Annotated in this window: 96 protein-coding genes, 1 tRNA gene and 1 other RNA gene (1 of these 98 running past the window's edge); 73 read left to right on the top strand and 25 right to left on the bottom strand. The window is 43.4% G+C overall.

The features are described from left to right. From mraY to lpxC, 10 genes are all read left to right on the top strand, one after another. On the top strand, positions 1–995 hold the 3' portion of the coding sequence (gene mraY / locus BM100_RS11290) for a phospho-N-acetylmuramoyl-pentapeptide-transferase (RefSeq protein WP_092510972.1). Its footprint begins 88 nt before the window's first position; only the last 995 of its 1,083 coding nucleotides appear in the window; its start codon lies beyond the left edge, outside the window; its stop codon occupies positions 993–995. A 17-nt stretch (positions 996–1,012) separates the two neighbouring features. Beyond that, positions 1,013–2,323, top strand: coding sequence for a UDP-N-acetylmuramoyl-L-alanine--D-glutamate ligase (gene murD, locus BM100_RS11295; protein WP_175494946.1), 1,311 nt, complete (start codon positions 1,013–1,015; stop codon positions 2,321–2,323). After that, positions 2,323–3,516: a cell division protein FtsW gene (gene ftsW, locus BM100_RS11300; protein WP_092510976.1), complete on the top strand. Its 1,194-nt coding sequence runs from the start codon at positions 2,323–2,325 to the stop codon at positions 3,514–3,516. Before murD ends, ftsW begins: the two co-directional genes overlap by 1 nt. After that, a complete protein-coding gene (gene murG / locus BM100_RS11305) occupies positions 3,513–4,598 on the top strand; it encodes an undecaprenyldiphospho-muramoylpentapeptide beta-N-acetylglucosaminyltransferase (RefSeq protein WP_092510978.1) in 1,086 nt (361 codons plus the stop codon). The genes ftsW and murG overlap by 4 nt, the downstream gene beginning before the upstream one ends. A gap of 36 nt (positions 4,599–4,634) precedes the next feature. Further along, on the top strand, positions 4,635–6,113 hold the full coding sequence (murC, locus tag BM100_RS11310) for a UDP-N-acetylmuramate--L-alanine ligase (protein WP_092510980.1): 1,479 nt from the start codon (positions 4,635–4,637) through the stop codon (positions 6,111–6,113). Further along, positions 6,106–7,029 (top strand): D-alanine--D-alanine ligase, encoded by a 924-nt coding sequence (locus BM100_RS11315; protein ID WP_092510982.1) that lies wholly within the window; start codon positions 6,106–6,108, stop codon positions 7,027–7,029. The genes murC and BM100_RS11315 overlap by 8 nt, the downstream gene beginning before the upstream one ends. A 1-nt stretch (position 7,030) precedes the next feature. Beyond that, a complete protein-coding gene (gene ftsQ / locus BM100_RS11320) occupies positions 7,031–7,846 on the top strand; it encodes a cell division protein FtsQ (RefSeq protein ID WP_092510984.1) in 816 nt (271 codons plus the stop codon). Positions 7,847–7,878: 32 nt separating this feature from the next. Continuing rightward, complete coding sequence (ftsA, locus tag BM100_RS11325) at positions 7,879–9,135, top strand: cell division protein FtsA (protein ID WP_092510986.1); 1,257 nt, start codon at positions 7,879–7,881, stop codon at positions 9,133–9,135. Between the two features lie 66 nt (positions 9,136–9,201). After that, entirely contained in the window at positions 9,202–10,365 is a 1,164-nt protein-coding gene (gene ftsZ, locus BM100_RS11330) for a cell division protein FtsZ (protein ID WP_092510988.1), read from the top strand. A 99-nt stretch (positions 10,366–10,464) separates the two neighbouring features. Then, the gene (gene lpxC, locus BM100_RS11335; RefSeq protein WP_092510990.1) at positions 10,465–11,382 is read left to right on the top strand and encodes a UDP-3-O-acyl-N-acetylglucosamine deacetylase; all 918 of its coding nucleotides are present in this window, start codon (positions 10,465–10,467) and stop codon (positions 11,380–11,382) included. 137 nt (positions 11,383–11,519) lie between these two features. Here the strand turns inward: lpxC and BM100_RS11340 are convergent, their stop codons facing one another. Continuing rightward, positions 11,520–12,056, bottom strand: a complete 537-nt coding sequence (locus tag BM100_RS11340) for a DUF721 domain-containing protein (RefSeq protein ID WP_092510992.1) — start codon at positions 12,054–12,056, stop codon at positions 11,520–11,522. Positions 12,057–12,093: 37 nt separating this feature from the next. Between BM100_RS11340 and secM the strand changes: the two genes are divergently transcribed. Both secM and secA read left to right on the top strand, forming a co-directional pair. Then, complete coding sequence (gene secM, locus BM100_RS11345) at positions 12,094–12,648, top strand: secA translation cis-regulator SecM (protein WP_092510994.1); 555 nt, start codon at positions 12,094–12,096, stop codon at positions 12,646–12,648. A gap of 83 nt (positions 12,649–12,731) precedes the next feature. Next, positions 12,732–15,440 (top strand): preprotein translocase subunit SecA, encoded by a 2,709-nt coding sequence (gene secA, locus BM100_RS11350; protein ID WP_092510996.1) that lies wholly within the window; start codon positions 12,732–12,734, stop codon positions 15,438–15,440. A gap of 229 nt (positions 15,441–15,669) precedes the next feature. Here secA and pyrF read toward each other — a convergent pair whose 3' ends face one another. Continuing rightward, positions 15,670–16,485 carry an orotidine-5'-phosphate decarboxylase gene (pyrF, locus tag BM100_RS11355; RefSeq protein ID WP_092510998.1) on the bottom strand — a complete coding sequence of 272 codons (816 nt, stop codon included), beginning with the start codon at positions 16,483–16,485 and terminating at the stop codon, positions 15,670–15,672. 456 nt (positions 16,486–16,941) lie between these two features. Beyond that, positions 16,942–18,543, bottom strand: a complete 1,602-nt coding sequence (locus BM100_RS11360) for an ATP-binding cassette domain-containing protein (protein ID WP_092511000.1) — start codon at positions 18,541–18,543, stop codon at positions 16,942–16,944. 239 nt (positions 18,544–18,782) lie between these two features. On the opposite strand from BM100_RS11360, the gene mutT reads away from it, so the two are divergent. Next, positions 18,783–19,187, top strand: a complete 405-nt coding sequence (gene mutT / locus BM100_RS11365) for an 8-oxo-dGTP diphosphatase MutT (RefSeq protein ID WP_092511002.1) — start codon at positions 18,783–18,785, stop codon at positions 19,185–19,187. Between the two features lie 100 nt (positions 19,188–19,287). Here the strand turns inward: mutT and yacG are convergent, their stop codons facing one another. The 6 genes from yacG to ppdD all read right to left on the bottom strand — a co-directional run bounded on the left by yacG (position 19,288) and on the right by ppdD (position 24,275). Continuing rightward, positions 19,288–19,485 (bottom strand): DNA gyrase inhibitor YacG, encoded by a 198-nt coding sequence (yacG, locus tag BM100_RS11370; protein WP_092511004.1) that lies wholly within the window; start codon positions 19,483–19,485, stop codon positions 19,288–19,290. Between the two features lie 36 nt (positions 19,486–19,521). Then, the gene (gene zapD, locus BM100_RS11375) at positions 19,522–20,280 is read right to left on the bottom strand and encodes a cell division protein ZapD (RefSeq protein WP_092511006.1); all 759 of its coding nucleotides are present in this window, start codon (positions 20,278–20,280) and stop codon (positions 19,522–19,524) included. Beyond that, positions 20,273–20,896 carry a dephospho-CoA kinase gene (coaE, locus tag BM100_RS11380; RefSeq protein WP_092511008.1) on the bottom strand — a complete coding sequence of 208 codons (624 nt, stop codon included), beginning with the start codon at positions 20,894–20,896 and terminating at the stop codon, positions 20,273–20,275. The genes zapD and coaE overlap by 8 nt, the downstream gene beginning before the upstream one ends. Before the next feature lie 146 nt (positions 20,897–21,042). After that, on the bottom strand, positions 21,043–22,242 hold the full coding sequence (hofC, locus tag BM100_RS11385) for a protein transport protein HofC (RefSeq protein WP_092511010.1): 1,200 nt from the start codon (positions 22,240–22,242) through the stop codon (positions 21,043–21,045). Then, entirely contained in the window at positions 22,239–23,798 is a 1,560-nt protein-coding gene (gspE, locus tag BM100_RS11390; RefSeq protein ID WP_092511012.1) for a type II secretion system protein GspE, read from the bottom strand. Before gspE ends, hofC begins: the two co-directional genes overlap by 4 nt. 54 nt (positions 23,799–23,852) lie before the next feature. Next, positions 23,853–24,275, bottom strand: coding sequence for a prepilin peptidase-dependent pilin (gene ppdD, locus BM100_RS11395; protein ID WP_092511014.1), 423 nt, complete (start codon positions 24,273–24,275; stop codon positions 23,853–23,855). A gap of 337 nt (positions 24,276–24,612) precedes the next feature. Here ppdD and ampD point away from each other — a divergent pair, with 337 nt between their 5' ends. The 6 genes from ampD (at position 24,613) to lpdA (ending at position 33,924) form a co-directional block, all read left to right on the top strand. Beyond that, the gene (ampD, locus tag BM100_RS11400; RefSeq protein ID WP_092511016.1) at positions 24,613–25,164 is read left to right on the top strand and encodes a 1,6-anhydro-N-acetylmuramyl-L-alanine amidase AmpD; all 552 of its coding nucleotides are present in this window, start codon (positions 24,613–24,615) and stop codon (positions 25,162–25,164) included. Continuing rightward, on the top strand, positions 25,161–26,015 hold the full coding sequence (ampE, locus tag BM100_RS11405; protein WP_092511018.1) for a beta-lactamase regulator AmpE: 855 nt from the start codon (positions 25,161–25,163) through the stop codon (positions 26,013–26,015). Before ampD ends, ampE begins: the two co-directional genes overlap by 4 nt. Positions 26,016–26,626: 611 nt before the next feature. Beyond that, entirely contained in the window at positions 26,627–27,391 is a 765-nt protein-coding gene (gene pdhR / locus BM100_RS11410; protein WP_092511020.1) for a pyruvate dehydrogenase complex transcriptional repressor PdhR, read from the top strand. A gap of 233 nt (positions 27,392–27,624) precedes the next feature. Next, positions 27,625–30,288 carry a pyruvate dehydrogenase (acetyl-transferring), homodimeric type gene (aceE, locus tag BM100_RS11415; protein ID WP_092511022.1) on the top strand — a complete coding sequence of 888 codons (2,664 nt, stop codon included), beginning with the start codon at positions 27,625–27,627 and terminating at the stop codon, positions 30,286–30,288. 13 nt (positions 30,289–30,301) lie between these two features. Next, positions 30,302–32,167: a pyruvate dehydrogenase complex dihydrolipoyllysine-residue acetyltransferase gene (aceF, locus tag BM100_RS11420; RefSeq protein ID WP_092511024.1), complete on the top strand. Its 1,866-nt coding sequence runs from the start codon at positions 30,302–30,304 to the stop codon at positions 32,165–32,167. A 329-nt stretch (positions 32,168–32,496) separates the two neighbouring features. Beyond that, entirely contained in the window at positions 32,497–33,924 is a 1,428-nt protein-coding gene (lpdA, locus tag BM100_RS11425) for a dihydrolipoyl dehydrogenase (protein ID WP_169924653.1), read from the top strand. Positions 33,925–34,015: 91 nt separating this feature from the next. Here the strand turns inward: lpdA and BM100_RS11430 are convergent, their stop codons facing one another. Together BM100_RS11430 and BM100_RS11435 are read right to left on the bottom strand one after the other, a co-directional pair. Continuing rightward, positions 34,016–35,044: a pyridoxal-phosphate dependent enzyme gene (locus tag BM100_RS11430; RefSeq protein ID WP_092511028.1), complete on the bottom strand. Its 1,029-nt coding sequence runs from the start codon at positions 35,042–35,044 to the stop codon at positions 34,016–34,018. Between the two features lie 945 nt (positions 35,045–35,989). After that, on the bottom strand, positions 35,990–36,622 hold the full coding sequence (locus BM100_RS11435) for a GNAT family N-acetyltransferase (RefSeq protein WP_169924652.1): 633 nt from the start codon (positions 36,620–36,622) through the stop codon (positions 35,990–35,992). A gap of 728 nt (positions 36,623–37,350) precedes the next feature. Between BM100_RS11435 and acnB the strand changes: the two genes are divergently transcribed. The 5 genes from acnB (at position 37,351) to BM100_RS11460 (ending at position 43,296) form a co-directional block, all read left to right on the top strand. Further along, positions 37,351–39,948 (top strand): bifunctional aconitate hydratase 2/2-methylisocitrate dehydratase, encoded by a 2,598-nt coding sequence (gene acnB, locus BM100_RS11440; RefSeq protein ID WP_092511032.1) that lies wholly within the window; start codon positions 37,351–37,353, stop codon positions 39,946–39,948. Between the two features lie 163 nt (positions 39,949–40,111). Then, entirely contained in the window at positions 40,112–40,483 is a 372-nt protein-coding gene (locus tag BM100_RS11445) for a YacL family protein (RefSeq protein WP_092511034.1), read from the top strand. Positions 40,484–40,704: 221 nt separating this feature from the next. Continuing rightward, positions 40,705–41,586 (top strand): small-conductance mechanosensitive channel MscS, encoded by an 882-nt coding sequence (gene mscS / locus BM100_RS11450; RefSeq protein WP_092511036.1) that lies wholly within the window; start codon positions 40,705–40,707, stop codon positions 41,584–41,586. 268 nt (positions 41,587–41,854) lie between these two features. Then, positions 41,855–42,478 (top strand): arginine exporter ArgO, encoded by a 624-nt coding sequence (gene argO, locus BM100_RS11455; protein ID WP_092511038.1) that lies wholly within the window; start codon positions 41,855–41,857, stop codon positions 42,476–42,478. An 83-nt stretch (positions 42,479–42,561) separates the two neighbouring features. Then, the gene (locus tag BM100_RS11460; RefSeq protein WP_092511040.1) at positions 42,562–43,296 is read left to right on the top strand and encodes an oxidative stress defense protein; all 735 of its coding nucleotides are present in this window, start codon (positions 42,562–42,564) and stop codon (positions 43,294–43,296) included. Here the strand turns inward: BM100_RS11460 and BM100_RS11465 are convergent. Then, entirely contained in the window at positions 43,293–44,198 is a 906-nt protein-coding gene (locus tag BM100_RS11465) for a LysR family transcriptional regulator ArgP (protein ID WP_092511042.1), read from the bottom strand. The genes BM100_RS11460 and BM100_RS11465 overlap by 4 nt on opposite strands. A gap of 141 nt (positions 44,199–44,339) precedes the next feature. On the opposite strand from BM100_RS11465, the gene rpiA reads away from it, so the two are divergent. Together rpiA and serA are read left to right on the top strand one after the other, a co-directional pair. After that, the gene (rpiA, locus tag BM100_RS11470) at positions 44,340–44,999 is read left to right on the top strand and encodes a ribose-5-phosphate isomerase RpiA (protein WP_092511044.1); all 660 of its coding nucleotides are present in this window, start codon (positions 44,340–44,342) and stop codon (positions 44,997–44,999) included. Positions 45,000–45,268: 269 nt separating this feature from the next. Further along, entirely contained in the window at positions 45,269–46,510 is a 1,242-nt protein-coding gene (serA, locus tag BM100_RS11480) for a phosphoglycerate dehydrogenase (protein WP_092511046.1), read from the top strand. A gap of 113 nt (positions 46,511–46,623) precedes the next feature. Here serA and BM100_RS11485 read toward each other — a convergent pair whose 3' ends face one another. The 3 genes from BM100_RS11485 to zapA form a co-directional block, all read right to left on the bottom strand. Further along, on the bottom strand, positions 46,624–47,238 hold the full coding sequence (locus tag BM100_RS11485; RefSeq protein ID WP_092511048.1) for a 5-formyltetrahydrofolate cyclo-ligase: 615 nt from the start codon (positions 47,236–47,238) through the stop codon (positions 46,624–46,626). A gap of 47 nt (positions 47,239–47,285) precedes the next feature. Further along, positions 47,286–47,469, bottom strand: a non-coding RNA gene (ssrS, locus tag BM100_RS11490) — 6S RNA. Positions 47,470–47,658: 189 nt separating this feature from the next. Next, entirely contained in the window at positions 47,659–47,961 is a 303-nt protein-coding gene (gene zapA / locus BM100_RS11495; RefSeq protein WP_092511050.1) for a cell division protein ZapA, read from the bottom strand. A gap of 265 nt (positions 47,962–48,226) precedes the next feature. Here zapA and BM100_RS11500 point away from each other — a divergent pair, with 265 nt between their 5' ends. The 9 genes from BM100_RS11500 to BM100_RS11540 all read left to right on the top strand — a co-directional run bounded on the left by BM100_RS11500 (position 48,227) and on the right by BM100_RS11540 (position 59,883). Continuing rightward, positions 48,227–48,802 (top strand): YecA/YgfB family protein, encoded by a 576-nt coding sequence (locus BM100_RS11500; protein ID WP_092511052.1) that lies wholly within the window; start codon positions 48,227–48,229, stop codon positions 48,800–48,802. 118 nt (positions 48,803–48,920) lie between these two features. Next, positions 48,921–50,237 carry a Xaa-Pro aminopeptidase gene (gene pepP / locus BM100_RS11505; RefSeq protein ID WP_092511054.1) on the top strand — a complete coding sequence of 439 codons (1,317 nt, stop codon included), beginning with the start codon at positions 48,921–48,923 and terminating at the stop codon, positions 50,235–50,237. 25 nt (positions 50,238–50,262) lie between these two features. Then, complete coding sequence (gene ubiH, locus BM100_RS11510; protein WP_092511056.1) at positions 50,263–51,453, top strand: 2-octaprenyl-6-methoxyphenyl hydroxylase; 1,191 nt, start codon at positions 50,263–50,265, stop codon at positions 51,451–51,453. Positions 51,454–51,467: 14 nt separating this feature from the next. Further along, on the top strand, positions 51,468–52,700 hold the full coding sequence (gene ubiI, locus BM100_RS11515) for an FAD-dependent 2-octaprenylphenol hydroxylase (protein WP_092511058.1): 1,233 nt from the start codon (positions 51,468–51,470) through the stop codon (positions 52,698–52,700). 372 nt (positions 52,701–53,072) lie between these two features. Next, complete coding sequence (gcvT, locus tag BM100_RS11520) at positions 53,073–54,170, top strand: glycine cleavage system aminomethyltransferase GcvT (RefSeq protein WP_092511060.1); 1,098 nt, start codon at positions 53,073–53,075, stop codon at positions 54,168–54,170. A gap of 72 nt (positions 54,171–54,242) precedes the next feature. Further along, a complete protein-coding gene (gene gcvH / locus BM100_RS11525; protein ID WP_092511062.1) occupies positions 54,243–54,632 on the top strand; it encodes a glycine cleavage system protein GcvH in 390 nt (129 codons plus the stop codon). 307 nt (positions 54,633–54,939) lie between these two features. Further along, the gene (gcvP, locus tag BM100_RS11530; RefSeq protein ID WP_092511064.1) at positions 54,940–57,816 is read left to right on the top strand and encodes an aminomethyl-transferring glycine dehydrogenase; all 2,877 of its coding nucleotides are present in this window, start codon (positions 54,940–54,942) and stop codon (positions 57,814–57,816) included. A gap of 117 nt (positions 57,817–57,933) precedes the next feature. Then, positions 57,934–58,563, top strand: coding sequence for a LysE family translocator (locus tag BM100_RS11535; RefSeq protein WP_092511066.1), 630 nt, complete (start codon positions 57,934–57,936; stop codon positions 58,561–58,563). A 516-nt stretch (positions 58,564–59,079) separates the two neighbouring features. Continuing rightward, positions 59,080–59,883, top strand: coding sequence for a formyltransferase family protein (locus BM100_RS11540; protein ID WP_092511068.1), 804 nt, complete (start codon positions 59,080–59,082; stop codon positions 59,881–59,883). 87 nt (positions 59,884–59,970) lie between these two features. On the opposite strand, the gene BM100_RS11545 is transcribed toward BM100_RS11540, so the two are convergent. The 3 genes from BM100_RS11545 to BM100_RS11555 all read right to left on the bottom strand — a co-directional run bounded on the left by BM100_RS11545 (position 59,971) and on the right by BM100_RS11555 (position 61,349). Continuing rightward, positions 59,971–60,264: a hypothetical protein gene (locus BM100_RS11545; protein ID WP_092511070.1), complete on the bottom strand. Its 294-nt coding sequence runs from the start codon at positions 60,262–60,264 to the stop codon at positions 59,971–59,973. Between the two features lie 243 nt (positions 60,265–60,507). Further along, the gene (locus tag BM100_RS11550; RefSeq protein ID WP_092511072.1) at positions 60,508–60,792 is read right to left on the bottom strand and encodes a hypothetical protein; all 285 of its coding nucleotides are present in this window, start codon (positions 60,790–60,792) and stop codon (positions 60,508–60,510) included. Positions 60,793–61,088: 296 nt separating this feature from the next. Then, complete coding sequence (locus BM100_RS11555; protein ID WP_092511074.1) at positions 61,089–61,349, bottom strand: LCI fold-containing protein; 261 nt, start codon at positions 61,347–61,349, stop codon at positions 61,089–61,091. Positions 61,350–61,899: 550 nt separating this feature from the next. On the opposite strand from BM100_RS11555, the gene BM100_RS11560 reads away from it, so the two are divergent. The 6 genes from BM100_RS11560 to BM100_RS11585 all read left to right on the top strand — a co-directional run bounded on the left by BM100_RS11560 (position 61,900) and on the right by BM100_RS11585 (position 70,759). Further along, complete coding sequence (locus BM100_RS11560) at positions 61,900–62,640, top strand: ABC transporter ATP-binding protein (RefSeq protein ID WP_092511161.1); 741 nt, start codon at positions 61,900–61,902, stop codon at positions 62,638–62,640. Beyond that, complete coding sequence (locus tag BM100_RS11565) at positions 62,618–63,838, top strand: ABC transporter permease (protein ID WP_244590557.1); 1,221 nt, start codon at positions 62,618–62,620, stop codon at positions 63,836–63,838. Before BM100_RS11560 ends, BM100_RS11565 begins: the two co-directional genes overlap by 23 nt. After that, positions 63,831–65,294, top strand: coding sequence for a TolC family protein (locus BM100_RS11570; RefSeq protein WP_092511078.1), 1,464 nt, complete (start codon positions 63,831–63,833; stop codon positions 65,292–65,294). The genes BM100_RS11565 and BM100_RS11570 overlap by 8 nt, the downstream gene beginning before the upstream one ends. A gap of 154 nt (positions 65,295–65,448) precedes the next feature. Then, positions 65,449–66,576, top strand: a complete 1,128-nt coding sequence (locus BM100_RS11575) for an HlyD family secretion protein (protein WP_244590556.1) — start codon at positions 65,449–65,451, stop codon at positions 66,574–66,576. Positions 66,577–67,140: 564 nt separating this feature from the next. Then, the gene (locus tag BM100_RS11580) at positions 67,141–68,691 is read left to right on the top strand and encodes an acetolactate synthase large subunit (protein WP_092511082.1); all 1,551 of its coding nucleotides are present in this window, start codon (positions 67,141–67,143) and stop codon (positions 68,689–68,691) included. Positions 68,692–69,241: 550 nt separating this feature from the next. Next, complete coding sequence (locus tag BM100_RS11585) at positions 69,242–70,759, top strand: MFS transporter (RefSeq protein ID WP_092511084.1); 1,518 nt, start codon at positions 69,242–69,244, stop codon at positions 70,757–70,759. Positions 70,760–70,887: 128 nt separating this feature from the next. On the opposite strand, the gene BM100_RS11590 is transcribed toward BM100_RS11585, so the two are convergent. Together BM100_RS11590 and ygfZ are read right to left on the bottom strand one after the other, a co-directional pair. Beyond that, positions 70,888–71,493, bottom strand: coding sequence for an HD domain-containing protein (locus BM100_RS11590; RefSeq protein ID WP_092511086.1), 606 nt, complete (start codon positions 71,491–71,493; stop codon positions 70,888–70,890). A gap of 15 nt (positions 71,494–71,508) precedes the next feature. Continuing rightward, positions 71,509–72,510 carry a tRNA-modifying protein YgfZ gene (gene ygfZ, locus BM100_RS11595; protein ID WP_092511088.1) on the bottom strand — a complete coding sequence of 334 codons (1,002 nt, stop codon included), beginning with the start codon at positions 72,508–72,510 and terminating at the stop codon, positions 71,509–71,511. Between the two features lie 235 nt (positions 72,511–72,745). Between ygfZ and sdhE the strand changes: the two genes are divergently transcribed. Together sdhE and BM100_RS11605 are read left to right on the top strand one after the other, a co-directional pair. Continuing rightward, entirely contained in the window at positions 72,746–73,012 is a 267-nt protein-coding gene (sdhE, locus tag BM100_RS11600; RefSeq protein WP_092511090.1) for an FAD assembly factor SdhE, read from the top strand. Then, positions 72,993–73,436: a protein YgfX gene (locus BM100_RS11605; protein ID WP_092511092.1), complete on the top strand. Its 444-nt coding sequence runs from the start codon at positions 72,993–72,995 to the stop codon at positions 73,434–73,436. The genes sdhE and BM100_RS11605 overlap by 20 nt, the downstream gene beginning before the upstream one ends. 65 nt (positions 73,437–73,501) lie before the next feature. Here BM100_RS11605 and fldB read toward each other — a convergent pair whose 3' ends face one another. Beyond that, positions 73,502–74,020 (bottom strand): flavodoxin FldB, encoded by a 519-nt coding sequence (gene fldB / locus BM100_RS11610; RefSeq protein ID WP_092511094.1) that lies wholly within the window; start codon positions 74,018–74,020, stop codon positions 73,502–73,504. 125 nt (positions 74,021–74,145) lie between these two features. On the opposite strand from fldB, the gene xerD reads away from it, so the two are divergent. The 12 genes from xerD (at position 74,146) to cobT (ending at position 87,010) form a co-directional block, all read left to right on the top strand. Continuing rightward, positions 74,146–75,105 (top strand): site-specific tyrosine recombinase XerD, encoded by a 960-nt coding sequence (gene xerD / locus BM100_RS11615; RefSeq protein WP_244590555.1) that lies wholly within the window; start codon positions 74,146–74,148, stop codon positions 75,103–75,105. Between the two features lie 33 nt (positions 75,106–75,138). Then, positions 75,139–75,840, top strand: coding sequence for a bifunctional protein-disulfide isomerase/oxidoreductase DsbC (dsbC, locus tag BM100_RS11620; RefSeq protein WP_092511096.1), 702 nt, complete (start codon positions 75,139–75,141; stop codon positions 75,838–75,840). A gap of 120 nt (positions 75,841–75,960) precedes the next feature. Continuing rightward, a complete protein-coding gene (gene recJ, locus BM100_RS11625) occupies positions 75,961–77,700 on the top strand; it encodes a single-stranded-DNA-specific exonuclease RecJ (RefSeq protein ID WP_092511098.1) in 1,740 nt (579 codons plus the stop codon). Positions 77,701–77,901: 201 nt separating this feature from the next. After that, positions 77,902–79,000 (top strand): peptide chain release factor 2 gene (prfB, locus tag BM100_RS11630; RefSeq protein ID WP_099139503.1). Its coding sequence is split into 2 segments (ribosomal slippage): positions 77,902–77,976 and positions 77,978–79,000, totalling 1,098 coding nucleotides; the frame shifts between segments, so codons are not numbered across the junction. 9 nt (positions 79,001–79,009) lie between these two features. Beyond that, positions 79,010–80,524, top strand: a complete 1,515-nt coding sequence (gene lysS, locus BM100_RS11635) for a lysine--tRNA ligase (RefSeq protein ID WP_092511100.1) — start codon at positions 79,010–79,012, stop codon at positions 80,522–80,524. A gap of 171 nt (positions 80,525–80,695) precedes the next feature. Further along, positions 80,696–80,769: transfer RNA gene (locus BM100_RS11640), tRNA-Gly, on the top strand. A 206-nt stretch (positions 80,770–80,975) separates the two neighbouring features. After that, on the top strand, positions 80,976–82,046 hold the full coding sequence (locus BM100_RS11645; RefSeq protein ID WP_092511102.1) for a hypothetical protein: 1,071 nt from the start codon (positions 80,976–80,978) through the stop codon (positions 82,044–82,046). Between the two features lie 22 nt (positions 82,047–82,068). Further along, a complete protein-coding gene (locus tag BM100_RS11650; protein ID WP_139216953.1) occupies positions 82,069–82,332 on the top strand; it encodes a hypothetical protein in 264 nt (87 codons plus the stop codon). A 651-nt stretch (positions 82,333–82,983) separates the two neighbouring features. Next, positions 82,984–84,522, top strand: a complete 1,539-nt coding sequence (locus BM100_RS11655) for a cobyric acid synthase (RefSeq protein ID WP_099139502.1) — start codon at positions 82,984–82,986, stop codon at positions 84,520–84,522. 82 nt (positions 84,523–84,604) lie between these two features. Further along, positions 84,605–85,150 carry a bifunctional adenosylcobinamide kinase/adenosylcobinamide-phosphate guanylyltransferase gene (gene cobU, locus BM100_RS11660; RefSeq protein ID WP_169924651.1) on the top strand — a complete coding sequence of 182 codons (546 nt, stop codon included), beginning with the start codon at positions 84,605–84,607 and terminating at the stop codon, positions 85,148–85,150. Further along, positions 85,147–85,905, top strand: coding sequence for an adenosylcobinamide-GDP ribazoletransferase (gene cobS, locus BM100_RS11665; protein WP_092511108.1), 759 nt, complete (start codon positions 85,147–85,149; stop codon positions 85,903–85,905). Before cobU ends, cobS begins: the two co-directional genes overlap by 4 nt. Before the next feature lie 10 nt (positions 85,906–85,915). Continuing rightward, positions 85,916–87,010 carry a nicotinate-nucleotide--dimethylbenzimidazole phosphoribosyltransferase gene (gene cobT / locus BM100_RS11670; RefSeq protein ID WP_092511110.1) on the top strand — a complete coding sequence of 365 codons (1,095 nt, stop codon included), beginning with the start codon at positions 85,916–85,918 and terminating at the stop codon, positions 87,008–87,010. Between the two features lie 117 nt (positions 87,011–87,127). Here the strand turns inward: cobT and BM100_RS11675 are convergent, their stop codons facing one another. Both BM100_RS11675 and BM100_RS11680 read right to left on the bottom strand, forming a co-directional pair. Beyond that, positions 87,128–87,688 carry an AidA/PixA family protein gene (locus tag BM100_RS11675; RefSeq protein WP_092511112.1) on the bottom strand — a complete coding sequence of 187 codons (561 nt, stop codon included), beginning with the start codon at positions 87,686–87,688 and terminating at the stop codon, positions 87,128–87,130. A 631-nt stretch (positions 87,689–88,319) separates the two neighbouring features. Then, on the bottom strand, positions 88,320–89,927 hold the full coding sequence (locus tag BM100_RS11680; RefSeq protein WP_092511114.1) for an AMP-binding protein: 1,608 nt from the start codon (positions 89,925–89,927) through the stop codon (positions 88,320–88,322). Between the two features lie 305 nt (positions 89,928–90,232). On the opposite strand from BM100_RS11680, the gene BM100_RS11685 reads away from it, so the two are divergent. From BM100_RS11685 to BM100_RS11695, 3 genes are all read left to right on the top strand, one after another. After that, a complete protein-coding gene (locus tag BM100_RS11685; RefSeq protein ID WP_092511116.1) occupies positions 90,233–90,973 on the top strand; it encodes an SDR family NAD(P)-dependent oxidoreductase in 741 nt (246 codons plus the stop codon). 223 nt (positions 90,974–91,196) lie between these two features. Continuing rightward, positions 91,197–91,868 carry an epoxyqueuosine reductase QueH gene (locus BM100_RS11690; protein ID WP_092511118.1) on the top strand — a complete coding sequence of 224 codons (672 nt, stop codon included), beginning with the start codon at positions 91,197–91,199 and terminating at the stop codon, positions 91,866–91,868. 221 nt (positions 91,869–92,089) lie between these two features. After that, positions 92,090–93,082 (top strand): alpha/beta hydrolase family protein, encoded by a 993-nt coding sequence (locus tag BM100_RS11695; protein ID WP_092511120.1) that lies wholly within the window; start codon positions 92,090–92,092, stop codon positions 93,080–93,082. Between the two features lie 177 nt (positions 93,083–93,259). On the opposite strand, the gene BM100_RS11700 is transcribed toward BM100_RS11695, so the two are convergent. Continuing rightward, positions 93,260–94,075, bottom strand: coding sequence for a helix-turn-helix transcriptional regulator (locus tag BM100_RS11700; RefSeq protein ID WP_092511122.1), 816 nt, complete (start codon positions 94,073–94,075; stop codon positions 93,260–93,262). Positions 94,076–95,523: 1,448 nt separating this feature from the next. On the opposite strand from BM100_RS11700, the gene BM100_RS11705 reads away from it, so the two are divergent. Both BM100_RS11705 and BM100_RS11710 read left to right on the top strand, forming a co-directional pair. Next, on the top strand, positions 95,524–96,015 hold the full coding sequence (locus BM100_RS11705; RefSeq protein ID WP_092511124.1) for a bactofilin family protein: 492 nt from the start codon (positions 95,524–95,526) through the stop codon (positions 96,013–96,015). Between the two features lie 145 nt (positions 96,016–96,160). Further along, positions 96,161–96,724: a GNAT family N-acetyltransferase gene (locus BM100_RS11710; protein WP_175494945.1), complete on the top strand. Its 564-nt coding sequence runs from the start codon at positions 96,161–96,163 to the stop codon at positions 96,722–96,724. A gap of 219 nt (positions 96,725–96,943) precedes the next feature. Here the strand turns inward: BM100_RS11710 and BM100_RS11715 are convergent, their stop codons facing one another. After that, positions 96,944–97,561: a phage repressor protein CI gene (locus BM100_RS11715; RefSeq protein WP_092511126.1), complete on the bottom strand. Its 618-nt coding sequence runs from the start codon at positions 97,559–97,561 to the stop codon at positions 96,944–96,946. Between the two features lie 245 nt (positions 97,562–97,806). On the opposite strand from BM100_RS11715, the gene BM100_RS11720 reads away from it, so the two are divergent. The 13 genes from BM100_RS11720 to BM100_RS23585 all read left to right on the top strand — a co-directional run. After that, the gene (locus tag BM100_RS11720; protein WP_092511128.1) at positions 97,807–98,157 is read left to right on the top strand and encodes a DUF5347 family protein; all 351 of its coding nucleotides are present in this window, start codon (positions 97,807–97,809) and stop codon (positions 98,155–98,157) included. A 114-nt stretch (positions 98,158–98,271) separates the two neighbouring features. Beyond that, a complete protein-coding gene (locus BM100_RS11725; RefSeq protein ID WP_092511130.1) occupies positions 98,272–100,281 on the top strand; it encodes a replication endonuclease in 2,010 nt (669 codons plus the stop codon). 113 nt (positions 100,282–100,394) lie between these two features. Continuing rightward, positions 100,395–100,607: a hypothetical protein gene (locus BM100_RS11730; protein ID WP_092511132.1), complete on the top strand. Its 213-nt coding sequence runs from the start codon at positions 100,395–100,397 to the stop codon at positions 100,605–100,607. Positions 100,608–100,625: 18 nt separating this feature from the next. Next, positions 100,626–100,862, top strand: coding sequence for a DinI-like family protein (locus tag BM100_RS11735; protein WP_092511134.1), 237 nt, complete (start codon positions 100,626–100,628; stop codon positions 100,860–100,862). Positions 100,863–101,093: 231 nt separating this feature from the next. Continuing rightward, positions 101,094–101,297, top strand: coding sequence for a tail protein X (locus BM100_RS11740; RefSeq protein WP_092511136.1), 204 nt, complete (start codon positions 101,094–101,096; stop codon positions 101,295–101,297). 9 nt (positions 101,298–101,306) lie between these two features. Continuing rightward, positions 101,307–101,570 (top strand): hypothetical protein, encoded by a 264-nt coding sequence (locus BM100_RS11745; protein ID WP_092511139.1) that lies wholly within the window; start codon positions 101,307–101,309, stop codon positions 101,568–101,570. A 28-nt stretch (positions 101,571–101,598) separates the two neighbouring features. Continuing rightward, the gene (locus tag BM100_RS11750; protein ID WP_092511141.1) at positions 101,599–102,135 is read left to right on the top strand and encodes a lysozyme; all 537 of its coding nucleotides are present in this window, start codon (positions 101,599–101,601) and stop codon (positions 102,133–102,135) included. Then, the gene (locus tag BM100_RS11755) at positions 102,135–102,638 is read left to right on the top strand and encodes a lysis system i-spanin subunit Rz (protein WP_092511143.1); all 504 of its coding nucleotides are present in this window, start codon (positions 102,135–102,137) and stop codon (positions 102,636–102,638) included. Before BM100_RS11750 ends, BM100_RS11755 begins: the two co-directional genes overlap by 1 nt. A gap of 342 nt (positions 102,639–102,980) precedes the next feature. After that, a complete protein-coding gene (locus BM100_RS11760; protein WP_092511145.1) occupies positions 102,981–103,616 on the top strand; it encodes a phage baseplate assembly protein V in 636 nt (211 codons plus the stop codon). Then, the gene (locus BM100_RS11765) at positions 103,613–103,963 is read left to right on the top strand and encodes a GPW/gp25 family protein (RefSeq protein ID WP_092511147.1); all 351 of its coding nucleotides are present in this window, start codon (positions 103,613–103,615) and stop codon (positions 103,961–103,963) included. Before BM100_RS11760 ends, BM100_RS11765 begins: the two co-directional genes overlap by 4 nt. A 21-nt stretch (positions 103,964–103,984) precedes the next feature. Beyond that, complete coding sequence (locus BM100_RS11770; RefSeq protein WP_092511149.1) at positions 103,985–104,893, top strand: baseplate assembly protein; 909 nt, start codon at positions 103,985–103,987, stop codon at positions 104,891–104,893. Beyond that, positions 104,886–105,494, top strand: coding sequence for a phage tail protein I (locus BM100_RS11775; RefSeq protein ID WP_092511151.1), 609 nt, complete (start codon positions 104,886–104,888; stop codon positions 105,492–105,494). Before BM100_RS11770 ends, BM100_RS11775 begins: the two co-directional genes overlap by 8 nt. After that, positions 105,491–106,432: phage tail protein (locus BM100_RS23585; RefSeq protein ID WP_244896537.1), on the top strand; the 942-nt coding region annotated here is incomplete at its 3' end. The genes BM100_RS11775 and BM100_RS23585, both read left to right, overlap by 4 nt.

Raw genomic sequence — 106,432 nt, forward strand, 5'->3', positions numbered from 1 at the left:
TGCTTACCGCATTGTTCATCGCGTTATGGATGGGGCCTACCTTGATTGCCTACCTGCAAAAATTGCAGATTGGCCAAGTCGTGCGCAATCACGGCCCGGAATCCCATTTCAGCAAACGTGGAACGCCAACGATGGGCGGGTTGTTGATCCTGTTCTCCATTACTATCTCTGTTCTATTGTGGGCCCGTTTGGATAACCCATACGTTTGGTGCGTGCTGGTCGTGCTGGTGGGCTATGGCATCGTGGGGTTTGTGGATGACTATCTTAAAGTCGTGCGCAAAGACACCAAGGGTCTGATTGCTCGGTGGAAATATTTCTGGCAGTCAGTGCTGGCGCTGGGAGTTGCATTCTCTATGTACAGCATTGGCAAAGATACCCCTGCCACGCAACTGGTTGTGCCGTTTTTCAAAGAAGTCATGCCTCAACTGGGGCTGCTTTATATCCTGCTGGCTTATTTTGTAATTGTTGGAACCAGTAACGCGGTGAATTTGACCGATGGTCTGGACGGCTTGGCAATCATGCCAACAGTACTGGTTGCAGCAGGGTTTGCATTAGTGGCATGGGCAACCGGGAACGTAAATTTTGCCAATTACCTGCATATTCCTTATCTGAGCCATGCGGGTGAATTGGTCATTGTCTGTACTGCAATTGTCGGTGCCGGTCTGGGCTTCCTGTGGTTCAACACTTATCCCGCGCAAGTCTTCATGGGTGATGTGGGTTCACTGGCCTTGGGTGGAGCACTGGGAACCATCGCAGTACTGCTGCGCCAAGAGTTCTTGCTGGTCATCATGGGTGGCGTGTTCGTCGTGGAAACCTTGTCTGTCATTTTGCAGGTTGGATCATTCAAACTGCGTGGGCAGCGTATTTTCCGCATGGCACCGATCCACCATCACTATGAATTAAAGGGTTGGCCGGAACCTCGCGTTATTGTGCGCTTCTGGATTATTTCTTTGATGCTGGTACTGATTGGTCTGGCAACGCTGAAGGTACGTTAATCATGACTGAGCAACTCATGACTGAATATGGGGATAAAAAAGTCGTTATTGTTGGATTAGGCCTTACGGGCCTTTCCTGCGTTGACTTCTTTATCACACGTGGTGTCACTCCCCGTGTGATGGATACCCGTATGGTGCCTCCGGGCAGTGACAAACTGCCTGCCAGTGTTGAATGCCATACCGGCAACTTGAATGAACAATGGTTGGCAGACGCTGATTTGATTATTGCCAGCCCGGGAATGGCGCTGGCTACGCCTGAATTGCAGGCGGCGGCTGATGCCGGTATTGAAATTATTGGTGACATTGAATTGTTTTGCCGTGAAGCCGCGGCACCCATTGTTGCTATTACAGGCTCGAACGGCAAGAGCACGGTAACGACTCTTGTTGGGGAGATGGCAAAAGAAGCCGGTTGGCAAGTTGGCGTAGGCGGCAATATCGGCATTCCTGCCTTGGAATTGCTGAAACAGCCTTGCCAGTTGTATGTGCTGGAGCTTTCCAGTTTTCAGCTTGAAACAACCTACAGCCTGAAAGCAGCAGCCGCGACTGTATTGAATGTGACTGAAGATCATATGGTTCGTTACCCTGAAGGGGTAGAACAATATCGTGCGGCAAAACTGCGTATTTATGATGGGGCAAAAGTTTGCATTGTGAATGCCCAGGATGAACTGACGTTACCGGTCACAGGTAAGGATAGTCGTTGCATTAGTTTTGGCGTGGATGACGGTGATTATCAACTTGATAGTGAGCACCAACAACTGAAGGCCAATCACTCTCTGGTGCTGTCGACCGATGAAATGCAATTGGCTGGTCAGCATAACTACACCAACGGGCTTGCGGCTCTGGCACTGGCGGATGCAGTTGGGATTCCGCGCGAAGCCAGCCTTCAAGTCTTGCGGACATATTCAGGTCTGGAACACCGTTTTCAGGTGGTTCATATGAGAAATAATGTCCGTTGGGTAAATGACTCCAAGGCGACGAATGTCGGCAGTACTCAAGCGGCTCTCAGTGGCCTGAAAGTGGAAGGGACGATTTATCTTTTGATGGGGGGAGACGGGAAAGCCGCGAATTTTACCCCACTGAAACCTTATATCTCGGCACCGAATATTCATCTCTACTGTTTTGGCCGTGATGGGGGACAGATTGCTGAATTGCGTCCTGAAGATTCCACACAGACAGAAACAATGGAACAGGCAATGCGGGACATTGCTCCTAAATTAGCTGCCGGCGATATGGTCTTACTTTCCCCGGCGTGTGCGAGCTTTGATCAATTCAATGGGTTTGAGCATCGTGGTCATGAATTTGCCCGTTTGGCAGAGGAGTTAGGCTGATGACCATTCCAGGCTTCGGTAAATTTAAAAATTGGTTGGCGGGAAATGTGGAAAGTGATGCCACAGATATCGTCATGTATGATCGTACCCTAGTCTGGATGGTATTGGGGTTGGCTGTGATCGGTTTTGTCATGGTGACATCAGCCTCAATGCCTGTTGGTCAGCGTCTTACTCAAAATCCATTTATCTTTGCACAACGCGATGCGATTTACTTGGGCCTGAGCTTCTTCTTGTCTTTGATTACACTGCGCATTCCGATGGAATTTTGGCAGCGCTACAGCTATGTCATGTTGTTGGGAACAATCATGATGCTGGTTGTCGTGTTGTTTGTCGGTAGCTCGGTCAATGGCGCATCACGCTGGGTTGCGATTGGCCCATTGCGTATTCAGCCTGCCGAATTATCGAAGCTATCGCTGTTTTGCTACCTTTCCGGCTATCTGGTCAGAAAAGTTGAGGAAGTGAGAAACAATTTCTGGGGATTTTGCAAACCTATGGGCGTCATGATTGCTTTGGCTATCTTGTTGCTGGCCCAGCCGGATTTAGGAACGGTGGTTGTGTTGTTTGTGACAACCTTGGCCCTGTTGTTTCTGGCGGGGGCAAAATTGTGGCAATTCCTTGCCATCATTGGTTGCGGAATATTCGCGGTGTGTGTGCTGATTATCGCCGAACCTTACCGTGTACGCAGGGTGACTTCCTTCCTGAACCCTTGGGAAGATCCTTTTGGCAGCGGCTATCAATTAACCCAATCGTTAATGGCATTTGGTCGTGGAGATTTCTTTGGTCAGGGGTTGGGTAACTCAGTCCAGAAATTGGAATATCTGCCGGAAGCCCATACAGACTTTATTTTCTCAATTATTGCAGAGGAATTAGGTTATTTCGGTGTGGTTTTGGTGTTGGCAATGGTATTCTTCGTCGCTTTCCGCGCAATGATGATTGGCCGACGGGCATTACAGCTTAACCAACGATTTGCTGGTTTCTTAGCCTGTGCCATCGGTATCTGGTTTAGCTTTCAGGCATTCATTAATGTGGGTGCAGCGGCAGGCATGCTGCCAACAAAGGGATTGACCCTACCTCTGGTCAGTTATGGCGGCTCAAGCCTGATTGTGATGTCGACAGCAATTGTACTGCTATTGCGAATTGATTATGAAGTGCGCTTGGCGAAAGCACAGGCGTTTGTAAGGAGCCCTAAATGAGTGGCAAAAACCGGCGTTTAATGGTGATGGCAGGTGGTACGGGAGGTCATGTATTCCCGGGGCTGGCCGTTGCTCATCACTTAAAAGAGCAGGGTTGGGAGATTCGCTGGTTGGGAACTTCTGATCGCATGGAAGCTGAATTAGTACCAAAACATGGTATTGATATTGAATTTATCCAAATTTCAGGGTTGCGAGGCAAAGGAATCAAAGCCTTGCTTGCTGCCCCAATAAGAATTTTTAAAGCAATTCGGCAGGCAAAAGCTATCATGCGCCGTTACCAGCCGGATGTCGTGCTGGGAATGGGCGGATATGTTTCCGGGCCGGGTGGGATCGCGGCATGGTTGTGTGGCATTCCAGTCGTATTGCATGAACAAAATGGTATTGCAGGGCTGACGAATCGCTGGCTGGCAAAAATTGCAAAAACCGTTTTGCAGGCGTTCCCGGGCGCTTTTCCGAACGCACCGGTTGTTGGTAATCCAGTTAGGGAAGATGTATTGGCACTTCCTGTGCCAGAACAGCGTCTGGTCGGCCGTGAAGGGCCTGTCCGGGTGCTGGTTGTTGGGGGAAGCCAAGGCGCAAGGATCCTGAACCAAACCATGCCGGAAGTGGCAGCCCGCTTGGGAGAAAAAATCACTTTATGGCATCAGGCTGGTAAAGGTGCGCAGGAAGAGACGCAAAAAAAATATGAGAATTCAGACAGCTCTGAATTTAAGGTGACTGAATTTATTGATGATATGGCACAGGCTTATGCATGGGCAGATATTGTCGTATGTCGTTCCGGTGCTTTAACGGTCAGCGAAATATCCGCAGCGGGTTTACCTGCGATCTTTGTGCCATTCCTGCACAAAGACCGCCAGCAATATTGGAATGCTTTGCCGCTGGAAAAAGCAGGGGCGGCTAAAATACTCGAACAGCCTGAGTTTACGGCTGATGCGGTGGTTGACTTGCTAACACAATGGCAGCGGCCACAATTGCTGGAGATGGCAGAAAAATCACGCTCAGTGGCGATTATCAATGCAACCGAACGCGTGGCAGCAGCGCTGATCGATGCTGTCAAAGATCATTCAGACCGTTCTAAATAGAACGGTGATGTAAACATAACGAGTGAAGATTACAACGTGAATACACAACAGTTGGCGAAATTAAGAGCATCAGTGCCTGAAATGAGAAAAGTCAGGCATATCCACTTTGTCGGCATTGGTGGTGCTGGCATGGGTGGTATCGCCGAAGTGTTGGCTAATGAAGGTTATCAGATAAGTGGTTCTGATCTGGCGCCCAACCCAGTCACACAACAGCTAATTACACTGGGTGCAACCATTTATTTTAATCACCGCCCGGAAAATATTCGGAATGCCAATGTGGTTGTCGCATCTACTGCTATTTCTGCGGACAACCCTGAAATTATAGCGGCTCGCGAGGCACGTATTCCGGTTATCCGTCGTGCAGAGATGCTGGCAGAATTAATGCGTTATCGCCATGGTATCGCCATTGCGGGGACACATGGAAAAACAACAACAACGGCAATGATTGCCGGCATTTATGCTCAGGCTGGCCTTGATCCAACATTTGTTAACGGTGGATTGGTCAAAGCGGCCGGTACACATGCGCGTTTGGGCACGAGTCGTTACCTGATAGCAGAAGCTGATGAAAGCGATGCATCATTCCTGCATTTGCAGCCGATGATGGCGGTCGTCACCAATATTGAAGCTGACCACATGGAAACCTATCAGGGAGATTTCGAAAATCTCAAACAGACGTTTGTTAACTTCCTGCACAATTTACCATTTTATGGCCGGGCAGTGATGTGCATTGATGATCCCGTTGTGGAAGAGTTGATTCCCCGCATTGGGCGCTATGTCACGACTTACGGCTTCAGTGAAAAAGCGGATATCCGCATTACCCACTATGAGCAGAAAGGGGCGCAGGGATTTTTCACTATCAGCCGGCATGATTTGCCAGAACTGCATGTAGTGCTGAATGCCCCAGGGCGGCATAACGCACTGAATGCGACTGCTGCGGTGGCTGTGGCGACAGAAGAAGGCATTGATGATTCTGCAATTCTGGCATCACTGGCAGAGTTTCAGGGAACTGGGCGTCGGTTTGATTTTCTGGGGGAGTTTTCCCTCAAGCATATCAACAACAAAGAAGGCAGTGTGATGTTGGTGGATGATTATGGTCACCATCCAACGGAAGTTGATGCCACAATTAAAGCAGCACGGGCGGGCTGGGCTGACAAGCGGATCGTGATGGTATTCCAGCCGCACCGTTATACAAGAACACGTGATTTATATGATGATTTTGCCAATGTGCTAAGTCAGGTTGATGTTCTATTGATGCTGGATGTTTATGCCGCCGGTGAAACACCGATCCCGGGAGCGGATAGCCGTTCTTTGTGCCGGACTATCCGTAGCCGTGGCAAATTGGAACCGATTTTTGTGTCAGATCCTGAGCAAATTTCCGCGACGTTATCTCAAGTTATAGAAAGCAATGACTTAGTTTTGGTACAAGGTGCCGGCAATATAGGTAAAATAGCGCGCAATTTGGCTGAAACAAAATTGCAGCCATCCTTTAGTAGTGAGGGGGAGCATCATGGCTGATAAAGTCGCTGTTCTGTTGGGAGGAACCTCCGCTGAGCGTGAAGTTTCACTGCAATCAGGAATGGCAGTTGTGACTGGGTTGAAAGAAGCGGGAATTGACGCTTACCCAGTTGATACTAAAGACTTTGATGTAACTCGACTCAAAGAAGAAGGATTTAGTAAAGTCTTTATCGCCCTGCATGGCCGGGGTGGTGAAGATGGCACTTTGCAAGGTGTTCTGGAGTTTTTGCAGCTTCCTTACACTGGCAGCGGCGTGATGGCATCCGCTTTAACAATGGATAAATTACGTACCAAACAACTATGGCTAGGGGCAGAACTGCCTATTTCTCCTTATGTTGTATTTAATTCTCAAAATTTTGAACAAGTTAGTGATTTGCAACTCAAAGAAGATGTTCGAGAATTAGGATTGCCATTAATGGTCAAGCCGAATCTGGAAGGTTCCAGTGTGGGAATGACCAAAGTGAACGATTATTCTGAATTGCGCGGCGCATTGGAACTGGCATTTAAATATGACACCGATGTGTTGGTTGAAAAATGGATGTTTGGCCCCGAATATACTGTGGGCTTTTTGGGGAACGAGGCGCTTCCATCCATTCGCATTCAGGCTCCGGATGTATTTTATGACTATGATGCGAAATATATCTCAAATGAAACGCAATATTTTTGCCCAAGTGGTTTGAGTGAAGAAAAAGAGCAAGAGCTGTTAGATATCGCATCAAAAGCATATAAGGTGCTGGGATGTAAAGGCTGGGGACGGGTTGATATCATGGATGACGGCAACGGTAACTTCTATTTGCTGGAAGCAAATACCTCTCCGGGCATGACCAGCCATAGTCTGGTTCCAATGGCTGCTCGTCAGGCTGGGCTTGGCTTTTCTCAACTTGTAGCGAGAATTTTGGAATTGGCTGAGTATTGATATGTCACAGGCAGCCCGGAATATCCGGGAGCGGGAGAACGAAACTCAAGGAACTCGCCCCAGCAATGGGTCTTATTTGATGGGGATTATCTTCTTCCTGATGGTGATTGGCACTATCACATGGGGAGGCTGGATGACTCTGGATTGGATGAAGGACGCCAATCGATTACCGCTCTCGAAACTGGTGTTAACTGGCGAACGCCATTACACCTCAAATGACGATGTCAGGCAGGCTATTTTGTCTCTGGGAACACCGGGGACATTTATGACACAGGACGTCAACGTCATTCAGGAGAAAATAGAACAATTGCCATGGATTAGGCAAGTCACTGTGCGTAAACAATGGCCTGATGAACTGAAAATACATCTGGTAGAATACGTGCCTTATGCGCGTTGGAACGACACGCAAATGCTGGATGCAGAAGGTCGGGTGTTCAGTTTACCCGTGGCACGCAGCGTTAATGGGAAATACCCGATGCTGTATGGCCCTGAAGGTAAAGAAAAAGATGTATTAGAAGGATATCGCACAATGGCGGCCCTGCTTTCAGAACATCAAATGAAATTGAAAGCGGTGATCATGACAGCGCGTAATTCCTGGCAACTGATATTGGATAATGATATCCGATTAGAGTTGGGAAATAGAGACAAAGTAGAACGAATAAAACGTTTTATTGAGCTGTATCCAGTGTTGCTGAAAAACACGGAAAAGCGCGTGGATTATGTTGATTTGCGCTATGACAGCGGTGCTGCGGTAGGTTGGGCTCCTTTATTAACTGATGCGTCGGTTTCAGTGAACGGGCAAGAAAACAAACAGTGACTGGTAATAATACAGAGACAGGCAGAATAACGATGATCAAATCAACGGACAGAAAATTGGTAGTTGGCCTTGAAATCGGGACAGCAAAAGTATCTGCCCTGGTTGGTGAAATTCTGCCCGATGGTATGGTTAATATTATCGGAGTAGGAAGTTGTCCATCTCGCGGCATGGATAAAGGTGGTGTCAACGATCTGGAATCGGTCGTTAAATGTGTACAGCGAGCCATTGATCAGGCTGAACTTATGGCAGATTGCCAGATTTCCTCAGTCTACTTGGCACTTTCCGGCAAGCATATCAGTTGCCAGAACGAGATAGGCATGGTGCCGATTTCAGAAGAAGAAGTCACGCAGGATGACGTGGACAGTGTTGTCCATACAGCGAAATCGGTTCGTGTTCGTGATGAACACCGTATTTTGCATGTAATCCCACAGGAATATGCGATTGATTATCAGGAAGGGATTAAAAATCCAGTTGGGCTGTCTGGCGTGCGTATGCAGGCAAAGGTTCACTTGATTACCTGCCATAATGATATGGCGAAAAACATCGTAAAAGCTGTTGAACGCTGTGGATTGAAAGTTGACCAACTTATTTTTGCCGGACTGGCAGCAAGTTATGCGGTATTGACGGAAGATGAACGCGAATTGGGTGTGTGTGTTGTGGATATCGGCGGTGGCACGATGGATATCGCCGTATATACCGGAGGCGCGTTGCGTCATACCAAGGTTATCCCGTATGCAGGTAACGTTGTAACCAGTGATATCGCTTATGCGTTTGGTACTCCTCCAAGTGATGCTGAAACCATCAAGGTTCGTCATGGATGTGCATTGGGTTCCATTGTCAGCAAGGATGAGAGTGTAGAAGTACCAAGCGTAGGAGGTCGTCCTCCCCGGAGTTTGCAGCGTCAGACACTGGCTGAGGTTATTGAACCTCGTTATACCGAACTGCTGAATTTAGTGAATGAAGAAATCTTGCGGTTGCAAGAACAATTACGTCAGCAGGGGGTAAAACACCACTTGGCGGCAGGGATTGTCCTGACAGGTGGCGGAGCTCAAATTGATGGTCTGGCCGATTGTGCCCAGCGGGTGTTTCATACCCAAGTACGCATCGGCCGGCCTCTGAACATTACTGGGCTGACAGATTATGTGCAGGAGCCTTGCTATTCAACAGCAGTCGGGCTTCTGCATTATGGCAAAGAATCCCACCTTGGCGGAGATTCTGATGCCGATAAAAGAACGTCAGTCGGTGGCTGGTTTAAGAAAGTCAGCTCCTGGCTGAAAAAAGAATTTTGATTTTTTATACAGAGGCTACGACAATATCGCCGGCCTCGATATAAAGGCACAAAACGGAGAGAAATTATGTTTGAACCACTGGAATTAACCAACGACGCGGTGATTAAAGTCATCGGCGTCGGCGGCGGCGGCGGTAATGCTGTTGAGCATATGGTGCGTGAGCGCATTGAAGGTGTAGATTTCTTTGCGATTAACACGGATGCTCAAGCGCTGCGTAAGACAGCTGTTGGTCAGACTATCCAGATTGGCAACGGCATTACAAAAGGATTAGGCGCGGGCGCAAACCCTGAAGTTGGTCGTACTGCTGCGGAAGAAGACCGCGAATCGCTGCGCACTGCACTGGAAGGGGCTGACATGGTATTCATCGCTGCTGGTATGGGCGGTGGTACAGGAACAGGTGCTGCACCAGTTGTCGCTGAAATAGCCAAAGAACTTGGGATCCTGACCGTTGCTGTCGTCACTAAGCCATTCAATTTTGAAGGCAAAAAGCGTATGGCATTTGCGGAACAGGGGATCACTGAATTGTCCAAGCACGTGGACTCATTGATCACTATTCCAAATGACAAATTATTGAAAGTTCTGGGACGCGGTATCTCCTTGCTGGATGCATTCGGTGCAGCGAATGATGTACTGAAAGGGGCAGTTCAGGGTATTGCTGAGCTGATCACTCGCCCAGGCTTGATGAATGTTGACTTTGCTGACGTTCGTACCGTAATGTCTGAAATGGGTTACGCCATGATGGGCTCCGGTATTGCGCAAGGCGAAGATCGCGCGGAAGAGGCAGCAGAAATGGCTATCTCCAGCCCATTGTTGGAAGATATCGATCTTTCTGGTGCGCGTGGTGTTCTGGTTAACATTACTGCGGGCTTTGACCTGCGTCTGGATGAATTTGAAACGGTTGGTAACACAATCCGTGCATTTGCTTCTGACAATGCAACGGTTGTTATCGGTACGTCACTGGATCCAGATATGAACGATGAGCTGCGCGTGACTGTTGTGGCAACTGGTATCGGGATGGATAAACGCCCAGAAATTACGCTGGTAACCAACAACAAAGCACCTCAGGCAAATACAATGGAGCGCCGTTACCAGCAGATGCCTGGTGGGCTTTCTTCAATGCCTGATGAAAGCAAAACAGCAGCTAAAGTCGTAAACGACCAAAGTGCACATACAAGCAAAGAGCCTGATTATCTCGATATTCCTGCTTTTTTGCGTAAGCAGGCTGATTAATCATCAAAAAATTGGTTTCTCCGCTTTTTGTGCTAAAATATCCTGCCAATCATGTTTTATAATGATTGGTGGGATAAGTAACGTTGCGAGATATAGACGATGATCAAACAAAGGACATTAAAACGTATTGTTCAAGCGACCGGCGTCGGTTTGCACACCGGTAAAAAAGTCACGCTGACAATGCGTCCAGCGCCGGCTAATACCGGGGTCATCTATCGTCGTACTGACTTGAATCCTCCGGTAGATTTCCCGGCAGATGCCAAATCTGTGCGTGATACTATGCTCTGTACTTGTTTAGTTAATGAGCATAACGTACGAATTTCAACAGTTGAGCACTTGAATGCTGCTTTGGCAGGTTTGGGAATCGATAACATTGTTATTGAAGTTGATGCGCCAGAAATCCCAATTATGGACGGGAGTGCCAGCCCATTTGTTTTCCTGCTATTGGATGCGGGTATTGAAGAACTGAATGTAGCGAAAAAATTCGTACGCATAAAAGACGTTGTTCGTGTGGAAGATGGGGATAAATGGGCTGAATTGACGCCATATAACGGTTTCAGTCTGGACTTTACCATTGATTTTAACCACCCAGCAATTGATTCCCGCTCGCAGCGCTATAGCTTGGATTTCTCTGCCGATTCATTTGTTCGCCAGATTAGCCGTGCGCGTACCTTTGGTTTTATGCGCGACATTGAGTACTTACAATCTCAAGGTTTGTGCCTTGGCGGCAGCTTTGATTGTGCGATTGTGGTGGATGATTATCGCGTACTCAACGAAGATGGCCTGCGTTTCGACGACGAATTCGTCCGTCATAAGATGCTTGATGCCATTGGCGATCTGTTTATGTGTGGCTATAACATCATTGGCGCTTTCACCGCGTACAAGTCTGGTCATGCATTGAACAACAAACTGCTGCAAGCGGTTTTGGCGCAAGAAAGTGCTTGGGAATTTGTCACATTCGAAGATGAAGCTGAAATGCCTCTGGCTTTCCGTGCTCCGTCATTGGTGTTGGCATAAAAGCTAACGTGTGCATTTACTGGCACATGTATTGATATTACATGTGTCTTGGTGAAGGACGTTGAGAGCATCCTTATGATACATCAGTGGGTTATGTTATCTATTACGCTCCTTTCGCTGATGTGTTTCATTCAGCGTTAGCGCTTCTTCTTGGCTGTACTGGTACCCTCTCCGGCCAGCGCAGCCAATCGTTCTAACCTCTTTTTCAGTTTCTCTGGGCTACGTTCAGCTAGCATAATTAATGTTTCTGCACTTTCATGTGTCAATTGGCGCTTTGGCAATTTCTTATTATCATTATCAGAAGCGTTGCTTGATGATTTTGTGAAACCTTGCGCATTATTATTACACTTAACCATTAATGATGGATTTATCTTTATGTCGATCGAAGATAAAGATGGTAGAATTTCGCTTCTCAGGGTTGAAAGCAAAACAGGTATTTCATAACGGAGTCGGGTCATCCAACTGGCATTTCCTGCTTCCAGTACCAGAATTTGTTTGCGATAATTGGCGACTCTGCACCATGGGTGCAACTGTGCTGGAAGTAAGCTGAGAACAGCTCGATTGAGTTTCAATAGCGCGATGGCATGTTTCTGAATGGCTTGAAGAGGGGTTTTCCCAACAGATGCGGCATCTTCAAACAGCGCATCCAGTGATTGTGGGCGGCTATCTCGCATAATAAAGGCAGTTCCAGTATTTATTAATGAAGGATTAATGAGTATTTTAAATCTTTGGCGACAATTTGGTAGGCGTTATTTTTGGTCTCACCTTTTACTGGGCATGGTTGCTACAGGTATTGGTGTTCCTACCGTTTTTGCTGGAGTAGTGGAAAGCCTTCCCCATACAAATACTTCATCCAGCCAAGAAAACCAAAATCAGGCGCTCCCTTCATTTGAACAATTGTTTCAATTACACCTATTCCAACTAAAAAGCGTTCAGCGTCAGCCCGCAACGTATTTAAATTATTGGCATCAACATGCTGTTCGTAATGTAATTCGTCAGCTTTCTTTTGCTTTTTCTATCACAGAACCTGTTAGATGCGAAGAAACAAAAGAAAGCTCACAAATTTCCTCTCCATCCATGCAACAACTTATGTTGGATACGTTGCATGCTATGTTGACCCATACATCAACACCATTCAATGACATTATTGCTGATGTTTCTCTGGTGGCCGATGTTATTCCTGATACCCATAATACAGCACTTTGGGTCGCCCAGATTCAAGGGATCAGGGCGGGGCCAATAGCCAATCATTTATTTCTACTTTAATGCTTTTGTCTTATCGAATAAGTCATTTAAAACATGAGTGATTGGCTACATACAACAGTGGCCCTGTCTGAGAAATACGAATTATGCTGATTAAATTATTAACAAAAATTTTTGGTAGCCGTAATGACCGAACCTTGCGCCGTTTGCGCAAAGTGGTTGATGTTATCAACCGCATGGAGCCGGATTTTGAAAAGCTCTCTGATGATGAACTGAAAGCAAAAACAGATCAATTTCGTGCTCGCCTGAAAGAAGGTGAATCACTGGAAAAAATCCTGCCAGAAGCTTTTGCGACTGTGCGTGAAGCGAGTAAGCGTGTATTTGGCATGCGTCACTTTGATGTACAGCTATTGGGCGGCATGGTGCTGAATGAACGTTGTATCGCAGAGATGCGCACAGGTGAAGGTAAAACGCTGACAGCGACACTGCCTGCATATCTGAACGCGTTAAGCGGTCGGGGCGTTCATGTTGTTACTGTGAACGACTATCTGGCACAGCGTGATGCTGAAAATAACCGACCACTGTTTGAATTCCTTGGCATGAGCGTAGGAATTAACCTGCCGGGGATGCCAGCACCGGCAAAACGTGCAGCCTATGCCGCAGATATTACTTACGGAACCAATAACGAATATGGTTTCGATTATCTGCGCGATAACATGGCATTCAGCCCGGAAGAGCGAGTGCAACGCAAACTGCATTATGCGTTAGTGGATGAGGTTGACTCCATTCTTATCGATGAAGCGCGTACCCCTTTGATCATTTCAGGGCCTGCGGAAGACAGCTCTGAGTTATATATCAAAGTGAATAAACTGATCCCAAAACTGGTTCGCCAAGAAAAAGAGGATTCAGACACATTCCAAGGCGAAGGGCATTTCTCCGTTGATGAAAAAACACGTCAAGTTAACCTAACCGAACGTGGCTTAATACTGATTGAAGAATTGCTGGTAGATGCCAATCTCATGGAAGAAGGTGAATCTTTATACTCACCGACCAACATCATGTTGATGCACCATGTCACAGCTGCCCTGCGTGCTCATGCTCTGTTCACTCGCGATGTAGACTACATTGTCAAAGATGGCGAAGTCATCATTGTTGATGAACACACCGGGCGTACCATGCAAGGGCGTCGCTGGTCTGATGGCTTGCATCAGGCAGTGGAAGCCAAAGAAGGTGTCGAGATCCAGAATGAAAACCAGACATTGGCATCAATTACATTCCAGAACTATTTCCGCATTTATGAAAAATTGGCGGGCATGACGGGAACAGCTGACACTGAAGCCTTTGAATTCAGCTCCATTTATAAATTGGATACCATCGTTGTTCCGACAAACCGTCCAATGATCCGTAAAGATTTATCCGATCTGGTGTACATGACAGAGGCGGAAAAAATTGAAGCCATCATTGAAGATATCAAAGAACGTACCACCGGCGGTCAACCTGTATTGGTGGGAACAATCTCGATTGAGAAATCGGAACTGGTTTCTAACGCGTTAACTAAAGCAGGCATTGCACATAATGTTTTGAACGCAAAATTCCACGCAATGGAAGCCGACATTATTGCCCAAGCTGGTCAAGCGGGGACAGTAACCATTGCAACCAACATGGCGGGACGTGGTACAGATATCATGTTGGGCGGAAGCTGGCAGTCTGAAATTGCCAAGCTGCAAGAGCCTGACGAAGAACAAATCGAAAAAATCAAAGCTGCATGGCAAGAGCGCCATGATGCTGTATTGGCGGCAGGTGGTTTGCATATTATTGGTACGGAACGCCATGAATCACGCCGTATTGATAACCAATTACGTGGCCGTGCTGGTCGTCAGGGGGATGCAGGTTCTTCACGCTTCTATCTCTCAATGGAAGACTCCCTGATGCGCATATTTGCTTCCGACCGTGTTGCAGGAATGATGCGTAAATTGGGCATGAAACCGGGTGAAGCAATTGAACATCCATGGGTAACTAAAGCGATTGCCAATGCCCAGCGTAAGGTAGAGAGCCGCAACTTTGATATTCGTAAGCAATTGCTGGAATACGATGATGTTGCCAATGATCAGCGTCGTGCGATTTATGCTCAACGTAACGACTTGCTTGATGTCAGCGACGTTAGCGAAACCATTTCCAACATTCGTGAAGATGTTTTCAAGACAACGATAGATGCTTATATCCCACCACAATCTCTGGAAGAAATGTGGGATGTTGAAGGATTGCAGGAAAGACTGGTCAACGATTTCGATCTGGATCTGCCTATTAAAGAATGGTTGGATAAAGAACCGGAATTGCATGAAGAAACGCTGCGTGAGCGTATTCTTGAGCAAGCCATTGCGGTTTATAAGCAGAAAGAAGAAGTGGTGAGTGCAGAAATGATGCGTAACTTTGAAAAAGGCATCATGCTGCAAACTTTGGATACACTGTGGAAAGAACATTTGGCGGCAATGGATTATCTGCGTCAGGGTATTCATCTGCGTGGCTATGCACAAAAAGATCCGAAACAGGAATACAAACGTGAATCCTTCTCCATGTTTGCCAACATGCTGGAATCACTGAAATATGAAGTCATTAGCACCTTGAGTAAAGTTCAAGTCCGGATGCCGGAAGAAGTTGAAGCGCTTGAACAACAACGTCGTGAAGAAGCTGAACGTCTGGCAAGAAAGCAGCATCTGAGCCATGAGGTTGAGCAGGGGGCATTGATGTCAGAAGCGGAAGCACAAATGGCAGCAGGGGAGCGCAAAGTTGGTCGTAACGATCCTTGTCCATGTGGTTCTGGTAAAAAATATAAGCATTGCCACGGCCGCTTATAATTAAAATCTGAAATATGATGCCAGTGGTGGATGAAATAACAAGATAGAGTTATTTCTCTTACCACTGGCACTGTTCAGTATCTTAATCGCATTCATAATACTTGGAATATAACTACCGTGCTTTCAACTTGGTGATTATTTAGGACGGCCAAAAAATAATTTATCGATAAGGCAATGGCGAGTAGTGATATGCGATACTTTCATCCTCTATTGTGTAACTAATTAATATTTACCGATATAAATTGATATTATCCCTAATTTCTTTAGCTGCTTGCCTGGCTTTATCTGAGAAATTGAATTCATCTTGTGATGCATAAAGAATAGAGCGAGAGCTACTTATTATTAACCCTTTTCCAGCTTCGTTCTTTCCGTTAATAACCAAATCCTTAATTGACCCGCCTTGTGTACCAACTCCCGGAACTAAGAAAACAATGTTTTTTGCTATATCTCGGATTTCTTTCATTTGAGTGGGCCAAGTTGCGCCGACGACAGCGAGGCAATTATTATTATAATTCCATTCATTAACTATCAAGGACGCAACCCTTTTATATAAAGGTTCACCATCAACAAGTAGATCTTGGATATTTACTGCACCGGGGTTTGACGTCCTGCACAGTAATATAATGCCCTTGTCCTTATAATCTAAAAATGGTTTTAAGGAATCGAAACCAAGATAAGGGTTGATTGTAACAGCATCAACGCCATACCTTTCGAAGCTTTCTTTCGCATATTGTTCTGCTGTACTGCCGATATCACCACGTTTTGCATCAAGGATAATAGGGATGTCAGGGTAATTGGTTTTGATGTAATTGATAATCTTTTCGAGTTCATATTCTTTGCCAACTGATGAAAAATGGGCAATCTGTGGCTTATATGCACAGACTAAATCATGAGTGGAATCAATTATCTTCTTACTGAATTCAAAATATCCATTTTCGGTGTTTCTAAAATGTTTAGGTAATTTATCGTTTATAGGATCTATACCGATGCAAAGCAGAGAATTATTTTTATCGGATGAGTCATTGATTTTGTCTAAAAAATTCATAATTCCTCAATTATAAATATAAAAACATTTATCAATAATTAATGACAGGATTATATGTTAGAAGGTTTATAATGAAATTATTCTTTATGGAAAATATATTATAATAAACTGCTAACATGATTTGGTTTTTGTTTCTTTTTTTCAGAAAATAATGATAGATATGTTTGGTTTTTATTTCCAGTTAAATAATAATTTAAAGGTTATGTATCCAATTTATTTATACGCGTCGTACTTCAAGGTGTATGTATTCTCATCCCGCGACGCGGGATGATAATACGTTGCTTCCTGAAACTTGGAGTTAATAGGGTATATAATGGTAAATCTTTAAATGATATCTAATGACATTAAAAAATGTGAGTAATTACTTTCAATTTTATTCAGTCATCAGCATAAAAAAGCCAACGGAATGGCCGTTGGCGATAATTTATGAGGCAAAATTTGGCAGTAGTGCTCATTTCATTCTTCGTTTGAATGTCTTAGGAACAATTCCTGCATATTGCCTACATTTTTAATAAATTGATCATCATGGGAAATAAGTATCATTGCTCCAGTATAATCATGCAATGCTTTTTGTAACAATTCCCTGGATTCAATGTCCAGATGGTTATCTGGTTCATCCAACAGCAGTAACGCTGGTGCATATGGCCCACAGAACAGGCAAGCCAATGCAACTTTAAGCTGCTCCCCTCCACTGAGGTAGCCGACAGGCTTTAGCGCTTCTTCACCGCGAATGCGCAATTGTGCCAAACGAGTGCGATACAGATCTTCTGCCCATCCCGGAGACTGTAATTGAAAGTTGTGCAGCGCGGACTGGTTTTTATCAAGGAACGAAAAATGTTGATCCATAAGACGATGTGACGATGTTACACGGCAAGTCCCTTGCTTGGGAGAAAGAAAACCCGCCATCACTTTGAGTAAGGTTGATTTTCCGCTGCCGTTCTTGCCAACAATAGCAAGACGATCACCGTTATTGATGGTTAAGCTAATCGGAACATTTGAGCCAAAAGGTAAGATAACATCTTGTAGGTAAAGTAGGGGGGCTGTAGCGGTCTGTGGGGTGGCGACAGCAATTGACAAAGGATCGATAATTTCCAGCTTTGTTCTGGCATCTGTGGCTTGTGAAGTTTTTCTTTGTATTCGTTCTTCGTGCAGTTTGGCTTGCCGCGATAACGTAGCACCTGAACGCTCCAGTTCGCGATCGAGAAGCAATTTGGCTTGATTGGCATTTTCCCGCCGATGCTTACCTTGGCTCAGTCGTTTACTGGTCTTTTCATGATCTTTTTGTTTATCCCGCAGGGCTTGTTTCAGATTTTTTTGGGTTTGATCCACTTCGCGCTGGATACCCAAGCGAAGCTGTTCTCTACTTTCTAACCAAGTTTCCCAACCACCTGTACTGCGTGATAATCCCAACCCACTGAGTTCATAAACAACGGAAACATGCTGTAATAGTTGGGTATCATGGGTTACCAGCAATATTCCCCCACTAAATGTACCAAGCCATTGAGCCAACCAAAGGCGTCCTTGTCGGTCAAGGTGATTGGTTGGTTCATCTAGAATCATAAAACCGGCGCCTTGTTGTTTTCGTGCCAATAATCTGATCCGGGTTTGTTCTCCGCCACTGAGCGAATCAAAAGGTTGGTTCAATATATTTTGGTTAAGTTCCCCCTCTGCCAGCAACGAATCTACCTGAAATTGCCAATCCCAATTACCTTCCATGATGTCAAAATCTTCGGCATCCCCAATACCTGCAAGAACGCGTTCATTGGCATGCATAATTTTGGTCAAGCCAAGCATGTCTGAGACATTCCCTGTAAAAGAGGCTAAACCTTGTGACAAATAGCCAACATCACAAAAATGTTTCACACTCCCCTCAGTGGGAGGAGTTTGTTGTGCCAATATTGATGCCAGCCAAGATTTACCAATTCCATTACGCCCTATCAGGGCGTGTTGCCCCGCACTTAAAAACATATCAATGTCAGAAAATAGGGGAGTGGCTTCACCTGAAAATTGATAGGTTATTTGCCTTGCTTCAATTAATGCTTGAGTATCATATTGCATCAGTTGTGCGCCCTTCCTTTTCGAGATAACCATTTTTTACAACTATTTATAAATTAATATGTTGCGTCATTTTTTGTTTTTTATTGCAAGGTATCTTGGTGTATTACATGGAAAAGTTCCGGATGAGGTGGGTTGATTGCATATTAAATAAAATACACGTTTGCGATTTAAGCTAATTTTAATGTAATCTTCAAGATATAATCACATAGATTGAATAATAAACAGCAAGATAAATCATTATGGAAAAAAAATATCTGCGTATTGCAGCGGGCGTTATTAAAAATAACAATAATGAAATTTTTATTACTCAGCGCAGTGCTGATTCACATATGGGTGGCTTTTGGGAATTTCCCGGCGGGAAACTTGAACAGGGAGAAACTCCAGAACAAGCATTGATTAGAGAGTTAAAAGAAGAGGTCGGAATTGAAGTAACTCACAGTGAGTTATTGGATACCATCACACATGATTTTCCGGACAGAAATATCACACTTTACTTTTTCCTCGTTGATGAATGGAAAAACGACCCATTTGGCAGGGAAGGGCAGCCTTATCGCTGGGTTTTGCAATCAGAATTAATTGCAGATGAATTTCCACCTGCAAACCGTAGCATTGTGTCTTTATTGACTAAGGACAGCATCGATTAATAGGCTGGTATTCTTTTCCATGTATTACCCCATCAGGGGATGTTCACATCGCAGCTACACCAAATAAACCCTGTGTTGCTGCGATGTGAATTAAGCGATATCACAGTTCAGGTTCTTCACTCCAACTGTCATTTTCTGCACTATCGCTTTGGCTCGGTATTTTCTTCTCTTCGCTGGCCCATTCACCTAAGTCGATCAATTGGCAGCGTTTGCTGCAAAATGGACGGTGTGGGCTGATTTCGCCCCATACCACAGTGTTGCCGCATGTTGGGCATTCGACAGTCAATACTTCAGGCATCTTATTTTCCTTCCCATGCTTACTTCAGGGGTTATATTAGCAGCAGGCTAATTCAAATTCCAAATGGGCGGGTACTATGCCATGTTCACTATCCATAGGTAAGAAACGGATAGCAAAACGTGTTTTATAACCGGAAACTTGTGGGTAAACCAAAGCGTTCGTATCGACATTTAACTTTAATCTCAGCAGATCGGCTTCATCTGCATTTCCCTGATAAAAACCATTGTGGCTGATTTTAGGGGTAAAAACTGCCGAGTGACGTATTAACTCCAGAATGCTTTCCAGTGCTTGTTGCAATGGGTGCAAGCTATCTAGCCAAACCTTGACGGAGTCATCTCTGACGGACTGTGGCAAATGCAACCACAGGTGCAATGTTGGCAAATCAAAACTACAGCAACCACCGGGAATGCTGAGTCTTTGACGTACCATACTAATAATCCGATCTTCCTTGATATATTGGCTGAGCCTGGGCGCTTGATGCAAGGCGAGGCTGCGTTCTTTGAGCTGTTGTGTCAAATTGTTAATCATAGCTGTATCAGCATTGGGAGCGCCGAGCCACAGTTTTAGTTTTGCTTGTTGGCGATCCAGCTCTTTCAATAATTCAGAACGGACTTCTCCACGCTCCAGGATCTCAATTAATTCAGCGATTGTACGGAAAAAAGACAGGCTGCTTGCTTGAGAATCCAAATGACGCTGCTTTTCCAATTGCTGTAGTGAAGACTCAATTCTTAACCATGAACGCATTTTTTCATTGAGCGGATGTTCAAAAATAATAGTAGAGGCTACATCACTCATTATGATTTTCCTGTCTGACTGATTTTGCTTGTTTTAAATATTGCTGATGTAACTCAACCACACGGGAGGCAATATCTTGTTCGCTGTGTTGATTCAAAATGACATCATCCGCTTTTTCCAGCCGAGCGTGTCGGTTGGCCTGTGCAGCCAGAATATTTTCGACTTGCTGACGACTGACACCATCACGGGCCATTGTTCGGCTAATTTGTTCTTCTGGTGAAACATCAACGACTAAAATACGATCTGCCCGGTTTGCTAAATCATTTTCAATCAACAGGGGAACCACCCAAATGGCGTATGGGGCAGTGATTTGCTTTAGTTGTCGCTGAGTTTCTGCTTGTATCAGTGGATGTAACAGAGCATTGAGCCACTGCTTTTCTTCCGGGGAAGTAAACACTTTTTGGCGCAGCTGAGCGCGGTTGAGGTTGCCATCGAGCAATAATATGTCAGAGCCGAAGTGCTCTGAGATTGCCTGTAACGCTGGAGTGCCAGGAGCAACAACGTCTCTGGCGATGATATCTGCATCCACAATAGGGACACCAAGGGATGAAAATACATTAGAGATAGTCGTTTTACCGCTACCAATTCCACCTGTAAGCGCAACAATATAAGTCATTCTATCCCTTAAAATATTTCGATAGCATAATTAAATTGTAACTCAAGGGAGGCTGATGGGCTATAAACAAACACATATAATCCCTGCTTTGCATCCTTGATAAATAGCTAATGAAAAAGCGCTAATGAAATATGTGAATTACTTGTTTATGCCAGTATTGTGCCCAATTGGAAAATAGGCAAATACATAGCCAGTAATAATAAACCGACCACTGATGCCATTATCAGCATCAATAAGGGTTCAAGTAATTGAACTAAATTATCAGCAAGGTTAATGGATTTTTCTTGATACCATTTTGCAAGATTAAATAAAAACAACTCTAGCTCCCCTGATTCTTCACCTATGGCGACAAATTGCTGGCATAACGAAGGAAAGCATGTCGCTTTTTTTAAGGTATCACTCATTGGTATTCCTTGTAGCAGCTCTGTATGCAACATTTTGATCCCAGTCATAAAAACAGGATGGTTTGTGGCACTTAGAGCACATTTCAATCCTGTTGTGAGAGGTAACCCTGCTTTCTGTGTCATGAATAGGATATGAAAGATCTGATTAGTTTGCTGATAAATTGTAAGTTGTTTGAAAAGAGGTAATTTAAGCAAAAGTATTTTTTCTTTTATTTGCAATACCGGAAAGCGATTGCGTAACCATAGGTAACTCATTAGGCATATAAATATAAGTATTAATATTAATGCGCCATAGTTAACAAAAAGGTCAGAACCCGATAAAACCCACTGAGTTAGCAAGGGTAAGGTGGCATTAAATGAAGAATAAACTTGCCGGAATTCGGGCAAAACAAAAACCAGCATGAGAATAACCACTAGTAAGGTGATAAAAGCAACAATCAACGGGTAGCGATAAGCTTTTTGTATTTTCTTTTGTAAGGTATTTTGCTGTTGTAATTGGTCAATGATTAATTGGCAGCAGCTTTCAAGCTGCCCGGTTTGTTCTCCAACGGCGATGATCTGACAGAGTAAAGGGGAAAATAATTTTGGATAATGTCCCAATGCTGCCGAAAATGGCTCCCCTTGGCTAATTTTCTGCATGATATCTGTTAATACACAGCGCCAGAGATCAAGTTTGCAATCTTGCAATAAGATAGACAGCCCCCGCAAAAGGGGGATGCCCGATGTCAGCAATGTGCTGAGTTGATGAATGAAATGCAGTCGATAAGCGATTTCTTTTTCACTGTATTGAATGATTTTGTGGCATTTAATGGCATAGGGTTGGAGTTCAAGGTGGCTTAATTGCCTGAATATACTCTTTTTACTGTGGCCGATACTCTCACCGGTTATCACTTTTCCTTTATTGTTAATGGCTTGCCATCGATAAATAAATTCTATGTTCATACAGATTCATAACCTGTGATCTGATAAATCTCTTCAAGTGTAGTTATTCCTTTTTCCACTAATGCCAGACCTGCTGAAAAGAGTGTTGAATTTTGCTGTGGTGCAAACAAATGTGAGAGGTTGGCAGCCAGATTGCTTGCCGGTGCTTGTTGAGATTCAGGCTTGATTTCGAGGAATTCATAAATGGCTGTCCTGCCATAATAGCCAGAAAAACAGTGATCACAGCCAACCGCAATCCATTTTTTTATTGCTAAGGTGGAAGAGGTTTCTGTGGAAGAGATTCCGGCGTTATCAAGCGCATCAGGAATAAGAGTCGAAGTGATATCTTGCTGGCGGCAGTGGGGGCAGAGTTTGCGAACCAGCCTTTGGGCAATAATCAATTTCACGCATGAAGAAATGGTATAGCCAGAGATGCCCAAATTTTGCAAACGGGACAAGGTATCAATGGTGGAATTGGTATGTAGTGTTGATAAGACTAAGTGCCCAGTTTGTGCTGCTTTCATTGATATATCGGCGGTTTCATTGTCACGAATTTCACCAACCATGATAATGTCGGGATCTTGCCGTAATAGTGCCCTGAGCACTTTAGCAAAATCGAGGCCTATCTTGTTATTTACAGGTGTCTGGTTAATGCCATTGAGAGGAATTTCAACGGGATCTTCGACACTGCAAATGTTCTTTTTGGTTTGGTTTAAATATTGCAGGCAGCTATACAGGGTGACTGTTTTCCCGCTACCGGTTGGGCCTGTGACTAAAATCATACCTTGTGGCAAATGGATTTTTTGCTTTAATAAGCTCAATTGTGAATCAGCCAGCCCCAGTTGTTCCAAAGATAATTGGTGTATGGTATTTAAAATACGCAGGACTACTTTTTCCCCATGCAATGTCGATAATGTTGATATACGTATGGCATAGCTGCTTTTACTGCCATTCCAATCAAATTGCCCATCTTGTGGCTGGCGTTTTTCGGCAATATTAAGTTTTGCCATGATTTTTAATCGGGCAGGAATACTGGTATTCATTTGAGGAGGCGGTGTTTGCATAGTATGCAATATTCCATCAACACGAATGCGTATTTGGTAACCATGCTGAGAAGGTTCAAAGTGAATGTCAGATGCTCTTTTCTGGATTGCGGTTGATATTGTTTGATTGATTAACTGAATAACAGGCGTATCAATATCTTCATCTTGGATGTCGTTGAGCTGTATTGAATTATGGTCAGATGAATTAACATTCAGTTTTTCGATACGATAAGGCTCCTCATTATCATTCTCCGTGCAATAATTCCCTTCCAAATTCAACGAGCTTTCTTTTGGTTGCTGAGATTGTGTCAAAATGACTTTCGTTAACATGGATTCTATTTTGGCCTGAGGCCAAATAGCGATATTTACAATTAAGCCAGAAATAAAACGCAGTGCAGCTATAAAATCCTCATTAGGTGTTTTGCTACAGGCAATAGTAATAGCGTGATGGTCAATATTTACAATAATTGATTGATGTTTTTGGCAGAGTTCTTTTATTTCTTTTTCCATTAAGATATCTTCCTTGTCTATCATGGTATTTTTCTCTTTATTTGTTTATTGATTGTTATTTGTCACTCCAATTATTTTTCAAAACTTCAAGGTTTCCTGACATTTCAATTTTAATGATTCATTTTTAGACTCACAGGTGATTTTCCATTGAGTGATGCCTGTTTTAGACTCTTGGGAAGGTTTTAAAATAGCATTGAGACCGCTGAGATTTTGTTTGCCAGAGAGGGTTATTTCACCATCTTTTACGGATATTGAATTGATATATCGGCTGTTGTGACCCGAGGGAATGGAAAGTTGCCCAGAATTACAATCCTTATAACTTTCATTTTCAAAACGACAGAGTTCGATGCCGGATTTATAAGGCACAATAGCTTGCAGCATATCGGTCAAGGCTGCTTTTTGAATATATCCTTGATAACTGGGAATGCCTATCGCACCAAGAATAGCGACAATCGCCATTACAACCATCACTTCTATTAATGTAAATCCTTGCTGGTTCATACTTCTTTTTTCCTTTTACATACAGTTTCTAGTGCTTAATTTTATTTAACTAAATTGGGTGGTGTTAACGATAAAATACCGATGTAAATAAGCATGAAGAAAATGGCAGAAAATAAAATAGTATTAGTGATTTTTATGGAACAGTTTCAAGGAAATAATCTTGTGTTACATTTATTGCAAAAGGTTTTTCGAGTTTGTTTGCAAATAAAAAACAGTGGAAGATATTTTTAGAGTGGAAGTGTTAAGCTGTTACACTGTAAAAAGTGATATTTCACTGGGTAAAAGCCTATCGGCATCGATATGAAAATCGTGATATTGACAGATAAGGGGACAATAGATGAAGTTGCATGATGGTTGGATTGATGTCGCAAAGAAAGTCGTTTCTCCACATTGTGACTTGCGCCCAGAGGGTGAGATCCCATCACTACTGGTTATTCATAACATCAGCTTGCCTCCCGGAAAGTTTGGTGGTTCTTATATTGATCAATTATTTATGGGCACCCTAAATCCGAATGATGCCCCCTTCTTTGATGAAATCAAGCATTTGCGTGTCTCTGCACATTGCTTAATTCGCCGTGATGGAGAAATTGTACAGTATGTTCCTTTCAATAAAAGGGCATGGCATGCCGGAATTTCTTCTTACTGTGGCCGTGAGAAATGTAATGATTTTTCGATAGGCATTGAACTGGAAGGTACTGATTATGAGGCGTTCATGGAAACTCAGTACGTAAGTTTAGCTAACATAACTCAGCTGCTTATTAGCCAATATCCTGGTATACAGGGCAACATTACAGGGCACAGTGATATTGCACCGGACAGGAAAACCGATCCCGGGCCTTATTTTTATTGGGAACATTATCAGCAACTATTGAAGGAGTTAACTCAATGACTCTCTTTATTTTATTGTTAATATTGGCATGGGAACGCGTCTTTAAGATGGGAAACCATTGGCAGTTGGAGCGTTATTTAGCGCCGCTTTTTGCCAGAATAAAAACATATTCTCTGTGGAGTAGTTTGGGCGTGGCCTTTTTGGTCATGTTTTTGACATGGAAACTCATGGCCTTTTTCTACTCGGTGGCTTTTGGGATTCCAGCAATTTTGCTCGGTATTATCATCAGCTTGTTATGCATAGGTGCTGGCGAGTTACGTAATAACTACCGTGGCTATCTTCAGGCCGTGCGTCATGAAGATCCCGAACAGCAAAGACAGCATCTTTTTCACTTAACCATGATACAGGGAACAACACCTGACAATACAAAAGATGAGCAACTGCGCGAAATTCAAAACGCTTTAATCTGGATAAATTTTCGTTATTATCTCGCGCCGATTTTTTGGTTAGTTGTATTAGGGAAATTTGGCCCTGCTATTTTGATGGGGTATAGCTGCCTCAGAGCTTATCAAGGATGGCTGGCACAACACGCAACGGCGGTACAGCGGGCGCAATCTGGTGTTGATGGCATATTGCACTGGCTGGATTGGCTTCCTGCACGTTTGGCAGGTATTGCTTATGCTTTATTGGGTCATGGTGAAAAAGCTTTACCGGCTTGGATCGCTTCACTCACTGATTTTCGCACGTCACAATATAAAGTGGTCAGCCAGTTGGCTCAATTTGCATTAAGTAAATCGCCTCATCTCAATGTGTTGGAAACGCCTGCCGTAGCCGTAAGGCTAGCTAAAAAAGCGACATTTACGATTGTGATTATTGTTGCATTATTAACAATTTATGGGGCATTGATTTAATATATTAAATTATATGATGTGTTATGGATGACTTTATTTGAAGTATTATGTGGGGATTTATCAGGGGTAGTTAATACTTTAATTGTTATCATTACATATAAAGATGATTGATTTTAATAAGTCCCTGGCAGTTTATTATCAGCATTACATTAATTCACGCGTAATAAACAAAATGGTAATTTATAAAACACATCAACTTTGCTGATATTTATTATTACCGATAACTCGCGGTTATGGTGGTAGTGCGTATATGGTGCAGCACATATATGGTACTAGTGCGTAATGATCGCGAGTTTTTATAGCATAAACGGGTTATTCAAACGTTAAATCCCATCAGATTTTCTGCCTAAAAAATCCCCTCTAGTTATAATTTTCTAATAAAAATTAAAATAATTTGTTAAAATTTGCAGATTTTTATGATTTGCCTCAAGGTCTTTATAGACAGCTAGTGAATACTTTGTTACTTTAAGACCCTGTATTCTAAATTGGTATTACCAATTGACTCCGGTCTTGTTATTTTTGGCTTGCTGGCTATAATTCAGGCTGCGAGGCTTAGGTAAACAGGGCATAGTCCGAAGCAACATTTACTCATTGAATGGCTTACAGCAGATATGGCCTATAGCAAGATTCGCCAACCAAAGTTATCAGATGTGATTGAGCAGCGTCTTGAGCAGCTCATTCTTGAAGGCTCGCTTCGCCCGGGAGAAAAGCTGCTGCCTGAGCGTGAGCTGGCGAAACAGTTCGAAGTATCACGCCCTTCATTGCGTGAAGCCATTCAAAAATTGGAAGCCAAAGGCTTTCTTTTCCGTCGTCAAGGGGGAGGAACTTTCGTGCAGAATAATCTGTGGCAAAGTTTCAGCGATCCACTTGCCCAACTCATTGCAGAGAATCAAGAATCTCAGTTCGATCTTCTCGAAGCGCGACACGCGCTGGAAGGGGTTGCCGCTTATTATGCCGCCCTGAGAGGAACGGATGAAGATTTTAAACGTATTGAGCAAAGCCATTTTGCTATCCAAGAGGCACAACAAAGCGGCGATGTGAATGCGGAATCTGATGCTGTCTTGCAATATCAGCTTGTTGTAACGGAAGCCGCTCATAACGTGGTATTGCTGCATTTATTGCGCTGTATGGTCCCAATGTTAGAACAAAATATCAGGCGCAATTTCGAATTCATCTATACCCGTAAAGAGATGCTGGCGGCTGTCAGTTCTCATCGAGCTGAAATTTTCCACGCGATTATGGCAAGAGAACCGGAAAAAGCCCGTGAGGCTTCTCATCGTCACTTGGCCTTTATTGAAGAAGTTTTATTGGATCTGACTCGTGAACAGACGCGTCGTGAACGTTCATTGAGGCGGCTCCAGCAACATCAGGAATAAGAGCCTGTCCCTTGGGCTTTATAAATCAAATTCCTTGATGGGTAGGCTCTAAACTTAGCTGTACAAATCCTGACTGCTGCGTTTGTACAGTTTGTGAACTCTTTATCCAAGAGTTTTAGCAGCAACATATAGCAGGGCCTATCTTCCGGTCATAACGGGCTGTCGTCAAAAGGTATGACCAGAAGATAGGCTCCAACAATCATTAGAAATAGATAACAGATAAGGAATACACCATGTCAGATATTTTGAAAAATGACGTGGATCCGATCGAAACTCGCGATTGGTTGCAGGCGATCGAATCGGTCATCCGTGAAGAAGGTGTTGAGCGTGCTCAGTTCCTGATTGATCAGGTTTTGAATGAAGCTCGTAAAGGTGGCGTTAGTGTTGCCGCAGGCGCTGCAAGCCGTGATTATATCAACACCATTCCTGTCGAAGATGAGCCAGCTTATCCAGGTAACCTGGACTTAGAGCGCCGTATTCGTTCTGCTATTCGTTGGAATGCAGTGATGACCGTTCTGCGTGCATCTAAAAAAGATCTGGAACTGGGCGGACACATGGCATCATTCCAGTCTTCCGCTACTGTTTATGAAGTTTGTTTTAACCATTTCTTCCGCGCTCGCAATGAAAATGATGGCGGTGACTTGGTTTACTTCCAGGGCCACATTTCTCCGGGTATCTACGCTCGTGCGTTCCTTGAAGGCCGTCTGACTGAAGAGCAGATGAACAATTTCCGTCAGGAAATCGGTGGTAAAGGTCTGTCTTCTTACCCGCATCCAAAACTGATGCCTGACTTCTGGCAGTTCCCAACTGTTTCTATGGGCTTGGGGCCAATTTCCGCTATCTATCAGGCTAAATTCCTGAAATATCTGGAAAATCGTGGTCTGAAAGATACGTCTAAACAAACCGTTTACGCTTTCTTGGGCGACGGTGAAATGGATGAGCCAGAATCCAAGGGTGCGATCACTATCGCAACTCGTGAAAAACTGGATAACCTGGTATTTATCATCAACTGTAACTTGCAACGTCTGGATGGCCCAGTTACTGGTAACGGCAAAATCGTTAACGAACTGGAAGGCATCTTCGACGGCGCTGGCTGGCAGGTACTGAAAGTCCTGTGGGGTGAGCGTTGGGATGCACTGCTGCGTAAAGACACCAGCGGTAAGCTGATCCAGTTGATGAACGAAACTCTGGATGGCGACTATCAGACATTCAAGTCTAAAAATGGCGCTTATGTTCGTGAGCATTTCTTCGGTCGTTACCCAGAAACTGCTGCATTAGTCAAAGACATGACTGATGACGAAATCTGGTCTCTGAATCGTGGTGGTCACGATCCTAAGAAAGTTTTCGCTGCACTGACCAAAGCTCAGCAAACTACCGGCAAACCAACTGTAATCCTGGCTCAGACCATTAAAGGTTACGGTATGGGTGATACTGCTGAAGGTAAAAACATTGCTCACCAAGTTAAGAAAATGAACATGGAAGGCGTTCGTCTGTTCCGTGATCGTTTCAATGTGCCTGTATCTGATGAGCAAATCAATGATTTGCCATTCGTGACTTTCGACAAAGACTCTGAAGAATCTAAATATCTGCATGAGCGTCGTAATGCACTGAGTGGTTACTTGCCAAGCCGTCGTGTTAACTTCGACGAAAAACTGGAAATCCCAGCTCTGGAAGATTTCAGCTCTTTGCTGGAAGAACAATCCAAAGAAATTTCTACTACTATCGCTTTCGTTCGTGCACTGAACATCATGCTGAAGAACAATTCGATCAAAGATCGTCTGGTTCCAATCATCGCTGATGAAGCACGTACTTTCGGTATGGAAGGTCTGTTCCGCCAAATCGGTATCTACAGCCCGAATGGTCAGCAGTATACTCCGCAAGACCGTGAGCAGGTTGCATACTATAAAGAAGACGCAAAAGGTCAGATCCTGCAAGAAGGTATCAACGAACTGGGCGCTGCTTCATCTTGGCTGGCTGCTGCAACTTCTTACAGCACCAACAACCTGCCAATGATTCCGTTCTACATTTACTACTCCATGTTCGGATTCCAGCGTATCGGTGATCTGTGCTGGGCTGCGGGTGACCAACAGGCTCGTGGCTTCTTGGTTGGTGGTACTTCTGGTCGTACGACTCTGAACGGTGAAGGCTTGCAGCATGAAGATGGTCACAGCCACATTCAGTCTCTGACTATCCCTAACTGTATCTCTTATGACCCAGCATTCGCTTATGAAGTGGCTGTTATCATGCATGACGGTCTGGATCGCATGTATGGTGAGAAACAAGAAAACATCTACTACTACATCACGACTCTGAACGAAAACTACCACATGCCAGCAATGCCAGCAGGCGCTGAAGAAGGTATCCGTAAAGGTATCTACAAGCTGGAAAGCTTGGAAGGCGGAAAAGGCAAAGTTCAGTTGTTGGGTTCTGGTTCTATCCTGCGTCATGTTCGTGAAGCAGCGAAGATCCTGTCTGATGAATACGGTATTGGTTCTGACGTATACAGCGTAACGTCCTTCACTGAACTGGCTCGCGAAGGTCAGGATTGTGAACGTTGGAACATGCTGCACCCATCAGAACAGCCTCGCGTTCCTTACATTGCTCAGATCATGAACGAAGCACCAGCAGTTGTTTCAACCGATTACATGAAACTGTTCGCAGAACAAGTACGTAACTTTGTTCCTGCAAGCGAATTCCGTGTATTGGGTACTGATGGTTTCGGTCGTTCTGACAGCCGTGAAAACTTGCGTCATCACTTCGAAGTTGATGCTTCTTACGTGGTTGTTGCAGCTCTGGGTGAATTGGCTAAACGTGGCGAAATTGATGTGAAAGTGGTTGAAGAAGCGATCACTAAATACAACATCAACCCAGAAAAAGTTAACCCACGTCTGGCATAAGAGGTAAAGATTAATGTCTATTGAAATTAACGTACCTGATATCGGTGCAGATGAAGTTGAAGTTACCGAAATCATGGTAAAAGTGGGTGACACTGTAGAAGCAGAACAGTCACTGATCACAGTTGAAGGTGATAAGGCTTCCATGGAAGTCCCATCTCCACAGGCTGGTGTAGTTAAAGAAATCAAAATTGCGGTTGGCGATAAAGTTGAAACCGGCAAATTGATCATGATTTTTGAATCCGCAAATGGTGCCGCAGAAGCTGCACCAGCACCGGCACAGCAAGCGGCAGCTCCGGCTGCGGCGCCAGTAGCGGCTGAAAGCAAAGAAGTTCATGTACCAGATATTGGTGGTGACGAAGTTGAAGTAACCGAAATCATGGTCAAAGTCGGTGACACCATCACTGAAGAACAATCTTTGATCACTGTTGAAGGTGACAAGGCTTCCATGGAAGTGCCTGCGCCATTCGCAGGTACTGTGAAAGAGATCAAAATCGCTGCGGGCGATAAAGTTAAAACCGGTTCTCTTATCATGGTATTCGAAGTTGCGGGTTCTGCAGCACCAGTGGCAGCCCCTGTAGCTGCTCCAGCAGCGCCAGCAGCCTCTGCGGCGAAAGAAGTTCATGTACCAGATATCGGTGGTGACGAAGTTGAAGTAACCGAAATCATGGTCAAAGTGGGTGACACCATCGCTGAAGAACAATCTTTGATTACTGTTGAAGGTGACAAGGCTTCCATGGAAGTACCTGCACCATTCGCAGGTACTGTGAAAGAGATCAAAATCGCTGCGGGCGATAAAGTTAAAACCGGTTCTCTTATCATGGTATTCGAAGTTGCCGGCGCAGCACCTGCTCCAGTGGCAGCACCAGCAGCGGCTCCAGCTCCTGCAGCAGCACCTGCGAAAGCAGCGCCAGCAGCAAGCAAGCCAGCAGAAGGCAAAAACGAATTCGCAGAAAATGACGCTTACGTTCATGCAACTCCAGTGATCCGTCGTCTGGCTCGTGAATTTGGTGTGAACCTGGCGAAAGTCAAAGGTACTGGCCGCAAAGGTCGCATCCTGCGTGAAGACGTTCAGGCTTACGTGAAAGATGCTATCAAACGCGCAGAAGCAGCTCCTGCTGCTGCGGGCGGCGGTCTGCCAGGCATGCTGCCTTGGCCGAAAGTTGATTTCAGCAAGTTCGGTGAAATCGAAGAAGTTGAAATGAGCCGCATCCAGAAAATCTCTGGTGCAAACCTGAGCCGTAACTGGGTCATGATCCCTCATGTTAACCTGTTCGATGAAGCGGATATCACAGAAGTTGAAGAATTCCGTAAACAACAGAACAAAGAAGCTGAGAAGAAACAGCTGGGCGTGAAAATCACTCCATTGGTATTCGTGATGAAAGCGGCTGCAAAAGCATTGGAAGCAATGCCTCGCTTTAACAGCTCTATTTCTGAAGATGGCCAGAAGCTGATTCTGAAAAAATATGTCAACATCGGTATCGCGGTTGACACGCCTAACGGTCTGGTTGTTCCTGTATTCAAGGACGTCAACAAGAAAGGCATCATGGAACTGTCCAGAGAACTGGCTGAAGTTTCCAAGAAAGCACGTGCCGGTAAGCTGACTGCATCTGACATGCAGGGTGGTTGTTTCACCATCTCCAGCTTGGGTGGTATCGGTACTACCGGTTTTGCACCAATTGTAAATGCACCAGAAGTGGCAATCATGGGTCTGTCTCGTTCTTCCATGAAGCCTGTCTGGAATGGCAAGGAATTCGTTCCTCGTCTGATCCTGCCTATGTCTCTGTCTTTCGACCACCGTGTGATCGATGGAGCTGACGGTGCACGTTTCATCACTTATATTAATCAGTTGATGAGCGACATTCGCCGTTTGGTGATGTAATACACAGGCCGGTAAATATACCGGCCTAATGATTACTACCGTGACAGATATTTTCTCCTGATATCTGACAGGTTGAGATTTCTGTCACGTTAACGCACTTTTCAGGTTATTTACAATTCTGTAAACTGCTCGCGGTGTGTACGTCCCGGTGGAATAAGGTTTTTTTTACTCAATGGATTTTAGGTTGCAGCTCGGCGGCAAGTGAACAAATCCCCAGAAGCATGGATAACTGTGTACTTGGGATAAGAGAGCGAAGCCAGCAAAGCGGCAATGTGAAATGCGAAGAGTATTTTCGTCTGACCCGCCGGACAAACAATTAAGAGGTCATGATGAGTACTGAAATTAAAGCCCAGGTAGTGGTGCTTGGTGCAGGCCCTGCTGGGTATTCTGCTGCTTTCCGTTGTGCAGACTTAGGTTTGGATACCGTTCTGGTTGAGCGTTATTCTACTCTAGGTGGTGTCTGTCTGAATGTGGGTTGTATCCCATCCAAAGCGCTGCTTCATGTTGCAAAAGTGATTGAAGAAGCAAAAGCACTGGCACAACACGGTATCGTGTTTGGTGAGCCACAAACTGATATCGACAAGATCCGTCTCTGGAAAGAAAAAGTCATTTCCCAGTTGACTGGCGGTCTGGGCGGTATGGCTAAGGGCCGTAAAGTTAATGTTGTGAATGGTATTGGTAAATTTACCGGTGCTAACACTCTGGTAGTTGAAGGCGAGAACGGCGCAACAACGATTAATTTTGATAATGCCATTATCGCAGCGGGCTCACGTCCAATTCAGCTGCCATTCATTCCACATGATGATCCTCGCGTATGGGATTCTACCGATGCTCTGGAACTGAAAACTGTTCCAGGACGCTTGCTGGTTATGGGCGGCGGTATTATCGGTCTGGAAATGGGTACTGTTTACCACGCTCTGGGTTCTCAGATCGACGTGGTGGAAATGTTCGATCAGGTCATTCCTGCTGCGGACAAAGACATTGTTAAAGTATTCACTAAGCGTGTCAGCAAGAAGTTCAACCTGATGCTGGAAACTAAAGTGACTGCGGTAGAAGCTAAAGAAGATGGCATCTACGTAACAATGGAAGGCAAAAAAGCACCAGCAGAACCACAGCGTTATGACGCGGTTCTGGTTGCTATCGGTCGTGTACCAAACGGTAAATCTCTGGATGCAGGTAAAGCTGGCGTCGAAGTTGATGAGCGTGGCTTTATCAATGTTGATAAGCAAATGCGTACTAACGTACCGCACATCTTCGCTATCGGTGATATCGTTGGTCAGCCAATGCTGGCACATAAAGGTGTTCACGAAGGTCACGTTGCTGCTGAAGTTATCTCTGGCAAGAAACATTACTTCGATCCTAAAGTTATCCCTTCCATAGCTTACACTGAACCAGAAGTTGCATGGGTTGGCCTGACTGAGAAAGAAGCGAAAGAGAAAGGCATCAATTACGAAACTGCAACTTTCCCATGGGCAGCTTCTGGCCGTGCAATCGCTTCTGATTGTTCAGATGGTATGACCAAACTGATTTTCGATAAAGAAACTAACCGTGTTATCGGTGGTGCTATTGTGGGTACTAACGGCGGCGAACTGCTGGGTGAAATCGGTCTGGCTATCGAAATGGGTTGTGATGCAGAAGATATCGCTCTGACTATCCATGCTCACCCAACGCTGTACGAATCAATCGGTATGGCTGCTGAAATTTATGAAGGCAGCATCACTGACTTGCCAAACCCAAAAGCAAAGAAAAAGAAATAATCTTTTCTCTTTTGCCGTAGGTTAGGTAAACATTTTAAACGGCTTCCATCTGGGAGCCGTTTTTCATTTTGTGACGCAAATAAAACGTGAGTTATGCTGTCAATGTTTTGGGCTGATTAAACCACTCACGGCCTTGTTCTCTTTCAGCATCGACCCCGGCATCAGCAAACAGTGTGACTACTTGCTGATCACTGGTCATGGTTTCTGCAAGTTTCCATGCGGATTTCCAGTTTGCGGCTGATGACGAACCAATTTTTATGCCAGTCAGATGGTAAAACTCATACATTGCGGTAATGGCTTCTTCATAGGAGACTGGGTTGAACTGTGGTTCTTCCGGCATGAATTTTTGGATAAAAGGCTGACGGAAACCCCAGCCAAAACCACCGGCACCCGCAAACTTTTTCTTGCCGTTAGGTGCTGCAAGCGATCCGTAAGGTAATTCCTTTGTTGTGCTCGCCATGACGACCAGTTGAGGGTTATCCTGACGTAAGGCAGCACTTACACCCGCTAGCGTACCGCCAGTTCCTACCGCTGCCACCCAACCATCAGCATAAGTACCGTTTAATTGACGCCGGATCTCTTCACCGGTTTGGTATTGATGCATGGTGGTGTTTACCAGGTTGATATGTTGGGCGAGGAGTGTCCAACTGCTGTCTTCATGGGCAATTTGCTGACCGCGAGCAAGAACACCCATCAGGAAAAGGTTGTGATCGACAGGAGTGATAATGGCGTTGGTCGTTTTTAAGTCCTCGACTAACTCTTCCGAGGCGGAATCAGGAATAACCACATGTACCGGGATATCGCACATACGGCCCAAATGAGCCAAGGCTTTCGCCATATTACCGCCAGAAGCATCAAGTAATTTTAGTTCTCCTTGGGAGAAGTCATGTTTATTGATGGCATCACAAAATAAACCAAAGGCGACTCGGTCTTTCACTGAACCAAACGGGTTTTCAGACTCAAGTTTGGCAAGAATTGAGGCTTTTCCCTCTGGTGAGGGCACTGAAATTAACGGTGTATTACCCAGAGCGGCATAAATTTCTTTCAATTGGGGAAATAGAGTAAATGCTTTTTCTGTATTTGGTACGTTATCTTGTGGATTAAATAAATCAAGATTCATTATATATTCCTTCAATGTATCGAATAGATAAAAAATTCTCACCGAGTTAGTTGGTATTTAAATTTGCGTTCTTCTAAATCGAGTCGTTTTTATTACACCATTATCTTTTCTTATTTGAAGTGTTACATTTTTCCATTATTTAATTAGTTTTTTCCATTGCTCCGATAAATTAATTGTATTAATTTTTAGCTTCAAATAGAGAAGGTAATACTATGTTGTGAACTTGAAAATGAGATATCAAGAACAGCAACCTCTACTGAGTATTATGCAAAGCCCTGGCGTTGGCCTCAGCATTTTTAATTTAGTCATGGTGTTTTATCGGGAATGTTTCCTCCATATATAAAGTGAGTGAGTTTTATTGTTACGTAATTATTGTTTTTTTGTTTACTTCGGGTGCCATTATTGGTTATTTTGTCTTATGGTTTATGGGCTTTTTGTGCTTCTTAGATAATTTGTATGTAGCATATAGTGCTGTGCTTTTAGGTAAATGGCTGGGGATATGTTGAATGATTCGCCATATATCCGATGTCATATATATTTCTCTTGTTATATATAAATGTTGCTGTCCATTTAAATCATATTTATTTAGTTTGGTTGTCACATGTCGAGGGTTTATTATGTTATAACACTATAATTATCCGTGCGTAATTTGTCTTCTCTAGCTGGCGCTCTGTTTATATGAAAAATAACGAATTAGATTTTTCTATTTAGATTGTTAGAATCAAATATATGGCTTTTTTTTATTAAATTGGATCAATCTTACTTGGATTATAGAAGCGTTAGGACCGCTTATGATGGATGCCCAGATGATATTTGAGTTTTTATTTGAGTAAACTGAAACAGCCTTCAGATGAAAGCCGTATCTATTTGATAAATATTATTGCTTTTTTCATTGATTTTTATTGAACAAAGTTAATATATTTAAAAATGTTGTAGGGAGGAGTTTTAAAGATATGCTTTTAATCGATAGAAATTATTGACTTTTTCCCACTGTGGACTTTCTTTAGGGATCAATGTCATTGAAATAGTATCAATATTATGACTTTCTGCTTTAAATCCGAGCCTTTCGTAAAAAGGTTCAGCATAGTGTTTAGAGTTTACCCGTAGCTCTTCGTTAGTTAATGACTCCACGGCTTTTTCAACCAACAAACTTCCAATACCTTGAGCGCCAGGATGTGTGAGCAGATAATCTATGTAATCTGGCTTTCCATAACTAAATCCAGATGTGCCTGGTAAAAACACCATAATACCAACAGGTATATTAACTTGCGTGAAGCAGACAAAATAACGATGCCCAGAATTTGAATTTGTTGAAGTTAAAGTAGAAAGCAGGGGATGTGGGTGGTCTTTTTGTATTCCTTCATAAACGGATGTAAAAGATTGCTGCCTTACGGAATATTCATTTTTAGTTAGATCGAAGTCAGAAGTATTAATATTCATGCGATCAAGATGTCTGAGCATTTGATTTCTATCAACTTCTCTAATAGTTGTTGCATATTTCCTTTTATATCTTTCTTTAGGTGATAAACCTATAGGGAGCAGTGATTTAATGTTATTAAACAATGAGTAATTTTTCATGGCAAAAATCTCCAGTGCATTTGACTGCTTTACAAAATATAGCATCTCCATAGAAAACTAGGTGGACGTTTAATGAATTGATAACCATCAAAAGCCATATTTTAAAATTTAAAATATTATCTTAAAATTATTATACAGCATTTTATTGTTATTTATTATGCCAGTTGATAAAGACATAGCCTTGTTTTTACATATTCAAAATATTAAACTTTTCGGAATGCTTTCGTATAAATATTCGATTGAGAGAATTTATGGGAAATTGGTAATAAATTATGGTGGAGATTTTTTATGATATGGTGCCTTTTTTATTCAATAACACTTAAATAAATTTAACATTCCTTTATTTTTTAAGGCAATGCGAGAAGTTTGTTAAGTTCTCTATGAGAAAAAAGAAAATTTGAAAAATGGAAGAATAAAATTCAGTATTTTCAAGATACATCAGAAAAAAACAGAATTTTTGCCTGATATACACGCTTAAGTGACTCTTATCTAGAATTTTATCGCTGTTTAATGTTGATTTTATGTGAATGAATTAACATGTCATTCAAATTTTGGTATGCTAAACGCCCAAAGCTGGGCATAATTCTGAGGTTATGCGAGCAAAATCCTCTGACCTGGCACCCTCAACGATCGTTTTAACGGATTGTTTTTGGATTAACGTTTTCAATGATCGGACCGGGTGCAGACAGCCGGGTATATAAAATGACAATGAGAGCGAGGAGTAAGTCGTGCTAGAAGAATACCGCAAGCACGTAGCCGAGCGTGCAGCTCAAGGCATCGTCCCTAAACCGTTAGACGCAGCTCAAGCAGCCGCGCTGGTCGAATTACTGAAGAATCCACCTCAAGGTGAAGAAGATTTCCTGCTAGATCTGTTGACCAATCGAGTTCCCCCTGGTGTAGATGAAGCCGCTTATGTCAAAGCGGGTTTCCTTGCCGCTATTGCCAAGGGGGAAGCGGCTTCTCCTCTTGTTACTCATGAAAAAGCCACCGAATTATTGGGAACCATGCAGGGCGGGTATAATATCCACGCTTTAGTTGACGCTCTTGATGATGAAAAATTGGCGCCTATCGCAGCAAAAGCGCTTTCTCATACGCTGCTGATGTTTGATAGCTTCTATGATGTGGAAGAAAAAGCGAAAGCCGGCAACGCTCATGCTAAACAGATTATTCAATCATGGGCCGACGCAGAATGGTTCCTTGAGCGCCCTGAATTAGCAGAAAAAATTACTGTTACGGTCTTTAAGGTCACGGGTGAAACTAACACCGATGATCTCTCTCCAGCACCTGATGCTTGGTCACGTCCTGATATTCCTCTGCATGCTCTGGCAATGCTCAAGAATGCCCGCGAAGGTATTGAGCCTGATCAAGCCGGTGTCGTAGGCCCGATTAAACAAATCGAAGCATTGAATCAAAAAGGCTATCCGCTGGCCTATGTTGGTGACGTTGTTGGGACTGGCTCTTCCCGCAAATCAGCAACTAACTCTGTGTTGTGGTTTATGGGTGAAGACATTCCGTTTGTGCCGAATAAGCGCGGTGCCGGCGTAGTATTGGGCGGCAAAATTGCGCCAATTTTCTTCAATACCATGGAAGATGCTGGCGCTTTGCCCATCGAAGTGGACGTATCCAAACTCAACATGGGTGATGTGATTGATATTTACCCGCATAAAGGTGAAATCCGTCATCATGAAACAAATGAGTTACTGGCTACTTTTGAACTGAAAACGGATGTACTCATTGATGAAGTGCGTGCCGGTGGTCGTATTCCACTGATTATCGGACGTGGCTTGACCGGAAAGGCGCGTGAATCTCTGGGGCTGCCGCACAGCAATGTATTCCGTCAGGCAAAAGAAGTTGCGAAAAGCGATCGTGGTTTCTCACTGGCTCAGAAAATGGTTGGCCGTGCTTGCGGTACAGCAGGTATCCGCCCGGGAGAATACTGTGAGCCTAAGATGACTTCTGTCGGTTCTCAGGATACCACAGGGCCAATGACACGGGATGAATTGAAGGATCTGGCGTGTCTGGGGTTCTCTGCGGATTTGGTCATGCAGTCATTCTGTCATACTGCGGCTTATCCAAAACCGGTTGATGTAACAACACACCATACTCTGCCTGACTTTATCATGAACCGTGGTGGGGTATCGCTGCGTCCGGGAGACGGCATTATCCATTCATGGCTGAACCGTATGCTGTTGCCGGATACTGTCGGTACTGGCGGTGATTCTCACACTCGTTTCCCGATTGGTATCTCTTTCCCTGCTGGATCTGGCTTGGTGGCTTTTGCTGCTGCAACAGGCGTGATGCCGTTGGATATGCCTGAATCTGTTTTGGTTCGTTTTAAAGGAAAAATGCAGCCTGGCATCACGTTGCGTGATCTGGTTCATGCGATACCTTACTATGCGATTCAGCAAGGCTTGCTGACTGTCGAGAAGAAGGGCAAGAAAAACATCTTCTCTGGCCGTATTCTTGAAATCGAAGGTCTGCCAGAGCTTAAAGTTGAGCAGGCATTTGAATTAGCTGACGCGTCTGCGGAGCGTTCTGCGGCAGGTTGTACCATTAAGCTGGATAAAGAGCCAATCATCGAATACCTGCAATCGAATGTCGTATTGCTGAAGTGGATGATTGCGGAAGGCTATGGCGATCGCCGGACACTGGAACGCCGTATTATTGGCATGGAAAACTGGCTGAAAGATCCTCAATTGCTGGAAGCGGATGCAGATGCTGAATATGCTGCTGTGATTGAAATCGATCTGGCTGACATCAAAGAGCCTATTTTGTGTGCACCAAACGATCCGGATGATGCACGTCTGCTATCAGCAGTGGCTAACAGCAAAATTGATGAAGTCTTTATCGGTTCTTGCATGACCAATATCGGCCATTTCCGTGCGGCGGGTAAATTACTGGATCAACACAAAGGCCAGTTACCAACTCGCTTGTGGGTTGCTCCTCCAACCAAAATGGATGCAGCTCAATTAACGGAAGAAGGCTATTACAGTGTCTTTGGCAAGAGTGGGGCGCGCATTGAGATCCCAGGTTGTTCATTGTGTATGGGGAATCAGGCTCGTGTAGCAGATGGTGCAACCGTGGTATCCACATCTACCCGTAACTTCCCGAATCGCCTCGGTTCCGGTGCAAATGTTTATCTGGCTTCGGCTGAGTTAGCTGCGGTGTCGTCGTTGTTAGGACGCTTGCCAACGCCTGAAGAATATTTGCAATTTATGGATAAAGTTGATGAAACTGCGGCAGATACTTATCGCTACCTGAATTTTGATCAATTGAATCAATACACAGAAAAAGCGGAAGAAGTTATCTTCCAAACCGCAGTATAAAAAAGTATATTGCATTAAAAGGAGGCGAAAGCCTCCTTTTTTTATGTGTAATTCAGGGAGTTTTGTGTCAGTTTGTGGACTACCTCTGAGGTGGAATGAATGGAAATGTTTAAAATCCAGAAAAGTTGATTTGGTATAAGCAGGAAAATAGTGGAGGTGCGTGATGGAATATGAATTTACGCAGGATATTGCTGGTCATGTGACAACTTTTTTCTCGATGGATCATGAAGCCATTGGCCATTGGTTGAATGAAGAAGTCAAAGGTGATTTAAGCATCTTGGATAAAATTATCGCGGCATTGAGCGATATTAAAGGTAGTGAAAAACAGTGGCAGCTGGAGGGGCATGAATACACTCTATTAATGAGTGAAGATGAGATAATGATCAGGGCTAATCAACTCCAGTTTGATACTGAAATGATAGAAGAGGGAATGAGTTATTACGATAACGAAAGCCTGGCTTTTTGTGGAACAGACGATTTTATCGGTATGCTCGACGATTACAGGGCATTTATTTTGCAAAAGAATCAAGCATAAGTACAAATGTTCAACCTATGATAGCTTTCTGTCATAATCGGCATTCCATCACTTTCTGTGTGATGAACATTGGATATGTTGCAAGCGTTTGTGTTGCCGTTGTATATATTGCAATCGTCATTTTTCTGTTTTTTTGAACAGGAACCTATGCTAACTGATGGTGCTCATAACCTTTAATGATACTGAGTGAAATAGGTTCCAACAATAATGGTGGACTTTGTATGGAAGAGCTAAATCTGTCGCATGAGATTGATAAAGCAGCGGGTTGGTTTGCCAACAATCAGGATTTATTGATCCAGTATACAGTGAACATTGTATCAGCCATTCTGATCCTTATTGTGGGTTTATTTATTGCAAAAGTAGTCAGTAAAACCGTTAAGCGTGTTATGTCATTACGTGATATCGACGCTACTATTGCCGACTTTTTGTCTGCGATTATTCGCTATGCCATTATTGCATTTACGATTATCGCTGTTCTTGGGAAGCTGGGCATTCAGACTGCATCCGTAATTGCCGTGATCGGTGCCGCAGGTTTGGCTGTCGGCTTGGCATTGCAGGGTTCGCTGTCTAATTTTGCTGCCGGTGTTTTGCTAGTCCTGTTTCGCCCGCTTCGCACTGGTGAATATGTCATTATCGGTGCCGTGGAAGGAACCGTTATACAAGTGCAAATTTTCTCTACGACATTACGCACAGCAGATGATCGCATCATTGTTATCCCCAACGGTAAGATTATTGCCGACAACATTATCAATACAAGCCGTGAGCCGAACCGCCGTACCCAGATCATCGTGGGAGTAGCATATAATGCGGATATTGATGAAGTGAAAAAAGTGCTGGGCGATGTCATCAAAGAAGATAAACGTATCCAGCATGAAAAAGGCGTCACTATCCGATTGCATGAAATGGCACCTTCCTCGCTGAATTTTATTGTGCGTGTATGGACAGTCAATGGCGATGCCTGGAATGTGTATTGGGATCTGATGGAAAACTTTAAGCGTGCCCTAGACAAGCATAATATTGGTATTCCGTTCCCACAAATGGATGTTTATCTGCACCAGCAACAAATCGCTTCACAAAAAAGTATCGACAACCGGAGTGAGTAAGCGGCATCCATAGCGATGCATCTTGAACGGCAATAGGCAGTAGTCGTAAGAGCCATGTCGCTGTGTGAATATTTGTGTAAGCACATTGGTATAAGAACATTGGTGTGAGAACAGTTATGCTCACACCAAATCTAGATAATTTCCCCCGCCTAAAATCATCATCACTTTTTCTAATGATAGATTAATATTATTCATTTCTTCTAATGTTTTATATTGGCTAATATGCATTTATACCTAAATCAACTGAATAATTATTAGGAATATTTGCATGTTATCGATTCTAATACAGGGATTCTTCCTTAGTGCCGCAATGATCATTCCACTTGGTCCACAAAATGTATTTGTTATGCAGCAGGGAAGCCGAAAGCAATTTCATTTAATGAGCGCAGCGTTATGCTCTATCAGTGATGCTGTACTCATGACGGCTGGAGTCTTTGGTGGAAGCGCCCTGCTTGGGCAATCTACATTTTTACTACAGGCCGTAACATGGGGTGGCGTTGCATTTTTATTGTGGTATGGATGGGGGGCTTTCCGTACGGCCTTATCGGCAAATACTGAACTTTCCTATGCGGAAAATGTAGTTCAAAACCGCTGGCGGGTCATAATGACGCTGTTTGCAGTGACGTGGCTGAATCCTCATGTCTATTTGGATACTTTTGTAGTGCTGGGGAGCATCGGCGGGCAATTATCAGCGGAATTTCGGTCATGGTTCGTTTTTGGGGCTGTCATGGCATCGATTAGCTGGTTCTTTGCGTTGTCGCTTCTGTCTTCATGGTTATCACCCGTATTAAATCAGCCCAAGTCACAACGAATTATTAATCTTTTTGTTGGTTGTGTGATGTGGTATATCGCTTGGGGATTAATTAAGCAGGGCTTACAGATTTTTTACTGATAACGATACTTCTTTATAGATAGTGTGCTAATGTTTCTGAAAGTATCGACTAATGTAAACTTGCTGTATTTGAAGGAGGTTTTGTGAAACATAAATCACTGGTACTGGCCGCAATGATGGCTTTTGGAAGCCTGTCTGCAATGACAGCGTCGGCAGCTGAATTACCTACTGTTCCACATATTTCTACATCGGGTAACTCGGTAATTAAAGCAACACCAGATATGGCGACTTTAATTATCAATGTGAGTGAAACTCAAAAGAGTGCGGCAGATGCGAAGAAAAAAGTAGATGGCCGTGTTGCAAAATATTTTGATTTTCTGAAAAACAACGGCATTGACAAGAAAGATATTGATGCCGCTAATTTACGCACTCAACCAGAATATCAATATGAGCAGAAAACTAACAAATCAACTATTACGGGTTACCGTGCATCACGTTCAGTTGAAGTTAAAGTTCATAAATTAGACCAACTGAATACATTGTTGGATGGCGCTTTAAAAGCAGGATTGAATGAAATTAATTCAATTCAATTCAGTGTTGATAACCCACAGCGTTATCGTGATGAAGCCAGACAAAAAGCGATTGATAATGCCATTCAACAGGCAACTGCGCTGGCAAAAGGGTTCAATGGTAAACTGGGGCCTGTCTATAGTATCAATTACCGTGCCCCTCAAGCCGTGGCTGCACCAATGAGCCGCCTGAAATATCAGGCAGCCTTGATGGCAGCACCTGCGTCAGACGCAGCCGATGAAACTTATGAATCCCAGAGCATTGAGTTCTCTGACCACGTTGATGCGGTTTTTGAATTGCAACGTTAATGGTTTTCATCGTCTTGACGTAACATTTGGCGCCCTAATTTCAGCAGGGCGTCAGTGACTTTCCTCATTGCTCCGCTTTCTGGGGCAAAGCGATGCCAATAAAGCATGCGGCGCTGGTATAAACCAGGAGTCAAATCAACCAATTCCCCCGCCTGTAGTTCCTTGTCGATTTGTAAGTGAGGGATCATGCAACAAGTCGAGCCTTGTTTTGCCAATTGAACAAATGCTTCAGAGGAATTGACAATATGGCAAGGAACGCTGCCCGGAGATAAATCAAAGTGCTGTTGTAAAAATGCCTGATGCATATCATCCAAGTGGTCAAATGCAACCGCAGGTGCTTTCAGTAATGCGGAACGTGTCACACCATTTGAGAAAAAACGGTCAGCAAATTTTGGTGAAGCAACAAACAAGTAATCGAGAGCACCCAACTTATCCACCGAACAACTTGGCAAAGGTTGGGATTGAATACTCACCGCCCCGACAACCTCTCCACGCCGTAAACGCTCTTGAGTTCGGGTTTCATCTTCCACTTGAATATTTAATCGAATAGGCAAATCAGATAAAACCGGATGAAGGGCCGGCAAAAGCCATGTTGCCAAACTGTCCGCATTCACTGCGAGAGAGAGCAGTAGCGGAGTATCATTACCATTTTCGTCACCAAGCCATTGTGCTTCCAATAACTCTACCTGATGTAATAGCGCGAGCAGTTTTTGCCCTTGCTCTGTGGGGCGGGGGGGTACGGTGCGAACCAATAGTGGCTGACCAAACAAATTTTCCAATTGTTTGATCCGCTGGGATACCGCGGATTGGGTGATACAAAGTTTTTGTGCCGCCCGCTCGAAACCACGTTCTCGGATCACTGCATCCAGTGCTTGTAGTGATCGATAATCAGGACGTTTCATTAAAAATAAAATTCTCCGGTTGTAATGCCTGTGTTTATTTGCCTGCCTAGCACTATGCCATATTTTTTCGTGGGAAGAGGCAATATTGTTTATACTAGCCGTCAGATTTTTCCTTGTAACTGATTATAGGCTGTGATTGATATGACTCAGGATGAACTGAAAAAAGCAGTAGGTTGGGCAGCATTGGAATATGTCAAACCCGGTACAATTGTCGGTGTTGGTACGGGTTCAACGGCAGCGCATTTTATTGATGCATTGGGCACTATCAAAGATAAAATTGAAGGTGCAGTCTCAAGTTCAGAAGCGTCAACTGAAAAATTAAAAAGCCTCGGTATTCCCGTATTCGATTGTAATGAAGTGGATACTTTGGGGGTTTATGTTGATGGCGCGGATGAAATCAATGACCAGATGCAGATGATCAAAGGTGGTGGGGCTGCATTGACTCGGGAAAAAATCATTGCCGCAGTTGCAGAGAAATTTATTTGCATTATCGATGCTTCTAAGCAAGTCGATGTGTTGGGTAAATTCCCACTGCCGGTTGAAGTGATCCCCATGGCCCGTGCTCATGTTGCCCGTGAGTTGGTTAAATTGGGCGGAACGCCGGTTTATCGTCAAAATGTCCTGACTGATAATGGCAATGACATTTTGGATGTTCATAATCTGTCCATTGTTGACCCTATTGAGTTAGAAAACAGAATCAATGCCATTCCCGGTGTGGTAACGGTTGGCCTTTTTGCCAATCGCGGTGCCAATGTCGTGCTGGTTGGTACAGCGGACGGCGTTAAAACGCTTACAGAGTAATCATTCCGAGGGCAGAATATCCTGCCCTCAAAATATTTTTTTATTTATTAAAAAAAAGAAAATTCAGAGATATCTATCACACCTCCATCTAAAAAAAACTCAAAATCCTGTCTTTTATCTGTAACCAAATATTTTACTTTGTATAACAACTTATTTACTGTTGCTTGTTCTGTAATATGAGCAATCGATTGTATTGCCGTTGTCGTTTTTTTTGTTATTTTGGTGGAACCTATGGGAGTCATGAAAGTTAGAACAACTAGGGCGGGCAAATGGTTAAGGTATCTTTAGAAAAGGACAAAATTAAATTTTTGCTACTGGAAGGCGTTCACCAAAGTACAGTAGATAGTTTAAAAGCGGCTGGATACAGCAATATTGAATATCATAAAGGAGCACTGGAACCAGAAGAACTAAAAAAAGCTATTCGTGATGCTCGTTTTGTCGGGATCCGTTCTCGTACCCAGTTAACGGAAGAGATTCTCTCCGCAGCGGAAAAATTGGTTGCAGTGGGATGTTTCTGCATCGGCACCAACCAAGTGGATCTGAAAGCGGCAGCAAAACGCGGTATTCCTGTCTTTAATGCCCCATTTTCTAATACACGCTCAGTAGCCGAAATGGTATTGGGTGAGTTACTGCTGTTATTACGTCGAATTCCTGAGGCAAATGCAAAAGCACACGTTGGTGTATGGGATAAGCAAGCCAAAGGCTGTTATGAAGCACGAGGAAAAAAATTAGGCATTATTGGTTACGGCCATATTGGCACACAGCTTGGCATTCTGGCTGAAAGCATCGGCCTGAACGTCTATTTCTATGATATTGAAAATAAATTGCCATTAGGCAATGCACAGCAAGTTCATCATCTGTCTGAACTATTGAATATGAGTGATGTTATCAGTTTGCATGTTCCTGAAACTGGTTCAACTAAAAATATGATTGGTGCGTCAGAATTGGAACTGATGAAACCTGGCTCAATTCTAATCAATGCATCACGTGGTACAGTCGTGGATATTCCGGCATTGAGTGAAGCCTTGGAAATCGGGCACCTTGCCGGTGCGGCGATAGACGTGTTCCCTGTAGAGCCTGCAACAAACAGCGATCCTTTCATTTCACCACTGAGCAAATTTGACAACGTACTGTTGACACCACATATCGGGGGATCAACTCAGGAAGCTCAGGAAAACATTGGTACAGAGGTCGCGGGTAAACTGGTGAAATATTCTGACAACGGCTCGACTCTGTCAGCAGTCAATTTCCCGGAAGTTTCTCTGCCTACCCACGCCAAAGATACTCACCGTTTGCTGCATATCCATGAAAATCGTCCGGGCATCCTGACCAGCATTAACCAAGTATTTACCGAAAAATCAATTAACATTGAAGCGCAATATTTGCGGACTGAGGGTGATATTGGTTATGTGGTTATCGATATCACGACCCAAAGTCCGGTTCAAGCGGAGCTGGTATTGCAACAACTGAAAACGGTACCGGGTACAATCCGTTCTCGTTTGCTTTACTGATTTGGCTTGATGTTATAGGCCATTTTTGTAGTAAATTTTAGTGGTAAAAAGCAGGGGTAAGAAGAATTATGACCCCTGCTATTCAGGTTCTCATATCAAGGCCAACCGGTTAACTATTCATGCCATTGCCATCTCTTTCCCGGCGTAATAATTTCTGGCAAGGGAATGTCCCATTTCTCACTGGGTAAGGTTTCGACCAATTGAACATCGTGAGCCAATCCAATGGGATAAAATTTTTGCTCCTGCCAGTTTGCCAAAGTTCTGTCGTAAAATCCGCCGCCCATTCCTAAGCGTTGGCCTTTAGAGTCAAAAGCGACGAGTGGAATAAACATCACATCAAGCTCGGAAACCGGTAACACATGCCTGACATCCAACAATGGCTCTTCTATGTTAAAACGGTTGCGCACAAGGGGAGAGTCGGGACAGTAACGCAGGAACAACAGATGATGCCGGCTGAACGGGTGAATGATGGGTAGATAGACTTGTTTGTTTTGTCGCCAGAGCTGCTGGATCAAAGGGCCGGTATCCAGCTCTCCATCAAAGGAAAGGTACACCGCCATTTTTTCAGCTTGCTGGATCTTTGGATGAGTAACAACACTATCAGCGACTTGTTGGGCAAACTGCAATTGTTGCTCAGATGATAGATTTTGGCGTAACTGTCGAACTTTTTGGCGAATTGATTTTCGCAGGGATAAAAATTGAGGAAAGAAAAAAGAATCTGATTGCATGATACCTGCCTATTAATGCAGAAAAGGATACAAAACAGATAAAATTGAGGTTCTCCAAGATGCCGTTGCAGGTGGTAACCCTTGAACCCTTGGTTCAAGGTGAACGCAGTGTCGCTTCTATTAGGCTTCTTAGTCGAGCCAAGCATGCTCACAAGAAACGGAGCACTACATTCTATAGAGATGAAATATCGGCTCAGGGGACTTACCTGCTGACGAACATCTCAGAGAAATTTTTTTGCTGCTTAAACCATCGAGTTAGGCTTTAAGCGATGCTATGGAGCCTATTGTATGGAACTAAATGAAGAAAGCAACTGCTTATATTAAGCCTTAGTAACTACTGCCTAATTTATCAACAAAATAGCGTTTGTTGAATAGGTAGAATATCAGATAATTCTATTTTCTTCTGACTACTACCCTGTTCTAGCTTTTATTTTGTTCTAACAATGCTTTTTCAATGGACTGCTGGAGCATTTTTATTTTTTGTTCCATATTGTAGGCGTAATCACGGGTTTTCACTTTTTCTTGTGCCAACTCGTGACAAATGTTCAGTGCCACAATAAAAACCAGTTGCTCAGTGTTAGTGACTCTGGTGCGCTCTTTGAGATTATGTAAACGTTGTTCAAGTTCCTCAGCAGCAGCTTGCAATGCCTCTATTTGCTCTGGTGGACAATTGACACGTAATGACCGCCCAAAAATCTGAATATCTACTGGTTGTGCAGACATGACACCTTCCTGATTTAATACTGTGCCGATACCTTGATTCTGATAGACACCCTTTACTTTTCAACTTGCGGCTTAATGGGCTGAATTGCAACTTGAAATCTATTGGGTGCAAAGTTAATTGTGGTATAAAAACAAGGCCGACACCAATCATTACTGTACAATACCAAAAGCCCCCCTTTTTATATCGGTGTGTGCTGTCTGGTATAGCGACTCCCCTTGATGGTAGCATAGCATGAACTTATATCGCCAACGATGATCAATATACATGTCTATACAAAACTCATTACCTAATTATCAATCATTTGATGAAATTTTGCATCAACAGTCCGTAGCACTGACAGCAGCAGAAATGCACGGCTTAATCAGTGGATTACTGTGTGGTGGAAATCACGACAATAGTTGGCAAGCCTTGGTGCATGACCTCGCAAATGATGGTCTGGCATTTTCTCAGGTTTTATCTCAGCCGCTGAGAGAATTATACGAAACAACGTTTGAATCACTGGATGACAGTAATTTTGCGTTTAATTTACTGCTCCCTGATGAAGAAGCGGGAATTTTTGAATGCGCAGATGCGTTGGCGGGATGGGTCAACCATTTTCTGTTGGGAATAGGCGTTGCGAATCCCAAATTGACAGAAAAAGCGGAAATTCAGGAAATTATCACCGACTTACGTAACATCGGTATGCTAGGGTACGACGAAAGTGAAGATCAGGAAGAACTGTCCCAGGCTCTAGAGGAAGTATTGGAATATGTTCGTGTTGCAGTCCAACTCTGTTACATCGCTTTAGCGGTACCAAAAACTTCAAGTAGTGCAAAAAACGAAAAGCCAACGTTGCACTGATTGGCGATACATACCCGTTCTCATCTATGTTGCAATTATCCATGTTGCAACCAACATAGCGGCAACGTGGTAATGGGCGGGTATTCCAACTAATAATAATGAAATCGCAGGAGTGGGTATGACTAAACAAGAATATTTATCCCGTCGTCAGGCATTATTGGCAAAAATGGCACCGGGCAGTGCAGCCATTATTTTTTCTGCCCCGCCTGCGACACGCAACTCAGATAGCGAATATCCTTATCGTCAGCACAGTGATTTTTTGTACCTTACAGGGTTCAGTGAGCCAGAATCCGTTCTGGTGCTGATCAAAAGCGATGACACACATAATCACAGTGTGCTGTTCAATCGTGTTCGCGATTTGACTGCGGAAATTTGGTCTGGTCGTCGTCTTGGACAAGAAGCTGCATTGGACAAAATGGGGGTGGATCGCGCACTGCCAATTGATGATATCAATAATCAGCTTTATTTGTTGTTAAATGGCTTGGAAGTGGTTTATCACGCTCAGGGTGAGTTTGAATACGCTGATGAAATCGTCTTTGGCGCCTTGGCTAAATTGCGTGAGAACAGCCGCCGCAATTTCAAAACCCCGTCAGTAATGGCAGATTGGCGCCCGTGGTTGCATGAAATGCGCCTGTTTAAATCAGAAACAGAGCTGGAAGCCATGCGCGTAGCCGGTCGAATCAGTGCTCAGGCACATATCAGAGCTATGCAAGCTTGCCGCCCCGATATGTTTGAATATCAGCTTGAAGCCGAAATTCATCATGAATTTACCTATCATGGCGCCCGTTACCCGGCCTACAACACTATTGTTGGTGCAGGAGAAAATGCCTGCATTCTGCATTACACTGAAAATGATCGCCGCATGAGGGATGGTGATTTGGTGTTGATCGATGCGGGATGTGAATATAAAGGATACGCTGGCGACATTACGCGTACATTCCCGGTCAATGGCAAGTTTACCCGTCCTCAACGTGAAATTTATGACATTGTGCTGGAAGCTATCAATGTCTCCCTTGAACTGTATAAACCGGGCACCAGCATCAACAAAGTGATGGAGCGTGTTGTGCGTATTATGGTTGAAGGATTGGTAAAACTGGGAATTATGCATGGAGACGTCGAACAATTGATCGAAACCAATGCACACCGCCAATTTTTCATGCATGGTTTAAGTCATTGGTTGGGACTAAATGTACATGATGTCGGTGATTACGGTGTCGATCGTGACCGCATTCTGGAACCGGGCATGGTTCTGACCGTTGAACCGGGGCTCTATATTGCATCGGATGCGGATGTTCCACAGGAATATCGCGGCATCGGTATTCGTATTGAAGATGATATCGTGATTACGGATACCGGGAATGAAAATCTGACTGAGTATGTCGTGAAAGATCCGGATGAAATCGAAGCTCTGATGGCACAGGCAAAACAGAATTAAGAGATTCAGTAATCAGGAAGTTATCATGAACGTGATTATCGTGGGAGGAGGAATGGCCGGGGCGACATTGGCGCTGGCCATTTCTTCACTAAGTCGGGGGCAACTGAAAGTCTCCTTGATTGAAGCAGCAGAGCCTACTCAGGAGCATCCGGGGTTTGATGCAAGAGCCATTGCCTTAGCTTACGGCACATGCCAGCGCCTGAATCAGATAGGGATTTGGCAGGCATTGAAAAATTGCGTCACGCCAATAACTCACGTTCATGTCAGCGATCGTGGTCATAGTGGTTTTGTTAATATTCATGCCAATGATTATGATATTCCTGCATTGGGCAATGTTATTGAATTGCACGATGCAGGAACCCATCTGTTTGATTTATTAAATCAATCGCCAAATATCCAGTTCTATTGCCCGGCTAAAGTCGATTCTATCGAGCGTCTGGAAAATTCTGTCGTTGTTACGTTGAACAATGGTGAAAAGCTGACCGGAGAATTGCTGGTGGCTGCGGATGGCAGCCATTCTGCAATTGCGCAGGCATGCCATATTCCATATCAGCAACAATCTTATGGTCAGGTGGCAGTTATCGCCAATATTTTGACGTCTGAACATCCTCAGGGAAGGGCATTTGAGCGTTTTACTGAGCATGGGCCGTTGGCGCTGTTACCGATGTCAGAAGGGCGCAGTTCTCTGGTGTGGTGCCATCCATCGGAAAAACAGGCAGAAGTTAATCACTGGAACTCACATGAATTCCTTCAACATTTACAGAAAGCATTTGGCTGGCGGCTGGGAAAAATGTTGGAAACCGGTCAGCGACACAGTTATCCGTTAGCGTTATCGACAGCCAGCCAGCAGATAAGCCACCGTGTTGCTTTGGTCGGCAACGCATCGCAGACCTTGCACCCAATTGCCGGGCAAGGGTTTAATTTGGGAATACGTGATGTCATGGCGCTGGCACACGTTATCTCAGCAGCGGCAGCCTCAGGGCAGGATATCGGCTCCTACCAAGTGTTGGCTCAATACCAGCAACAGCGTCAGATTGATCGCGAAAACACTATTGGCATCACGGACGGATTGGTTCGGTTATTTGCCAATGACTACTTGCCGTTGAAGATTGGGCGCAGTCTTGGCCTGATGACAATGGAAACACTACCGCTGACGCGGGATCTACTTGCCCGCCAGACATTGGGTTGGGTTGCCCAGTCATCATTGGCAAATTAAGAGGAAAGAAAAAAATGCAATCATTTGATGTGGTGATCGCAGGGGGCGGTATGGTTGGCCTTGCGCTGGCCTGTGGTTTGCAGGGTAGCGGTTTGCGCATCGCGATTGTAGAAGAATATCCGCCGACAGAGACATTTGATGCCAGCGATGAACATGCACTGCGGGTATCAGCCATCAATGCTGCCAGTGAACGGTTACTGACCCACCTTGGTGTCTGGCAGAATATTCTGGCAATGCGGGCAAGCCCTTATCAGGGAATGGCTGTCTGGGATCAGGACAGTTTCGGCCGTATTCAATTTAATGCGGCTGAAAATGGCCTGACACACCTTGGTCATATCATTGAAAACCGGGTTATCAGGCAGGCGCTTTGGCAACGGGCAGAAAGCCTGTCGGATGTGACTATTTTTGCCCCATCCTCCCTTCAAAATGTTGCTTGGGGAGAAAACGAAGCATTCATTACCTTATCTGATAACCGGATGTTGACTTCGCGACTGGTTGTTGGTGCAGATGGCGCCCATTCTTGGTTGCGCCAACATGCTGATATTCCACTGACTTTCTGGGATTATGAACATCACGCCTTGGTGGCAACCATTCGTACCGATGAACCCCATCAGGGTGTTGCGCATCAGGTTTTTCATGGTGACGGCATACTGGCCTTCTTGCCATTGTCCGATCCCCATTTATGTTCCATTGTCTGGTCATTGCCAGCTGAGTCGGCACAACGGCTCAAGGTGATGGAGCCGGAGTTGTTTAACCGGCAATTGGGCGTGACTTTTGATATGTGTCTTGGTCAGTGTGAACTGGTCAGTGACAGGCAAAGCATCCCACTAATGGGACGATATGCCCGTAATTTCGCCGCACATCGCTTAGCTCTTTTGGGGGATGCGGCACATACTATCCATCCTTTGGCTGGCCAAGGCGTCAATCTGGGATTCATGGATGTGGCGGAGCTGATTGGTGAACTGAGCCGCCTGAATAAGCAAGGAAAAGACATTGGCCAGTATCTCTATCTGGGGCGTTATGAACGTCGCCGTAAACACAGCGCAGCATTAATGTTGGCAGGAATGCAGGGATTCCGTCAGTTATTCGATGGCAATAACCCCGCTAAGAAGTTATTCCGGGACATTGGATTGGCGCTGGCTGATCATTTGCCCGGTGTTAAACCACAATTGCTTCGCCACGCAATGGGGCTAAATGATCTCCCTGATTGGCTGATTAACCAAACCTCTTCAGTTGAAAAAATCTAATTCAACGCATTATTTAGGATTAGTTTTTTTCATGTGAGACTAAAGTGTGTTCAGTTGATTTATTTCACACTTTAGTCATTTTCTAATTTAATTAGACTGTATTCTCCCTTTTATTGCCAATTTTGAGTGCAATGGCACAATAAATTAGACAAAAATTCTGCATGATAGTGAATGTTTTTTTAGGTGAACACTCTGGTGCAGCTAATTTATTTTATGGTTCATTTCTATTTTCAGTGATAACTTCTGATCCCAAGGTATTGTTTGCGTGGTTAACCGCTTCTCTGCTTCATGATCCAACATCTGCCGGTTAATGCGCTGTATGTTTTTTCAGGTCACGAATGTTTTCATGTCAAGAATGGAAAGAGGGAAAGAATGTCAAAACACACCCCACTATATGATCAGCATCTGGCATGTGGAGCACGCATGGTGGATTTTCATGGCTGGATGATGCCTCTGCATTATGGATCACAAATCGACGAGCATCACACAGTGCGTACCGATGCTGGTATGTTCGACGTTTCCCACATGACAATTGTGGATTTGCACGGTACAGGTTGCCGTGATTTTCTCCGTTACCTTCTGGCAAATGACATTGCCAAACTCACTGAATCAGGCAAGGCGCTTTATACCGGCATGTTGAATGCCTCTGGTGGCGTTATTGATGACCTTATCGTCTATTTCTTTACCGACAATTTCTATCGTATGGTCGTTAACTCGGCCTCCCGTGAGAAAGATTTAGCATGGATTCAGCAACATGCAGAGAAATATGATGTTGAGATTACTGCACGTGATGATTTGGCATTAATCGCAGTTCAAGGGCCTCAATCACAAAGCAAAGTGCAGGCATTGCTCAGTGATGAACAAAAGCAGTCAATTGCCGGCATGAAGCCTTTTTTTGGTATCCAGACAGGGAATTTATTCATTGCGACAACCGGTTATACCGGTGAAGCAGGTTATGAAATCGCCTTACCAAAAGAACAGGCCGCCGATTTCTGGCAGCAATTATTATCTGTAGGTGTAAAACCTGCGGGATTGGGTGCACGTGACACATTGCGCCTTGAAGCCGGCATGAACCTTTATGGTCAGGAAATGGATGAAACCATTTCACCTCTGGCAGCCAACATGGGCTGGACAATTGCCTGGAAACCGGAAGATCGTCAGTTTATTGGTCGAGAAGCACTGGAAAGACAGCGTGAAGTCGGTACTGAACAGCTGGTCGGACTTGTCATGCGTGAAAAAGGGGTATTACGGGGTGGGCTAACTGTCAGCTTTAGTGTTGATTCTGGTGAAATGCAAACCGGCATTATTACCAGCGGAACATTTTCTCCGACTTTGGGGTTCAGCATCGCTCTCGCGCGCGTACCTCAGGGAATTGGTGAGCAGGCTGTCGTCCAGATCCGCAACCGTGAAATACCCGTGCAAGTGGTTAAACCGGGCTTTGTGCGAATGGGGAAACCACTCGTAGAGTGATTTTTGAATAAAATGTTTTGATTGTTGTAATTTTTTTTTGATTAATCATTAAGAAACAAGGAGATGGCAGCAATGAGTCATGTACCGGCAGAATTGAAATATACAGAATCACACGAATGGGTTCGTTCGGAAGGCAATGGTGAATATACAGTTGGCATTACCGAACATGCCCAGCAATTATTGGGTGATATGGTGTTTGTTGATTTGCCGGATGTCGGCACAGAAGTAAACAGCGGCGATGATTGTGCAGTTGTTGAATCCGTTAAAGCGGCTTCTGATATTTATGCACCATTGAGCGGTGAAATTATCGCAATTAACCCGGAATTAGAGGAAGCCCCCGAATTAGTGAACAGCGAGCCTTATAATGAAGGTTGGCTGTTCCGAATAAAAACCACTGACGATAGTGGGCTTGCTAACCTGCTTGATGCTGAAGGCTATCAATCACTTCTGGAAGAAGAATAATTATTTTTTACCGCCCCATATCACTCTGTGAATGGGGCGTTTCTTTATGAGCCATTTTTTATCTATACCCTATACCCCATGAATTTCGAGTTGCTATGGATTTCGAATTGTATTGAGGCGGCAAGCAAGGGAGTGACAAATTCGTCAGGCACGAATTTATCCAACCTATGGCTGTCCTCCGGTAAAAGGCAGGAGTTTCTTATTCATCCCTGAGAGCATAATAGTTATGTGAATGGGGGGAACGAGTGCAGCCAATAACGCGGCAACTTGAAAGACGATGGGTATGAGTTTCAGGAAACTATTATCAATGACCCAGACACTAATCCAACTTGAAAATCAAGGTGAATTCATACGTCGCCACATTGGTTCTTCTGCTGAACAGCAAACAGAAATGCTGGCAATAGTTGGAGCAGATTCCCTTGATGAGCTGACAGAAAAAATCGTTCCTCGCAATATCGCCTTATCAGAGCCACCTGCAATTGGTGAAAGTGCGACAGAACAACAGGCATTGGCTGAATTGAAAACGATGGCGAGCCAAAATCAGCGCTATCAAACATATATCGGCATGGGATATTCGCCATCCATACTCCCGCCGGTTATTCTACGCAATTTATTGGAAAATCCGGGTTGGTATACGGCATATACCCCTTATCAGCCGGAAGTTTCCCAAGGCCGACTGGAAGCACTGCTGAATTTCCAGCAAGTGACTATTGACCTGACCGGCTTGGATCTTGCTTCTGCCTCTTTATTGGATGAAGCAACGGCAGCGGCAGAAGCCATGGCGATGGCAAAAAGAATCAGCAAACTGAAAGGGGCCAACCGTTTCTTCGTGGCAGATGACATTCATCCACAAACATTGGATGTTATACGCACTCGGGCAGAAACATTTGGTTTTGAAGTCATCGTTGATAAAGCAGAAAAATCACTGGAACTGGATGGTATCTTTGGCGTTTTGCTGCAACAAGTTGGCACAACAGGCGAAGTTCATGACTACAGTGCACTTATTGCGGCATTGAAAGAGCGTAAAGCCATTGTCAGCGTTGCTGCGGATTTCATGGCATTAGTCATATTGACCGCGCCGGGCAAACAAGGAGCTGACATCGTATTTGGTTCCGCACAGCGTTTTGGTGTTCCGATGGGATACGGCGGCCCTCATGCTGCTTTCTTTGCCTGCCGCGATGAGTTCAAACGCTCAATGCCGGGACGTATCATCGGTGTTTCCCGCGATGCAGCGGGCAACAGGGCACTGCGTATGGCGATGCAAACCCGTGAACAGCACATCCGCCGTGAAAAAGCGAACTCAAATATTTGTACCTCTCAGGTCTTGCTGGCAAATATTGCGGGTATGTACGCGGTTTATCACGGTGAAAAAGGTTTGAAACGCATTGCAAACCGCATCCATCGCCTGACAGATATTCTGGCTGCCGGTTTGCAAAAAGCAGGTATGTCACTGCGCCATAAAACATGGTTTGACACCTTGACTGTTGAAGTCGCAGATAAATCTCAGGTTTTGGCAAGAGCGGAAAAAGCGCAAATTAACCTGCGTACCGATATTCTGGGTGCGGTAAGTGTTTCTCTGAGTGAAAAAACCAGCCGCGATGATTTAGTCACATTATTCAGAGTGCTGACGGGTTCCGAAGCCACTCTGGATATCGAGACTCTCGACAATGAATTATCTGTAGCAAGCCAATCCATACCTGCTTCCATGCTGCGCCATGATGAAATTCTGGCACACGATAACTTCCGTCGTTATCACAGCGAAACTGACATGATGCGTTACTTGCACAGTCTGGAGCGTAAAGATTTGGCTCTGAATCAGGCAATGATCCCACTGGGCTCATGTACCATGAAACTGAATGCCGTCGCTGAAATCACGCCGATTACATGGCCTGAATTCACCGACATGCATCCTTTCTGCCCGCCAGAGCAAGCTCAAGGTTACCATCAAATGATCGGCCAACTTTCCCATTGGTTGGTATTGCTAACCGGATATGATGCTTTCTGCATGCAGCCGAACTCCGGTGCGCAAGGTGAATACGCGGGCTTGCTCGCGATCCGCCGTTATTACGCCAGCCGAGGTGAGCAGCACCGACATGTTTGTCTGATCCCAAGCTCAGCGCACGGTACAAACCCGGCGTCAGCAAATATGGCGGGTATGACGGTTGTTGTCGTGAGCTGTGATAGCAGTGGTAACATCGATCTGGCTGACTTGCGCGAAAAAGCGGAAAAACACAGTAATGATCTCGCCTGTATCATGGTGACTTACCCATCGACTCATGGTGTGTATGAAGAAACCATCCGTGAAGTTTGCGACATCATTCACCAAAACGGCGGTCAGGTTTACCTTGACGGCGCTAACATGAATGCCCAAGTGGGTATCACGACACCAGGTTTTATCGGTGCAGACGTTTCTCACTTGAACCTGCATAAAACCTTCTGTATTCCTCATGGCGGCGGTGGTCCAGGCATGGGGCCGATTGGTGTGAAGAAACATCTGGCTCCTTTTGTACCGGGTCATTCTGTGGTTGAGATGGATGGCGTTACCACGTTGGGTGCCGTATCCGCAGCACCATTTGGCAGCGCTTCCATTCTGCCGATTAGCTGGATGTATATTCGCATGATGGGAGCAAAAGGTCTGAAACAGGCCAGCCAAGTTGCCATCTTGAACGCAAACTATATCGCGGCTCGCTTAAAAGGCGCTTATGAGATCCTTTATACCGGGCGCGGTGGCTATGTTGCCCACGAATGTATTTTGGATATCCGCCCGTTGAAAGAAGAGTTCGGCATCAGTGAAATGGATATCGCCAAGCGCTTGATTGATTATGGTTTCCATGCACCCACCATGTCATTCCCTGTTGCTGGTACCCTGATGGTGGAACCAACGGAATCAGAAAGCAAAGTAGAGATCGATCGTTTCATTGACGCAATGCTGGCAATTCGTGATGAAATCAGCAAAGTGGCAACCGGGGAATGGCCATTGGAAGACAACCCTCTGGTTAATGCTCCGCATGTTCAGGCTGAATTGGTTTCTGATTGGAATCATGCATATAGCCGTGAACTTGCTGTTTTCCCAACGGAGGAAACTAAAGCCAATAAATATTGGCCAACCGTTAAACGCCTCGATGATGTGTACGGCGACCGCAATTTGCATTGCTCTTGTGCACCAATTGAAAATTATCGTTAATGACGCATTAAACATTAATCAGCATTTATCCCCGTTCAATGAACGGGGATAGCTAGCACCATTTTGACAAGCCATTTAATGCAAATATTAAACGTCTGAATATTGTTAGAGGTGACTATGCCAGAAATTCATAATGTGGTTGGTTTTTCTTTTATCGCATTAGGTATGGTTTTGACCCCAGGGCCTAACATGATTTACCTGATTTCTCGTTCTATTTGTCAGGGTCGCATAGCCGGATTAGTATCATTAATTGGGGTGGCTGTTGGTTTTGTTTTTTATATGTTATGCGCAGCATTTGGTATCACCACTTTTTTGATGATGGTGCCTTTTGCTTATGACACATTAAGAATCGCAGGCGCGTGTTATTTAATTTATCTTGCCTGGCAAGCGGTAAGGCCAAGAGGCAAATCACCATTTGAAGTCAAAGAATTGCAGCCTGATAGTAATAAGAAACTGTTCACAATGGGATTTATAACAAATCTGCTTAATCCTAAGATTGCTGTGATGTACCTTTCTTTATTACCCCAATTTATTTCACCCGGTCATTGCTCTGTTTTATCCCAATCCCTATTTCTTGGGTTCACACAAATTATAATTAGTGTTGCTGTCAATACTATTATTGTACTTAGCGCCAGTACCATAGCGGTACACCTTTCCAACCGTCCTGTCTGGTTACAAGTGCAACGTTATTTGATGGGGACGGTATTATTTGGATTGGCAACCAAAATGATGATTAACGATAAATAATGAACAGATTTTTATTATGTGCAGGCTAGGGGTTACCTTAACGATGCCAACATCAAGGCCCAAATGGGTATCACCATACTGATTTTGTGGGGCAGATGTTTCTCATTTGAACTTTGTTTATTGCCCATGTTGTTTTATACCCTATTAACTCCAAGTTTCAGGAAGCAACGTATTATCATCCCGCGACGCGGGATGATAATACATGCACCTTGAAGTACGACGCGTATATACCTGTTATCTTCCAAATTGCTGCATTTCAGGCTTTGGCTGCTTCTTTACATTCATTGAATATAGATATTGCTTTTTTTCTTAAGATATTATGTTTTTTATTTTTCAATAATATATTTTGGTGATAAACAAAATAAATAAGAAATAATAAAAAATACTAAATTCATAAAGAGTTAGCAGCTAATTTACCTTTCCTAATGAAAAGAAATTATGCTTTAATCAGGAGGGAAAGCATTATAAACCCTCATCGTAGAAAAATAATACTCTTTTATAATAATAGGATTGAAAATGTTTACTGTCATGACCGAAGCATTTTTTCATACCAGTTTTCTCCATGAAAAATTGAAAGACTTCCAGCTTAATTGGATTATCAGAAATTTCAGGAAATTAGATAAATTAACATTAGATAATATCCATCATGAACTTTCCAGAAAAGACAAAATAACGGATGATGATCTCATTAAATTAGAAGAAGCTTATAAAGGGCTTAATGAGGCAGAGAAATACCTTGCAAAAACTCATGGCGTTCCTGCAACTCATGCATTATCTACTGCCAATATGGTTGATACAGGAAACTTTGGGGAGGATTTTTATCAGGATTATTTGAGTACGGAATACAGTAAAAATAATGAAGGCACGCTTATTTTTTTGAATGTGATTTTGGCGCCATTTTGGATAGATCACTTTGATAAAAAAATAGTCAATGCGCATTCTGCCATTTTACCGTATGCCAGAGGGATGTTCGCCATTGAACAATTGGCAACGGCTGGAAATAAAGAGTCGGTTGAACGTGCTGCCGGGGCAACGATTCATTATATTGACCCTGGAATAGATACCGGCCCGATTATCGAACAAAAGAGGCTCCCTTCACCTTGGGCATTAGACAGTATATGGGCAGTGAAAGGTGAATCTCAGCTTACGGCATTTGGGTTGTTGAAAAGCTATCTGGAGCGAGATAATAAATTCCAATTTACTGATATCATATCGATTGAACAAGATATTGAAAGCCCTTTATTTGTCAGTAAAACCTTTACCAATGAAGTGAAGCGTAACGCGGAAAATTCTTTTTTAAAGATGAAAGAACAACATTAATCAATACGCATATCCTTTATTAGAAAGGATGTGGAATTAAAGAAATTTCAATAAAAAAGCCTCTGAAAAGAGGCTATTCATCAGATGTTATACTTTCTTGCCTTCATAGTAAGCAACATAGCCTTTACCGCAATGGGCGGCTACAGGCTTAACACCCTGCAAATAATAATGAACATTGCCGTCAACGAAATCACTTTCAAAAATATAATTAGAGCGAACTTCATATAATTGAAATACTGTGCCATTTGGACCAGTATGGGTTCTTCCGGAACTATAACAATCGTTATAGTTAAAATCTTTATTTACTGACGCGTTTGCCATTCCGCCAGTTAATATAAGAGCTGCAGCCAGCGCACCACCAACGAATAATTTCTTCAACATAAAAACCTCTCGGTAGCATTAATTTAACTTTCTATTTAAATTTATCAATTATCAAATTATATTTGATAAGATGAGTTGAATATTAATCATTGTAGGAGGTATTGACTATTTCAAAAATTAGAGCTGTATATGTTTTTTATATTGTTTTTCTGTTTGGTATTATAAAACAATAGACCTCATTAATTTAATGAGGTCTATTATATTTGGAATTCGTGTAATAATAGCGTGTTCAGTACGTTATTATTATGATTTTACCGCTTCATATTTACCAACGTAAACACTCATTCCGCAATTATATAGTTTTTTAAAGCCTTTTAAATGCCATTCAAATCCGTCTTCTTTACGTACGTCAAGAAAAACAATACCATCTTTAACCAAATATTTAGTATAGACGCCATTGTTATATTCAACAGCGGAAGAATGACAATTGTTCCAAGGGATATCTGTGTTTGCTGATGCAGTGCTAATACCGCCAGTTAATGTGAGAGCCGCAGCCAATGCACCACCGACGAATAGTTTTTTCAACATATAAACATTCCTTTAACATTTAATTAGCTTTTGATGTGATTTCATAAATTATCAAATCATCTTTGATAAAGTGCGCTAAATGTAAGTCATCACAAAATAATTCTGCTATTCCAAAATTTGGAACCGGTGTATGTTTTTTACATTGAATTATGAATTGAAATTATGAGGGGAAATAAAATCAAGTAAGAAATTAAATTAGGGGCAGTTTTTAAATAAAGCCTCGCTATTTCAAATGAGGCTTTATTTTTTATAAAAAGCAGTAATTTTTTGATGGACGATTGCTTTTTATAATTTTATTAACTTTCGTAGTAACCAGCCCACTTACCATTTCCGCAATTTAAGATTGTTCCTTTAAAGTGCCACTTCTTCCCATTTTGTTGAAATGTTTTTGCAAAGTTTTTATATGGATTAACAACCCACATAACATTTCCATAAGGAATATGGTCATGAACCATGCGCCCCTCACAATGGTAATAACTTCCTGCTGCTGACGCTGTTCCAATCCCAGCAATTAATGCAGTTGCCAATGCACTACCAACTAATAGTTTTTTAAACATAAATATTCTCCTGTTATAGATTTATTAAATTCAATTTAAATATATTTTTAATAAACATGTTTTTTCTAGTGCAGGAAAAATATAATCCATCAGATAGTGAGGCTTCAATTTTAAATTTTGGAATGACTTTTATACTAAACCCAATATCATAAGCTTGATATCTGTTGTCATAAATTATGCCAAATAATGATGATGATATTAATTCTTCAAAGAAAATATATTTTTTATAACTACTACGAATTATATTAAAACAATAGTTCTGAAATGACGCTAATTGTTATTTGTTTATTAATATCTTCACGTTAATTTACACGTATATTATTTTAATAATGATGGTATTATTTTTTATAAGGGTAAATAAAGACAAAAAACAATAAAATTATAATCAAAACCAATTTTTACTTCCGGAATTCAAACAGAGGCGGCTATAGATATACGCGTCGTACTTCAAGGTGCATGTATCATCAACCCGCGACGCGGGATGATGATACGTTGCCTCCTGAAACTTGGAGTTAATGGGGTATATTCAAGCGGGGAAGCTGGAAAAACAATGGAGTTTATAAAACCTATTCAATCCACATCATCGATATCACCGGTTATTAACCTGCAACAGCTAACCCGTGTTTATCAACAGAATAGTGAAGGTGAAACACCCGTTCTGAAAAATATCACTGCACAAATTTTTGCCGGGCAGAGTTGCGCTATTGTGGGGGCATCAGGTTCAGGTAAAAGTACCTTATTGAATATTCTTGGTTTGCTGGATAAACCCACCTCCGGGAAATATTTTCTTTGCGGCGTTGATACTTCAACGGCAGATGATGAACTTCGCGCCAGAATGCGCAATAAAGAAATTGGTTTTGTTTTTCAAAGTTTTCATTTGCTGCCCGGAATGACCGCAACGGAAAACGTCGCACTACCATTGCTTTACCGCGGTATTTCAGCGTCACAAGCCCATAAAATTGCCAGAGAAAAATTACATTTGGTGGGGCTTTCACATCGTACAGATCATTATCCGGCGGATCTTTCTGGCGGTCAGCGGCAACGGGTAGCACTCGCCAGAGCCTTGGTCGGGGAGCCTTCACTGCTGTTGGCGGATGAACCCACCGGAAATCTGGATCAACAAACAGCAGAGGAAATTTTGCTGCTGCTTTCTTCTCTCCACACAGAAAACGCGATGACGCTGGTCATCATTACCCATGATGTGATGGTCGCTAACCATATGCAGCGTGAACTGTGCATGGTTGACGGCCAGTTGCAGGAAACCAGAGGTGCAGCCATTCATGCAGGATAAGCGCCAGCTCGGCAGTTATGGCATGTCAGTATTCATGATGTGGCGGGAAGCATGGCGTAATTTAATGGTGACAGGGAAAAGTACCCTGCTTGCATTATCGGGTATTGCCATTGGTTGCGCGTCGGTGGTGGCCTTTGTCAATACCGGGCATAACGCCACGCTTGCGGCATTAAAGATGTTCAGCGGGCTGGATATCAATGTTATTACAACCAATTTTTATTCTTATTATCACGGCGTTGATAGTAAATCCATTAAAATGGACGACCTGAAAACGGCTGTTCCCGGCTTGTCTTCGGCGGCTCCGTGGATCTATTACTCTTCTCCTGTGCGTTATAACGGGAAAACAGAGTCGTTTATTCTGATCGGTGCTTCTGCGGAACTTGAAGACGTCATGCAATTACAAATGCGTCATGGTCGGTTTATTTCTGATTACGACCAGCGCGCACCTTATCTGGTTATTGGCAATGAAGTCGCCGCGACCCTTGGCGAAGGGGATGCCGCTAAGATACTGGGCAAGCAGGTTCAGATTGGTAATTATTTATACACAGTCATTGGTGTCTTCGACATAAAGGGGCAAAACCCGATCTTCCCTTTTTCGCTGGATTCGGTCGTTGTTGTTCCTATCGATGCGATGCGCAAAATATCATCCAGCACTAAGCTGAATGGCATTATTTCCCGCACAAGCAAAACGGACACGCTAGAAACGAATGCAAAAAATTTATCGGCATTCTTTAAGAGTAAATTCCCCGCGGTTGAAACTGAAGTGAGGATCGCCCAGCAATTACTGCAAGGGCAGACAGAGCAAAGTAAAACTTTTGCTTTTATGCTGATAGGCTTGGCGGGAATTTCATTGCTCACTGGCGGGATTGCCATTTCTAATGTGATGCTGATGAGCGTCTCGGCCCGACGAAAAGAGATCGGCTTGCGCATGGCTTTGGGGGCAAGAATTCAGGATATTCGACGCCTGTTTTTATATGAAACCGCCGCGCTGACTTTTGCGGGGGCCATGCTTGGCGCACTGATCGGTGTCATCGTTTCTTTCCTGTTTGTTTTCTATTCTGGCTGGTCATTTTCTCTGGCTCCCTTATCCATTCCTTTGGGGATAGGAAGCTCGATTGTGGCGGGGCTTATCTCTGGCTTTTATCCTGCACATAAAGCCTCACAAATGGAACCTGTACAGGCATTACGTGATGATTAAAAAATATTTCCTTTATGGTGCCCTGACTCTGTTTTTCTGTTTTCCTCATACAAACGTTTCTGCGCTTGAGCAGGAACGATTGGCTTTATCAAAAGCTGATGACGGCCAGCGTCGGGAAATTGCAGAAGAAGTGATAGGGCTGTCATTGAGTGACGCGATATCGCTGGGGTTAAGAAATAACTATGCCATTCGCAGTGTTTATTTGGATCGCATTGCGCAGAAATTTGACTTGCGGGTGGCGGAAGACAGATTTACCCCCAAGTTACAGCTAAGAGGACGTTACACTGCCGGTAAAAATCAGGATGCAAATTTCAGGAAAGCTAGCTTTTCACCCGAAGCTACATTGCTGACTCCGTTGGGAACGCGCTTTACGCTCTCATGGGCACGGGAAAACAATAAATCGGGCAGCAACAATGTTCACAACGATGGCGCAAGCATTACGCTTATCCAGCCGCTTTTACGGGGAGCAGGAACCGATATCAATAATGCCCCGGTTTTACTGGCAAAACTGCGGGAGCAAACTCATCGGCTGAACCTGAAATCCACGGTTTCCGATTCAATCACACAAATCATTCTGGCCTACCATGCATTGCTTCGTGCTCAGGAGCAGCAGGCTTTATCTGTTGCTTCCCTTAAACGCATGCAGAAATTAGTGGAGACGAATAAGGAGTTGATTGATGCCGGCAGAATGGCACAGACCGATATCATACAAACTCAGGCGGATCTCGCGATGCAAGAACTTTCAGCGAAAGAGGCTGAAAATCATGTGCATACTACAAAACTGGCTCTGCTTAAATTACTTGCCCTGAGTCTCAAAACACCTATCCATGCAACCGACACATTGCAAGGCATGCATGTCCGATTGAATGTTGAGCAATCCATCAAAAAAGCGCAGGATCAGCAGCCGACTTATCTTATCCAACAACTTTCTGCAAAAGCCGCAGATATTCAATTATTGCAAGCTAAGGATAACCGGCTCTGGGATTTATCTTTGGTTGGGGGAACATCACAGTATCGTTCATCTTCTTCTGATACCCGCGATTGGGAAAATTATGTCGGAATACAACTGGATATTCCAATCGGTGATCTGACAAAAAAACAGGCGGAAGTTCAGGCCCGAGTGGATGTGCAAAAGCAGGCATTAAATTTGGAAGAAGCCAAAATAAATCTGGAGCAGAAAGTCATTAATGCCATCCGTGATACCGAATCCCGCTGGCAGGAATATCAATTGGCAATAAAAGCCAGTTCGCTTTCGCAACAGAAACTCGAAATTGAACAGGAAAAATTGCAGGCAGGGAGATCCAGTAACTTTCAGGTTCTGAGTTTCGAAACTGATCTCAGAAATGCCGAAAATGCGCGCCTGAATACACTTATCCAGTATCTCAATGCACAGGCGGAGTTGGATCAAACTCTGGGAACGACGCTGGAAAGTTGGGAGATAACGATTAATGAATAAATGCTCGATATTTTTAAACTCAGTACGTTCATATTTAATGGTTAAACGATATCGGTGGATTATTGCGGGCCTATTTATTGTGGCGCTCTGTTTTCTTTTTTCTTTCCGTTACTTGTTTTCAGAACATTCATCGGATCAACAATCGGTACAGTGGATGGAAATAACGCCCGTTTTGATAGAAAAAAAACTGGGATTGGTCGGCAAACTGCAATCCAGACGCCTTGAAACTATCCCGGCGCCATTTGAGGGCATTATCAAGCAGGTTCTGGTGAAAGAAGGGCAGCGGGTGAGTCAGGATCAGACATTAATTACGCTCGATACCCGAAAAATTGATATCGAACTTCGACAGGCGCAGGTTGAGATGATTAAAGCCTCATCCGTAGTTGACCAATTACACGACTGGGAAAACAGTCAGGACGTTATTCGAGCCAGAAGGAACGTTGAAAATGCCAACCATATGGTGATGGAAATAAAAAATAACCTCGCAAAAACGCAGGCACTTTTTTCACGGGGCATTGTTCCTCGAATGGAAGTGGAAACACTTGAGCAGCAACTTCGCCGGCAACTGACCGATCTCGCTTCAGCACAGGGTGATCTTACCTCTACCCGCCAAAAAGGGGATGCAAGTAACGTACAGGTTGCAGAAATGGAGCTTCAGAATGCAACAAGCCGTTATCAGGCATTGCAGGATCAACAGGCTAACAAAGCAATCAAGGCCCCGTTTTCAGGTGTCGTATTGAGGGCAACCCAAGGAGAGAAAGGGAAATTCGTGACAATTCAGGCCGGTATTCGGGTGACTGAGGGAGCACCTTTGCTGGAAATGATGGATACCACACAATATCAGGTGTTGGCACAGGTAGAAGAAGCTGATCTTGCCAAACTCAAAGAAGGGCAGGCAGTAAAAATCAGCGGGGAAGGGTTTTCTGAGAATTATCTGGATGGCGAAATTGAAGCCATTGCAATGCAAAGTACCAATAACGATAACCCCGGATCGGCGATTTATTATGATGTTGTGATGAAAGTAACTTCCCCCATAAACCGGAATTATTCCATCAGGCCCGGCATGAGTGCCAAAGTGAATATTATTGTTTATCGCAATGAGAAAGGCGTTGTGGTGCCGGAAAAAACATTAATGCGGGATAACGACGGACAATTATCAGTGAATTGGCGACCCGATTTAAAAAGCCAGCCGGTGTCCCGGCGGATCACTGTGGGTGAGGCAATACCTGAAGGTATTGAGATCCACGGGTTGGAAACGGGATTTATTGCCTTGCCTCAATGATAGCATTGCTCAAAAAATACAATCGAATCGATCAGAAAAAAGCATCGCCAGAATAAGGGGGTCTTTATCGTGTGGTATTACTGAAGAAACGTGAAAGCCAGCAAACTGTCCAATAAGTAGGCTGTTTTTGAATCAATCCGGGAAAAGGCAGTCATTATTTTATTCAATCCGTCTTTTTATTGCTTTGCATTTTGCTTTGTATTTAAAAAGCATAAGAGAAATTTACTATCAATAATTTAATATTTTTCAAAATAAAATATTTCTGTAAATCTAGGTTGTTGTAGTTGCCGATACTTCCATCTGAAAATACACTGTCACAGTAACATGTTCCCTGTATTTTGTTTTGCAGGAACATAAATCCAGCGCTTCAGCTATCCCAACATCATTTTACCGCTTACCTAATAAACGCCGATCAGCATTTTTTACAATTCATACATTCCATTAAATCAGGAGAAAACCGCCTTATAGAACGAAACAGGAACCATCCTTAAACCGGCTTTCCAAGTGATAGTTCGGTTGGTACAAAAATATTGGTTGGTACAAAAATAATAGAAGGAGACGTTTATGAATGGCGCGGAAAGTCTATTGAGATCGTTAACCGCCAGTGGAGTAACGGTCTGTTTCGGAAATCCTGGCACTTCGGAAATGCATTTTGTCTCAGCACTTGATAGCGTCAGCGAAATGCGATGTATACTTGGCCTTCACGAAAATGTCATTACAGGTGCGGCTGATGGCTATGCCAGAATGTCGGGAAAACCTGCCTGCACTTTGCTCCATCTTGGTCCGGGTCTGTCGAACGGACTCGCCAATCTTCACAATGCCCGTCGGGCATCCAGCCCAATCGTTAATATTGTTGGTGATCACGCTTTATCCCATACAGGCATTGATGCGCCTTTGGCATCCGATATTGTCAGTATCGCACGCCCGGTATCAAATTGGGTTTATACCTCCACCAGCGCAAGAAATGTAGGGGCTGACGCAGCCAGAGCGGTACAGGCTGCCAATGCTGCCCCCGGCAATATCGCGACGTTGATATTGCCGGCAGATACAGCATGGAGTGATGCTGATGACGTTGCAAATCCACTTCCATTTGCTTCACCTGTCGATGTAGCACAATGCACGATCGAACGTGTAGCAGTTCAGTTGCGTCACGCGTTGTCCCCCGCCATTTTATTGCGGGGGGATGTTCTTAGAGATGAAGGTTTGATTCACGCGGGCCAAATCGCGAAACACACAGGAGCCAGACTGCTGTGTGATACTTTTGCGCCCCGTTTGCAGCGTGGGGCGGGGCGGGTTGTGGTAGAAAGATTGCCCTATTTTGCCGAACAGGTATTGGAGAGTTTACAGGGCGTTGATCTACTTGTGTTGGTCGGCGCTAAGCCACCAGTCAGTTTCTTTGCTTATCCTGATAAACCGGGCTGGCTGACGCCGAAAGGCTGTACGCTTTCTGTATTGTCTCATCCCCATGAAAATGGCCGGAGTGCATTGTCTTCATTAGTCGAGGCGTTGGGAGCCGCCAAAGATTCACCGACAGTCACTAAATTGAATGTCTCTGCGTTTTCCCGGGCGGGGGCATTGGATGCCTGCTCAGTGATACAGGCTGTAGCACGGCATATGCCAGAAAATGCAATTCTGGTGGACGAATCTGTCAGCTCTGGATTTCCTCATTATGGCATTACAGCCACAGCGGTGCCGCATGATTACCTAAATCTGACAGGAGGAGCCATCGGCAGCATGATGGCTGTATCGATCGGGGCTGCGGTGGTTTGCCCGGATCGTAAAATTATCACATTAGTGGGCGACGGCAGTGCCATGTATACACTTCAGTCCCTTTGGACACAGGCACGGGAGAAACTGGATGTAACCACTGTCATACTGGCAAACCGGGGATACAAAGTCCTCCATAATGAATTAATACGTGTGGGAGCGGCTCAGGAAGGAATAAAGGCTCATTCAATGATTGAATTAACTAACCCGAACATTGATTGGGTTTCTCTGGCTCATGGAATGGGCGTTGAAGCCGTTCGAGTAGAACTGCATGCCGGTTTTGAAGATGCCTTTTTATCTGCCATGCGGCATCCAGGCCCTCGATTGATTGAGGCGGTAATTAGCTGAATGCATTCAAAATGTAAACGTTAAGCTGCCAGAAATCATAGAGTCAGGTTCTGGCAGCTTGATGCAAAAGATAAATGTGGGGAAATACACAATTTAATTTATAGTCTCGAATCAAGGGGACGTTTTCCCGTGAGGTTTTTATCTTGATATTTAATTGATTATTTTTGATATTCCAATATGATTAAAGCTGAAGCTGTGATTGACTCGTAAGAAAGGTTTACTAAAAACCAGTTTAGAATAATAACTATCTTGGACTTGTTTATTATGATGATACTTCAGATTTCACATATATTTCTTTCTAAAAACACTTCCACCAGCATACCTGTCTGGATGAAATTTTATTACTTCTATAGTTAGCTCCCTTCTCGAAGCGTAAACGTAATTGGTCAGTGTTATTCGCTAATAACACGCGATTATTTTTTGCGTTCTAAAAACTTCAGTTATTCCTTCAATAACGTCATAGCATTTAAAAGCAAAAATTATTTTTGTATGCGGCTGATTTATTAAGAAATATCGCCGTATTTTAATAATGAAAATAGGAATTCAGGTAATGTCATTGAATAGAACTGACAGTTTAAATAAACAAGCTGGGCTGGGTAATTGGTTTGGGCTAATAGTATTAATGTTACCTGTTATATTAGTCACTGTTGATAATACTGTTTTAGGATTTGCCCTGCCGAAAATAGCGAGTGCTTTGGAACCCAGCGCCAATCAGCAACTATGGATAATAGATGCTTATTCTTTGGTGTTGGCTAGTTTGTTGATTTCGATGGGCAGTATTGGCGATCGCGTGGGACACCGATTGTTACTGTTATTGGGATCATCTGGATTTACTGTTGTTTCGGTTTTAACTGCATTTTCAACCTCTGCGGAGCAATTGATTTTTGGTCGCGCTGCGCTTGGTTTTTTTGGTGCGATGCTGATGCCATCAACGCTGGCTCTGATCAGTTGTCTTTTTGAAGCGCGAGAACAGCGTCGTATTGCTGTTGCTATTTGGGCGACAACATTGACGATCGGCTCGGCTTTGGGGCCTGTTATTGGGGGGATTTTGTTGCAGTATTTCGACTGGAATTCTATTTTTTTATTAGCAGTACCTATATTGGTGCCTTTATTAATTTTCGGCCCTGTTTTATTGCCTGAATCAGATAAAAAACAGACTGGATTTATCGATACCTATAGCGTTGTATTATCGATAATCTCGATGATTGGTATTGTGTATGCGATTAAGCATATAGCCAGTGATGGGGTTGATCTTACTGTCATTACCACATTCATTATTAGCTTATTTATCGGAAGAGGATTTATTCGGCGGCAGCAAAAATTACCTGTTCCACTGATGGATCTCTCTTTGTTCCGCAGTGGTGTATTTACAGGCTCGATTATTGCGAACTTATTAAGTTTGGCGCTATTGATTGGATTTGTTTTTTTTGCTACTCAATTTTTACAGATTGTATTAAATATGGAGCCGCTCTTGGCGAGCTTTGCCTTGATACCTGGCCAAATTATGGCAGTTATTGTCGGCATGGCAATCGTACCTGTGGCTCAAAGAGTATCATCACACTGGCTTATTCCCATCTTACTCGTTTTTGCAGGGGGAGCGTTTTTCCTCATCGCCTATACAGGCAGTGATCTGAATTCAATCATTTTCGCTTTTATTATATTGAGCATAGGTGTGGGAGCCATTGCTTCTGTTTCGAGTGATTTGATATTGTCCGCCGTTCCGCCATCTAAGGCTGGTGCTGCTTCAGCTATCAGCGAAACCGCCTATGAAATTGGTGTTGTTCTAGGCACAACGATTATAGGAGGATTGGTGACGGTTTTTTATCGTCTCCATTTGAAATTACCGGATGATATTCCTCAGGAACAAGGCAGATTGGCATTGGAAACACTTGCAGGGGCTTATGAAGTTGCAGGCTCCTTAACAAATGCAGGAGGTCACCAATTGATGAATGCAGCAGCCTATTCTTTCACTAATTCCATTCATATTACTGGTTGGTCAATAACAGGGTTAACGGGAATCATTGTCTTAATTGTATGGTATTTATTGAAAAAACGTGAAAGCCGCTGAATTGTCCAATGAGCATTTTATTTTTTAATCAGTAACATGCCACGTTGAAGCTGTCAGATATGATGTCTAACAAATCTGACAGCTTAATTTATCTATCGATTTTATTTATCGATTAAGAGCCGCAGCCATTACTTCAACCAGCCTTTTTCTTTCGCAGCTTCTAATTGTGGCAACAGGTATTTCCACAGTTCAGGATAACTTTCAGGAACAAAGTTGAGCAGCTTCTGGACTTGTTCAAAGCGAATATTATTTTCAACCCAGCTCTGTCCTTCATTATGCAGATTCATGAATACCGGCATCACTCTGTCGAGAGTTTTGGCAAAACGCGCTTCTGGTGTGATGGCATCTTCATATTCGTGCCAGAGCGTCAGAAAATAATCTCTTTGTGTTTCCGGCAGCATGCCAAAGATACGGTTGGCCGCTTTAACCTCTTCCGCTTCAATAGCTTTGCGGGCAGCCAGATCGAACGCGATAACATCTCCGGCATCAATTTCAACGATGTCATGGATCAACGCCATCTGAATGACGCGGCTAATGTCGATATCCCCTGCATAAGGTGCAAAGCTGATAACCGCAAGAGCAAAATGCCAGCTATGTTCAGCTGAGTTTTCATGGCGTGTGTTGTTCAATAATTTCGTTTTGCGATGGACATACTTTAATTTATCCAGCTCCATAATAAACGCAATAACGTCAGTAAAAGGGCCGAAGTCAGCGGTAGGTACAGCTAGCGACATACAAAACCTCAATAATTATTTTTCTTCATCCAACGAATAAGGCAATGCCTGAATGGTTAGGGCATTATCTTGGTCTTCACGGATACGGAACACACTGTCTGCTTCCATATCATTATTCATGACAACTTGCACCCAGACTGAATTATCAGCCAGCTTGGCAGCGGCCAACACCGATCCCGTCCGGCGCCACTTATCACCCAATTTCCACTCTAAGTCATCGCCTGCACTTGGCAGCGAAGAAGCGCTGCCGGCCAACCAATACATCGCCCGTTTATTGGCACCGCGATATTTAGCCCGAGCGACCATTTCCTGACCGGTATAGCAGCCTTTTTTAAAGCTGATGCTGTGCTCGATCGCTTGGAGGTTTGTTGCTTGCGGGATCAATTGGGCGCTGGTCGCGCTGTCAATCACAGGGAAACCGGCTTCAATCTCCAGTGCCAGCCATTGTTGGCTATCATTCAATTGCGATTGGGATTTTTCGACCAGTGTTGTGGCCAATTGGCTTGCAGTTGCATTATCAGTTACTAACAAAAAACGTTCTGCCGGCAGTGAAAAGTGGAGAAGTGTCGTGTTTTGATGCTGAATAACCGGAGATTCAGCATCGGGCAGCGTCGGGAAACAGGTTGCCAGCGCTTCCCGGCTACCTGCTCCGGCTACACCAAGCAGGGTATTTTCTTCATCCTTGGCAAAAGTCACCTTGGAAAACACAGCATATTTTTTCAATTCTGTCAGTTGCGTATCCAATAACGAGCGACGCTCAATGTAAGCAAAACCTTCACCACGACGAAACAGCCGCAGGTTGCTCCACATTTTCCCCTTGGCATCACAATGCGCGGTTAACACATGTTGGTTTTCATTGAGGGAATCAAGATCTGCTGTGATTTGCCCTTGCAGATACTTCTGGGCATCAGCGCCAGTGGCTGTCACAAGCCCCCAATCATCAAGGGAGATTAAAGTCAGTGGAAGCGTTGCAGAAGAAGATGGTGATTGTGCAGAAAAAGGAATTTGATAAGCCATAGCAGCTCCTGCTAGTCAAACTGTCTGAGAAATAACGCTAATGGTAAAAGAGAAGTGGGTTAATGCAAAGGGGTTATTCTCATTATCTCCGAATAACGAATTTATTATCGGGTTGTTGCGAGTGACTTCGCAACTTGTCGATATATCCAGTCATTCAATCGTAGCAGATGATGAAAAACGAGTTAGGATCGTTGATAATCCAGCCTGATGAAAATGATAAAGAGGCAGTTTAAACATGGATATTGAAAACAAAGCGCGTATTCATTGGGCATGTCGTCGTGGCATGCGGGAATTGGATATTTCTATCATGCCATTTTTTGAATATGAATATGATTCATTGAATGATGACGAAAAACGAATTTTCGTTCGTTTGTTAGAATGTCCAGACCCTGATCTCTTCAACTGGATTATGAATCATGGGCGTCCTGAAGATGACGAACTTTTCCATATGGTGAAGTTAATCCAAAGCAGAAACCAAGCCCGTGGTCCTGTGGAACAATGAATTAACCATATCCCGCCACACCCGCCTGTTTTCCAGTTGCGTTCATGGCGGGGTTGCATTGGCGGCTTTATTGGCACCGTGGCCGATTAGCGACGTTTATTTCTGGCTTCCATCGTTTGTTATCATCATATTGCTTGCCGTCATCATGATGAGCTGGATAAGGAGCCAGAAAAGTATCCATCGGTGCCAAGGAAGGCTGGTACTGTTCAAAGACAATAAAGTTCACTGGCAAAAGGCCGCATGGAGCATTAACCAACCGCCATGGTTTTGCCATTACGGGATGGTTGTTGTCCTTGATGCATTTGGTGATGTGGATAATACAGGTGACCAGCCGCCAGCCCGGTTATGGCTGGCATTTGATAGCATGTCACCAGAAGCATGGCGCCATTTGAATCAGCTTATGCGCCAATATCCTGATACATAGCTAATCTGATATATCGTTAAATTGGGGCTCGCCATTTATCAGGCCAAGGCTCAGATCAAGGCAGGTTAAAACAGAGATTCCATTTCAGATAAAATTTGTACGCACCATTCGCCTAAGCGCTCATCGGTTTGTTCGAACTGGTTGACATCATCCAGTGCCAATCCGACAAATTGCTTACCATCTTCAGACAGTGGCTTAGGGCTGGTGAATTCATAACCCTCTGTTGGCCAGAATCCAATAAATTGCACACCTGTTGGCAATAGATGATGATAGAGCATTCCCAGCGCATCCAAGAACCACTCACCATAATCGATTTGATCGCCCATGCCGTACATGGCAACTATCTTTCCTGCCAGATCCAATGATGGAAGGTTATCCCAAATTGCCAGCCAATCTTCCTGTAACTCACCAAAATCCCAAGTAGGGATACCGAGAATGAGGACAGAATACTCTTCCATCAATTGCGGATCGCAATCTTTGACATCATGCAAATCGACTAGATCTTCACCGAGTATATCGCGTATTTTTTCTGCTACCATTTCTGTGTAGCAAGTGCTGGAGCCGTAAAAGAGACCAATTTTCATCATTATTCATCAGGAAATTTTGAACGTCAGGGCGGTATTGTAACAGAAGAATTGCTTTTTCAGGCATAATAGCCGAGCCGATAGGAAGGCGTAGACAGATAGGGTGCAAATAGAATGGAGGGGCAATGCCAAAAAAACACGATCAACCCGAAAAATACGATCAAGCAGAAAACCGCTCACTGGAAACATCCCCGTTAGCCGATCCCCTGATAGAACAATTTTTGGACACTATCTGGCTAGAAAAGGATCTGGCTGAAAACACCCTGATTTCTTATCGACTTGACTTACAAGCCTTGAATAATTGGCTGGTGAATTATGGGCACAACTTACTTTCTGTACAGCCTATAGAACTACAATCATTTTTGGCAGAGCGGGTAGACGGCGGTTATAAAGCCAGTAGCTCTGCTCGGCTATTGAGTGCAATGCGGCGATTATTTCAATACCTGTATCGGGAAAAAATACGCGAAGATGATCCAACCGCATTATTGTCGGCACCTAAATTACCTAAACGGCTACCCAAGGATTTAAGTGAAAAGCAAGTTGAGGATTTACTCAACACACCTTTGACAGAAAATCCGATTGAATTGCGGGATAAGGCAATGCTTGAAATGCTTTATGCTTGTGGATTGCGGGTTTCAGAATTAGTTGGTCTAACCTTATCAGATGTGGGTTTGCGTCAGGGCGTTATCAGGATAATCGGCAAAGGAAATAAAGAAAGATTGGTTCCGCTAGGAGAAGAAGCCATTTACTGGCTGGAAAAATATCTGGAATATGGGCGTCCCTGGTTATTGAATGGCGGGGTATCTGATGTTTTTTTCCCCAGTAAACGGGGAACGCAGATGACACGGCAGACGTTCTGGCATCGGATAAAACATTATGCCATATTGGCGGGAATTGATTCTGAACGCTTGTCTCCCCATGTTTTGCGCCATGCTTTTGCGACACATTTACTTAATCATGGTGCAGACTTGCGTGTTGTACAGATGTTACTGGGTCATAGTGACCTATCCACAACTCAGATATACACTCATGTAGCGACCGAACGTCTTAAGGTGCTGCATCAACGACATCATCCTCGCGGGTAACTGTGTAGAAGGATGCAAATATAGGAACAAAAAATGAAGAAGATTGTATTTTACCTTTCCTTGATGTTGACAGCCTTTGCCAGCAATAGCTTTGCTGATGAAAGTACAATCAACAAATCATTGTCTAAAATGGGGCTTAAAGCAGAAAGCATTGCCCCTTCGAAACTTCCCGGCATTAGCACCGTTTTAACCAGTCATGGCATTGTATATATGTCTAATGATGGTAATTATCTGTTGCAGGGAGCACTCTATGATATTAGCGGCAGCGTCCCGAAAAATATCAGTAATCAGATTTTGGTTAAAAAATTAGATGCCTTGAAAAATCAGATGATTATCTACAAGGCACCAAAAGAAAAACATGTTATTACTGTTTTTACTGATATTACTTGCGGTTACTGCCAAAAATTGCATAACAGCATGCAGGAATATAACGATTTGGGAATTACTGTTCGTTATTTGGCATTCCCTCGTCATGGCCTGCAACATCAATCCGCTAAAGACATGCAATCTATTTGGTGCAGCGCTAAACCAAACAAGTCACTGGATGCTGTATTTAAAGGTGAAAAAGTTTCTCCAATCAAAAGCTGCAAAGTTGATATCGAAAAACAATATGAACTGGGCTTGAAGTTTGGTGTTCAAGGTACGCCTGCAATTATCCTGCAAGATGGCAGTCTGATTGGTGGTTATTTATCGCCAAAAGATTTGTTGGCCGGATTGGAACAACATGGCGAATAACCAATAATGGCTCTCATTCAATGAATAACGATTTGTAAAAAACCAGCCTGTTAAAAGCTGTCAATGCAACGTTATCAATGAAAAGCTATCAGTAAAAAAATTATCAGTGAATAACTACCTGTGAATAGAGAAACACAACTCCGCCGCCGACCAGTGGCGGATCTCAGCGAACTTCCCAACACAATCCACCCGTTGCTGCGTCGGTTATACGCGATGCGTGGTGTGCGTCAGGCCGATGAACTCGAACGCAGTGCAAAGGGGTTGCTCAGTTACCAGTCACTTAATGGCATAGAACAGTCTATTTCCCTGTTGATAACAGCATTGCATGAACATTGGCGCATCGTCATTGTTGGCGATTTTGATGCTGATGGCGCAACCAGTACGGCATTGTGCATGCGCGCTTTACGGGCAATGGGTTATCGCAACCTCGATTATTTGGTTCCAAACCGCTTTGAAGACGGTTATGGATTGAGTGTTCAGGTTGTCAATGAAGTTGTCAAAAAAGGTGCGGACCTGATAATCACCGTGGATAACGGGATCTCATCTCATGAGGGTGTAACCGCCGCACATCAACACGGCATTAAAGTGATTGTCACTGACCATCACTTGCCGGGGGAAACGTTGCCAGCCGCAGATGCCATCATCAATCCGAACTTGGTTGATTGTACCTTTCCATCCAAGGCATTGGCGGGGGTTGGCGTCGCATTTTATCTGATGTCTGCGCTCAGGGCTGAGTTGCGCAAAGCAGCATGGTTTGAACAACAAGGCATGCCGCTTCCCAATCTGGCAGAGCTGCTGGATTTAGTCGCATTGGGCACGGTGGCTGACGTTGTTCCCCTTGATACCAACAACCGTATTTTTGTGTATCAAGGATTGAATCGCATTCGGGCAGGGCGTTGTTGTGCGGGAATACGGGCATTGCTTGAAGTTTCCAAACGGGAAGCCACAAAATTAGCTGCCAGCGATTTAGGTTTTGCATTGGGGCCACGATTAAACGCCGCAGGGCGCCTGGATGATATGTCCGTCGGGGTTGCCTTATTACTGACCGACGACATAGTACAAGCCCGCCAAATAGCCTGTGAATTGGATGGCTTGAACCAGACTCGGCGGGAAATCGAGCAAGGTATGCAGCAAGAAGCCCTGCTGATTTGTGACAACATTGAACGAAATCATACTCAATTACCTTACGGCTTGGCGATTTATCATCCCGAATGGCATCAAGGTGTGGTAGGGATTCTGGCTTCACGGATAAAAGAGCGTTTCCATCGTCCGGTGATCGCTTTTGCTCCCGCGGGAGATGGCACTTTAAAAGGATCCGGTCGTTCTATAAATGGCTTGCATATGCGTGATGCTCTTGAACGTCTTGATACCCTGCATCCAGGGCTGATGCTGAAATTTGGCGGTCATGCAATGGCGGCAGGATTATCCATTGAGCCGGACAAATTTGATCTATTCCAGCGCTATTTTTCCGATCTGGTAGCAGAATGGCTGGATGTTGCACAACTTGAAGGTGTTGTCTGGAGTGATGGTGAGCTGGCGTTAGGGGAATTGTCGCTGGAAATCGCTGAAATCCTGCGTGATGGCGGCCCATGGGGGCAAGCATTTGCCGAGCCGGTTTTTGACGGCAAATTCAAAATACTGCAACAACGCATTGTCGGCGAAAATCACCTCAAGGTAATGCTCGAACCATTAAATGGCGGCCCAATGCTGGATGGCATTGCATTCAATATTGATGTGAAACGGTGGCCGGATAATAGCGTTAAAACCGTGGAACTGGCCTATAAATTGGATATTAATGAATTTCGTGGCAACCGTGATGTTCAGCTTTTGATCCAACACATTTGGCCTTTGGCTCATTAATCTTTTCTTTGCAGCATTGATCTTTGACTCACTGATCTTTGTAATAAATTGATCTTAGTAATAAATGGTCGCGTGGTAAAGATTGTATGGCAAATCTCAGAAATGCTATAAACACGTTGACAGATCCGTTACAATGCACGGTTCGAAAATATGCATGCGACCATCATTTATTCATAATACACAACGTATAAGACACTAAATATGTTTGAAATTAATCCGGTAAAAAACCACATTCAGGACCTGTCTGAGCGGACAGCAGTTCTGAGGGGGTATCTTTGACTATGATGCCAAGAAAGAACGCTTAGAAGAAGTTAATGCTGAACTGGAACAGCCTGATGTCTGGAATGAACCGGATCGGGCACAGGCGTTGGGTAAAGAGCGTTCATCTCTGGAAAGCATCGTAGAAACGATTGATCAGCTTGATCAAGGCTTGGAAGACGTGAATGGGCTGTTGGAACTGGCAATTGAAGCGGATGACGAAGAAACCTTCAATGAAGCCGTTGACGAATTGAAACAGTTGGAAGAAAAACTGGCTCAGTTAGAATTCCGCCGCATGTTCTCTGGTGAATATGATAGCGCAAACTGCTACCTTGATCTTCAAGCGGGTTCTGGCGGTACAGAAGCACAGGATTGGGCCAGCATGTTGATGCGCATGTATTTGCGTTGGGCCGAATCCAAAGGCTTCAAGACCGAAATCATTGAAGAATCTGATGGTGACGTTGCTGGCCTGAAATCCGCAACCATCAAAATCATCGGTGAATATGCTTATGGCTGGTTACGTACAGAAACGGGCGTTCATCGCTTGGTACGTAAAAGTCCATTTGATTCAGGTGGTCGCCGCCATACATCATTCAGCTCTGCCTTTATTTATCCGGAAGTGGATGATGATATTGATATCGAAATCAATCCGGCAGATTTGCGTATCGATGTATACCGTGCATCAGGTGCTGGTGGTCAGCACGTCAACAAAACTGAATCCGCTGTACGTATCACCCACGTACCGACTGGCGTTGTCACCCAATGTCAGACAGACCGCTCTCAGCATAAAAACAAAGACCAGGCGATGAAACAGTTGAAAGCAAAACTGTATGAACTGGAAATGCAGAAAAAGAATGCTGATAAACAAGCAATGGAAGAAAACAAATCTGACATTGGCTGGGGCAGTCAAATTCGCTCTTACGTTTTAGATGATTCCCGCATTAAAGATTTGCGTACTGGTGTTGAAACCCGCAATACGCAATCAGTGCTGGATGGAGATTTGGACAAATTCATTGAAGCAAGCCTAAAAGCTGGCCTATGAGGAACTAAAATGTCACAACAACAGCAGGGGGCTGAACAGGCTCCTGATTTAAATAACGAACTGAAAACCCGCCGCGAAAAATTGTCTGCCCTGCGCGACAATGGCATTGCTTTCCCAAATGATTTCCGTCGCGAAAACATCTCCGAAGATTTGCATGCGAAATACGATGACAAAACTAAGGAAGAACTGGAAGAGCTGGGCATCGAAGTGACCGTTGCTGGTCGCATGATGACACGCCGTATCATGGGCAAGGCATCTTTCGCCACCTTGCAAGACATGGGCGGCCGTATTCAGATTTACGTTTCTCGTGATGATTTGCCGGAAGGCATTTACAACACTCAGTTCAAGAAATGGGACTTGGGTGACATTTTAGGCGCGCGTGGTAAGCTGTTCAAAACTCAAACGGGTGAACTTTCCATCCACTGTACTGAATTGCGTCTGCTGACCAAGGCATTACGACCACTGCCGGATAAATTCCACGGCTTGGCGGATCAAGAAACTCGCTATCGTCAGCGTTATTTGGATCTGATCTCGAATGATGAATCTCGCAATGCATTCCAGATCCGTTCCCGCGTGATGTCTGCATTGCGTAACTTCATGACTAAGAAAGACTTCATGGAAGTTGAAACGCCAATGATGCAGGCGATTCCAGGTGGTGCAAGTGCGCGTCCATTCATCACGCACCACAATGCGCTAGACATCGACATGTACCTGCGTATTGCACCGGAACTGTACCTGAAACGTCTGGTTGTAGGCGGTTTTGAGCGCGTTTTCGAAATCAACCGTAACTTCCGTAACGAGGGTATTTCTCCGCGTCACAACCCAGAGTTCACCATGATGGAACTCTACATGGCTTACGCGGACTACCAAGATCTGATTGTTCTGACCGAAGATCTGTTCCGTACCCTGACTCAAGAAGTTCTGGGCACGACACTGGTACAATACGGTGAACAAGAATTCGATTTCGGTAAACCTTTTACCAAAATGAGCATGAAAGAAGCGATCTGCAAATATCGTCCAGAAACCAACATGGCGGATCTGGATGATATGGAGAAAGCAACTTCTATCGCTGAATCTCTGGGAATTGAGGTTGAAAAAGGTTGGGGATTGGGTCGCGTTCAGTGTGAAATCTTTGAAGAAACCGCAGAAAGTCACCTGATCCAGCCGACATTCATTACCGAATATCCGGCAGAAGTTTCTCCGTTGGCTCGTCGCAACGATGACAACCCATTCATTACTGACCGTTTTGAATTCTTCATCGGTGGCCGCGAAATTGGTAACGGTTTCTCGGAGCTGAACGACGCGGAAGATCAGGCAGAGCGTTTTGCAGAGCAAGTCCGCCAGAAAGACGAAGGCGATGACGAAGCTATGTTCTACGATGAAGACTACATCACAGCGTTGGAACACGGCCTGCCGCCAACAGCAGGTTTGGGTATTGGTATCGACCGTATGGTGATGTTGTTCACTAACAGCCATACCATCCGCGACGTTATCCTGTTCCCGGCGATGCGCCCGAACAAATAATCATTTTTGATTAAAATAATTTAAACGCCTTATTCGTTGAACCGGATAAGGCGTTTTTTACATGTATTAAAAAAGATCAAATAACAGACTGAAATATAGAAAAATATCAATAAACTACCACTTGCTGAGTTGCGGTAAGAGGTATATATTTGACTGCATCACTTCATTGATGCGAGTGTAGTTCAATGGTAGAACGAGAGCTTCCCAAGCTCTATACGAGGGTTCGATTCCCTTCACTCGCTCCAAGTAAATATCTTACGAAACCTGTCATTCTCTATAAGTCTATACAATTTGTTATATAGAATTTCTTATGCATTTTTCCCCCATGATGAACTTGCCATAAAGCCATTTAATCCGATTCAGTAATGGTATATTTGATCTTAAAATCGGTTAGTTACGGTCTTATCATAAACGTGGTCAAAAAACGGTTCTTAATTCAAATGTTTATTTGGTGACTAAGGAAAAGATAGAAGTTGATCTGACGTTTAGTGCTGATAAAGATGTAGATAAATTTACAGACCAACAAAGAAAAAATCAGCAACGTAAAGCGAATAGAGAACTAGGTTTAGGGCAAAGAGGATACAGAGGCTGGCGTAATAATACGACACTTTATGAAGTCAGGAATACTTATTCTATTGAAGGATCAATTAAAACTCAAAAAGGAGAAGCCAGTCAAACATGGAAAAAAACCTTTTTAGAAAAGGAGATTAAGAAAAGTAAAAACACCTTAAAATACATTGACTCGCTCAAACAAAATATTGATAAATTCACGAATTTCCTCACCGTAGGTCATTCCCATGATAAATTCAAAATTCTGAAACTGGAAGTTATCTATCCTGAAATTAAAATCAATGGTAATTATGAACTTTCTCATAATGATGATTTTAAATTATACCGAAAATTTGGTGGCAGAGTTTCGGCTTCCCCTCTGTTCGGGTTATCATTAAAACTTGATGTTATCCAAATAGTAGCAACATTTTTGAAAATCAATACCTCTGTTTCTATACTTCGTGAAGTAGGGGAACTCTATGAAGAAAAAGTGAAAAAAGGTGAACATGGTGTTCAATCCGGTGGTCTAAATGCAACTGCTTTTCTGGAGAATGGTACGAATACCATAGAATTACTTTTTAAGGATAGAACATCTGAAAAATCAAATAAATTTGATCCCAACGCCCGGTGTGAAACCACATTAAAAAAAGTATCCGCTTTCGGTGACGAGGAAATAATCAGTCATGTCAAATTGACAGTCGATAAGGAGGGCAATACCTTAACATCAGAGTCACTCAATCAAATAGGAAGGACAGGATCAGAGTTTGCATTCACGGGGATGGCAACCACACCTGGTGATAAAGGCTTTTACAAGGCAAGAAAATCATTTAGCCTGAATGGATTACCCGACTGGATGTGGACGAAAGCGCGTCCGGTGACAGAAAATGACCTCCCTGCAATTAAAAATTTCTATCAAGAAATTATTAATGTTCTTGCACATAAGGATCTCGATAAATTATGGAAAAAAAAGTAAACCTGCATGGGATGAATGGGCAATGGCTGATAATAGCAATCCCAGAATATTTTTTGATTCAATGAATTTTGAAAGATTGACTGATAGCAAGATATATACCCCAAGACTATTTCCTAAATGGCAAGATTACAAATTAGTCAAGTATAAAGAAGGGCGGCTATTTCGTTTAGAAAAAGGGAATTTCGGCCGCTCTCCTATAATAATGGATAAGAATGGAACTGAGTATATTTATACATATGACCCATATCTGTCCATTATTGATGGGAAGGTTGTGATTGCCAGATAATAAATGAAATAATTATAACCAAGGTTGAAAGGAAGTGCTTTCAATCTTGGTGGTTATTATTTAATAGGACATGTGAGATATCAGTAATTATATATTTCGTGTCTTGGTTATTTATTTTAACTGTAAATTAAAATAAATAAGTATTGGATATAATATATTAAGTGTAACACCGTAATGAAAAGGGAAAATAAAAATGGATTTAGAACCATTTTTTCATCAATACATCTATTTTAAAGGTTGAAAATACCCGGTTTCTCACGAACTTGATAAGTTTGAAAATAAATTAAGAAAGGGGCTGTCCTAAATAAGAACTCTTCATTTCGAAATTCGAAAAATCCGCTAATCTGAACTGATTCACCCACTATCACATGATGGTTATATGGCTGTAACGACTATATACCCTATTAACTCCAAGTTTCAGGAAGCAACGTATCATCATCCCGCGTCGCGGGATGATGATACATGCACCTTGAAGTACGACGCGTATAAAACTCCCGTGGCTTGAAAGGGAGAATAAGAATTGAGGTATTAATCAAAGTCCACAGTGAAGCTGGCTTACCTTTGTGTAAAACTGCACGGGTGATTTTCACTACTTTGCGTGAAGCCTGTGTCTATAAATCAAATCCATATGAACCAAAGGAGAGCGGAGTAATGGCACTATCGTTGATGATTCAGGGAACCGCGTCTGATGTGGGGAAAAGTGTGCTGGTTGCGGGTTTTTGCCGGCTTTTTTCGCAGGATGGATATCGTTGTACGCCTTTCAAGTCACAGAATATGGCCCTTAATTCTGGTATTACCGCCGATGGTAAAGAGATGGGAAGGGCACAGATATTTCAGGCGGAAGCCGCAGGTATTGCACCGGATGTGCGGATGAATCCTGTGTTGTTGAAACCCACCAGCGATCTCAGGGCACAAGTGATTTTTATGGGAAAGGTCATGCGCAGCATGAATGCGATGGAATATCACGAATATAAGCCTCAATTGCTTCAGCAAATTTTAGCTGCATATAACAGTCTTGCTGCAGAAACAGATATTATGGTTTTGGAAGGTGCAGGCAGTCCGGCAGAAATCAATCTGCGTGATCGCGATATCGTCAATATGGGCTTAGCGGAATTAGTGGATACTCCCGTGATCTTGGTCGCAGATATTGATCGTGGCGGTGTATTTGCTTCTATTTATGGCACGCTGGCTCTGCTTGCTCCTGAAGAAAGGGCTCGCATCAAGGGTGTGATCATCAATAAATTCCGTGGGGATTTGGCATTGTTACAATCTGGCATTGATCAGATCGAAGCGTTGACGCAAGTGCCGATCTTGGGGGTATTGCCGTGGTTGGAGCTCGATCTGGAAGATGAGGATAGCGTCGCCTTGCAAGTGGGCAAATACGATCAACAACGTCCAAAAACAGAGGATCACCTAAATATTGTCGTTATTCAATATCCTCATATCGCCAATTTCACGGACTTTAGTGTGTTGGCTACTCAACCTGATGTGCATCTGAGTTATGTTTCCGAAGCCGTAGAAATTCAGGGGGCGGATTTGATTATCCTCCCTGGCAGTAAAAACACTTTGGGAGATCTGGCATGGTTAAAAATTCAGGGAATAGATGAAGCGATTATCCGTGCCCATCGAGAAGGTGTGCCGATTATCGGGATCTGTGGTGGCTACCAGATGTTGGGAAAACAGATCGTGGATAAAGTGGAATCCGATTTGGAGCAAATGTCAGGTCTGGGATTATTGGATGCCGAAACCCTCTTTGCCAGTGTCAAACAAACAGCGCAGGTCAGGGGGACTGTATTGCCTTCATCGGGCATTCTGAATTTATGTGGCGAACAACCAATCGCTGGCTATGAAATTCATATGGGAGTCACACAGTTAGGCAAACAGGTAACTCCCTTTGCCAGAATGCATTTGCACAATGGTGAGGAAAAAATTTGGTTTGATGGTGCTGTTACTCCTGATGGTTCAGTCATGGGAAGCTATCTGCATGGCCTTTTTGACCAAAATTCTTTTACACGCCCACTGTTAAATCAGCTTCGCATGCGCAAGGGATATGCTCCTCTGGAAAACGAAGTTTTTAATTATGCCCAGCACAAGGAGAAACAGTTCAATATATTGGCTGACAGCATGCGTGAGGCGCTGGATATTGATCGAATATATCGAATAATATGTGAGCATAATGTGCAAGTTTAATGCATGAGCACCTGTTGTTGAGAAAAAAGCATGCACTATGTGATGGTGCTATGGAAAATGAAATTTCAGGTGGAGCTATATTATGATTTTGGTAACTGGTGGTGCGCGCAGCGGGAAGAGTTCCTATGCGGAAAGCCTCATTACTGAACAGTGTGAGCAGGTACTGTATATCGCTACGGCACAGGTTACAGATGAAGAAATGGCTGCCCGTATTGACCGGCATAAAAAAGAGCGTCCGGCACATTGGCGAACTTGGGAAGGCCATCAAAATTTGGGCACGGTTATCCGTCAGCACCGGAAATCACAAGAAGGCGTTATACTTGAGTGTGTTACAACATTAATCGCTAATCTGATGTTTGACTTATCGGAAGGCGCTCCACCAGATGAGCTTGATTTTTCCGCGTTGGAGGTGCAGGTTCACCGTCAGATAGATGATTTGATTGATGCAAGTTTGCAATGCCTGATGCCTGTATATCTGGTCACCAATGAGTTAGGCATGGGCATTGTGCCGGATAATCGGTTAGCGCGTCATTTTGTTGATATCGCGGGGCGTGCCAATCAAAAATTGGCACGGGAAGCTAAAGAGGTCTGGTTGATGGTTTCAGGCATTGGAGTGAAGATTAAATGAGACTGAATCTCTTTTGGGCCACAGTGCAATTCATGACACGGTTCCCTGTTCCCCAAAAATGGGCAGAAGGCGCTGAATTCTCCCAATATTGGCGTGGCGTTCCCTGTTTTCCGCTGATTGGCTTGGTTATCGGAGGCTTGGCTGGTTTAATCTCACTGGCTATCAGCCAGTTTGGCGGGGGAATGTATATCGGCGCAATGGGTTATGTGCTGGTATTGGCCTTGTTGACCGGAGGGTTACATTTAGATGGTTTGGCGGATACCTGCGATGGCATTTTTTCTGCCCGTCAGCCAGAAAAAATGCTGGAAATCATGCGTGACAGCCGGTTGGGAACTTATGGCGGCATTGGCTTGATTTTCTGTATTTTCCTTAAAGCTCTGGCTGTTGTTGAACTTTCTTATCATCCTCCCCTGTATTTGCTCGCTTTGCTGACGTGCGCGCCGATTGTAGGGCGTTCAACGGTTGTGCTTTTAATGTATGCCCAACGTTATGCCCGTGAAAATGGGGGCATGGGAAGTTGCTACATTGGCCAGATTTCTTCTTCTGCTACTTTGCTGACTTTATTGGGTGGCTCAGTATTGGTCATGATATTGGGAGACTGGCAAGGTCTATCTGCAATGATGGTAACGCTGCTTGTGATTTATGGTATGGGCTTCTATTTCCATTATCGTCTTGGTGGGCAAACAGGTGATACATTGGGTGCTGCGATTGAAGTCGGAGAAGTCGTCTTTTTGTTGGTGATGATTTGGAAATGATATTGGCAATATGACCGCATTCAACCCTCACCCCTTCAAACTAACTGCCCTAAATGCACTGATTGATTCCATTCAGCCTCTGGATCGGGTCAATATGGAGAAAGCGGCGCAGCACATTGACAGTTTGGTCAAGCCATTGGGAAGTCTGGGGCGATTGGAAGCACTGGCTATCCAATTATCCGGCATGGTGGGGATCAAAAATTTAGGTGCTTTGAAAAAAGAGATCATCGTGATGTGTGCTGATCACGGCGTCTATGACGAAGGAGTGGCTATTTCACCCAAAAATGTTACAGCTATACAAGCACGCAATATGTTGAAAGGATTAACCGGGGTTTGTGTACTGGCGAAAAATAGCGGAACTCATGTTTTGCCGGTGGATATCGGGATTGATTGTGAGCCGATAGAAAATTTACTGTCTCTCAAGCTAGCGCGAGGCAGTGGCAATATTGCCCGGGAAGCTGCGATGGAGCAAACGCAAGCCGAAACACTATTATTGGCAAGTGCGCAATTGGTGCAGCGGCGCATTGAAGCCGGAGTTTCAGTATTTGGCATAGGCGAATTAGGTATTGCCAATACAACAGCGGCAGCGGCTGTTATCAGTATACTGACAGAAAGCGATCCATGTGATGTGGTTGGATTAGGCGCTAATTTTCCTTCTGAATGGCTAGTGCACAAGCAATCTATTGTACGGCAAGCCATTGCGGTTAATCAGCCGGATAGCAAAAATGCCCTTGATGTTCTGGCAAAAGTGGGGGGATTTGATTTAGTCGGCATGACAGGTGTCATTCTGGGAGCGGCGGCCGCGGGTGTACCGGTGGTGCTTGATGGATTCTTATCTTATGCATCCGCATTGGCGGCGTGTCATTTATCACCTATTGCCAGGGATTATTGTATTCCTTCCCATATGTCAGCCGAAAAAGGTGCGGCCTTGGCGTTACAATATTTGAATCTGCAACCTTACCTGTATTTGGATTTACGCCTTGGAGAAGGCAGCGGTGCTGCAATTGCAATGACTCTGGTCGATGCTGCCTGTGCGATGTATTGCCATATGGGACAATTGGAAAGTAGTGGCATTAACTTACCTGTCATAACGTTTCAACCTTAATATATTTTCATTTAATTCATTCGGGCGTAATTAATTTTGAATTAATAAATATCAAGAGATCGCGAATAACGCGATCTCTTAGAATAAAATTTAATTTAGATATTAATTTATGGCAGATTATAAAATAATTCTGGTATCCAGAACAATACCTGGTTCTATAGCAATATAACCCAACAAATTCATTTCTCTATAAACTCCGACTACACAGGTGTAGTACATGATACGCATTCTATCTACAGTTGGGAGATCATTAACTTTAGCTACCCAGAAATAATCTTTAATGCTCTGGACATCGACGTTTGTTATATTTCTCATATCAACAGTAGGTACAAATTTCATAACGTCGTTTACAACAGGGGGAGAAATCAGAGGAGATAAATCATCCATTCTTACCATTCTCATTGGTGCAATATTGACTACAGAAGCAGAATATTGTGAACCAATGTCTAATGTTGTTACACTCCAGCGAATTAAATCACCTATATCAGCTTTAATCGTAAGATTAAGCTCATCATCGACAGAAACAATTTTGTCGTCATCAGGTAATACGCGGATATAATTTTTATACAGCAAGGATGGATGAATTAAAACAGGTTTGTTGAGGTCTTTGCTGAGTTTACCATAATCTGCCATGATGTCTTCAGCTTTTACAGCCAACATAATATCGATGTTTTTCATTACAGTACCCTTATTAGTTAACGTTATGAGCGTATTCTATACACAACAAACATAATATTGGGCCCACATTTACTTGATAAGCTGCTTACGGATTAAATAATAGCAAAAAAATATAAAAACCAAACCATAAAAAGAATTTCATCGATATGTAAATTTATCAAGATAAAAGAAATTTAAATTGTATTTAAAGAATATTTTTTACCAATCATTTAAGTTTTAATTATTTCATTTCGTCGGCTAATTATATAGTTATAAAGAATGAAATATACATAGTTTTAACGCTTCATCTTGGAATTCGTTGATTACTGGCAAGTTGCATTGAATTTGTATTTTACATGAAAAATTTAGTGTAATAAATATCTTGGTTACATTTTTTAACTGTGCATTTTATTACAAAGTATTAGCGTGAATTTCATTGTGAAATAATCAGCTGGAATATATAACGTTCCATTATTGCTGTATCTAGGAAATGAGTGGTTTTTTAAGCGAAAATATCGTAAAAATGGCTGTGGTTAATATTTTTGGATAGAAAAACAATATCATGTAATCTCTTGATTGGAGATTACATGGATTAATGGTGATGATTTATATATGTCGGTTTATTTTTTGTTATTAACTTTCTTTCAGTAGTTTAATTTTTGACACGGCTCCTTAATTGGTCTTTCATTATTTTTCCATTAGCATTTCGGGGCAGTAATAAAAAAGTATACCCTTTTGGCCGTTTATATCGGGCGACAATGGTGCAAATATAATCATCTAGCTCTTGTTCTGTGAGAGATGCATTTTCGTCAAGCTCAATAAAAGCATGAGGCACTTCTCCCCAATAGTCGTCAGGCTTCGCTACAACCGCTACGGCAGTGATCCCAGGATAACTGGAAAGGGCATTTTCTAATTCGAGGCTGGATATATTTTCTCCGCCAGAAATAATGATATCTTTTTTCCTGTCGATGATTTTGATATAGCCATCGGGTTCAACAACAGCTAAATCCCCGGTATAAAACCATTGGCTGGTGGTTTCTAATGAAACATAGCGTACAGGATCGTAAGAGGCGACTATATTTCCTCGCACCGCAACTTCACCAATTGTTTTGCCATCAAAAGGAACTTCTGTTTCGCTGTTTTCATCGATGACACTCACTTGCCCTTGTAAATTGGAGACGATCCCTTGTCGCATTTTTTTTAAGATCATTTCCGATTTTGGCAGATCTTCCCACTCTGGTTTATTTTCGCAAACAACAACAGGCCCATAAGTTTCGGTTAAACCATAAACATGTGTTGCAGTGATGCCTGCGGTATCCAGCAGGGAAAACATCATTTCCGTTGGCGGGGCTCCTGCAATAAGACCGGATACACGGCCATTAAAATGGATGCCATATTTTTGTGCTGTTCTGCCTATGGAATAATGAACGATTGGAGCGCCACAATAATGGGTAACATTATGTTCTTGTATAAGGAAGGTCGCTTTTTCTGCATCAAATTTGCTTATGCAAACATGTGTGCCGGCGCGAGCCGCAATTGTCCAGGGAAAACACCAGCCATTGCAGTGAAACATGGGTAATGTCCATAAATAAGTAGGGCGTTTAGGCATATCCCAATCTAAAATATTGGAAACTGCATTAAGGAATGCTCCCCGATGGGAATAAACAACCAACTTGGGCTGACCACTGGTGCCTGAAGTTGAATTAATACTTATTGCGTCTTGCTCATCGAATGGAACAAACGACAATGGTTTTGATGTGTGTTCAGTTATCAAAGATTCATAGGGATAAAATAAATTTTCAGCGATAGATATTGGGGTATTTAAATTATTTCCATCAACAAAAATTATCTTAATTGGATTATTGAAATAAACATTATCCAACAGTGAAATGTAACTCATATCAATAATAAATATATTGGGGCTGAGTTTTTCCAAGATAAAATTTAATGTTGCTGAATCTATTCGGGTGCTTAAGGCATTGAGAATACCTCCTGCTAAAGGTACAGCAAAATGCAATTCCAGTAATTCATGGGTGTTGGGTAAAAGGGCAGACACCACATTGCCTTTGTTAACCCCCATTTGTTGTAGTGAAACCGCTATTCTTTCACAGCGGTAGGCGTATTGACGCCAAGTCCAACGGTATTCTCCATCAATAATGGCAACATCATCGCCATTACTGAGTATGGCTCTTTTGAGAAATAAAATCGGTGATAATGCTGTGCCATCATACTCATTTAAAAATGAATTATTGAGTGTCATGTTGCTTACCTTGTCCTGTCATGTACAGTAATCTGTTTTTAATATTCGAAGTAATGATTAAAATAATAATAGGCAATTTTTCATCAATGCAATAATATCTTTTTTCATAATAAAAACACGGGATATATTAAATAATCAACCTATGTTTTTTATTCCATGTTCTTATCAAAGTATCTTTTATGCTTATTTTTTCTGATACGCTATTTTCATTTATTGATATTGTTGAATTAACCACTTGAAAATATAGTGAAAATTATTTTCTTTTCTAATGAAAAAACACTATCGACTAACATAAAGGAACATCTATGTTTAATTTGACTGGAAAAATTGCTTTTATTTCAGGGGGTACCAAGGGTATTGGCAAAGGTATTGCTAAAGTGTTAAAGCAAGCTGGAGCGATAACTATTATTGCCGGTACCGATAAAATCAAAGGAGAGCAGGTTGCCAAAGAGCTGGACGTCGATTTTATTTCCCTTGATGTCACTGATCAGGCTGCATGTAAAAATGCCATTGATAAGGTTGTCGAAAAATATGGCAGACTCGATATTCTTTGCTCCAATGCGGGTATTTTTCCACAACATTATCTTAAAGATATGACGGCTGAAGAGTGGGAGCTCGTACATTCAGTTAATCTTAAGGGAACCTTTTTCTTAGTGCAGGCTGCCTTGCTCGTTATGGAACAGCAACGCTATGGGCGAGTTGTTATCACTTCATCAATAACAGGGGAGATAACAGGGCTTGCGGGCTACAGCCATTATGGTGCCAGCAAAGCCGGGCAATTGGGGTTCATGCGTAGTGCCGCATTGGAATACGCGGGGCAAGGCATTACCATTAATGCTGTGATGCCAGGGATGATCATGACCGAAGGTTTACAGGCATTTGGGGATGATTTTCTGAATAATGTTAAAGAGACAACACCAATGCGAGCTTTGGGAACACCGGAAGATATTGGTCATGCTGCCTGTTTTCTGGCTTCCGATGAGGCTAAGTATATTACAGGGCAAACAATTGTTGTTGATGGCGGGCAGATTTTGCCGGAGGTCTGATTTTTCATCATAATTATCCTAATGAGATTATCCTAACGGAATTGTCGGCATAGCATGGCCCTTACTCGATTGCTTTATGGCCGTTATATATATTACGGCGCTGTTCCTATAAGAATTGCCGCCGGGCAGAAGAAAAGGGTAAGATGGTCAACCAATAAACAAAGGAAGGGAAATCATGCTCTCTTCCTGATTTTTTTATTGTCTGCATTAGGTAAAGGATATTATGTCACTGAACTCTGAACGTAACCCTCTTCCACTGCCGAACGGGCACAATAAAGTACTGTTGCATTCATGCTGTGCACCCTGTTCAGGCGAAGTAATGGAAGCAATGCTGGCTTCGGGAATTGACTTCACGATATTTTTCTATAATCCGAATATTCATCCCCTTAAAGAATATGAATTGCGCAAAGATGAAAATATTCGTTTTGCAGAACAAATGGGTATTCCTTTCATTGATGCGGATTATGATCGTGATAATTGGTTTGAACGTGCGAAAGGAATGGAAAACGAGCCTGAGCGCGGTATTCGCTGCACAATGTGTTTTGATATGCGTTTTGAGCGAACGGCACTTTATGCCCACGAACACGGTTTTCCTGTAATTACCAGCTCGCTCGGTATCTCCCGTTGGAAAAATATGCAACAGATTAATGAATGTGGTGTTCGAGCTGCATCACATTATCCTGATTTAATGTATTGGGAATATAACTGGCGCAAGGGTGGTGGCTCGTCACGTATGATAGAAATCAGTAAACGTGAAGAGTTTTATCAACAGGAATATTGCGGTTGTGTATATTCACTTCGCGATACTAACCGACATCGTCTATCTACCGGTCGTGAAAGGATCAAACTGGGTACGGTTTTTTATAGCGCAGACAGTAAGAAGCAAGATCATTAATTATATTGATTTTTATTGCATTTAATTTCGTTTCGTTTTGATCTGATGCTGGCAGGCATCAGATCCCGCCTTCTTTATCCTAAAAAAGTCAGCAATGCTATTTAACTCTGTTTAGATTTCATTAAGTTTTTCTGGCGTTCTCACAATCTTATTCATAAGATAACAGTAACATAAATTTAAAATGGCAACAGGAAAATAAAATTATTTATTAAGGTTATCTTATGCAGAAAATCTTCAGTCGATTTAAATTTACTCTCGTCATATTTAGTTTTTTACTCGTTGCATGTAATGAAGAGAGTTATAGCTTTAATTTACGCAAAGACAGTTATTCTGAGGCTCATGCCAAATTTAAAACCAATATTGTTGATGATAGTTTTGTGAGTGATGGGGAACCAGCCATTCCGCCCGAAGATGTTTTCTCATTGGTGCATTATCCTGCTGAAGACGGAAATATGGCCGCATTTCTCAGTGCTCCGCCTGCGGATAAGGGCAAAAGACATCCGGCTGTTATTTGGCTGATTGGCGGGTATGGTGGTATTGGCAACGATGATTTTTTCTGGTCTGAACGGCCTTATGAGAACGATCAATCAGGATCTGCGTTCAGGCGTGACGGGATGGTTCTGATGATCCCCAGCTTCCGTGGTGAAAATGTTAACCCCGGGCGTTATGAGATGTTCTATGGTGAAATACGTGACATTGAATCGTCGAGGCAATATTTGGCGAAACTTCCTTATGTGGATCCAGAAAGAATCTATTTGGTTGGGCACAGTACCGGTGGAACCCGTGCATTATTAGCCAGTGAATACACTAAAAAATTCAGGGCTATTTTTTCATTGGGAGGCATCCCTGATTTACGTTTACGTATTGAATACGGCCCCGTGCCGGTTGCAGTTCCATTTGATCAAAATAATCCTGAAGAATTTGAATTGCGTTCCCCTCGTACTTTTTTAACCTCCATAAAATCACCCACTTTTTATTTTGAGGGAGAAGAAGCATATTGGGAAGAATTTGATGAAATAAAGAAAATAGCTGAAAATAAAAAGATTCCATTGCAGGTGTACTCTATTGAAAATGGAGATCATTTCAACATTATTTCTCCTTTAACCCAGATGATTGCAGAAAAAATATTACTTGATACAGGTGAGAAAACAAATATTAGCTTTGATCAACAGGATTTGCTTAACATCAAAAATGAACTGTTGTATGTAGATTGATATATTTTATCCTTGTAAAGGAACAATAAAAATCCTGGTGGTGACTGAAAGCAAGTCTGATTTATTCTCTGATAGCAATGAGTCACCACAATATTTGTTTAATCTTTTAAGTAGCGGTTTTTCATTTTGTTTTAATGCAGATTTTACCTTGCCGACTGTGTGTGATGGAACAAGAGACTAATCTTTGCCATATCTGGCTCGATTAGGCGTACAGCCAAAACGCCGGCGATAGTTTTGAGTAAAATAGGATTGGCTGGAAAAGCCGGATTCTAGTGAAATATCCGCAATGCTCATTTCGCTGTTCAGTAAAAGTTGATGTGCATACAAAATGCGTTGTTCACTGATCCAGGCTTTGGGGGAAGTACCATAAACGCTATTGAATAACTCTTTGAAAGAAGTCAGCCCCATTCCGAACTCTCGCGCAAATTCGTTTAATTTCCATTCTTTGAGATAGTTGGCTTCCATAAATGTTTGCAGGCGTTCGACTTGACGATTGCTGAGTTTCCTTAGAATAGACATCAGCAGTGATCCCTGTTTACTCAAGGAAAGTAACAGCAACAACTCTTCAACTCTCAATTGAATCAGAGCCGGAGGAGAGTCATGGGCCAATAAGTTGGCAAGCCCGCGGATGCTTTCCGTCAGTAGAGGAAATTGATTAAAAGGAATTAGCCGATAGGCAGGAAAATCTTGTCGTTCTATTTTACTCAGCAGCGAGCCATAGCGTTTTAAAAAATTTCGCAGGAATTCCATGTGTAATGGTAACCATAATACCTGACAACTTTCTGTATTAGTTTTAGCTGCGTAGCTTCCCGGATGGGTAAAAAGAATCTCATTCGGTGTGATGTGATAAGTATTGATACTATCTTTCCATATCATTTCACCATCAAGTAAAATATACAACCCTCTTTGTTTATGCTCCAGTATACTGAAATCTGGCATGGATAATTGAAGAGTACAAATACTCTTTTGAGCTAAACATGTCGTCCTTTTCATTTTATACTCCTAATTTTCCGTATCATGAGTAATCATTTTTTTTGATGAATGCATGGTGTATTTATTTTATTAATTAATGAATGTTGAAAAGCCTTCCCGCACCTTCAGATTATGTGGATAAAATCGAAGGATGATTAAACTTGTATTGAAAGATCTCGAAATTTCATGCGTACATCAATTAAATCACTGTCAGTATTATATAACTAAACAAATATTTGTGTTAGGTTTAAGTGTAAAAAATTGTGATATAAATTTATTTATTGCCTCTTTTTTTGCAGTTGAAAATAACTTCTTTGTGATTTGTTTGTTTTTTATCTCTTATTGTTTAATCTTTATTTGATTTTTTTTCAAGAAGCATGAATGAGCATTAATATTGCCGTTTTTTAGCTTGTTAAGTTACTTAGTTTGAGTTTTCTTAGATAAGATGGATGGTTTTAACAAATATTTAATTTGTATCATTTTGATTAGTAATGTTTTTTTATGGTCGGTGTTTTTTTGTTAACGTAGTGAATAAATATCTATAACTTAAAATCAGAATGATAAATTTAAAATTCAACCTATTCACTGTGTTCTAAATATGTCGGTGCGGGCCAGTATGGCGTGTATAAGTTAACAAAAAGGACATTATTAATATTTTAATGTATTTTCTTTTTTGGACTTATTTCATACACAAATTATTTCTGAATAGTTGACATTAAAACATTGCCTCACCATTTAAAATTGAGCCGTGCTTTTTATCACTGATAAAATGATTCTTATATAAGAAATTCTCCTCTTCCTTACCACGAACGCATTGCTTTGACTGTGCAATAATGATGCTTAATTTTGAAGTTTATATTGATGCATTTTAAATCAACGAGATAGCATTGATGCTATTCTCGATGGCTTGTCATGCAACTTATTGTTGCATCGAACATGCTACTCATTCTTGCCTTACAAAACTTAAACCAATTCAATGTGATTGGAGTTGTTTTAAAATTGTTTATAATTTATTAAATTTCTTGATGGTATCTATAAATGCAGCAAATTAAATTTGTTAGGCCTGATTTCTTTAATTTAAGAGATATGAAATAATTAAAAGTAAATTCAGAAGGTTAACTCAAATAACAACCTTATCCGTGTAATAACGCTATAAATGCCTTTGTTATAGTTTGGTAGATTGTTTTTTATACTAGTAGAATGTTAGGATCTGTTTTAACAATCTTTTCCCATGATTTGCTGAGGCATATTGATAGATATATTGCTGACGGAATATAAGAAAAAACAACAAAAACGAGAAAGACATGAAAAAGTATCGTTTTTCAGATAACACTTTTTTATACAGCGTATGGCTCCTTTGGGGAATTGCTTTAGGGTTATATCTTTATGGCTACCATTTTGGTTGTACCATAACTGCAATTTTATCTTTTTTAGCTTTAGTGTTTTACTTTACGAAGAGAATAAAAGCTATGTTTGGAAAAAAAACTGAGGCACCTGTTGCCAATTCGACTACACCAATTACACCAATACTGACTGAAGAGAAAAAGTCGCCTAACGTAGAAGCGCGTCCCAATACTGTTATTGCAAAAAATTCAGTATTCAAAGGCGATATCGATATGGAAGGGGATATTCAGGTCTGGGGCAAAATTGTTGGCAATATCCGAGTAAAAGGCGGTGCAATTCGTATCATGCATGCCGGTAAAGTTGAAGGTGAACTTAATGCACCTGAAATCATCATTGATGGGCATGTTGATGGAACGTGTTGTGCAGATACACTGGATATTCTCGAACATGGTGAACTGAAGGGCATCAGCCGTTGTGGAAGCATGTCTATTCGGCGTGGCGGGCTATTTGTCGGCCAGTCTGAACAAGTTGAGAATAAGAAAAAGCCTGAAATGGAGCGCGTTGTTTCTATCAAGGATAGCCAAGGAGACAAATCAAAAGCCAAAAACAGTGCGTGAAAAACAGTACTTGATAGTTCCTCATAACATGTGATTGTGTTTGCTGCCGGAAAATAAATCATACTATTTTCCGGCAGTTTTCGTTTTAAATGCTGGCTGATTTTCATTGCGCCTTAAATTTTTTCTTATATTTCAAGGAGGCTCTGTGATTTTTGAATTGGAATCCGATAGGTTACGGTTACGGGTCTGGAAAGAAGAAGATAAAGAACCTTTCTTTCGCCTGAATAGTCACCCCGAAGTGATGGAATTTTTCCCCGACACACTCACTCAAGAGCAGAGTGATGTCCTGCTTGATAACTGCATCCGTAAATTTGAAACTCAAAGTGGTTGGGGATTATGGGCCGTTGAAGTAAAGCAGAGCGGGGAGTTTATTGGTTTTGTCGGGCTGAATATCCCCAAAATTGAGTTTCCATTTTCTCCTTCTTCATTCGTTGAAATAGGCTGGCGTCTGGATAAGCCTTATTGGGGGAAAGGTTATGCTTGTGAAGCCGCTCGCAGAGTTTTGGCGTTTGCTTTTATGGAAATTAATCTGGAAGAGATTGTTGCGTTTACGGCTGTCCCTAACTACCGCTCAGAAAGTGTCATGAAAAAACTGGGTATGCTCAAGGATGAACACACATTCATGCATCCCGCGTTGGCAGAAGGGCACCTATTGAGAGAACATGTTTTGTACCGGCTTTCTCGTTCACACTATTTATCTTCGCGCTGATTATTGCTCTTCACACTGACAGCTTATCTCCATACTAACTATATGCCTTTATAAAGCATACGGCACCTGCATGGGAAAATAGCCGCATGCAATCAGGATTATCCCCGAAGATTAGGGATAACCCTGATGTGAACCACTTTTACCCCAAGTTCCATTTTTCAATCCGCTGCTTTGCTAGCCGCATTTCTGCCTGAAGGTTATCGGGTATAAGCCGGATTGTTATTGCTTGGAGATCATCAGAGCAACGCGGCCGATGAATTGAATATCGCTGATTGCGCAATCAAATGTAACATCATTATCGCTGACCCTGATCTTGCTGATTGGGATTTTGGCAATTTTTTTGATGCTGTGCATTCCCTCAATATCCACTAACCATAAGCCATCCTGAATATTGTCTTCTTGGGTATCCAGCAAATACCATGCGATTCCATCATCAACAACCAACGGGTTTTTGAGTTCTTTGGAAATTAATTCGCTATCCAGAATGACGGGATTCGCTTCATTTAGCTTACCTCCCGACAGTTTTACACGAGGAATCGACGGAGCAATGATATCTTCCAGTCGCTCAGTTTTGCCACTTTCACCATCTGGAAAGATTTCACCTTGGCCTGTGCTCAACCACAGCAGTGAAGCACCAGTTTCGAGATTGCACTGGATGATCCAATCTGCTGGAAAGCTATCACGAAGATAGCGGTTTGCCATAGTGCTTTTGGAAACGCCCAAATGGTCGCTTAGGGCCTGACGTGATTTAAATCCATACGCGCGGACAAGACGTTCAATAGCAGGTCTTCCCCCACTATCAGCCCCCATTTTGATCTCAATATTGGTATTTTTCATTGACAGTACAGATAAGAGATATTAGTATCCCACCAAAGTTCTCGAAATGAGATCTTTAGTGAGCCCTGATTGGTTAAGCAGAAAACCATTGAGAGATATTGCATCATGAACGTCCGAATTTCAATCTTTATACATTATATGTGCCCGTGAATTGACGATTGTTTAAGAAGTGTGTCTTAAGAAGTGTGTCTTAAGAAAAGTAGCTCAAGAAGTAATGACTAAGAGGACAATGTTGAGGGAAAACAATGGCGAATACTGAGAAAGAAAAATTTGCCCAGATTAACCTCGGCCAACGGCTGGAAGGATTGAATCATCTATCAAGGATCAGGGCAACATACTGGGGGGATGACGAAAAGGAGTTCAATCGCTTTTTGGCTGACATGCGCGATAAGAAAGACTGCCACTATGAAGAAAATAAACGGGCATTATCCGCCATTTTTTATTTGGCGAACATTCCTCTCTCTCGGCACGATAACGAGTTCAAGCATTTCACCCAAGAAGAAAAACAAGCCCTGATCAAGGCGATGAACCATATTAAAGTTGTTGTCAGCCAATTTCCAAAGCACCTGACATTGCCTGCGGAGGCTCTCTTCTGAGCAGGGCTGACTAACCGTCGTTTTTTGAACACATTTTTTAATACCAGTGAATGACATGGATACGTCAGGCATTTGCACACCTTTAAATTTGCGCACCTTAACATGGTAATATTGATGAATAGCGACGTTATCAACAGCAAACATAATAATGGCTATTTAATTGCCAGCCACAAACACACTGCGGAATTCAGGCCGAATACACCGCAGGGCATTTCAATGGCAGAGCGCTTGTTATGGGAAGTCAACGCGGAAGATCACCAATGGCGCCATCAATATATCGGGCAGATGCCAGATTTTTTGGCAAAGTATTTCAGTCATCGTTATGTTGCTATTTTTTCCCGTGCGGGTCGCCGTGAGGCAAACTCCTTCCTGAGAAAAACTGTCGGGCAAAATGTCCTGCCCCGATTGCAGTTAGTAAAGGAAAAATATCAATTCAACCGCTGTCTTCCTGATAGCAACCTTGCCGGAACTTCCCCTTTTCCTTTTGTTAATCAATTGGACAATGTGGCGACATATGACCGCAAACAACTTCTGAAACTCGCTCATGACATTTCCGTTTTCATTTCTGGCAATTATGAGCATTACTCTTTGGCATATTCACAAAAGTATCCGCCAGTCTCTGCTGATAATGAAGATGAGCTATTTTCTCGTGTCAGCAGGTTATACAAATTGCTGGCGAAACTGACGATGCAGTGCGGAACTAATCCTCCCTATTGGCAGAGTTTCAATGGTGGGCGAAAAGCGCCATCGGTTGACCAATTATGTTCGGGAATGCTGCGAATGATGTCTGCGCGTTGGTGGTATTTTCGTTTGAAACGCTTGCGTGATATTCAATCCGAACATATGGCGATTGCTGTCGGACAAGTACAACAAGCTGCTTCTCCTTATGTATCACGTCAGGCATTGAGAGAGTGGTTGGAGCAGAAACGGCGTAACCGTGAATTTTTCAAGCACTTTGATTTGGAAAATGAAGAAGGAGAGCGAATATCCCTGGCTGATACCGTTGTACATAGTAACGCAAACCCAGCTATCCGGCGTTGTGAATTAATGGTCAGAATGCGTGGTTTCGAAGATGTTGCTAACAAAATGAATTGTATTGGTGAGTTTTATACCATCACCGCTCCTGCAAAGTATCATGCGGTTCAGCATCAAGGCGGATTTGTTAAACATTGGGATGGTGCGACTCCGCGCGATACCCAGCGATATTTGAGCGGTGTCTGGGCAAAGGCACGTGCGGCAATCGCTCGTGCGCGAATTCATATCTTTGGTTTTCGGGTGGTTGAACCTCACCATGATGGCACACCCCATTGGCACATGGTGTTGTTCATGATGCCAGAGCATCGGCAACAAGTCAGGGCAATCCTTGAACATTATGCATGTCAGGAAGATAAAAATGAGTTACGGCATCATGGGGCGAAAAAAGCGCGTTTTGATTATAGAAAGATTGATCCTAATAAAGGCAGTGCAACAGGTTATATCGCAAAGTACATCTCCAAAAATATAGATGGATATGCACTGGAAGAAGAACAAGACCATGAAACGGGCGAATCTCTGCGCGATATGGCTAAATCAGTCACAGCATGGGCGAGTCGTTGGCGTATTAGACAATTTCAACAAATTGGTGGCGCTCCGGTTTCGGTTTGGCGCGAATTACGTCGCCTCAGAGACTTGTGTTTGCTTGATAAAAAAGTCAATGCCGTTCTACGGGCTGCGGATGAAGGGAATTGGGCCGACTACACTCAGGCACAAGGGGGGCCTTGGGTGGCGCGTCGTGATTTGGTCATTCGCTTATCTTACAAACATATTCCATTCGGAAGTCCTTATGGAGAAGACATTCACTCAATACAAGGTGTGACATCACCTTTTTTGCCTCGTACAGAGTTCATTTGTACTCGTATTCACCAGTGGAATATTGTGCCTAAATTTAACGCAGATCCTAAACCTGAACAGATAGTTTATAAAAGGAACAAAAAATTTTCTTCTTGGAGTTCTGTCAATAACTGTACCGATGAACAGACCACATGGCCGTTGGAATGCGGTGTGGGAGCAGGAGGAGGTGTAACAAAAGCGTTAAAAATGACATTAGTAAATATTCCTATAAAAGTAATAAATGATAGTTATTAACTATCAAATTTTATCTTTATGAAAGGAAAAAACTTCTTTAACTTTTCGTAAATTAGGTGTACTGTATAAACATACAGTTTTATATGGAGGCGGATATATCAATGGAATCTCTTATGGAATCATTGGTAGCGCAACGTATTAATTTTATTGCCAGAATGGCAACAAGTTGCGAATGCAATCATGCGGAAGACAAAGAACTGGCTTTGGTTTGGATAGCGGAATTATCTGCACCTTATGAAAAAAGACTCAGTAGTTATCAGAAAGAATCAAGCAACAATTTGTTAAATGATGATGTATTAGAGGATTCAAGTTCAATTGAAGATTAGATTTATCAGGAGAAAAGGATGCGAGTAGAAGTACTTTTCGATAAACAAGCTAATGTTTCTGAAGCAGTCATGTCTGCACTTGAAAGTGAACTAAAAAAAAGAATATTACCGCATTATCCTGATACACATTTTAGGATTGCAATCAGCAGCAGTACCTCCATAAAAGTAACAGGGACGAACAACAGCAGCGAACGCGACCATATGATGGAACTTATTCAGGAAGTTTGGGAAGATGATAGTTGGTTGTCAGATTAAATCTGACAGGTTATGGATGGCAAGTCACAGCAAAAAAACAACATAACACAAAGGCAGGAAATCGTTTCCTGCCTTTGTGTTTTTTAAAAGCCAATAAAAGCGAATCAATGAAACGTCTGTTGGTTTTTGTATCACTTTCCTGACAATTTCATCTCATTGAAGCATATTCCTCATTATTCGATCATAACTCTCCGATTTAAAAACTATTTTCTGCAAGGAAAAGGAGAGTGTATGCAAATTATCGCACAACAAAATGAAACAGTTGATGCCATCTGTTGGCGTCATTATGGCCGAACGCTGGGCATGACTGAACGTGTATTGCAAGCAAACCCAGGGTTGGCTGATTTTGGCGCGGTATTGCCCCATGGAACGAAGGTTGAAATGCCGGAATTTATGCCGGTAGCCAGCAAACCTATTATCCAGCTATGGGATTAAGGGATGTGCATGGATAAATACAGTCATGCAACTTATGCCTGCGTCAGCACTACTGCCATTTTTTCCGGACTTTCTTTATATGAATGGAGTTTTATTCTTGGGGTATTTGCCAGCATTTGCCTTGGGGTTTTGACTTATCGACTCAATCGTCAGGAGCAGATGAAACGAACCCTGATTTTAAAAAACATTCTGGAAAATTTGGAATTAGAGCCTGCATCAAAATCATCCAAGATTGTCAGCGAGCTGATCAACCAAGCTCCGAAAGAGTTATAGCGTGTGAGAACAGTATGCGGGGGACAGTGTGCAAGATTTTAAAACGAAACTCAGCCAATGGGTTCTTGCGTTGGTGATTGGTGGAGCGACATCTTCCCTTATTTTTTCCCAGTTTTTGGATGAGAAAGAAGGTAATCGTTTTTTTGCTTACCAAGATGCAGGCGGGATTTGGACAATATGCCGGGGTGTGACACAAGTTGATGGAAAAAAAGTGCACAAAGGAATGCAATTGACACCTGAACAATGTAACGCTCTGAATCGGATTGAGGCGGATAAGGCGATTGACTGGGTGAGGAAAAATATCCATGTACCGCTCACTGAACCGCAAATTGCCGGAATAGCCAGCTTCTGCCCGTATAATATTGGCCCCGCAAAATGTTTCTCTTCTACTTTTTATCGCAAACTCAATGCAGGGGATAAAAAAGGTGCCTGTGCAGAGATCAAGCGTTGGATCTTCGACGGCGGACGCGATTGTCGAAAAACTCGGGGGCAGTCGAACGGTTGTTATGGGCAAGTTTTGCGTCGTGAGCAGGAGGCTGAACTGGTTTGTTGGGGATTGGAATAATGAAAAAGATGCCATTAGTTGTGAGTCTAATCATTGGCGGAAGCTTTGGTTGGTGGGGGCATCGCTCCCTGTTTCTCAGTGAAGTGGCAGGGTTGAAACAACAGCATGCAACTCAGCTTGTTGCCATCAACCAAAAAGCGCATTCAGAAACGCTGGCCGCCATTCAGCAAATGAAAGATGCTCAAAATCGGGCGGCGGAATTGGATAAATACTACTCAGGAAAATTAGCTAATGTCACCGAAGAAAATGCGGTCTTACGTGCTGATATTGTTGCCGGTCATCGCCGGGTGCAAATCGCCGCCGCCAACCTTGCTACCTGTCAGCTCACCCAAAACCGAGATACCGGCGCCCGCAGCGTGGGCGATGGAGCCCAAGTCGAACTCACTGCAAGAGCTGGACGCACTATTTACGATATCCGAGCCGGAATCATCCGCGATCAAGCCAAACTAGACTACTTGCAGCAATATGTCCGTGATGTTGTTCGGCAGTGCAAGGCGGAATAATTTTTCCTATACCTTATGAATTTCAAGATGCGTCGAGGTGGCAAGGGAATTAACCTCCGGGAGCATGGGTAACCGTATATTTATAGAAACGGTGACCAGTGTGAATGAACGCAGCCAACAAAGGGCAACTTGAAAGACGACGGGTACGTAAATAATGGCATTTTGTTTCAAATTGTTCAGCGCCATACCATAACTCACAAAAGGCCTTCTCCCATCTTAGGGAAGGCCTTTTGTTTTTCATTTAACTTAATGATATTAAAGGCATTTATTTCTGGATTTGTATGCTGTTTCTTACAAGCCTAGTTTAATGTCCGACCTGCTTTTTCATGGCATTCTTACGCCATGAACACACAACTCACTGAACTGATGCGCTTATTGCGCAACCTGATTCGAGCAGGCGTCATTACCCAAGTGGATACCACCAAGGGAATGTGCCGGGTCGCGACAGGCAATCTTGAAACCAACTGGCTGCACTGGTTGACATCCAGAGCGGGAAATTCCCGCACATGGTGGGCGCCCAGTGTCGGTGAGCAGGTTTTATTACTGTCCATAGGCGGAGAACTGACCACCGCCTTTGTATTGCCTGCGATTTTTTCAGATGAGTTTCCGGCGCCATCAACATCACCAGAAGCAACGCATATTACGTTTCCGGATGGTGCCGTGATGGAGTATGAACCGCAATCCGGCGCATTGACTGTGACTGGCATCAAAACCGCGACAGTGACTGCATCGGATTCCGTCCATATTACCGCGCCGGAAATCACCTGTGTTGCCAGCACCCGAATTACGCTGGACACACCGGAAGTCATCTGTACGCAGCTAATGAGCACAGGCAACTTAATTGTGCGCAATGGCGGCAAAATGACGGGCAATATTGAACACTCCGGAGGCACATTCAGTTCCAACGGCGTGGTCGTGGATTCCCATAAACACACCGGCGTCAGGTCAGGCGGTGACACAACAGGAGGCCCCGTATGATGTATCTGGGAATGAACCGGCAGACAGGCCGGGAGTTGACAGATTTGGCACACGTCCGGCAATCCGTCAGCGATATTTTATTAACTCCAGTAGGCAGCCGTATCGCGCGTCGTACATATGGTTCCTTGCTGCCTGAACTGATCGACTGGCCACAGAACCCAGCGCTCAGGCTTCAGGTGATGGCGGCCAGCTATACCGCCATCAGCCGTTGGGAGCCTCGTGTGACGTTAACGTCCATCACGATGGAAACTGGGCAGGACGGCAAAATGGTGGTGGATATTACGGGAACTTACCATCAATCAGCCAAAGAATTTTCACTTTCTATTCCGGTGAGCCATTCCCGGTAAGGCTATTCCGAGAGGTAAAGCATGCCAACAATCGATTTAAGCCAGCTACCACCACCGGATGTGGTTGAGCCGCTGGATTATGAACAACTACTGGAAGAGCGAAAAAAAGGATTGATTTCGCTTTATCCAGAAGATCAGCAAGAAGCCATTGCTCGCACTTTGCAATTGGAGTCCGAGCCTTTGGTCAAGTTACTGGAAGAGAACGTTTACCGCGAATTGCTTTTGCGTCAGCGGGTTAACGAAGCGGCGCGGGCCGTGATGGTAGCTTATTCAACAGGCAGTGATTTGGATCAATTGGGGGCGAACAATAACGTATCCCGCATGATCTTGCGCCCTGTGGATAACACCACCGTTCCCCCGACACCAGCGGTAATGGAATCTGATAACGACTATCGAGTACGCATTCCGCAAGCTTTTGAAGGCTTGAGTGTTGCCGGCCCAGTTGGTTCGTATGAATACCATGCCCGCAGTGCGGACGGCCGTGTTGCCGATGCGTCGGCAATCAGTCCATCGCCGGCCAACGTTACAGTGACCATTATGTCGCGCGAAGATAAAGGCGTTGCGTCCAAGGAGTTGCTGGAAAAAGTTGAAAAAGCGCTGAACGACGAAAACGTGCGCCCGGTGGCGGATCGTCTGACCGTTCAATCGGCGAACATTGTGGAATATGAAATTGACGCCGTGTTGTACATCTTCCCGACACCGGAATCAGAACCTATTCGCAAGGCGGCGGAGCAAAAGCTGAAACACTACGTAGAAGCGCAACATCGTTTGGGGCGTGATATCCGCTTATCCGCGATTTATGCCGCATTGCATGTAGAAGGCATCCAACGTGTAGAACTGAAAGCACCGTTGAAAGACGTCGTACTGGATAAAACCCAGGCATCTTACTGCACCAAAACCACCCTGACGATGGGAGGCTCGGATGAGTGATCGCCTTCTACCGATGGGCTCGACTCAGCTAGAGCTTGCAGCAGCTAAAGCTTGTGCTGAATTGCAGAAAGTCAACGTTCCACTTCGTGAACTGTGGAACCCAGACACATGTCCGGCATCATTGCTGCCCTATTTGGCATGGGCATGGTCAGTAGATCGCTGGGACGAAAACTGGCCTGAGAGCACCAAAAGAGAAGTGATCAAAAACTCGCTGTTCCTGCACAAACATAAAGGAACGATTGGTGCGATTCGGCGCGTAGTTGAACCGCTGGGATATCTCATCCGCGTAAAAGAGTGGTGGCAAACCAACGATGCTCCCGGCACGTTCCGGCTGGACATTGGTGTACTGGAGAGCGGCATTACTCAGGAAACATTTGATGAACTGGAAAACCTGATTTTTGATGCCAAGCCAGTGAGCCGACATCTGATTGGTTTGGACATCAACTTAGATACGCGTGGTGAATATCACTACTCGGCAGCGACATACAGTGGTGACGAGCTGACAGTTTACCCCTATTTCCCGGAACAAATCACGGTATCCGGTTCAGAAATCGTGGGCACGGGCATACATATTATTGATGACATGAGGATTAGACCATGAGTACCAAATTCTTTGCGTTGCTGACACAGTTAGGCGCAGATAAATTGGCAAATGCTGCGGCATTGGGTACTAAAATTGAAATTACCCATATGGCCGTTGGTGATGGTGGTGGCAGCCTGCCGACACCGGATACCAAACAAACCAAATTGATTAATGAAAAACGTCGTGCGGCGATTAACACGTTGAGCATCGATCCTAAAAACACCAACCAGATCATCGCTGAGCAGGTTATTCCTGAAGCTGAAGGTGGCTGGTGGATCCGTGAAATCGGCTTGTATGACAAAGACGGCGTGCTGATTGCAGTAGGTAACTGCGCGGAAACTTACAAACCGCAATTGCAGGAAGGTTCCGGCCGTACCCAGACTATCCGCATGATCCTGATTGTCAGCAGTGCTAACGCAGTGACACTAAAGGTTGATCCTTCAGTCGTTTTGGCAACGCGTGAATATGTGGATGACTCTATCCAGAAACATGCGAACAGCCGCAACCATCCAGACGCGACGCTGAAAGAGAAAGGATTTGTGATCCTGAGTAGCGCAGTGGACAGCACTAGTGAAACGCATGCAGCGACACCGAAGGCGGTTAAAGCGGCTTATGATTTTGCGAAGGCTGCGGATAATAATGCGAATGGTCGTGTACCGGCAGGGCGCAAAGTTAATGGCAAAGCACTGAGTGCGGATATTTCACTGAATTCTGCGGATGTTGGAGCATATTCCAAAGGCGAGACAGATGCCAAAGTGAATGAAGCTAAGGCGCAGGCAGATGCTGCTAACGAAAATGCTAATTCTCGTTTGGAAAAAAACAAGAATGGAGCGGATATTCCAAACAAAGACGAGTTTGTGAAAAACCTCGGTTTGGTGGAAACTCAAAACCTAGCTCGAAATGCGGTGCCAAGTTCACGGAAAATCAATGGAAAATCATTGAGTGGCGATATTGTT

The sequence above is a fragment of the Xenorhabdus mauleonii genome (genome assembly GCF_900113945.1).
GTDB lineage: Bacteria > Pseudomonadota > Gammaproteobacteria > Enterobacterales > Enterobacteriaceae > Xenorhabdus > Xenorhabdus mauleonii.

Excerpts from the sequence above, each read along its gene's own strand:
- murD (WP_175494946.1), top strand. The coding sequence starts at position 1,013 with ATGACTGAATATGGGGATAAAAAAGTCGTTATTGTTGGATTAGGCCTT.
- ftsW (WP_092510976.1), top strand. The coding sequence starts at position 2,323 with ATGACCATTCCAGGCTTCGGTAAATTTAAAAATTGGTTGGCGGGAAAT.
- murG (WP_092510978.1), top strand. The coding sequence starts at position 3,513 with ATGAGTGGCAAAAACCGGCGTTTAATGGTGATGGCAGGTGGTACGGGA.
- BM100_RS11315 (WP_092510982.1), top strand. The coding sequence starts at position 6,106 with ATGGCTGATAAAGTCGCTGTTCTGTTGGGAGGAACCTCCGCTGAGCGT.
- ftsQ (WP_092510984.1), top strand. The coding sequence starts at position 7,031 with ATGTCACAGGCAGCCCGGAATATCCGGGAGCGGGAGAACGAAACTCAA.
- ftsA (WP_092510986.1), top strand. The coding sequence starts at position 7,879 with ATGATCAAATCAACGGACAGAAAATTGGTAGTTGGCCTTGAAATCGGG.
- ftsZ (WP_092510988.1), top strand. The coding sequence starts at position 9,202 with ATGTTTGAACCACTGGAATTAACCAACGACGCGGTGATTAAAGTCATC.
- lpxC (WP_092510990.1), top strand. The coding sequence starts at position 10,465 with ATGATCAAACAAAGGACATTAAAACGTATTGTTCAAGCGACCGGCGTC.
- BM100_RS11340 (WP_092510992.1), bottom strand. The coding sequence starts at position 12,056 with ATGCGAGATAGCCGCCCACAATCACTGGATGCGCTGTTTGAAGATGCC.
- secM (WP_092510994.1), top strand. The coding sequence starts at position 12,094 with ATGAGTATTTTAAATCTTTGGCGACAATTTGGTAGGCGTTATTTTTGG.
- secA (WP_092510996.1), top strand. The coding sequence starts at position 12,732 with ATGCTGATTAAATTATTAACAAAAATTTTTGGTAGCCGTAATGACCGA.
- pyrF (WP_092510998.1), bottom strand. The coding sequence starts at position 16,485 with ATGAATTTTTTAGACAAAATCAATGACTCATCCGATAAAAATAATTCT.
- BM100_RS11360 (WP_092511000.1), bottom strand. The coding sequence starts at position 18,543 with ATGCAATATGATACTCAAGCATTAATTGAAGCAAGGCAAATAACCTAT.
- mutT (WP_092511002.1), top strand. The coding sequence starts at position 18,783 with ATGGAAAAAAAATATCTGCGTATTGCAGCGGGCGTTATTAAAAATAAC.
- yacG (WP_092511004.1), bottom strand. The coding sequence starts at position 19,485 with ATGCCTGAAGTATTGACTGTCGAATGCCCAACATGCGGCAACACTGTG.
- zapD (WP_092511006.1), bottom strand. The coding sequence starts at position 20,280 with ATGAGTGATGTAGCCTCTACTATTATTTTTGAACATCCGCTCAATGAA.
- coaE (WP_092511008.1), bottom strand. The coding sequence starts at position 20,896 with ATGACTTATATTGTTGCGCTTACAGGTGGAATTGGTAGCGGTAAAACG.
- hofC (WP_092511010.1), bottom strand. The coding sequence starts at position 22,242 with ATGAACATAGAATTTATTTATCGATGGCAAGCCATTAACAATAAAGGA.
- gspE (WP_092511012.1), bottom strand. The coding sequence starts at position 23,798 with ATGATAGACAAGGAAGATATCTTAATGGAAAAAGAAATAAAAGAACTC.
- ppdD (WP_092511014.1), bottom strand. The coding sequence starts at position 24,275 with ATGAACCAGCAAGGATTTACATTAATAGAAGTGATGGTTGTAATGGCG.
- ampD (WP_092511016.1), top strand. The coding sequence starts at position 24,613 with ATGAAGTTGCATGATGGTTGGATTGATGTCGCAAAGAAAGTCGTTTCT.
- ampE (WP_092511018.1), top strand. The coding sequence starts at position 25,161 with ATGACTCTCTTTATTTTATTGTTAATATTGGCATGGGAACGCGTCTTT.
- pdhR (WP_092511020.1), top strand. The coding sequence starts at position 26,627 with ATGGCCTATAGCAAGATTCGCCAACCAAAGTTATCAGATGTGATTGAG.
- aceE (WP_092511022.1), top strand. The coding sequence starts at position 27,625 with ATGTCAGATATTTTGAAAAATGACGTGGATCCGATCGAAACTCGCGAT.
- aceF (WP_092511024.1), top strand. The coding sequence starts at position 30,302 with ATGTCTATTGAAATTAACGTACCTGATATCGGTGCAGATGAAGTTGAA.
- lpdA (WP_169924653.1), top strand. The coding sequence starts at position 32,497 with ATGAGTACTGAAATTAAAGCCCAGGTAGTGGTGCTTGGTGCAGGCCCT.
- BM100_RS11430 (WP_092511028.1), bottom strand. The coding sequence starts at position 35,044 with ATGAATCTTGATTTATTTAATCCACAAGATAACGTACCAAATACAGAA.
- BM100_RS11435 (WP_169924652.1), bottom strand. The coding sequence starts at position 36,622 with ATGAAAAATTACTCATTGTTTAATAACATTAAATCACTGCTCCCTATA.
- BM100_RS11445 (WP_092511034.1), top strand. The coding sequence starts at position 40,112 with ATGGAATATGAATTTACGCAGGATATTGCTGGTCATGTGACAACTTTT.
- mscS (WP_092511036.1), top strand. The coding sequence starts at position 40,705 with ATGGAAGAGCTAAATCTGTCGCATGAGATTGATAAAGCAGCGGGTTGG.
- argO (WP_092511038.1), top strand. The coding sequence starts at position 41,855 with ATGTTATCGATTCTAATACAGGGATTCTTCCTTAGTGCCGCAATGATC.
- BM100_RS11465 (WP_092511042.1), bottom strand. The coding sequence starts at position 44,198 with ATGAAACGTCCTGATTATCGATCACTACAAGCACTGGATGCAGTGATC.
- rpiA (WP_092511044.1), top strand. The coding sequence starts at position 44,340 with ATGACTCAGGATGAACTGAAAAAAGCAGTAGGTTGGGCAGCATTGGAA.
- serA (WP_092511046.1), top strand. The coding sequence starts at position 45,269 with ATGGTTAAGGTATCTTTAGAAAAGGACAAAATTAAATTTTTGCTACTG.
- BM100_RS11485 (WP_092511048.1), bottom strand. The coding sequence starts at position 47,238 with ATGCAATCAGATTCTTTTTTCTTTCCTCAATTTTTATCCCTGCGAAAA.
- zapA (WP_092511050.1), bottom strand. The coding sequence starts at position 47,961 with ATGTCTGCACAACCAGTAGATATTCAGATTTTTGGGCGGTCATTACGT.
- BM100_RS11500 (WP_092511052.1), top strand. The coding sequence starts at position 48,227 with ATGTCTATACAAAACTCATTACCTAATTATCAATCATTTGATGAAATT.
- pepP (WP_092511054.1), top strand. The coding sequence starts at position 48,921 with ATGACTAAACAAGAATATTTATCCCGTCGTCAGGCATTATTGGCAAAA.
- ubiH (WP_092511056.1), top strand. The coding sequence starts at position 50,263 with ATGAACGTGATTATCGTGGGAGGAGGAATGGCCGGGGCGACATTGGCG.
- ubiI (WP_092511058.1), top strand. The coding sequence starts at position 51,468 with ATGCAATCATTTGATGTGGTGATCGCAGGGGGCGGTATGGTTGGCCTT.
- gcvT (WP_092511060.1), top strand. The coding sequence starts at position 53,073 with ATGTCAAAACACACCCCACTATATGATCAGCATCTGGCATGTGGAGCA.
- gcvH (WP_092511062.1), top strand. The coding sequence starts at position 54,243 with ATGAGTCATGTACCGGCAGAATTGAAATATACAGAATCACACGAATGG.
- gcvP (WP_092511064.1), top strand. The coding sequence starts at position 54,940 with ATGACCCAGACACTAATCCAACTTGAAAATCAAGGTGAATTCATACGT.
- BM100_RS11535 (WP_092511066.1), top strand. The coding sequence starts at position 57,934 with ATGCCAGAAATTCATAATGTGGTTGGTTTTTCTTTTATCGCATTAGGT.
- BM100_RS11540 (WP_092511068.1), top strand. The coding sequence starts at position 59,080 with ATGTTTACTGTCATGACCGAAGCATTTTTTCATACCAGTTTTCTCCAT.
- BM100_RS11545 (WP_092511070.1), bottom strand. The coding sequence starts at position 60,264 with ATGTTGAAGAAATTATTCGTTGGTGGTGCGCTGGCTGCAGCTCTTATA.
- BM100_RS11550 (WP_092511072.1), bottom strand. The coding sequence starts at position 60,792 with ATGTTGAAAAAACTATTCGTCGGTGGTGCATTGGCTGCGGCTCTCACA.
- BM100_RS11555 (WP_092511074.1), bottom strand. The coding sequence starts at position 61,349 with ATGTTTAAAAAACTATTAGTTGGTAGTGCATTGGCAACTGCATTAATT.
- BM100_RS11560 (WP_092511161.1), top strand. The coding sequence starts at position 61,900 with ATGGAGTTTATAAAACCTATTCAATCCACATCATCGATATCACCGGTT.
- BM100_RS11570 (WP_092511078.1), top strand. The coding sequence starts at position 63,831 with ATGATTAAAAAATATTTCCTTTATGGTGCCCTGACTCTGTTTTTCTGT.
- BM100_RS11575 (WP_244590556.1), top strand. The coding sequence starts at position 65,449 with ATGGAAATAACGCCCGTTTTGATAGAAAAAAAACTGGGATTGGTCGGC.
- BM100_RS11580 (WP_092511082.1), top strand. The coding sequence starts at position 67,141 with ATGAATGGCGCGGAAAGTCTATTGAGATCGTTAACCGCCAGTGGAGTA.
- BM100_RS11585 (WP_092511084.1), top strand. The coding sequence starts at position 69,242 with ATGTCATTGAATAGAACTGACAGTTTAAATAAACAAGCTGGGCTGGGT.
- BM100_RS11590 (WP_092511086.1), bottom strand. The coding sequence starts at position 71,493 with ATGTCGCTAGCTGTACCTACCGCTGACTTCGGCCCTTTTACTGACGTT.
- ygfZ (WP_092511088.1), bottom strand. The coding sequence starts at position 72,510 with ATGGCTTATCAAATTCCTTTTTCTGCACAATCACCATCTTCTTCTGCA.
- sdhE (WP_092511090.1), top strand. The coding sequence starts at position 72,746 with ATGGATATTGAAAACAAAGCGCGTATTCATTGGGCATGTCGTCGTGGC.
- fldB (WP_092511094.1), bottom strand. The coding sequence starts at position 74,020 with ATGAAAATTGGTCTCTTTTACGGCTCCAGCACTTGCTACACAGAAATG.
- xerD (WP_244590555.1), top strand. The coding sequence starts at position 74,146 with ATGCCAAAAAAACACGATCAACCCGAAAAATACGATCAAGCAGAAAAC.
- dsbC (WP_092511096.1), top strand. The coding sequence starts at position 75,139 with ATGAAGAAGATTGTATTTTACCTTTCCTTGATGTTGACAGCCTTTGCC.
- lysS (WP_092511100.1), top strand. The coding sequence starts at position 79,010 with ATGTCACAACAACAGCAGGGGGCTGAACAGGCTCCTGATTTAAATAAC.
- BM100_RS11650 (WP_139216953.1), top strand. The coding sequence starts at position 82,069 with ATGGCTGATAATAGCAATCCCAGAATATTTTTTGATTCAATGAATTTT.
- BM100_RS11655 (WP_099139502.1), top strand. The coding sequence starts at position 82,984 with ATGGCACTATCGTTGATGATTCAGGGAACCGCGTCTGATGTGGGGAAA.
- cobU (WP_169924651.1), top strand. The coding sequence starts at position 84,605 with ATGATTTTGGTAACTGGTGGTGCGCGCAGCGGGAAGAGTTCCTATGCG.
- cobS (WP_092511108.1), top strand. The coding sequence starts at position 85,147 with ATGAGACTGAATCTCTTTTGGGCCACAGTGCAATTCATGACACGGTTC.
- cobT (WP_092511110.1), top strand. The coding sequence starts at position 85,916 with ATGACCGCATTCAACCCTCACCCCTTCAAACTAACTGCCCTAAATGCA.
- BM100_RS11675 (WP_092511112.1), bottom strand. The coding sequence starts at position 87,688 with ATGAAAAACATCGATATTATGTTGGCTGTAAAAGCTGAAGACATCATG.
- BM100_RS11680 (WP_092511114.1), bottom strand. The coding sequence starts at position 89,927 with ATGACACTCAATAATTCATTTTTAAATGAGTATGATGGCACAGCATTA.
- BM100_RS11685 (WP_092511116.1), top strand. The coding sequence starts at position 90,233 with ATGTTTAATTTGACTGGAAAAATTGCTTTTATTTCAGGGGGTACCAAG.
- BM100_RS11690 (WP_092511118.1), top strand. The coding sequence starts at position 91,197 with ATGTCACTGAACTCTGAACGTAACCCTCTTCCACTGCCGAACGGGCAC.
- BM100_RS11695 (WP_092511120.1), top strand. The coding sequence starts at position 92,090 with ATGCAGAAAATCTTCAGTCGATTTAAATTTACTCTCGTCATATTTAGT.
- BM100_RS11700 (WP_092511122.1), bottom strand. The coding sequence starts at position 94,075 with ATGAAAAGGACGACATGTTTAGCTCAAAAGAGTATTTGTACTCTTCAA.
- BM100_RS11705 (WP_092511124.1), top strand. The coding sequence starts at position 95,524 with ATGTTTGGAAAAAAAACTGAGGCACCTGTTGCCAATTCGACTACACCA.
- BM100_RS11715 (WP_092511126.1), bottom strand. The coding sequence starts at position 97,561 with ATGAAAAATACCAATATTGAGATCAAAATGGGGGCTGATAGTGGGGGA.
- BM100_RS11720 (WP_092511128.1), top strand. The coding sequence starts at position 97,807 with ATGGCGAATACTGAGAAAGAAAAATTTGCCCAGATTAACCTCGGCCAA.
- BM100_RS11725 (WP_092511130.1), top strand. The coding sequence starts at position 98,272 with ATGAATAGCGACGTTATCAACAGCAAACATAATAATGGCTATTTAATT.
- BM100_RS11730 (WP_092511132.1), top strand. The coding sequence starts at position 100,395 with ATGGAATCATTGGTAGCGCAACGTATTAATTTTATTGCCAGAATGGCA.
- BM100_RS11735 (WP_092511134.1), top strand. The coding sequence starts at position 100,626 with ATGCGAGTAGAAGTACTTTTCGATAAACAAGCTAATGTTTCTGAAGCA.
- BM100_RS11740 (WP_092511136.1), top strand. The coding sequence starts at position 101,094 with ATGCAAATTATCGCACAACAAAATGAAACAGTTGATGCCATCTGTTGG.
- BM100_RS11745 (WP_092511139.1), top strand. The coding sequence starts at position 101,307 with ATGGATAAATACAGTCATGCAACTTATGCCTGCGTCAGCACTACTGCC.
- BM100_RS11755 (WP_092511143.1), top strand. The coding sequence starts at position 102,135 with ATGAAAAAGATGCCATTAGTTGTGAGTCTAATCATTGGCGGAAGCTTT.
- BM100_RS11760 (WP_092511145.1), top strand. The coding sequence starts at position 102,981 with ATGAACACACAACTCACTGAACTGATGCGCTTATTGCGCAACCTGATT.
- BM100_RS11765 (WP_092511147.1), top strand. The coding sequence starts at position 103,613 with ATGATGTATCTGGGAATGAACCGGCAGACAGGCCGGGAGTTGACAGAT.
- BM100_RS11770 (WP_092511149.1), top strand. The coding sequence starts at position 103,985 with ATGCCAACAATCGATTTAAGCCAGCTACCACCACCGGATGTGGTTGAG.
- BM100_RS11775 (WP_092511151.1), top strand. The coding sequence starts at position 104,886 with ATGAGTGATCGCCTTCTACCGATGGGCTCGACTCAGCTAGAGCTTGCA.